99 protein-coding genes, 1 tRNA gene and 2 pseudogenes (1 of these 102 running past the window's edge) are annotated in these 115343 nt (G+C 62.9%); 53 read left to right on the top strand and 49 right to left on the bottom strand.

Going from position 1 to position 115343, the window contains the following annotated elements; genetic code table 11:
- The 5 genes from AC1Q80_RS24760 to AC1Q80_RS24740 all read left to right on the top strand — a co-directional run.
- Window positions 1–811: the 3' end of a bifunctional metallophosphatase/5'-nucleotidase gene (locus AC1Q80_RS24760; RefSeq protein WP_209791592.1), read on the top strand. It extends 1064 nt beyond the left edge of the window; 811 of the gene's 1875 nt are visible here — the last part of the coding sequence; its start codon lies off the left edge, out of view; its stop codon occupies window positions 809–811.
- A 121-nt stretch (window positions 812–932) separates the two neighbouring features.
- Complete coding sequence (hemH, locus tag AC1Q80_RS24755) at window positions 933–1964, top strand: ferrochelatase (RefSeq protein ID WP_492362223.1); 1032 nt, start codon at window positions 933–935, stop codon at window positions 1962–1964.
- A 102-nt stretch (window positions 1965–2066) separates the two neighbouring features.
- The gene (locus AC1Q80_RS24750) at window positions 2067–3053 is read left to right on the top strand and encodes an SPFH domain-containing protein (protein WP_173423809.1); all 987 of its coding nucleotides are present in this window, start codon (window positions 2067–2069) and stop codon (window positions 3051–3053) included.
- A 3-nt stretch (window positions 3054–3056) separates the two neighbouring features.
- Window positions 3057–3515: an NfeD family protein gene (locus tag AC1Q80_RS24745; protein ID WP_173423643.1), complete on the top strand. Its 459-nt coding sequence runs from the start codon at window positions 3057–3059 to the stop codon at window positions 3513–3515.
- A 202-nt stretch (window positions 3516–3717) separates the two neighbouring features.
- The gene (locus AC1Q80_RS24740) at window positions 3718–5097 is read left to right on the top strand and encodes an outer membrane beta-barrel protein (protein ID WP_492362149.1); all 1380 of its coding nucleotides are present in this window, start codon (window positions 3718–3720) and stop codon (window positions 5095–5097) included.
- Between the two features lie 101 nt (window positions 5098–5198).
- Here the strand turns inward: AC1Q80_RS24740 and galU are convergent, their stop codons facing one another.
- Complete coding sequence (gene galU, locus AC1Q80_RS24735; RefSeq protein WP_173423645.1) at window positions 5199–6086, bottom strand: UTP--glucose-1-phosphate uridylyltransferase GalU; 888 nt, start codon at window positions 6084–6086, stop codon at window positions 5199–5201.
- A gap of 393 nt (window positions 6087–6479) precedes the next feature.
- Between galU and AC1Q80_RS24730 the strand changes: the two genes are divergently transcribed.
- Window positions 6480–7700: a lytic murein transglycosylase gene (locus AC1Q80_RS24730; RefSeq protein ID WP_173423646.1), complete on the top strand. Its 1221-nt coding sequence runs from the start codon at window positions 6480–6482 to the stop codon at window positions 7698–7700.
- Between the two features lie 101 nt (window positions 7701–7801).
- Window positions 7802–9028, top strand: a complete 1227-nt coding sequence (locus AC1Q80_RS24725) for an SGNH/GDSL hydrolase family protein (protein WP_492362148.1) — start codon at window positions 7802–7804, stop codon at window positions 9026–9028.
- 157 nt (window positions 9029–9185) lie between these two features.
- Here the strand turns inward: AC1Q80_RS24725 and AC1Q80_RS24720 are convergent, their stop codons facing one another.
- Complete coding sequence (locus tag AC1Q80_RS24720) at window positions 9186–10643, bottom strand: glutamate synthase subunit beta (RefSeq protein WP_492362147.1); 1458 nt, start codon at window positions 10641–10643, stop codon at window positions 9186–9188.
- Window positions 10644–10747: 104 nt separating this feature from the next.
- On the bottom strand, window positions 10748–15472 hold the full coding sequence (gene gltB / locus AC1Q80_RS24715; RefSeq protein ID WP_492362146.1) for a glutamate synthase large subunit: 4725 nt from the start codon (window positions 15470–15472) through the stop codon (window positions 10748–10750).
- A gap of 557 nt (window positions 15473–16029) precedes the next feature.
- Here gltB and AC1Q80_RS24710 point away from each other — a divergent pair.
- On the top strand, window positions 16030–17076 hold the full coding sequence (locus AC1Q80_RS24710) for a threonine aldolase family protein (protein ID WP_492362145.1): 1047 nt from the start codon (window positions 16030–16032) through the stop codon (window positions 17074–17076).
- Between the two features lie 25 nt (window positions 17077–17101).
- On the opposite strand, the gene AC1Q80_RS24705 is transcribed toward AC1Q80_RS24710, so the two are convergent.
- Window positions 17102–17959, bottom strand: coding sequence for a LysR substrate-binding domain-containing protein (locus tag AC1Q80_RS24705; RefSeq protein ID WP_209791586.1), 858 nt, complete (start codon window positions 17957–17959; stop codon window positions 17102–17104).
- Window positions 17960–18055: 96 nt separating this feature from the next.
- Here AC1Q80_RS24705 and AC1Q80_RS24700 point away from each other — a divergent pair, with 96 nt between their 5' ends.
- The gene (locus tag AC1Q80_RS24700; protein ID WP_209791584.1) at window positions 18056–19045 is read left to right on the top strand and encodes a bile acid:sodium symporter family protein; all 990 of its coding nucleotides are present in this window, start codon (window positions 18056–18058) and stop codon (window positions 19043–19045) included.
- A gap of 55 nt (window positions 19046–19100) precedes the next feature.
- On the opposite strand, the gene AC1Q80_RS24695 is transcribed toward AC1Q80_RS24700, so the two are convergent.
- Complete coding sequence (locus AC1Q80_RS24695; protein ID WP_077500592.1) at window positions 19101–19562, bottom strand: Hsp20 family protein; 462 nt, start codon at window positions 19560–19562, stop codon at window positions 19101–19103.
- A 393-nt stretch (window positions 19563–19955) separates the two neighbouring features.
- Here AC1Q80_RS24695 and AC1Q80_RS24690 point away from each other — a divergent pair, with 393 nt between their 5' ends.
- Window positions 19956–20921 carry an alpha/beta fold hydrolase gene (locus AC1Q80_RS24690; RefSeq protein WP_173423652.1) on the top strand — a complete coding sequence of 322 codons (966 nt, stop codon included), beginning with the start codon at window positions 19956–19958 and terminating at the stop codon, window positions 20919–20921.
- A gap of 27 nt (window positions 20922–20948) precedes the next feature.
- On the opposite strand, the gene hisN is transcribed toward AC1Q80_RS24690, so the two are convergent.
- Together hisN and AC1Q80_RS24680 are read right to left on the bottom strand one after the other, a co-directional pair.
- Window positions 20949–21722, bottom strand: a complete 774-nt coding sequence (gene hisN / locus AC1Q80_RS24685) for a histidinol-phosphatase (RefSeq protein WP_492362144.1) — start codon at window positions 21720–21722, stop codon at window positions 20949–20951.
- A gap of 317 nt (window positions 21723–22039) precedes the next feature.
- Entirely contained in the window at window positions 22040–22921 is an 882-nt protein-coding gene (locus tag AC1Q80_RS24680; RefSeq protein WP_492362222.1) for an N-formylglutamate amidohydrolase, read from the bottom strand.
- A gap of 195 nt (window positions 22922–23116) precedes the next feature.
- Between AC1Q80_RS24680 and cpdR1 the strand changes: the two genes are divergently transcribed.
- The 3 genes from cpdR1 (at window position 23117) to AC1Q80_RS24665 (ending at window position 24926) form a co-directional block, all read left to right on the top strand.
- Window positions 23117–23479, top strand: coding sequence for a response regulator CpdR1 (gene cpdR1 / locus AC1Q80_RS24675; protein WP_025424823.1), 363 nt, complete (start codon window positions 23117–23119; stop codon window positions 23477–23479).
- Window positions 23480–23752: 273 nt separating this feature from the next.
- Window positions 23753–23827 (top strand) — tRNA-Val (locus AC1Q80_RS24670).
- 406 nt (window positions 23828–24233) lie between these two features.
- Window positions 24234–24926 (top strand): alpha/beta fold hydrolase, encoded by a 693-nt coding sequence (locus AC1Q80_RS24665; RefSeq protein ID WP_492362143.1) that lies wholly within the window; start codon window positions 24234–24236, stop codon window positions 24924–24926.
- 98 nt (window positions 24927–25024) lie between these two features.
- On the opposite strand, the gene AC1Q80_RS24660 is transcribed toward AC1Q80_RS24665, so the two are convergent.
- The 6 genes from AC1Q80_RS24660 to AC1Q80_RS24635 all read right to left on the bottom strand — a co-directional run bounded on the left by AC1Q80_RS24660 (window position 25025) and on the right by AC1Q80_RS24635 (window position 31430).
- The gene (locus tag AC1Q80_RS24660) at window positions 25025–25702 is read right to left on the bottom strand and encodes a peroxiredoxin-like family protein (protein ID WP_173423655.1); all 678 of its coding nucleotides are present in this window, start codon (window positions 25700–25702) and stop codon (window positions 25025–25027) included.
- Between the two features lie 194 nt (window positions 25703–25896).
- On the bottom strand, window positions 25897–29175 hold the full coding sequence (locus AC1Q80_RS24655; protein ID WP_492362142.1) for an adenylate/guanylate cyclase domain-containing protein: 3279 nt from the start codon (window positions 29173–29175) through the stop codon (window positions 25897–25899).
- A 222-nt stretch (window positions 29176–29397) separates the two neighbouring features.
- Window positions 29398–29658, bottom strand: coding sequence for a hypothetical protein (locus AC1Q80_RS24650; RefSeq protein WP_234941981.1), 261 nt, complete (start codon window positions 29656–29658; stop codon window positions 29398–29400).
- A 36-nt stretch (window positions 29659–29694) separates the two neighbouring features.
- Entirely contained in the window at window positions 29695–29877 is a 183-nt protein-coding gene (locus AC1Q80_RS24645) for a hypothetical protein (RefSeq protein ID WP_492362141.1), read from the bottom strand.
- 111 nt (window positions 29878–29988) lie between these two features.
- Window positions 29989–30915 carry a 4-hydroxy-tetrahydrodipicolinate synthase gene (dapA, locus tag AC1Q80_RS24640; RefSeq protein WP_492362140.1) on the bottom strand — a complete coding sequence of 309 codons (927 nt, stop codon included), beginning with the start codon at window positions 30913–30915 and terminating at the stop codon, window positions 29989–29991.
- Window positions 30916–30926: 11 nt separating this feature from the next.
- Window positions 30927–31430 (bottom strand): hypothetical protein, encoded by a 504-nt coding sequence (locus tag AC1Q80_RS24635; RefSeq protein ID WP_492362139.1) that lies wholly within the window; start codon window positions 31428–31430, stop codon window positions 30927–30929.
- A gap of 326 nt (window positions 31431–31756) precedes the next feature.
- Here AC1Q80_RS24635 and ilvD point away from each other — a divergent pair, with 326 nt between their 5' ends.
- Both ilvD and AC1Q80_RS24625 read left to right on the top strand, forming a co-directional pair.
- Window positions 31757–33595: a dihydroxy-acid dehydratase gene (gene ilvD / locus AC1Q80_RS24630; RefSeq protein WP_173423661.1), complete on the top strand. Its 1839-nt coding sequence runs from the start codon at window positions 31757–31759 to the stop codon at window positions 33593–33595.
- 161 nt (window positions 33596–33756) lie between these two features.
- Window positions 33757–34185 carry a lipocalin-like domain-containing protein gene (locus tag AC1Q80_RS24625; RefSeq protein ID WP_492362138.1) on the top strand — a complete coding sequence of 143 codons (429 nt, stop codon included), beginning with the start codon at window positions 33757–33759 and terminating at the stop codon, window positions 34183–34185.
- Between the two features lie 36 nt (window positions 34186–34221).
- Here AC1Q80_RS24625 and AC1Q80_RS24620 read toward each other — a convergent pair whose 3' ends face one another.
- Complete coding sequence (locus AC1Q80_RS24620; RefSeq protein WP_173423663.1) at window positions 34222–34626, bottom strand: GFA family protein; 405 nt, start codon at window positions 34624–34626, stop codon at window positions 34222–34224.
- A gap of 155 nt (window positions 34627–34781) precedes the next feature.
- Window positions 34782–35147: a GFA family protein gene (locus AC1Q80_RS24615; protein ID WP_492362137.1), complete on the bottom strand. Its 366-nt coding sequence runs from the start codon at window positions 35145–35147 to the stop codon at window positions 34782–34784.
- Window positions 35148–35289: 142 nt separating this feature from the next.
- Here AC1Q80_RS24615 and AC1Q80_RS24610 point away from each other — a divergent pair, with 142 nt between their 5' ends.
- Window positions 35290–35781 carry a MarR family winged helix-turn-helix transcriptional regulator gene (locus tag AC1Q80_RS24610; protein ID WP_492362136.1) on the top strand — a complete coding sequence of 164 codons (492 nt, stop codon included), beginning with the start codon at window positions 35290–35292 and terminating at the stop codon, window positions 35779–35781.
- Here the strand turns inward: AC1Q80_RS24610 and AC1Q80_RS24605 are convergent.
- Window positions 35767–36213: a MarR family winged helix-turn-helix transcriptional regulator gene (locus tag AC1Q80_RS24605; protein ID WP_173423665.1), complete on the bottom strand. Its 447-nt coding sequence runs from the start codon at window positions 36211–36213 to the stop codon at window positions 35767–35769. The genes AC1Q80_RS24610 and AC1Q80_RS24605 overlap by 15 nt on opposite strands.
- 61 nt (window positions 36214–36274) lie before the next feature.
- On the opposite strand from AC1Q80_RS24605, the gene AC1Q80_RS24600 reads away from it, so the two are divergent.
- The 4 genes and pseudogenes from AC1Q80_RS24600 to AC1Q80_RS24585 all read left to right on the top strand — a co-directional run bounded on the left by AC1Q80_RS24600 (window position 36275) and on the right by AC1Q80_RS24585 (window position 40481).
- Complete coding sequence (locus tag AC1Q80_RS24600) at window positions 36275–37003, top strand: DUF899 domain-containing protein (protein ID WP_492362135.1); 729 nt, start codon at window positions 36275–36277, stop codon at window positions 37001–37003.
- Window positions 37004–37124: 121 nt separating this feature from the next.
- A pseudogene (locus AC1Q80_RS24595) lies at window positions 37125–37585 on the top strand (DUF1579 domain-containing protein).
- An 80-nt stretch (window positions 37586–37665) separates the two neighbouring features.
- A complete protein-coding gene (locus AC1Q80_RS24590; RefSeq protein WP_173423668.1) occupies window positions 37666–38436 on the top strand; it encodes a VOC family protein in 771 nt (256 codons plus the stop codon).
- Between the two features lie 287 nt (window positions 38437–38723).
- A complete protein-coding gene (locus AC1Q80_RS24585) occupies window positions 38724–40481 on the top strand; it encodes a GGDEF domain-containing protein (protein ID WP_492362134.1) in 1758 nt (585 codons plus the stop codon).
- 21 nt (window positions 40482–40502) lie between these two features.
- Here AC1Q80_RS24585 and AC1Q80_RS24580 read toward each other — a convergent pair whose 3' ends face one another.
- Window positions 40503–41411 carry a LysR family transcriptional regulator gene (locus AC1Q80_RS24580; protein ID WP_492362133.1) on the bottom strand — a complete coding sequence of 303 codons (909 nt, stop codon included), beginning with the start codon at window positions 41409–41411 and terminating at the stop codon, window positions 40503–40505.
- Window positions 41412–41521: 110 nt separating this feature from the next.
- Between AC1Q80_RS24580 and AC1Q80_RS24575 the strand changes: the two genes are divergently transcribed.
- From AC1Q80_RS24575 to AC1Q80_RS24510, 14 genes are all read left to right on the top strand, one after another.
- Window positions 41522–42556, top strand: coding sequence for an aldo/keto reductase (locus AC1Q80_RS24575; protein ID WP_209791744.1), 1035 nt, complete (start codon window positions 41522–41524; stop codon window positions 42554–42556).
- Window positions 42557–42958: 402 nt separating this feature from the next.
- Window positions 42959–46285 (top strand): transglutaminase family protein, encoded by a 3327-nt coding sequence (locus AC1Q80_RS24570; RefSeq protein WP_492362132.1) that lies wholly within the window; start codon window positions 42959–42961, stop codon window positions 46283–46285.
- On the top strand, window positions 46286–48694 hold the full coding sequence (locus tag AC1Q80_RS24565) for a circularly permuted type 2 ATP-grasp protein (protein ID WP_492362131.1): 2409 nt from the start codon (window positions 46286–46288) through the stop codon (window positions 48692–48694).
- Window positions 48695–48710: 16 nt separating this feature from the next.
- Window positions 48711–49589, top strand: a complete 879-nt coding sequence (locus AC1Q80_RS24560; protein ID WP_492362130.1) for a transglutaminase family protein — start codon at window positions 48711–48713, stop codon at window positions 49587–49589.
- Window positions 49590–49765: 176 nt separating this feature from the next.
- Window positions 49766–51016 (top strand): TadE/TadG family type IV pilus assembly protein, encoded by a 1251-nt coding sequence (locus AC1Q80_RS24555; protein WP_492362129.1) that lies wholly within the window; start codon window positions 49766–49768, stop codon window positions 51014–51016.
- 225 nt (window positions 51017–51241) lie between these two features.
- Window positions 51242–53707, top strand: coding sequence for a glycogen/starch/alpha-glucan phosphorylase (locus AC1Q80_RS24550; protein ID WP_412728400.1), 2466 nt, complete (start codon window positions 51242–51244; stop codon window positions 53705–53707).
- Complete coding sequence (gene glgB, locus AC1Q80_RS24545; protein WP_492362128.1) at window positions 53704–55914, top strand: 1,4-alpha-glucan branching protein GlgB; 2211 nt, start codon at window positions 53704–53706, stop codon at window positions 55912–55914. Before AC1Q80_RS24550 ends, glgB begins: the two co-directional genes overlap by 4 nt.
- 183 nt (window positions 55915–56097) lie before the next feature.
- A complete protein-coding gene (gene glgC, locus AC1Q80_RS24540) occupies window positions 56098–57360 on the top strand; it encodes a glucose-1-phosphate adenylyltransferase (RefSeq protein ID WP_025424848.1) in 1263 nt (420 codons plus the stop codon).
- Window positions 57361–57371: 11 nt separating this feature from the next.
- The gene (gene glgA, locus AC1Q80_RS24535; protein WP_492362127.1) at window positions 57372–58814 is read left to right on the top strand and encodes a glycogen synthase GlgA; all 1443 of its coding nucleotides are present in this window, start codon (window positions 57372–57374) and stop codon (window positions 58812–58814) included.
- A 6-nt stretch (window positions 58815–58820) separates the two neighbouring features.
- The gene (locus tag AC1Q80_RS24530) at window positions 58821–60449 is read left to right on the top strand and encodes an alpha-D-glucose phosphate-specific phosphoglucomutase (RefSeq protein ID WP_492362126.1); all 1629 of its coding nucleotides are present in this window, start codon (window positions 58821–58823) and stop codon (window positions 60447–60449) included.
- Window positions 60450–60616: 167 nt separating this feature from the next.
- Window positions 60617–62581: a glycogen debranching protein GlgX gene (glgX, locus tag AC1Q80_RS24525; RefSeq protein WP_492362125.1), complete on the top strand. Its 1965-nt coding sequence runs from the start codon at window positions 60617–60619 to the stop codon at window positions 62579–62581.
- A gap of 76 nt (window positions 62582–62657) precedes the next feature.
- Window positions 62658–63146 (top strand): MaoC family dehydratase, encoded by a 489-nt coding sequence (locus AC1Q80_RS24520; protein ID WP_173423678.1) that lies wholly within the window; start codon window positions 62658–62660, stop codon window positions 63144–63146.
- Window positions 63139–64209, top strand: a complete 1071-nt coding sequence (locus AC1Q80_RS24515) for a DUF2332 domain-containing protein (protein WP_492362124.1) — start codon at window positions 63139–63141, stop codon at window positions 64207–64209. Before AC1Q80_RS24520 ends, AC1Q80_RS24515 begins: the two co-directional genes overlap by 8 nt.
- A complete protein-coding gene (locus AC1Q80_RS24510) occupies window positions 64206–64739 on the top strand; it encodes a GNAT family N-acetyltransferase (protein WP_492362123.1) in 534 nt (177 codons plus the stop codon). The genes AC1Q80_RS24515 and AC1Q80_RS24510 overlap by 4 nt, the downstream gene beginning before the upstream one ends.
- A gap of 59 nt (window positions 64740–64798) precedes the next feature.
- Here the strand turns inward: AC1Q80_RS24510 and AC1Q80_RS24505 are convergent, their stop codons facing one another.
- The 5 genes from AC1Q80_RS24505 to AC1Q80_RS24485 all read right to left on the bottom strand — a co-directional run bounded on the left by AC1Q80_RS24505 (window position 64799) and on the right by AC1Q80_RS24485 (window position 71169).
- Window positions 64799–65923, bottom strand: a complete 1125-nt coding sequence (locus AC1Q80_RS24505) for a zinc-dependent alcohol dehydrogenase family protein (protein WP_492362122.1) — start codon at window positions 65921–65923, stop codon at window positions 64799–64801.
- A gap of 120 nt (window positions 65924–66043) precedes the next feature.
- Window positions 66044–66595, bottom strand: coding sequence for a sarcosine oxidase subunit gamma family protein (gene soxG / locus AC1Q80_RS24500; RefSeq protein ID WP_492362121.1), 552 nt, complete (start codon window positions 66593–66595; stop codon window positions 66044–66046).
- Window positions 66588–69581: a sarcosine oxidase subunit alpha gene (locus AC1Q80_RS24495; protein ID WP_492362120.1), complete on the bottom strand. Its 2994-nt coding sequence runs from the start codon at window positions 69579–69581 to the stop codon at window positions 66588–66590. Before AC1Q80_RS24495 ends, soxG begins: the two co-directional genes overlap by 8 nt.
- Window positions 69578–69898, bottom strand: a complete 321-nt coding sequence (locus AC1Q80_RS24490) for a sarcosine oxidase subunit delta (RefSeq protein ID WP_492362119.1) — start codon at window positions 69896–69898, stop codon at window positions 69578–69580. Before AC1Q80_RS24490 ends, AC1Q80_RS24495 begins: the two co-directional genes overlap by 4 nt.
- A gap of 17 nt (window positions 69899–69915) precedes the next feature.
- On the bottom strand, window positions 69916–71169 hold the full coding sequence (locus AC1Q80_RS24485) for a sarcosine oxidase subunit beta family protein (protein WP_173423684.1): 1254 nt from the start codon (window positions 71167–71169) through the stop codon (window positions 69916–69918).
- 337 nt (window positions 71170–71506) lie between these two features.
- Between AC1Q80_RS24485 and rpsU the strand changes: the two genes are divergently transcribed.
- The 3 genes from rpsU to AC1Q80_RS24470 all read left to right on the top strand — a co-directional run bounded on the left by rpsU (window position 71507) and on the right by AC1Q80_RS24470 (window position 73494).
- Window positions 71507–71719: a 30S ribosomal protein S21 gene (gene rpsU / locus AC1Q80_RS24480; protein ID WP_077500520.1), complete on the top strand. Its 213-nt coding sequence runs from the start codon at window positions 71507–71509 to the stop codon at window positions 71717–71719.
- Between the two features lie 264 nt (window positions 71720–71983).
- Window positions 71984–72868 carry a tetratricopeptide repeat protein gene (locus AC1Q80_RS24475; protein WP_234903152.1) on the top strand — a complete coding sequence of 295 codons (885 nt, stop codon included), beginning with the start codon at window positions 71984–71986 and terminating at the stop codon, window positions 72866–72868.
- Window positions 72869–73017: 149 nt separating this feature from the next.
- Window positions 73018–73494, top strand: coding sequence for a DUF992 domain-containing protein (locus tag AC1Q80_RS24470; protein WP_173423686.1), 477 nt, complete (start codon window positions 73018–73020; stop codon window positions 73492–73494).
- A 231-nt stretch (window positions 73495–73725) separates the two neighbouring features.
- On the opposite strand, the gene AC1Q80_RS24465 is transcribed toward AC1Q80_RS24470, so the two are convergent.
- The 6 genes from AC1Q80_RS24465 to AC1Q80_RS24440 form a co-directional block, all read right to left on the bottom strand.
- Complete coding sequence (locus tag AC1Q80_RS24465) at window positions 73726–75126, bottom strand: NAD(P)(+) transhydrogenase (Re/Si-specific) subunit beta (RefSeq protein WP_173423687.1); 1401 nt, start codon at window positions 75124–75126, stop codon at window positions 73726–73728.
- A 9-nt stretch (window positions 75127–75135) separates the two neighbouring features.
- A complete protein-coding gene (locus tag AC1Q80_RS24460; protein ID WP_077500512.1) occupies window positions 75136–75555 on the bottom strand; it encodes a proton-translocating transhydrogenase family protein in 420 nt (139 codons plus the stop codon).
- On the bottom strand, window positions 75555–76703 hold the full coding sequence (locus AC1Q80_RS24455) for a Re/Si-specific NAD(P)(+) transhydrogenase subunit alpha (protein ID WP_173423689.1): 1149 nt from the start codon (window positions 76701–76703) through the stop codon (window positions 75555–75557). The genes AC1Q80_RS24460 and AC1Q80_RS24455 overlap by 1 nt, the downstream gene beginning before the upstream one ends.
- 340 nt (window positions 76704–77043) lie before the next feature.
- Window positions 77044–77268 (bottom strand): aa3-type cytochrome c oxidase subunit IV, encoded by a 225-nt coding sequence (locus AC1Q80_RS24450; protein ID WP_173423690.1) that lies wholly within the window; start codon window positions 77266–77268, stop codon window positions 77044–77046.
- A 248-nt stretch (window positions 77269–77516) separates the two neighbouring features.
- Window positions 77517–78239, bottom strand: coding sequence for an N-acyl amino acid synthase FeeM domain-containing protein (locus AC1Q80_RS24445; protein ID WP_492362118.1), 723 nt, complete (start codon window positions 78237–78239; stop codon window positions 77517–77519).
- A 279-nt stretch (window positions 78240–78518) separates the two neighbouring features.
- Window positions 78519–80828: a putative bifunctional diguanylate cyclase/phosphodiesterase gene (locus AC1Q80_RS24440; RefSeq protein WP_492362117.1), complete on the bottom strand. Its 2310-nt coding sequence runs from the start codon at window positions 80826–80828 to the stop codon at window positions 78519–78521.
- A gap of 419 nt (window positions 80829–81247) precedes the next feature.
- Between AC1Q80_RS24440 and AC1Q80_RS24435 the strand changes: the two genes are divergently transcribed.
- The gene (locus AC1Q80_RS24435) at window positions 81248–82006 is read left to right on the top strand and encodes a gamma-glutamyl-gamma-aminobutyrate hydrolase family protein (RefSeq protein WP_173423693.1); all 759 of its coding nucleotides are present in this window, start codon (window positions 81248–81250) and stop codon (window positions 82004–82006) included.
- 26 nt (window positions 82007–82032) lie between these two features.
- On the opposite strand, the gene AC1Q80_RS24430 is transcribed toward AC1Q80_RS24435, so the two are convergent.
- The 3 genes from AC1Q80_RS24430 to AC1Q80_RS24420 all read right to left on the bottom strand — a co-directional run bounded on the left by AC1Q80_RS24430 (window position 82033) and on the right by AC1Q80_RS24420 (window position 84641).
- Entirely contained in the window at window positions 82033–83001 is a 969-nt protein-coding gene (locus AC1Q80_RS24430) for a 2-hydroxyacid dehydrogenase (RefSeq protein WP_492362116.1), read from the bottom strand.
- 26 nt (window positions 83002–83027) lie between these two features.
- The gene (locus AC1Q80_RS24425; protein ID WP_115419198.1) at window positions 83028–84050 is read right to left on the bottom strand and encodes a LacI family DNA-binding transcriptional regulator; all 1023 of its coding nucleotides are present in this window, start codon (window positions 84048–84050) and stop codon (window positions 83028–83030) included.
- Window positions 84051–84143: 93 nt separating this feature from the next.
- Window positions 84144–84641: a MarR family winged helix-turn-helix transcriptional regulator gene (locus tag AC1Q80_RS24420; RefSeq protein WP_492362115.1), complete on the bottom strand. Its 498-nt coding sequence runs from the start codon at window positions 84639–84641 to the stop codon at window positions 84144–84146.
- Window positions 84642–84754: 113 nt separating this feature from the next.
- On the opposite strand from AC1Q80_RS24420, the gene AC1Q80_RS24415 reads away from it, so the two are divergent.
- The 3 genes from AC1Q80_RS24415 (at window position 84755) to AC1Q80_RS24405 (ending at window position 88033) form a co-directional block, all read left to right on the top strand.
- The gene (locus tag AC1Q80_RS24415; RefSeq protein ID WP_492362114.1) at window positions 84755–85546 is read left to right on the top strand and encodes a creatininase family protein; all 792 of its coding nucleotides are present in this window, start codon (window positions 84755–84757) and stop codon (window positions 85544–85546) included.
- A 123-nt stretch (window positions 85547–85669) separates the two neighbouring features.
- Window positions 85670–87067, top strand: coding sequence for a polysaccharide biosynthesis protein (locus AC1Q80_RS24410; RefSeq protein WP_492362113.1), 1398 nt, complete (start codon window positions 85670–85672; stop codon window positions 87065–87067).
- Window positions 87068–87154: 87 nt separating this feature from the next.
- Window positions 87155–88033 carry a glycosyltransferase family 2 protein gene (locus tag AC1Q80_RS24405; protein ID WP_492362112.1) on the top strand — a complete coding sequence of 293 codons (879 nt, stop codon included), beginning with the start codon at window positions 87155–87157 and terminating at the stop codon, window positions 88031–88033.
- A gap of 32 nt (window positions 88034–88065) precedes the next feature.
- Here AC1Q80_RS24405 and AC1Q80_RS24400 read toward each other — a convergent pair whose 3' ends face one another.
- Complete coding sequence (locus tag AC1Q80_RS24400; protein WP_492362111.1) at window positions 88066–89157, bottom strand: glycosyltransferase family 4 protein; 1092 nt, start codon at window positions 89155–89157, stop codon at window positions 88066–88068.
- Between the two features lie 198 nt (window positions 89158–89355).
- Here AC1Q80_RS24400 and AC1Q80_RS24395 point away from each other — a divergent pair, with 198 nt between their 5' ends.
- Window positions 89356–90462: a CobW family GTP-binding protein gene (locus AC1Q80_RS24395; protein WP_492362110.1), complete on the top strand. Its 1107-nt coding sequence runs from the start codon at window positions 89356–89358 to the stop codon at window positions 90460–90462.
- Window positions 90463–90571: 109 nt separating this feature from the next.
- Window positions 90572–91561 (top strand): WD40 repeat domain-containing protein, encoded by a 990-nt coding sequence (locus tag AC1Q80_RS24390; RefSeq protein ID WP_492362109.1) that lies wholly within the window; start codon window positions 90572–90574, stop codon window positions 91559–91561.
- 226 nt (window positions 91562–91787) lie between these two features.
- Here the strand turns inward: AC1Q80_RS24390 and AC1Q80_RS24385 are convergent, their stop codons facing one another.
- The 3 genes from AC1Q80_RS24385 to AC1Q80_RS24375 form a co-directional block, all read right to left on the bottom strand.
- Entirely contained in the window at window positions 91788–92975 is a 1188-nt protein-coding gene (locus AC1Q80_RS24385; protein ID WP_492362108.1) for a ZIP family metal transporter, read from the bottom strand.
- Window positions 92972–94105, bottom strand: a complete 1134-nt coding sequence (locus AC1Q80_RS24380) for a multicopper oxidase domain-containing protein (protein ID WP_492362107.1) — start codon at window positions 94103–94105, stop codon at window positions 92972–92974. Before AC1Q80_RS24380 ends, AC1Q80_RS24385 begins: the two co-directional genes overlap by 4 nt.
- Before the next feature lie 319 nt (window positions 94106–94424).
- Entirely contained in the window at window positions 94425–94868 is a 444-nt protein-coding gene (locus AC1Q80_RS24375; RefSeq protein ID WP_492362221.1) for a glyoxalase superfamily protein, read from the bottom strand.
- Between the two features lie 263 nt (window positions 94869–95131).
- Here AC1Q80_RS24375 and AC1Q80_RS24370 point away from each other — a divergent pair, with 263 nt between their 5' ends.
- From AC1Q80_RS24370 to AC1Q80_RS24360, 3 genes are read left to right on the top strand one after another with little or no spacing between them, the layout of a single operon-like run.
- Window positions 95132–95761, top strand: coding sequence for a LysE family translocator (locus AC1Q80_RS24370; RefSeq protein ID WP_209791510.1), 630 nt, complete (start codon window positions 95132–95134; stop codon window positions 95759–95761).
- A gap of 1 nt (window position 95762) precedes the next feature.
- Window positions 95763–96335 (top strand): hypothetical protein, encoded by a 573-nt coding sequence (locus AC1Q80_RS24365; RefSeq protein WP_492362106.1) that lies wholly within the window; start codon window positions 95763–95765, stop codon window positions 96333–96335.
- Window positions 96336–96364: 29 nt separating this feature from the next.
- A complete protein-coding gene (locus AC1Q80_RS24360) occupies window positions 96365–96790 on the top strand; it encodes a VOC family protein (protein WP_492362105.1) in 426 nt (141 codons plus the stop codon).
- Here AC1Q80_RS24360 and AC1Q80_RS24355 read toward each other — a convergent pair.
- The 3 genes from AC1Q80_RS24355 to odc2 form a co-directional block, all read right to left on the bottom strand.
- Window positions 96787–97413: a LysE family translocator gene (locus AC1Q80_RS24355; RefSeq protein ID WP_492362104.1), complete on the bottom strand. Its 627-nt coding sequence runs from the start codon at window positions 97411–97413 to the stop codon at window positions 96787–96789. The genes AC1Q80_RS24360 and AC1Q80_RS24355 overlap by 4 nt on opposite strands.
- A 192-nt stretch (window positions 97414–97605) precedes the next feature.
- Entirely contained in the window at window positions 97606–98196 is a 591-nt protein-coding gene (locus AC1Q80_RS24350; RefSeq protein WP_173423707.1) for a GNAT family N-acetyltransferase, read from the bottom strand.
- Window positions 98197–98284: 88 nt separating this feature from the next.
- Window positions 98285–99418: an ornithine/lysine decarboxylase gene (gene odc2 / locus AC1Q80_RS24345; RefSeq protein WP_209791505.1), complete on the bottom strand. Its 1134-nt coding sequence runs from the start codon at window positions 99416–99418 to the stop codon at window positions 98285–98287.
- A gap of 703 nt (window positions 99419–100121) precedes the next feature.
- Here odc2 and AC1Q80_RS24340 point away from each other — a divergent pair.
- The 3 genes from AC1Q80_RS24340 (at window position 100122) to AC1Q80_RS24330 (ending at window position 102818) form a co-directional block, all read left to right on the top strand.
- The gene (locus AC1Q80_RS24340) at window positions 100122–101015 is read left to right on the top strand and encodes a LysR family transcriptional regulator (protein WP_173423709.1); all 894 of its coding nucleotides are present in this window, start codon (window positions 100122–100124) and stop codon (window positions 101013–101015) included.
- A 106-nt stretch (window positions 101016–101121) separates the two neighbouring features.
- Window positions 101122–101766, top strand: a complete 645-nt coding sequence (locus AC1Q80_RS24335; protein ID WP_173423710.1) for a DUF1007 family protein — start codon at window positions 101122–101124, stop codon at window positions 101764–101766.
- Complete coding sequence (locus tag AC1Q80_RS24330) at window positions 101760–102818, top strand: nickel/cobalt transporter (RefSeq protein WP_209791504.1); 1059 nt, start codon at window positions 101760–101762, stop codon at window positions 102816–102818. Before AC1Q80_RS24335 ends, AC1Q80_RS24330 begins: the two co-directional genes overlap by 7 nt.
- Before the next feature lie 127 nt (window positions 102819–102945).
- Here AC1Q80_RS24330 and AC1Q80_RS24325 read toward each other — a convergent pair whose 3' ends face one another.
- From AC1Q80_RS24325 to AC1Q80_RS24310, 4 genes are all read right to left on the bottom strand, one after another.
- A complete protein-coding gene (locus AC1Q80_RS24325) occupies window positions 102946–103182 on the bottom strand; it encodes a hypothetical protein (protein ID WP_173423712.1) in 237 nt (78 codons plus the stop codon).
- Window positions 103183–103184: 2 nt separating this feature from the next.
- The gene (locus AC1Q80_RS24320; RefSeq protein WP_492362103.1) at window positions 103185–103874 is read right to left on the bottom strand and encodes a GNAT family N-acetyltransferase; all 690 of its coding nucleotides are present in this window, start codon (window positions 103872–103874) and stop codon (window positions 103185–103187) included.
- A 145-nt stretch (window positions 103875–104019) separates the two neighbouring features.
- Window positions 104020–104727, bottom strand: coding sequence for a tellurite resistance TerB family protein (locus AC1Q80_RS24315; RefSeq protein WP_173423714.1), 708 nt, complete (start codon window positions 104725–104727; stop codon window positions 104020–104022).
- A 185-nt stretch (window positions 104728–104912) separates the two neighbouring features.
- Window positions 104913–105551 (bottom strand): 2-dehydro-3-deoxy-phosphogluconate aldolase, encoded by a 639-nt coding sequence (locus tag AC1Q80_RS24310; protein ID WP_209791501.1) that lies wholly within the window; start codon window positions 105549–105551, stop codon window positions 104913–104915.
- A 201-nt stretch (window positions 105552–105752) separates the two neighbouring features.
- Between AC1Q80_RS24310 and AC1Q80_RS24305 the strand changes: the two genes are divergently transcribed.
- The 3 genes from AC1Q80_RS24305 to trhO all read left to right on the top strand — a co-directional run bounded on the left by AC1Q80_RS24305 (window position 105753) and on the right by trhO (window position 108153).
- Window positions 105753–106226, top strand: coding sequence for a CYTH domain-containing protein (locus AC1Q80_RS24305; RefSeq protein WP_492362102.1), 474 nt, complete (start codon window positions 105753–105755; stop codon window positions 106224–106226).
- Entirely contained in the window at window positions 106223–107131 is a 909-nt protein-coding gene (locus AC1Q80_RS24300) for a CHAD domain-containing protein (protein WP_492362101.1), read from the top strand. Before AC1Q80_RS24305 ends, AC1Q80_RS24300 begins: the two co-directional genes overlap by 4 nt.
- A 77-nt stretch (window positions 107132–107208) precedes the next feature.
- Complete coding sequence (trhO, locus tag AC1Q80_RS24295; RefSeq protein WP_492362100.1) at window positions 107209–108153, top strand: oxygen-dependent tRNA uridine(34) hydroxylase TrhO; 945 nt, start codon at window positions 107209–107211, stop codon at window positions 108151–108153.
- Between the two features lie 210 nt (window positions 108154–108363).
- Here trhO and AC1Q80_RS24290 read toward each other — a convergent pair whose 3' ends face one another.
- From AC1Q80_RS24290 to AC1Q80_RS24270, 5 genes are all read right to left on the bottom strand, one after another.
- Entirely contained in the window at window positions 108364–108762 is a 399-nt protein-coding gene (locus tag AC1Q80_RS24290; protein ID WP_492362099.1) for a GFA family protein, read from the bottom strand.
- A 114-nt stretch (window positions 108763–108876) separates the two neighbouring features.
- A complete protein-coding gene (locus AC1Q80_RS24285; protein ID WP_173423720.1) occupies window positions 108877–109653 on the bottom strand; it encodes a MetQ/NlpA family ABC transporter substrate-binding protein in 777 nt (258 codons plus the stop codon).
- A 38-nt stretch (window positions 109654–109691) separates the two neighbouring features.
- Window positions 109692–110357 (bottom strand): methionine ABC transporter permease, encoded by a 666-nt coding sequence (locus tag AC1Q80_RS24280; protein WP_115419179.1) that lies wholly within the window; start codon window positions 110355–110357, stop codon window positions 109692–109694.
- Complete coding sequence (locus AC1Q80_RS24275; RefSeq protein WP_492362098.1) at window positions 110347–111429, bottom strand: methionine ABC transporter ATP-binding protein; 1083 nt, start codon at window positions 111427–111429, stop codon at window positions 110347–110349. Before AC1Q80_RS24275 ends, AC1Q80_RS24280 begins: the two co-directional genes overlap by 11 nt.
- A 379-nt stretch (window positions 111430–111808) precedes the next feature.
- Window positions 111809–112441 carry a TerC family protein gene (locus AC1Q80_RS24270; RefSeq protein WP_173423722.1) on the bottom strand — a complete coding sequence of 211 codons (633 nt, stop codon included), beginning with the start codon at window positions 112439–112441 and terminating at the stop codon, window positions 111809–111811.
- Window positions 112442–112681: 240 nt separating this feature from the next.
- Between AC1Q80_RS24270 and AC1Q80_RS24265 the strand changes: the two genes are divergently transcribed.
- On the top strand, window positions 112682–113572 hold the full coding sequence (locus AC1Q80_RS24265; protein ID WP_492362097.1) for an NAD-dependent epimerase/dehydratase family protein: 891 nt from the start codon (window positions 112682–112684) through the stop codon (window positions 113570–113572).
- A gap of 44 nt (window positions 113573–113616) precedes the next feature.
- On the opposite strand, the gene AC1Q80_RS24260 is transcribed toward AC1Q80_RS24265, so the two are convergent.
- Both AC1Q80_RS24260 and AC1Q80_RS24255 read right to left on the bottom strand, forming a co-directional pair.
- The gene (locus tag AC1Q80_RS24260; RefSeq protein WP_492362096.1) at window positions 113617–114984 is read right to left on the bottom strand and encodes a GH1 family beta-glucosidase; all 1368 of its coding nucleotides are present in this window, start codon (window positions 114982–114984) and stop codon (window positions 113617–113619) included.
- A 163-nt stretch (window positions 114985–115147) separates the two neighbouring features.
- Window positions 115148–115343, bottom strand: a pseudogene (locus tag AC1Q80_RS24255) (gfo/Idh/MocA family oxidoreductase); the annotation flags it as partial.

Below are 115343 nucleotides of genomic sequence, written 5' to 3'. Positions count from 1 at the left end.
ATGCGAAATGGGCAGCCTCGTCGCCGACGCCATGCTTGACCGCGTCAAGGGCCAGGGCGTGACGATCGCCATCACCAATGGCGGCGGCCTGCGCGCCTCGATCGATGCCGGCGACGTCTCGATGGGCGAAGCTATCACCGTGCTGCCGTTCCAGAACACGGTTGCGACGTTCCAGCTGAAGGGCGCCGACATCCAGACAGCGCTCGAGAATGGCCTGAGCAAGCTCGAAGAGGCGGGTGGCCGCTTCCCGCAGGTCGCCGGCCTGAAGTATTCCTTCGACCGCTCGAAGCCGGTCGGCAGCCGTGTCGTCTCGGTAGAGGTGAAGGACGGAGAGGCTTACGGTCCGCTCGATCCGGCCAAGACCTATTCGCTCGTCACCAACAACTACATGCGCAATGGCGGCGACGGCTACGACGTGTTCAAGACCAAGGGCGAGAATGCCTATGATTACGGTCCGGGTCTCGAAACCGTTCTGGCCGACTATCTTGCCGCTCACCAGCCGTTCAAGCCCTATACCGATGGCCGCATCACCGAGGTCGCTGCCGCCGCCGGCGCAACGACCGAGGCACCGGCAACGGAAGCCAAGCCGGCGACCGATGCAACGGCAACGCAGCCTGCAGCCGGTGCCGCCGCGACCACGCCGGCCTCCGGTCCGCAGAAGCACGTGATCGCCAAGGGCGACACGCTTTGGGATCTCGCCAAGGCGTTCTACGGCGATGGTGCCCTCTGGGCGAAGATCTCGGCTGCCAACGGCAAGCCGGCCCCGCGCCATCTGCATGTCGGCACCGAACTGGAGATTCCGGCAAAATAAGACAATTTGCCTCTGCTTCGGATGCCGGCGCGGGCTTCCCCGCGCCGGCATTTCTTTTTAGAAGGACATGAACCGAAGACCATGTCCCGACGTATAAGGGCCCATGAGGACCGATATGATGATGCCACTCGCCGAGACCGCTCCCGCCAACCACCCGCCCGTCAAGTCCGGAAAGGTCGGCGTGCTGCTCGTCAATCTCGGCACGCCCGATGGTACCGACTACACGTCGATGCGCCGCTATCTCAAGGAGTTCCTGAGCGACCGCCGCGTCATCGAATGGTCGCGGCTGTTCTGGTATCCGATCCTCTACGGCATCGTTCTCAACACCCGCCCCGGCAAGGTCGGCAAAGCCTATGAGATGATCTGGAACAAGGATCTGAACGAGAGCTATCTGCGCACCTACACCCGCAACCAGGCGACCTTGATGGCCAAGACCTTCGCCGATCAGCCGCATATCGTGGTGGATTGGGGCATGCGCTACGGCCAGCCTTCGATTGCCTCGCGGATGGAGGCGCTGCAGAAGGCCGGATGCGAGCGCATCCTGGTGTTCCCGCTCTATCCGCAATACGCCGCGGCAACCACCGCCACCGTCAACGACAAGGCATTCGAAGCGCTGCTCAAGATGCGCTGGCAACCGGCCTTGCGCACCGTGCCGCCCTATCATGACGATCCCGTCTATATCGACGCTCTCGCCAGTTCGATCACCCGGCACCTGGCGACGCTCGACTGGGAGCCGGAAGTGGTGCTCACCTCCTTCCATGGCATCCCGAAGAGCTACTTCGACAAGGGCGATCCCTATTATTGCCAGTGCCAGAAGACAGCGCGCCTGCTGCGCGAAAAGCTCGGCTGGTCGAAGGACAAGCTGCAAGTCACCTTCCAGTCCCGCTTCGGTCCCGAAGAATGGCTGCAGCCCTATACCGACAAGACGGTCGAGAAACTGGCTCAGGACGGCATCAAGCGCATCGCGGTGATCAACCCCGGCTTTGTATCCGACTGTCTGGAAACGCTAGAGGAGATCGCCGAGCAGGCGGCCGAAAGCTTCCATCACAATGGCGGCGAGAAATTCGCGCACATTCCCTGCCTCAACGACAGCGAAGAGGGCATGACGGTTCTCGAACACGTCGTGCGCCGGGAGCTAAGCGGCTGGCTTTGAAGCCGAAATCTGTGGCAGCCGGTTGAATTCGACTGACCGATCCCCACGTCTGGGTTAGAGTGCCACTCTCAAACTGGGGTTGTGATCATGGCGGACTTGTCGTTGGGCGGTATGGATATTGCGGTCATCGCATTTGTGGTCCTCGTCGTTCTGGTTCTCTTTGCCGGAATCAAGACGGTGCCGCAGGGCTATCGCTACACGGTTGAGCGCTTCGGCCGTTATACCAAGACGATGGAACCGGGCCTCAACATCATCGTCCCGTTCATCGACCGCATCGGCGCCAAGATGAACGTGATGGAGCAGGTCCTCGATGTTCCGACTCAAGAAGTCATCACCAAGGACAATGCCAGCGTGTCGGCCGATGCGGTCGCCTTCTATCAGGTGCTGAACGCAGCCCAGGCTGCCTACCAGGTGTCGGATCTCCAGAACGCCATTCTTAACCTGACGATGACCAACATCCGCTCGGTCATGGGGTCGATGGACCTTGACGAGCTGCTGTCGAACCGCGACACCATCAACGAGAAGCTGCTGCGCGTCGTCGATGACGCCGCCAACCCGTGGGGCATCAAGATCACCCGCGTCGAAATTAAGGACATCGCGCCACCGAAAGACCTCGTCGATGCCATGGCGCGACAGATGAAGGCCGAGCGCGAGAAGCGCGCCCAGGTGCTGGAAGCCGAAGGTTCGAGAAACGCCCAGATCCTGCGCGCTGAAGGTGCCAAGCAGTCGGCGATCCTGCAGGCCGAAGGCCAGCGCGAGGCAGCGTTCCGCGACGCTGAGGCGCGCGAACGGCTGGCTGAAGCCGAGGCCAAGGCAACGCAGATGGTGTCGGCCGCGATTGCTGCCGGCGATGTCCAGGCGATCAACTACTTCGTCGCCCAGAAATACACCGAAGCGCTCGCCGCGATCGGCACTGCCAACAATCAGAAGATCGTCCTGATGCCGATGGAAGCGTCAGCCCTGATCGGGTCGCTCGGCGGCATCGGCGCGATTGCCAAGGAAGTTTTCGGCGACAATCAAGCGCCCGCCGCCCGTCAGCGCCCTACGACGACCCCGCGCACCGGCCCGTTCGAACCCCAGGGGAAATAAGCGATGGTCCAGCGCATCATCCTTGAACTCGGCCCCTGGAGCTGGTGGGTTCTCGGACTTGTCCTGCTGGCCGCCGAAGTCGTTGCACCCGGTGTCTTCCTCATCTGGATCGCGATTGCCGCGCTGATCACCGGCGCGCTGTCGCTGTTGCTGTGGGACACGATCGTGTGGGGCTGGCAGGTCCAGTTCGTCGTCTTTGCGCTTCTGTCGATCATCTCCGTCCTCCTCGGACGCCATTTCGTCTCGTCGTCCGCCAGGGAGACGGACGAGCCCCTGCTCAATCAGCGGGCACAGAGCCTCGTCGGCCGAACGGCCGTGCTTGAAAAGCCGATCGCCGAAGGTCACGGACGGGTGCGGCTGGACGATACGATCTGGATCGTCGAAGGCCCGGATCTGCCCGCCGGCACGCGCGTGCGCATCGTGGCCAGCCATGGACGCAGCCTGACGGTCGAAAGCGCCTAATGCCCGCGGGCGCATTCGAAGCGGCTCTTCATCGAAGCATTGCCATCTTCCCGTCACTAAAGGGTTTTTCCCGTTTGGAAACGATTGGTTAACCACGCGGCTTTACGATTGCGAAAGGATTGCAATCAGGCTCGCGGACAAACGGCAGATGGTGCCAGACGACTTATGCTCGACCGGAAGACACGCCCGGCGTTTTACGCTGATGGCGTTGTTGCTGGCTGGCACGGCGCTTGCCGCTCCGCTGTCGTCGCACGCCCAGACCGTCGCCAATTCCACGCCCCCTGGCGTCGTTGCACCCGGCACCGCGACCACGATGCCGGCGATATCGGATCCGCAGACGACGGGTGCCGTCAGCACTGATGACCTGTCACCGGCTTCCGATGAAGATCTCATCCGCCTCAACCGTCGCGAACCAACAATCGACGGATTGCGGACGCGAATAGATCCGGATGAAGAAAGGGCGACCGGCATCCGCATCGGCACATTCACCTTGCGGCCGGAAATCGGCGAAACGCTGAACCATGAATGGCGCAAGGACGGCGATACCAAGCAGAACCGCGGCTACCTGGAAACCGGCATCCGTGGCACGTTGACGTCTGACTGGTCCCGCCACGCACTGACGGTCACCGGCGCCGGCGTCATACAAAACAACATCTCCGGCGAAGGCGAGGAAGAACCCCGCGCCGATATCGACGCGGAACTGCGCCTGGATCTCTGGGATGAAACCATCGCGCGCCTGCGGGCGGGCTACAGCTTCTACCGCGAAGACGCGGACGATCCGAATGCGATCTCCAATGCAAAGACCCAGTCAGGCGTCAACACCTATCGGCTGGGCGCCGCGATCGAGCGCGATTTCGGCCTCATCCGCGGCTCTGTCGGGCTCGATCTCGAACGGCAGACCTATGGTAACGTGGAACTGGAAAACGGCACGACGCTTTCCGTCGAAGACCGAAACCGCAACAGCGGTACCGTGACGGCACGGGTCGGTTACGAAATGTCGCCGGCCTTGATCCCGTTCATCGAGGCCGCGGTCGGCAGGTCGATCTACGATCTTCGCCAGGACACGCTCGGCTTCGAGCGATCCTATCAAAGCTACGCGACACGAGGCGGCCTGGAGGTCGACTTCGGCGAGAAGCTCAACGGCGAGATCGCTCTCGGCTACGAAACCTATCGCTTCGAGGATGATCGGTTGAGCAACGTCAGCGGCCTGTCGATCGACGGTCGCCTCAACTGGTCGCCGCAGCGCGGCACGGACGTCCTCTTCGGACTATCGACCGGTCTCAACCCGTCGACCACTGCGGGCGATTCCGGCTCGATCGACTACACCCTGCTCAACCTCGTCACCCACGAGATGCGCTCGGATCTCGTCGCGCGACTGTCCAACACCCTGATCATCCGCAAATACCCCTCGGATAACCGCTCCTCCGACGAGACGACCTGGCGCACCGGGGCAGGCCTCACCTGGGACATGAACCGCTATCTCGCATTGACCGGCGACGTCAGCTATGAGCGCACCGTGCGCGACGTCGGCGATCCCACGGACATTACCCGCGTCGGCGTCGGTCTCGTCCTCAGGCGTTGAGCCAGGGGCCGGACCTTTCATGGCCGCGCGCCGGCGACAGTTTACAAAGAAAAGGCCGCGCCCCAACGGGACGCGGCCTTCGTGTTTCGGCGGAACCGAAATTACTTCAAGCTGCTGAGCAGCGCCTTGAGCGGACCCTCGACGGTCGGGCGGATATCGCCGCGTTCCAGCGCGAAGGCGACGTTGGCAAGGATGAAGCCATCCTTGGCGCCGCAGTCATAGGTTTCGCCACGGAAATGGTAGGCGGCGAACTGCTGGCTCTCGGAAAGCTTCAGCATGCCGTCGGTCAACTGGATCTCATTGCCGGCGCCGCGCTCCTGCTTTTCCAGGATCGGGAAGATCTCCGGCTGCAGGATGTAGCGGCCATTGATGAAGAAGTTCGACGGCGCCGTTCCCGGTGCGGGCTTTTCGACCATCTTGGTGATCTTGAAGCCGTCGCCGACCTTTTCGCCAACGCCGACGATGCCGTATTTATGGGCCTGATCCGGCGCACATTCCTCGACCGCGATGACATTGCCGCCGCTTTGCTCATAGAGCTCGACCATGCCCTTCAGGCAGCCCTTCTCGCCCTTCATGATCATGTCGGGCAGCAACAGCGCGAATGGTTCGTTGCCGACGAGTTCACGGGCGCACCAGACGGCATGGCCAAGGCCGAGCGGCGCCTGCTGGCGGGTGAAGCTGGTGGTGCCGGCCTTCGGCAGGATGTTGTCGAGAAGCTCGATCTCGATCTTCTTGTTGCGCTCGCGCAGCGTCTGGTCGAGTTCGACCTGGATGTCGAAATAGTCCTCGATGACGGCCTTGCTGCGGCCGGTGACGAAGATCAGATGCTCGATACCGGCTTCCATCGCCTCGTCGACCACATATTGAATGACCGGCTTGTCCACCACCGTCAGCATTTCCTTCGGCACGGCCTTGGTGGCCGGCAGGAATCGCGTGCCCAGACCAGCGACCGGGAACACGGCTTTGCGGACTTTACGCTTGTCGGTCATCGGTACCTCCTTCAATAGGATTTCAATCCTGAGTGTTGCTGTAGAAACCCTTAAAGCAAATCAATTTAAGGAATCGTCAGCGCTTTGCAGTGCGGCGGCAATCTCTACGTAACGATGTGAACGCACGCTGAACCGGGACGGAAAAAATGCGATTTGCGACCCCAACCGCATTTTCTTCCACGAGAAGACGCAATGGCCTTTTCATGGTAAAGGGTTTGTTGACCACGTTTCTGTAGATTCGTCCTGATCCGGCGCTGCATCGACTGCGGCCGGATCCGAGAACAGGAACCGCCGGCGGTCGACGAACCGCTGAGCTGGCTCCAGACTGCCACCATGCGGAGATGTCCCGGCTATGACGGCTGAGGCTCCGCAGAGAAACGGAACCGACAGCTGATGATCAGAAACCGCAGGACGTTTTTCCGTCATATAGCAGCAGCCTTCGTCCTATCCGCCGTCGCGCTTGGCACCTCCCCTGCGCGCGCCGATGCCGGATTTCAGAACTGGATCAACAACTTCTATGCCACGGCTGCAAAGAGCGGCATCACCCAGGCGACCTATCGCAAGGCTTTTGCCGGCGTGAAGACGCCGGATGCGGCCGTGATCGAAAAGGCCAATTACCAGCCTGAATTCAAGCACAAGATCTGGGAATACATCGATTCCCGCGTCAACCCCTACACCAAGCGCATCGGCCAGGAGATGGCCGCCAAGCATGCCCGCACGCTGAATTCAATCGAAAAGCACTTCGGCGTCGACAAGACGATCCTGCTGGCGATCTGGTCGATGGAATCGAACTACGGCGCCGTGCTCGAAAAGGACGACCGTCTGCACTACGTGCCGCGGGCGCTGGCGACACTTGCCTATGCCGATCCTAAGCGCGCCAAATTCGCCAAGACACAGCTGATCGCCGCGCTGAAAATCCTGCAGAGTGGCGACATCACCCCGCGCGAGCTGACAGGCTCCTGGGCCGGCGCCATGGGGCACACGCAGTTCATCCCGACGAGCTATCTTCTCTACGCGATCGACGCTGATGGCAATGGCCACCGCGATATCTGGAACTCGGTGCCCGACGCGCTGGCGACGGCCGCCAACCTCCTGAAGAAGAACGGCTGGCAGCCGGGCGAAACCTGGGGCTACGAAGTCGCGCCGCCGGCCAACGCCGCGAAATACTCGGGGCAGACGAAGACGCTTGCCCAATGGGCAGCGCTCGGCTTCCTCAGGCCGAACGGCAAGGGCTTCCGCAATGGCAATTCACGCGCCGAACTGAAGCTGCCGAGCGGCGGTGACGGTCCGGGCTTTCTGATGACCAAGAACTTCTTCGTCATCAAGCGCTACAACGCGTCGGACAGCTACGCTCTCGGCGTCGGCCTTCTTGCCGACCAGATCGCCGGTTATGCCGGCATGCAGCAGCGTTGGCCGCGCCCGGACGGTTCGCTCGACATCAGTGAAAAGTTCGAGTTGCAGAACCGTTTGAAGGAACTCGGCTATTACAGCGGCGAGGTCGATGGCAATTTCGGATCCGGCTCCAAGGCCGCCATCCAGGAATTCCAGTCGAAGAACGGCTTGGCGCCGGATGGTCAGCCGACGCAGCATCTGCTGCGCGCCCTGCGCAACTGACCCGCGTGCCCGAAACGCGACGGCGGCCTTGTTGTCGCCGTCCGTTCGATGGATGATCAGACATGCAAGCGAAAACCAAGACCCGGACAGTAGGCGGCGGAATGCCCTTGAAGGTCGCGACGATGTTCATCGCCGCGGCCGCAATGCTGTTCGTCGGTTTTGCCGCAAGTTTTGCCGAAGCCCAGGAACGGGTGCAGCGGCGCAACCTCTTCCAGATGCTGTTCGGCGGCTTCACGCGCGAACGACGTGTTATCGACGAGCGGTACGAGTTTCCGCAGCAGCCGCGGCCCAGGCGCGCCCGCCAGAACCAGAGCCAAGGTCAACCACGGCAGAAGGTCCCGGGGCAGCAGAAGGCAAAGCCCGCCATTGCCGATGCGGCTCCCGTGCCGCAGCCGGTTGAAAAGGCGCCGGACGCCAAGAAGGTTCTCGTTGTCGGCGACTTCATGGCCGGCAGCCTCGGCGACGGCCTGAAGACCGCATTCGAAATGACGCCCGGCATCACCATCGAGACGCGTGCGAACGGTTCCTCCGGCCTGGTGCGCGAGGACTATTTCAACTGGCCGGTGACGCTGCCGGCCTATGTGGGTGAGATCAAGCCCGCCGTCATCATTGTCAGCCTCGGCGCCAACGATCGCCAGCAGATGCAGATCGGCAGCACCAAGGAAAAATACCGCACGGATCTTTGGACGGAGGAATACCGCAAGCGCGTCCACGCGCTCGCCGAGCTTGCGCGCAAGGAAAAGCTGCCGGTCCTGTGGGTCGGCATGCCGCCGTTCCAGTCAGCCGCGATGACGGCCGACATGGTGACGTTCAACGGCATCTACCGCGAGGAAGTCGAAAAGGTCGGCGGCCAGTTCGTCGATATCTGGGACGGCTTCGTCGATGAGGCCGGAAAATTCGTGCTGACCGGCTCCGACATCAATGGCCAGCAGGTGCGCCTGCGCGGCGCCGACGGCATCAACCTGACGAAAGCAGGCAAACGAAAACTCGCGTTCTATCTGGAAAAGGATATTCGCCGTCTGCTCGGAGATGCCGCCGCGACCGACAGGGACGTACCGGGCGCCGACGGACTCAAGGATCTCGTCGTTACCGCACCGCTTGCCAACGAGGACATCGTCAAGACGCAACCAATCGGCCTGACCGATCCGGATCTCGATGGCGCAGCAAGCCTGCTCGGCGACGCCGCCCCCAACAAGGGCACCGGCCGGAGCCCACGCGACCGCCTCGTCGACAAGGGCGATGTGGCTGCAGCGCCTGCCGGCCGCGTCGATGATTTCCGCCTCGCCAAGCCAGGAACAGTCATCAGCAATCCGGTAATCCGGAACTAGTTCTTTCGCGCAAGGCTGCAAGCGATGCCAGCCGCGCATCAAATGGAAGAGGGACCGCCTCTTCGCGACGATCCCCACATCGTAAAACACCACCCTGAAAGAAAAAGGGCTCCGCCAACGATCCGGCGGAGCCCTTTTCTGTTTGGCAGCGGTGGTGTCAGCGCGGCAGGATCGACGATCCCATCAGCGCCTCATCGATCGCCCGAGCGGCCTGACGGCCCTCGCGGATCGCCCAGACGACGAGCGACTGGCCGCGGCGCACGTCGCCGGCCGTCCAGAACTTGTCGACCGAGGTCTTGTAGTCGCGGTCGTTGGCAACGACGTTGGTCGAGCCGCGGCGATCGGTGTTGAGCGTCAGCTTGTCGCCGAGATCCTTCAGCACGCTGTCGGTGAACGGGCCGCTGAAGCCGATAGCGATGAAGGCGAGATCGGCCTTGATGATGAACTCCGTGCCGGCAATCGGCTTGCGGCGATCGTCGACCTGGCAGCACTTGACGCCGATGAGGTTGCCGTCCTCGTCGCCGACGAACTCCAGTGTCGCGACCTGGAATTCGCGGATAGCACCCTCGGCCTGGCTGGACGAGGTGCGCATCTTGGTCGCCCAGAACGGCCAGACGGCGAGCTTGTCTTCCTTTTCCGGCGGCTGCGGGCGGATGTCGAGCTGGGTGACCTTGACGGCGCCCTGGCGGAACGCGGTACCGACGCAGTCGGATGCGGTATCGCCACCGCCGACGACGACGATGTGCTTGCCGCCGGCGAGGATCGGTGCAGACGGCCAGCCGGTGCTGTCGATGTTCTCGCGGCCGACGCGACGGTTCTGCTGCACGAGGTAGGGCATGGCGTCATGCACGCCGGCAAACTCGACGCCGGGAATGCCGGCATTGCGCGGCGTCTCTGAGCCGCCGCAATAGAGCACCGCATCGTGGGCCTCGATCAACTGCTCGACGGGCAGGTCGACGCCGATGTTGACGCCGCAATGGAAGGTGACGCCCTCGCCCTTCATCTGCTCGACGCGGCGATCGATGAAGTTCTTCTCCATCTTGAAGTCGGGGATGCCGTAGCGCAGCAGGCCGCCGGGCTTGCTCTCGCGCTCGTAGACGTGAACCTCGTGACCGGCGCGCGCCATCTGCTGGGCAGCTGCCATGCCGGCCGGGCCCGAACCGATGACCGCAACCTTCTTGCCGGTCTTGGTCACGGCCGGCTGCGGCACGATATAGCCCATCTCATAGGCCTTGTCGGCGATCGCCTGCTCGACGGTCTTGATCGCGACCGGCGCATCCTCGAGGTTCAGCGTGCATGCCTCCTCGCACGGCGCAGGGCAGACGCGGCCGGTGAATTCGGGGAAGTTGTTGGTCGAGTGCAGGTTGCGGATCGCCTCGTCCCAGTTGCCGTTGTAGACCAGATCGTTCCAGTCGGGAATCTGGTTGTGCACCGGACACCCGGTTGGCCCATGGCAGTAGGGAATACCGCAGTCCATGCAGCGTGCAGCCTGCTTCTGCACTTCCGGTTCCGACATCGGAATGGTGAATTCGCGGAAATGGCGAATGCGGTCGGACGCCGGCTGGTACTTTGCCACTTGCCGGTCGATCTCGAGAAAACCAGTTACCTTACCCATCGTATCATCCTGATAGCTATGCGTCTGAACAGGCGCTTTAGACAAGCGCGCGTGATGAACCCCCGAACCCTTTTCGGAACCGGGAGCCCTTTTCACCGGGGCCTCTATTCGGCCGCCTCTGCCATTTTCATGCGTTCCATGTCTTCGAGCGCACGGCGATATTCGACCGGCATGACCTTGCGGAATTTCGGCCTGTAGTCAGCCCAATGATCGAGGATCGCCTTTGCCCGGGGCGAACCCGTGTGGTGCAGGTGATTGGAGATCAGCTGGTAGAGCCGCTCCTCGTCGTGGCGCGTCATATCGCCGGAGACGTCGACCATGCCCTTGTGCATGATGTCGCCGCCGTGATGATGCAGCTTCTCGAGCATGTCGTCCTCTTCCGGCACCGGCTGCAGCTCGACCATGGCCATGTTGCAGCGGCGGGCGAAATCGCCCTCCTCGTCGAGCACATAGGCGACGCCGCCGGACATGCCGGCCGCGAAGTTGCGGCCGGTCGTGCCGAGAACGACGACGACACCGCCGGTCATGTATTCGCAGCCGTGGTCACCCACGCCTTCGACGACGGCAACAGCGCCGGAGTTGCGCACGGCGAAGCGTTCGCCGGCGACGCCATTGAAATAGCACTCGCCCGAGATCGCGCCGTAAAGCACGGTGTTGCCGACGATGATGGAGTCTTCAGGCACGATTTTCGTGTTTTCAGGCGGCCGGACGATGATGCGCCCGCCTGACAGACCCTTTCCGACATAGTCGTTGCCATCGCCCACCAGGTCGAAAGTGATGCCGCGCGCCAGGAATGCGGCGAACGACTGACCCGCCGTGCCCTTGAGGGTGACGTGGATCGTATCGTCCTTCAGACCCTTGTGGCCCCAGCGCTTGGCAAGAGCGCCCGAAAGCATGGCGCCGGCCGACCGGTCGACGTTCTTGATCTTGGCTTCGAAGGCGACGGGCGCCTTGGTTTCCAGCGCGAGCTTGGCCTTTTCGATCAACGTGCGGTCGAGCACGTCGTCGATCGGATGCTTCTGGCGGCTGGTCCAGTAGGTCTCTTCCTTCGCGGCGTCGACCTTGTGGAAGATCTTCGAGAAATCGAGACCGTTGGCCTTCCAGTGGGCGAGCGCGCCGTCCTTTTCCAACAATTCGGACGCACCGATGATTTCATCGAGCTTGCGCACGCCGAGTGAGGCGAGGATCTCGCGCACTTCTTCTGCAACGAAGAAGAAGTAGTTGATGACGTGCTCGGCCGTGCCCTTGAAGCGCTTGCGCAGCACCGGATCCTGAGTCGCGACACCGACAGGACAGGTGTTGAGGTGGCACTTGCGCATCATGATGCAGCCGGCCGCAATCAGCGGCGCGGTCGCAAAGCCGAACTCGTCGGCACCGAGAAGCGCGCCGATGATGACGTCGCGACCGGTCTTGAGGCCACCATCGACCTGTAGGGCGACGCGCGAGCGAAGACCGTTCAGCACCAGCGTCTGCTGGGTTTCGGCAAGACCGATTTCCCAGGGGCTGCCGGCATGCTTCAAGGAGGTCAGCGGCGATGCGCCGGTGCCACCGTCGAAACCGGACACGGTAATATGGTCGGCGCGCGCCTTGGCGACACCGGCCGCAACCGTGCCGACACCCACTTCCGAGACCAGCTTGACCGACACGTCGGCTTCCGGGTTGACGTTCTTCAGGTCGTAGATCAGCTGCGCCAGATCTTCGATCGAGTAGATGTCATGGTGCGGCGGTGGCGAAATCAGGCCGACGCCCGGCGTCGAATGCCGGGTCTTGGCGACAGTCGCATCCACCTTGTGACCGGGCAGCTGGCCGCCCTCGCCGGGCTTGGCGCCCTGGGCCACCTTGATCTGCAGCATGTCGGCATTAACAAGGTACTCGGTGGTCACACCGAAGCGGCCGGACGCGATCTGCTTGATCGCCGAACGCTCCGGGTTCATCGAACCGTCGGGCAAAGGCAGGTAGCGGTCGCTTTCCTCGCCGCCTTCACCGGTGTTCGACTTGCCGCCGATCCGGTTCATGGCGATGGCGAGCGTCGTGTGCGCCTCGCGGCTGATCGAGCCGAAGGACATGGCACCGGTCGAGAAGCGCTTGACGATGTCGGCGGCCGATTCCACCTCGTCGACGGAGATCGGCTTGCGGCCGGCAGCCTCGGCACTCTTGACCGTGAACAGGCCACGGATGGTGTTCATCCTGAGCGCCGAGGTGTTCACCATCTCGGCGAATTCGCGGTAGCGGTCCTGCGCATTGCCGCGCACGGCATGCTGCAGCGACGCGATCGCATCCGGTGTCCAGGCATGGCTTTCGCCGCGCATGCGGTAGGCGTATTCGCCACCGATATCCAGCGTGTTGGCCAGCACCGGATCGGCACCGAAGGCCGCCTTGTGACGGGCGACAGTCTCGGCTGCAATCTCTTCAAGGCCGATGCCTTCGATCGTCGTTGCCGTTCCGAAGAAGAACTGGTCGACGAGCTTTGACGACAGGCCGACCGCGTCGAAGATCTGCGCGCCGCAATAGGACTGGTAGGTCGAGATGCCCATCTTGGACATGACCTTAAGGATGCCCTTACCGACCGCCTTGATGTAGCGGTAAACCACTTCGCTGCCGTCGACTTCCTTGGGGAAGTCGCCGCGCTTGTGCATTTCGGTCAGCGTGTCGAAGGCGAGGTATGGGTTGATCGCTTCGGCGCCGTAGCCGGCGAGCAGGCAGAAGTGGTGTACCTCGCGCGGCTCGCCGGATTCCAGCACGATACCGACCGAAGTGCGCAGGCCCTTGCGGATCAGGTGGTGGTGTACGGCGGCGGTGGCCAGCAGAGCCGGGATGGCGACGCGGTCCGGACCGACCTGGCGGTCGGACAAGACGATGATGTTGTAGCCGCCCTTGACCGCCGCTTCCGCCCGCTCGCACAGGCGATCGAGCATCTCCGGCATGCCTTCGGCTTCGCGCGAAATGTCATAGGTGAAGTCGAGCGTCTTGGTATCGAACCGGTCCTCGGTGTGACCGATCGAGCGGATCTTTTCGAGATCGCCATTGGTCAGGATCGGCTGGCGCACTTCCAGCCGCTTGGCATGCGCCATGCCGGCATGGTCGAGCAGGTTCGGGCGCGGACCGATGAACGAGACGAGGCTCATCACCAGCTCTTCGCGGATCGGATCGATCGGCGGGTTGGTGACCTGCGCGAAGTTCTGCTTGAAGTAGGTATAGAGCAGCTTGCGCTTGTCCGACATCGCCGAGATCGGCGTGTCCGTTCCCATCGAGCCGACGGCTTCCTGACCGGTGGTCGCCATCGGCGACATCAGGATCTTGGTGTCTTCGAGCGTGTAGCCGAAGGCCTGCTGGCGGTCGATGAGGGAGACGTCGCGACGCAGCGCGCGCGGCTCCACCGGCTTCAGTTCTTCCAGGATCAGCTGGGTGTCTTCAAGCCACTTGCTGTAGGGGTGCTTGGTTGCAAGCGAAGACTTCACCTCTTCATCCGAGATGATGCGGCCCTGCTCCATGTCGATGAGCAGCATCTTGCCCGGCTGCAGGCGCCACTTCTTGACGATCTTGCTCTCGTCAACGGGAAGCACGCCGGCTTCAGACGCGAGGATGACGCGATCGTCCGAAGTGACGATGTAGCGGGCGGGACGCAGGCCGTTGCGGTCAAGCGTCGCGCCGATCTGGCGACCGTCGGTGAAGGCAACCGCTGCCGGTCCATCCCACGGCTCCATCAGCGCTGCATGGTATTCGTAGAATGCCTTGCGCTCTGGCGACATCAGCTGGTTGCCGGCCCAGGCTTCGGGGATCAGCATCATCACCGCATGCGAGAGCGAGTAGCCACCCTGCACCAGGAATTCGAGCGCGTTATCGAAACAGGCAGTGTCCGACTGGCCCTCGTAGGAAATCGGCCAGAGCTTGGAGATGTCGTCGCCGAAGAGCGGCGAGGACACGGAAGCCTGACGGGCCGCCATCCAGTTGACGTTGCCGCGCAGCGTGTTGATTTCGCCGTTGTGGGCGACCATGCGGTAAGGGTGTGCCAGCTTCCACGACGGGAAGGTGTTGGTCGAGAAGCGCTGGTGGACCAGGGCTACGGCCGACTGGAAGCGCTCGTCCTCCAGATCCTTGTAGTAGGCGCCGACCTGGTAGGCCAGGAACATGCCCTTGTAGACGACGGTCTGGGTCGACAGCGACACGACGTAGAAGCCGAGATCGCCGCCTTCGGCCTCCGCATAGATGCGGTTGGAGATCACTTTGCGCAGCGTGAACAGGCGGCGCTCGAACTCGGCATTGGTGGCGGCGTCACGGCCGGCACCAATGAACACCTGGACATGGTGCGGTTCGGTCGCGGCGATGTCCGGTGCCTTTGACAGCGACGAATTGTCGACCGGCACGTCGCGGAAGCCGAGCACGTGCTGGCCTTCCTCGGCGACGACTTCGTTGATCACGTCCTTGAAGTGGGCGATCAGCTTCTCGTCGCGCGGCATGAAGAGGTAGCCGACGCCATATTCGCCGGCCTTCGGCAGGGTCACGCCCTGCTTGGCCATTTCCTCGCGGAAGAAGCGGTCGGGGATCTGCACGAGGATACCGGCGCCATCACCCATCAGCGGGTCGGCACCGACGGCACCGCGGTGCGTCAGGTTTTCGAGCATGAAGAGGCCGTCACGCACGATCTGGTGCGACTTCTCGCCCTTCAGATGCGCGACGAAGCCGACGCCGCAGGCATCGTGTTCGTTGCGCGGATCATAGAGACCCTGTTTTCGCGGCAGGCCAGACGGGAAAACGGGCGTTTTTTCAGCCGTCGCAACAGTGTGTGCGAGGTTGAGCCCAGATTGCTGTGATGGCGTGTGATCCGTCATCGTCTTCCCTCCTGTTGAACCCGGCACGTCCCGGGCATACCTGCGCCCGCGCATGGCTCTCCGTCGCATGCATTCGCATGCCGCAAAGCCGGGGCATTCATCGTCTCATGATCCTGATCAGGTCGCAAATAATGCACGGCATCATCAGGCATTGATGTCAGTGACCATCCTGATGGCAGGCTATAACAACCGGATGAAATCCGGCGGATTTGCCTACGCCATACGCCGAATGCCGATTTTTTGGGCACTTGCGGCGATTGCTCCGGTCCCTAGACCGAAATAGGACAGTCTTGCTGTCCTATTTCATGCGCTCTATGCCAGAAACCGCCCCCCTCCGCAAGGGGCATATGAGCAATTATTGGAAGAGATTTTGCCGAACATTGCCGAAAGTTTCCCGGTTTTATAATTTAATTACGACAAACCGGCGTTTTCTTCATTTTGGTTTCAAACTGGTATTCTGTTGGCCTCTTCCGCACAGACCGTGATTGATCCGGTCGGGAAGTGGGTTATGGTCGCCCGAACGACGCCGACACGCCCGTAAAACAGGACGACATGTGATGATTTTTTCCTCTGACAACTGGGCTGGAGCCCACCCGGCCATCGCCCAGAGCCTCGTGACCCATGCCGGCGGCTATGCCTCCGCCTATGGCACCAGTGAGCTCGACCGGAAGGTGGAGAAAAGACTGTCCGACGTTTTCGAGCGCGATGTCGCCGTTTTCTTTGTCGGCACGGGAACAGCAGCCAATTCGCTGGCGCTTGCCAGCGCGAGCCGCGCCGGCGGCGTCGCGTTCTGCCACCGGGAAGCCCATGTGACCGCCGACGAATGCGGCGCTCCGGAATTTTTCACGCACGGCTCGAGATTGAAACCGGTCGACGGCAAGCACGGCAAGATGGATGCATCGCGTCTGGAAGCGGAAATTCGCCGCTACCCACTCGACAACGTCCATGGTGGTCAGCCGATGGCGGTGACGTTAACGCAGGCGACTGAAAGCGGCACCGTTTACGCGCTCGAAGAGATCGAGGCGATCGCAGCCGTCGCCAAGGCGCACAAGTTGCCATTGCACATGGACGGTGCGCGCTTTGCCAATGCGCTGGTCAGCCTCGAGGCGACACCGGCTGAAATGACCTGGAAGCGTGGCGTCGATCTCGTTTCCTTCGGTGGCACGAAAAACGGCTGCTGGTGTGCAGAGGCGCTCATCCTCTTCGATCTTTCCAAGGCGCACGAGATGCACTTCCTGCGCAAGCGCTCGGCCCAGCTGTTCTCGAAATCCCGCTTCGTCTCTGCCCAGTTCGATGCCTATCTCGAAGGCGACCTCTGGCTCGACCTCGCCCGGCATTCCAACGCGATGGCCCGCCGTCTTGCAGATGGCATCGCCGCCTCGCGAACGAGCCGGCTTGGTTGGCCGGTCGACGCCAACGAGGTCTTCGTCATTCTGAAAAGCGACGTGGCGGCAAAGCTGCGCGAACAGGGCGCGGTCTTCTACGATTGGCCCGTTCCGCATGATCTTGCCGGAAGCCTTGAAGCCGACGAAGGCCTTTACCGCCTGGTGACGAGCTTTGCCACGAAAGCAGAGGACGTCGATCGCTTCGTCGCCGCCTGCTGAGGCGGATCAGCCCGAAGGGCCGGGCTCAAGCCTGGCCCTGCAGCGTCCGTACCTTCGAAAGGATCTCGGTCGAGAGCGCCGCCAGCAGTTTCTGGTCGGCGCCCTTGCTCGGGACCAGCACGAACTCGACATCTTCGAGCGGCGGCAGGGTGCCGGCAGGCAATTCCCTGAGACCCTGAGGCGCCATGCTGCGCGGCTGGACGAGCACGCCCATGCCGGCTTGCGCTGCGGCCGTCAGCCCGCTGAGGCTGCCGCAGGTACAGACGATCCGCCACGGCAGCCGATGCCGGTCGAGCACTTCGAGCGCCACGCTGCGCGTGATGCTCGGCGGCGGGAAAGCAATCAGCGGCAAGACGCGGTCGCGCTTGATGCGCTCTGGATCGCGCGCCAGCCACACGAGCGGCTCGCGATAGACCAGCTCGCCGCGCGGATCGCCGAGCCGGCGCTTCGCCAGCACCAGGTCGATCTCGCCGCCATCCTGCATCTGGTAGAGCACGCCACTCAGCGCCACCGTCAATTCCAGCTCCACCGACGGATGCGCGCGCACGAAATCCTCAAGCACGCCCGGCAGCCGGCTGGTGACGAAATCCTCCGAGACACCCAGCCTCAAGCGACCGCGAAGGCTGCTTTCGGCAAACAGCGCCTTGACCTCGTCGTCGATCGCCAGCATCGAACGCGCATGGGCAAGGAGAGCCTGGCCGTCGGTGGTCAAGGACACCCGATGCGTATCGCGGGCAACGAGCTTGCGCCCGACGGCCGCCTCAAGCCGTTGAATATGCTGGCTGACCGTCGATTGCCCGAGTGTCAGCTTCTCCGCGGCAAGGGTGAAGCTGCCCATCTGTTCGAGCGCGACGAAGCTGCGCAGTTGCACGAGATCGAGCATCCATTATCCACTTTCACGATAACTGTTATTCCTTGCATCCTGCTTCATAATGACATTTCTCGGCAAGATGTTTTCTCAATCGAGCCAGTGACAGACATGCGCCGCTATCTTCCCGACACGTTCACCCTGCTCCTGCTTCTCACCGTGCTGCTGGCATCCGTGCTGCCGATCCAGGGCGACGCGACCGCCTGGTTCGCGATCGCGACCAAGGTAGCGGTCGGCCTGGTGTTCTTCCTGCACGGCGCGCGGCTGTCGCGTGACGTCGTCATCGCCGGTTTTCTTCATTGGCGGCTGCATCTGGCGATCCTGGCATCGACCTTCGTGCTCTTCCCGCTGATCGGTCTTGCCGTCGGCTTCGTACCGTCGTCGGTTCTGCCGCCGGCGCTTTACACCGGCATCCTGTTTCTCTGCGTGCTGCCCTCGACGGTGCAGTCGTCAATCGCCTTCACCTCGGTTGCCGGCGGCAATGTTCCGGCGGCAATCTGCTCTGCGTCCGCCTCCAATATCTTCGGCATGTTCCTGACGCCGCTGCTGGTCGGCCTGTTGTTTTCCGCCGGCGGCCATGGCGGCGTATCGCTGGATGCGCTGGAGCAGATCCTCCTGCAACTGCTGGCGCCGTTCATTGCCGGCCAATTGCTGCAGCCCTGGATCGGCGGCTGGATCCGGGCACGCAAGGGCCTGCTTGCGCCCGTCGACCGCGGTTCGATCCTGATGGTCGTCTATCTCGCCTTCAGCCAGGCGGTCACTTCGGGCCTGTGGCAGACCTTTTCGCTCACCGATCTCGGCGTGCTTGTCGCGATCGAGGTCGTCATGCTGGCAGCGGTGCTTGCGGTCACCATGTTCGGCAGCCGTCTCCTCGGCTTCAACCGGGCCGACGAGATCGCCATTACCTTCTGCGGCTCGAAGAAGAGCCTTGCGAGCGGCATCCCGATGGCGAGCGCCATCTTTGCCGGCCAGAACATCGGCGCGATCGTGCTGCCGGTCATGCTCTTCCACCAGATCCAGCTGATGGCCTGCGCCGTGATCGCCCAGCGCTATGCCGCCCGCAAAGAGCCGGATGCAATCGCTGAACCCGCCAGGACATAACGAAAAAGGCGGCGTCCTTTCGGGCGCCGCCTATTTGAAGCTTGGGAGGTAGGGATTAGAGGCTTTGAGCCTCGATCTGCTTCGGCTGCGAGGCGACCGACGTAATGTCGATCCGGCGCGGCTTGGCTGCTTCCGGGATCTCGCGGGTGAGGTCGATGTGCAGCAGGCCGTTCTTCAGCGAAGCGGACTTGATCTCCACATGGTCGGCAAGCTGGAAGCGACGCTCGAAGGCGCGCTTGGCAATGCCGCGATGCAGAAACTGGTTTTCTTCCGCCTTTTCCTCGCTCTTTTCGCCCTTGATCGTCAGCGTGTGTTCACGCGCTTCGATCGACAGTTCGGTTTCGTCGAAGCCGGCAACCGCCATGGTGATGCGGTAGGCGTTTTCGCCGGTACGCTCGATGTTGTAGGGCGGATAGGTCTGGGCCTGGTCAGGCTGGCCGAGGCTGTCGAGCATCGTAAAGAGGCGGTCGAAACCGACGGTGGAGCGATAGAGGGGGGAAAAATCAACGTGACGCATGGTGTCCTCCTGGGAGCAACTGTTTGCGATATCTGGTCTGCCACCCCATCCAGGCAGCGGCGCGACCGGTGAACGGACCCGTTATCGGCGTCCGTGAGCAGAACATGGGAATGCGATTTCGCCAGTTCAAGGCATGCCACCTCAAGATTTTTGTCGGTGAACGGCGCATGAATGCACGGTTCGGCCGCGGTTCAGATCGTGGGGACTAGAACAGCCACACTGGGAGGAAATCTCCTGGGGCTGAAGTGACATGTCCCTTCTCCTTCAGCGGGCGGAAACGGTGATCGTCCGGATTTCACCCACCGTTTCCGGCTTTTTTCTTTGACGGCGCCAAGCCCGCCGCCTATCCCTGATGCCTAGGATCAACGCGCCTTCACCCTGGTTTCGTCCGTCATGACCACAATCCTCCACTCCACACCTGACAATCCGATACCGGACAATCCCGTGGCAGGCTTCTTCGATGGAGCCGGCGGCCGCAAGATCCGTTATGCGATCTTCAAGACCAAAACGCCGATTGCGCGTGGCACCGTGGTGCTGCTGCAGGGGCGCAACGAATCGATCGAGAAATACTTCGAGACTATCGCCGAGCTCAACGCTGCCGGCCTGTGGGTTGCCACCTTCGACTGGCGCGGCCAGGCGGGCTCCGAGCGGCTTCTGCCCGAGCCCGGGCGCGGCCACGTCGAACACTTTTCCGATTACGAGCGCGATCTGACCACCTTCCTCGAGCAGATCGTGCTGCCGGACACCCGACTTCCCTTTTCGATCGTCGCCCATTCCATGGGCGCACTGGTCGCCTTGTCCCTCGCCCCGATGCTTTCGAGCCGCATCGATCGCCTGGTGGTGCTCGCCCCCTTTGTCGGCCTCGGTGGCCAGGTGATCGGCGAACGCAGCATCGCGAGCATGGCAACGGTAATGCGCTGGCTCGGCCTCGGACGTCTGCCGCTGCACGCCGACAAGGGCAACCGCCCCTTTGAAAACAACGTACTGACGGCCGATCGCCGCCGCTTTGCGCGCAATCTTGCTCTGACCGATGCCTATCCGGAATTGCGGCTTGGGCCGCCATCGGCGCGCTGGCTGACCGAAGCCTTTCGCGCGGTGCGGCGTGTCACGCGCCGCGAACATCTGACCCGCATTACCCTGCCGACGATCATCCTGGCGCCGACGGCCGATCGGCTGGTGCCGCATATCGCCGTCGAATGGCTGGCACGCAATTTTCGCGCCGCCCACATGATCCCGATCGACGGCGCTCGTCACGAACTGCTGCACGAAGCGGATCGCTATCGCGCCCAGGCGATGGCGGCCATTCTTGCCTTCATCATTCCCGATGAAGACGACGAGGACGAAGGCGAAGCGGCCTGAGAAGGGTCACGCCGACCTGCGCTGATATCAGCCGTTGAGGATTTCCAGTGCCTGCGCATGCAGCGCGGCGCTGCCGGCAGCGACGACTTCGCCGCCCATCTCCGCCGGGCCGCCCTGCCAGTTGGTGACGATGCCGCCAGCCTGCTCGATCAGTGGGATCAGGCCACCGACGTCATAGGGCTTGAGCCCGCACTCGATCACCAGGTCGACATGGCCGGCCGCCAGCAACGCAAAGGCGTAACAATCACAGCCGTAGCGGAACAGCCGCACCTTGTCCTGCAGCGCCTCGAAGCGGGTCTTGTTGTCGCCGGTGTAGAGATGCGGCGAGGTCGTGAACAGCACCGCATCGGACAGCGCGTCGCAGGCGCGGGTCGACAGCACCTTGTCGCCATCGGGGCCGCGATAGAGAGCCTTCGTGCCATCGGCAAAGAAGCGCTCGCCGGTGAACGGCTGGTCCATCAGGCCCATCACCGCATCGCCGTTGCGATAAAGTCCGACCAGCGTGCCCCAGACCGGAAGGCCGGAGATGAAAGCGCGCGTACCGTCGATCGGGTCGATCACCCAGACATATTCGCGATCAAGGCCGACATTGCCATGCTCCTCGCCGAGAATGCCGTGATCGGGGAAATTCTGCTCGATCAGCACCCGGATCGCCGCTTCAGCCGATTGGTCCGCTTCCGTCACCGGATCGAAACCGCCCTCGATCTTGTTGACGACGCTCGTACCGATGCGAAAGCGCGGCAAGGTTTCCGCCTTGGCGGCATCGGCGAGACGGTCGAAAAAGGAGCGGTCGGGCAGCATGGCACTCTCTTTTGGGGAAGGAAGCAGGAAGGTCCGATCTGCATAGCCGAAATTTGCAGAAAGGCAAAGGCAGGCAGCCCGCTGCTGGCGATCGATGACGGTGTGCCGCGCCAGCGGCTTCAGTGCATTCGAAGCGGTGAAATTCCTTTGATGCACTGCAAAAGTTTTCAGTCGCTCAACTTGACAATTGTGCAGTGCAATATTAGGGTTTTCATGCAGTCACTCGTGACTGTAAATACCCTCCTTGGGTGTTTCCTCCCTAGACTTAACCGCGCCATTGGCGCGGTTCTTTTTGAGGTCTGGCAGGAAACCGGCGATTACTCCGCTGCAAGCGGCAGATAGGCGCCATAGTCCTCGACATGGCGCGCGAGCGAGGCGATGAAGCTGGTGAGGTCGTCGACCAGCGCCCCGAAACCAGGCTTCCTGACCAGCGTCATCTCATCGACATAGAGCCCGCGATTGATCTCGATCTGCAGTGCATGCAGGCCCCGGCTCGGCCGGCCGTAGTGTTCGGTGATGAAGCCGCCGGCATAGGGCTTGTTGCGTGCAACGGTATAGCCGAACTCCTGCAAGAGATCGACGGCTATCCGCGACAGCTCCGCCGCCGCACTGGTGCCGTAGCGGTCGCCGATGATGAAATCCGGCCGCTGGGCGCTGCCGGGCAGATGCACGTTGCCCGGCATCGAGTGGCAATCGATCAGCACCGACAGGCCGAACTGCACATGCGTACGGGCGATGAGCTTGCGCAAGGTGGCATGGTACGGCTTGTAGATCGTCTCGATCCGCGTCAACGCCTCCTCGACGGGAAACCGGCCGCGGTAGATTTCCATGTTCTCGGCTACCAGCCGCGGCACGGTTCCAAGGCCGCCCGCCACCCGCATCGAGCTGATATTGGCGTGCGGCGGCACCGGGCCGTCGAACATGCGCGGGTCGAGTTCGTAAGGCTCGCGATTGACGTCGAGGAAGGCGCGCGGGAAATGCGCCAAAAGCATCGGCGCGCCGAGGAACGTCGCATTCTGGAACAGCTCGTCGACGTAGTGATCTTCGGACCTACGGATTGCCAGCGCATCGAGGCGCGACTGATCGAGAAAGGCCTGTGGATAAGATCGACCGCTGTGCGGCGAGTTGAATACGAAGGGAATCCGCTGGCTTGCAGGTTCCAGAACCTCAAACAGCTCCCTCTCCGTCATCTCCCCCATCGGAACCCTTTTTACCATGTGCGGTTCTTGCTGTTGTCATCATGTTGCCAGTTGGCCGGCTCTGTGTCCATAGTGCGCCCACTCCGGTTTCTCGGGAGTTGACGCGCCGCGTTCACGAGATATTTACCCCGTTGCGGCTTGGATAGAACGCCGCAATCCATCCGCAATGAATAAACAGAAGCAACGGCCGAGTTCATGACTGTGAAAATCCTTCTTGCCGAAGACGACAACGATATGCGCCGCTTCCTTGTGAAGGCGCTCGAAAAGGCTGGCTACAAGGTCATGTCCTATGACAACGGCGCCAGCGCCTACGATCGCCTTCGCGAAGAGCCCTTCTCGCTTCTCCTGACCGACATCGTCATGCCGGAGATGGACGGCATCGAGCTTGCCCGCCGGGCGACCGAGCTCGATCCGGATCTCAAGGTGATGTTCATCACCGGCTTTGCCGCCGTCGCGCTCAATCCGGATTCGAAGGCTCCGAAGGACGCCAAGGTCCTGTCGAAGCCGTTCCACCTCCGCGACCTCGTCGACGAGGTCAACAAGATGCTGGCCGCCTGAGGCCAGACATTTTTCCACAGCCGCCGCCTCCGTCCGCACCAGTTCAAGACGGTTCAGCGCGGATTTCAGATTGACCGCCGCGATCCACAGGGATCTTCGGCGGTCTTTTCATTTCAGTGACTTACGCGCAAAGCTCGGAAATCCGGGGCTTCCCGCCGGCGGCCAAAGGCTGCGGATAGCGGCGAAAAACGCCCTGCAAAATTTCTGTCAAAAAACCTGCAAAAACCCTATTGACGCGACAGCGGGTTCTATGGTCTATGCGCCTCATCGGATGGGCGTGTAGCTCAGCGGGAGAGCACTACGTTGACATCGTAGGGGTCACAGGTTCAATCCCTGTCACGCCCACCATCCTTTACTCAGGCGAACGTCCCCATCGCCTGGCCCTTCTCAGAGACAACAAAACAGATGCAGGCTCGGCAAACGGCTGCGCCGCGCATATTGGTTTTATGTCCGTACATCCCCCAACACAGAACTGCCCCCGGTAGAGGCCGCCATCCGCACATATGGGCGTCACAGCAAGGCTGCCTGCCGTGACCGCATCTTCGCGCATAGGCGCCACGCGACGTTAATGCCGCCATCGACCTCACGCAACCAGCATAGCGAATCATCGGCGTGCGCCATGGACCGACCAACCGCGCCGCCCTACCTTGCTCTTTCGGCCTGAACGCAGCCGCCAGACATCGGCCATGCGTCATCTCGACGGCAAAGGAGCCAGGATTAGAGAGCCTCCCCACGGGAAAGAAGGGAACGGACAATGCCAGCCATCAAGAACATCGTGCTCGTCCATGGCGCTTGGGGTGACGCCTCGCATTGGCGCCACGTGATACCGCCGCTGCATGCCAAGGGCTACAAGATCGCCGCGGTCCAGAACCCGCTGACGTCGCTTGCCGAAGATGTCGACCGGACATCGAGGCTGGTGGCAGCGCAAGACGGGCCGACATTGCTGGTCGGCCATTCCTATGGGGGAGCGGTGATCACCGGCGCCGGCCACGCGCCGAATGTCGCCGGCCTCGTCTATATCGCCGCTTTCGCGCCCGATGAAGGCGACAGTCTCGGCAGCATCTTCGCCCGCCGCGATCCCCCTTCCGGCGCCGGCAGCATCCGGCCGGACAAGGATGGTTTCCTCTGGCTCGACCAGGCGACGTTCCGCCAGAGTTTTGGTCAGGATCTCGGCGAGACCGAAGCGTTGGTCATGGCCGTGACGCAGAAGCCGATTGCCGGGCGCTGTTTCGAAGACAAGTCCGGCCCGCCGGCCTGGAAGGTGAAGCCCAGCTGGTACCAGGTGTCGAGCCGCGACAACATGATCCCGCCGGAAACCGAAGCGTGGATGGCCGAGCGCATCAAGGCGAAAAAGACGATCACGCTCGACGCGAGCCACGCATCGCTGGCTTCGCACGCCCCGGAGATCGTCGCACTGATCGAGGAGGCGGTTGCCTCCCTCGCCTGACGTCAGTCCCGACGCAACCGACGGCCCCGGAAGTCATTCCTCCTCCGGGGCCAGATTGTTTTAAAGAGGTGCACGGCCGAGGCGCAAATCGACCGTCGTCAATGGGCGACGTTGGAGGCGGCCGACATCAGTTCCTCGCGGCGCGGCATGCCGAACATGTTGCGCCCGTCGTTCGTCGCCTCGGTAAAGCTCCAGCGCACGATGCCATCCCGGTCGAGCAGGAACTCGCCGACGAGCTGACCCTCGCCGGCGGCGATCATACGCTCGTCGTCCTGCATGATTTGATAGCCGTCCGCCTTGTCGAGATAGGACGAGGCTGCCCAGGGATCCATCGCGGTCGGCAACTCGCCGGGCATATCGATCAGCATCGCCATGGCGGTTTTCTTGGCGAGCTTGTGGGGCCATTCATCCTCATCCTCGGTGAACTGAAGATTGGGCAAGCCGAACGCGCGATGCGAAACCCGCTCCGGATCGGAAGCCGCCAGCAGATTCGGCAACGGATGGTAGCGGAAATAGAGCCGTGCCCGGTCGATCGGCGTGTTGACGACTGTCAGGCTCTCGATGCCTTTTTCGCGCAACGCCCCGTCGAGCTGCGCCATCGCAGCGATCTGCCGCCGGCAGAAGGGGCAATGCAGACCGCGGAACAGGCCGACCAGGACAGGCTTGCGTCCGCGAAAATCGTCGATGGAAATCTGGCCATCCTGGGTGATGGCGTCAAGGACCACGTTCGGCGCCCGATCGCCCGGCTGTAGCGGTCCATTGTGGTGTTCAATCATGATCTCTTCTCCTCGTACCGATAGTGGGTTGCGGAGATGCGGGGCGGACGTGTCGAACGCTGGGACGAACGCGCCGTCGCGTCTGACGCAGAACCGATTTGGCGACACAAATTTGCATTTCGGACAGCCATTGGCGCCCGATCCTGCAATCCGGATCGTCTTACTTGCCTTCGATGGACCTGCCCTGCAGCGCCCTAGTCGAGAAACGGCAGTATCATCAGCGCTTCGGGATCGAGACCGTGCCGTGTGCATATGTCGCGAGCCGAAGCAAAGTGCCTTTCCGCACCCTCGAGGTCACCCGCATCAAGGCAGAGTGTCGCTAGGCCATCATAGCACGGAAACAACAGCTGCGCCTCTCGCGTTTCGAACGCGAGCTCAAGAGCCTCCTCGTAGAGACGCCGCGCGACATCAGGGCGCCCATGGCACTGGTCGATCTGTCCCAGCACCAGCAACGACACCGGCAGATGATCGCGCTGATCGAGCTCGCGGTCGATCGCGATCGCCCGTTCGGCAGCAGGAATGCCGTCGGCCGCACAGCGATCGGTGAAGGTGCAATAGGCCACGGCCAAATTGGAAAGCAGCCGCGCCTGGAAGCCAAGGTCGCCGATACGATGCGCCATGTCGAAGCCGAACTTGCAGACTTCGATGGCCCTGCGCGGCTCGATGATCGTGTAGAGAACGGCAAGATTGGTATAGCCGCGGCAGGCCGCATTGAGCAGATCGGCAGCCTCCGCGACGGCGACGCTGCGTTCGATCGTTGCGATCGCCTCGGAGCCGCGGTTAAGGCGCGCCAGCGCCACGCCCTTGGTATTGAGGGCTTCTGCGGTCACCCGGTCCACTTCGCGCCGCGCCTGCAGAGCTTGCGGCATCAGCCCGCCGACGCGCTTCAAGGCGTCGTCGGCCCAGACGATCGCGTCGGCATAGCTGCCCATGCGAAAGGCAAGGTGGCCCCGCTCCTGGGAGAGATGGGCGCTTTCGATCGGCGCATCCGCGTCTTGCAGAAGTTGGGCCGCGTTGGCGAATGCCGCGAGCGCCTCGTCGCGTCGGGCTGCCTCCCACAACAGATGTCCGAACTTGCGCTGGATGCGGGCCGCGGAGATCCGATCGTCGGTGGCACGATAGACGTCGAGGAGGGACGCGTAGTGCCCCGCAGCCGTATCGCGCTGCCCCGAAGGCCCGAGCAGGTCGGCAACCCGCTCGCGGGCGGCAAGCCATTCGGCCCCCTCCTCGCCAGCCTCCGCCCAGGCGGCCATCGCCTGCTTGTAGAACCGTATGGCATCGTCGTTCGCATAGATCGCCTGTGCACGTTCTCCCGCCGCCATGAGATAGCGTGCGCCTTTCGATTTATCCTCCGACTGGCTGAAGTGGTGGCCAAGCAGCGCCATTTCCTCCAGTCTCGTGGTCTGCGCTCCATAGCGGCGCTCGAGCCGGTCGGCGACGACGGCGTGTATCTCCGCACGCCGTCGTAGAAGCAGATTGTTGTAGACCACCTCCTGCAACAGCGTCTGGGTGAAGCGATAGGTCTGCGCGCCCTGCAGGCGGCCCTCTCGCGTCTCTTCGATAATCTCGGCATCGCACAGGATATCCAGCGCGGCATCAATCGTGGGTTCGCCGCCGGCGACGACCCGCAGCAATTCGACATCGAACCGTGGGCCGATGACCGCCGCATGATGAAGCAGCCTGCGCGACTGCGGCTGCAGCCGGTCGACCCTGCCGAGCAACATGGCTTCGATGGTGACAGGAATGTCGACGGTCGCCTCGCGCTCCACCACGCGCCAGGCGGCGCCGAAATGCTTGAGAGCATCGACTTCGATCAGGCCGCGCACGATTTCTTCGATGAACAGCGGGTTCCCGCCGGCGCGCGCCAGAATGCGGCCTGCCAACCCGCGGTGCAGACCATCGGCACCGAAAAAGGCGGACAACAGCCTGTGCCCTTCGGCATCGGTGAGCGGCGCGAGCCTCAACGCCGTCAGGCTCGTTCGGCCAGGTCTCAGCCGGTCGACCGCCGTCTCGGGACGCTCCGTTGTCAGCATCATCAATGGACCGCCCTCCATCCGATCGAGGATAAAGGCGATGGCATCGAGGGACGCCGCATCGGCCCAATGCAGATCCTCGATCACCAGCAGCAGCGGCGTTCGCGACAGGCGTCGCTCGAAGATGGCGCGCACCGCTGCAAAGAGCTGGCGACGCATCTGTTCCGGCTCGACATGGCGCAAGCTTTCGTCCTGCGTCCCCATTCCCAGGATGCGCAGGAAGAGCGGCAGAAGCTGTTCCAGTTTTTCGGGCGCAAAGCCGATCTCGGCCAGCCCCGCTGTCAGCAGCTCGGTGGTGCGTTCCAGGGTATCAAGGGTTGAGATGCCATAGGCGCCGCGCAACACAGATGCCAGGACGCCGTAGGAAGGCTCTCCAAGCGGAGATGAGCTTGCCCTGCGAACGACGACATGCCCGAAGCGCGGGTCGACGGCGACCAGCCCAAGAAATGTATGGACGAGCCGCGATTTTCCCATCCCTGCCTCGCCGGACAGCCGCACCAGTTGCGCCGCCCCGTCACAGGCAAGCTCCAGGCAATCGAGCAGCCGCTTCATTTCCGCGTCGCGCCCGACCAGCGGTGCAGTCAGGCCCAACGCCTCCAGGCCGCGGGCGGCACCAGGGGCGTCAAGTACCTTTATCAGCCGGTAGACCTCGACAATGCCGGCCTTGCCGCGCAACGCGGTTGCACCCAGTGCCTCATAGGCGAAGGCATGCCGGGTCACGCGATAGGTGACGGGGCCGACGAGAATCTCGCCGGGTCCCGCCATGGACTGCAGGCGCTGGGCGGTGTTCACGGCATCCCCCGTGACCGAATAGGATTTGCTGTCTCCCGCTCCCAGGGCACCGGCGACAACAGTGCCGGTATTCAAGCCGATGTGCAGGTTCACCGGCGCCCCGATGCGATCCTCCCAGCGTTCACCTATCAGGTTTGCTCGCGCAATCATGTCGATCGCAGCGCGAAGGGCGCGCTCGGCATCGTCCTCATGCGCCACCGGGGCGCCAAAAAGCGCCAGCAAGGCATCGCCGATGAATTTGTCGACGAAGCCGCCATAGGTTTCGACCGCTTCGGTCAACTCCACAAAAAGTTCATTTTGAAAGGTTTGCAGGATCTCCGGATCCATATGCTCGCCAAGGCCGGTGAAACCGCACAAATCGGCAAAAAGGATGGTCGCAGTGCGACGGTCGGCATTTTCGTTGTCGCTCGATACCGTTGGGGATTGACCCCGTGCCGCCCTCGGCAGGGGCATGACGGCAACCTGTCCCGAAACCAGGACCTTGACGGCCACCGGCTTGTCCAACGGTGTCCCGCAATTCGGGCAGAACGCGAAACCGGGCAGGCAGTCTGCACCGCAGCCCGGACACGGGCTCTGCTGTCTGGCCCCGCAGCTCGGGCAAAACGAAAAACGCCCCTCGATGTTACAACCGCACTCGTGACACTTCATCAATAGCGAACCTTCGAAGAGGCCCCGCGCCACATGCTATCCAGAGCCATTTGCACACAGTCAACGCAAAACAATGAACCCGCGGGCGCGGGTTTGCAAGCAATCGCTAACATGAAGATGTCAAGGTCTGACAGGATCCGAACAGGACGCGCCATGGCGCTGTTCGGCACTCATCCGTCGGCCAGGCGGGCGCCTTGACCGACGGAAGCAATGACGTCGAAATCAGGAGTGGGTGCGGCGCGAAGTCGGCCTGCTCGCAAACGTCCCGAGATCAATGGCGGCACCGTCCGGTGCGCGGCACACGTCTTCGGGGTGCCGATCGCTCGCTTCCACCGCGAAATGGATCGCCGCCGCCTCGTTGGTGAAAAGCCCTCCGACCAATCCTTTACGGTCGGAAACAACCCACCATCCGTGACTGTCGCGCCCGACAACAAAACGCGCGCGCGCCGAAAAGCCGCGCCCTGGCTGCTGCATACTGCCCATGATCGAATGGTCCTCGTTGATGAAGAGTGCGGCGGCTCAGCCGGCAAGCCAGGGGATGACGGTCTGGATGGCATAGGCGAGGCCAAGCACGATGCCGAGGCGGATGCCGATCCCGAGGAAAGCATCGCGAACGACACTGTTGTCGGCTGGGTGGGGCTCGATCTCCTGCGACCGGCGCCTTAGTTCCGCCTGCGCGGCAAGGTGGGGAAAGCGTGACATGGTCTGTCTCCTTTGAGGGGTTTGACGAAAGGCAAGGGCGGCACCGGGCGCGCGCAATGGCAAGATCCGTCCGATCTGCGATGACATGGAAAATTCGATCGGTGGCCGGGCTCAGCTCGCAAGGGCAAGCGGCAAGCGGGGACTGCGGTGCGCCTCGATCAACGGTTCGAGCGCCGAGCGAATTTCCGCCGCCGTCTCCAGCGACACCGTCGTCAGCGGCAACCGCACTTCGGGGCTGAAGCCCCGCGCCAGATGCAGCGCGTATTTGATCGGGCACGGATTGGTTTCGCGCTCGAGCGCGGTGAACAGGGGCTGGAGCCGTTGATGGATGGCGACGGCCGCCTGGGCGTTGCCGGTTGCGATTGCGTGGTGCAGCGAAACCATCAGCCGCGGCACGACATTTGCGGCCACCGAGATCGTGCCGTGGCCGCCGCAGAGGTTGAAAGGCAGCGCCGTCTGGTCGTTGCCGGAGAATTGGCTTAGCCGCGCCTTGAGGGATGGCCGCGACGCAAGGAAGCGGCCGATGTCGCCCGTTGCATCCTTGATGCCGACGATACCGGGCAGTTTCGCCAATCGCTCGAGCGTGCGCGGTGTCACGTCGACGCCGGTGCGCGAGGGAACGTTGTAGACGATGACAGGCAGATCGACAGCCCGGACCACCGCCTCGTAATGGCGATAGATCCCCTCCTGCGAGGGCTTGTTGTAGTAGGGCGCAACGATGAGCGCCGCATCGGCGCCGAGCGCCTTGGCCTCTGCCGTCAGTTCGATCGTCGTTTGCGTGCAGTTGGTGCCTGTGCCCGCGATTACCGGTATTTTTCTCTCGGCGACTTCGACGCAGCGTTCGATGACCATCGACCGCTCTGTACGCGAAAGCGTTGCCGCCTCTCCCGTCGTTCCGCAGGCGACGACGCCGGAAATGCCGTGGCGGATCTGCCATTCGACGAGCGACATCAGGCCGATGCCATCGACCTTGCCGTCCTTGAATGGCGTGACCAGCGCCGTGATCGCCCCTTCGAGGCGAAGCGAATGATCGCTCATGGAAATATCCTTCAGGTTGGGAGATGACTGCTGCGGGTACCGTGGCTTTCGATGACAAGCCGATGGACGCGGCAGCATTGCAGGAAGGCCGATAGGATCGCCGATGCCAGATCGGCGTGGCGCGCCTTGAATGTGACCCGGCCGGTGCCTCCAGGCGCGTAGCGAAGGGCGCAGGTCCACACTCCGCACTCATGGCTGAGTGTACGCAGGCAGAGCTTGGCTTTGGTGGCCATCGTCAGGTGGATCACGGCATCGACCAGCGCGTCTGCGGCCATCAGATCGCGAAAACGGCGCGAGGGCCAGTCGTCCGGCACCAGGTCGGACCTGTCGAGGAGCAACCGCACGGCCTCCCAGACGTGATGTTCGCGCAACCGACGAACCGTGGCGATGCGCACGAGCAGATGCCTCAGGGCATCTGGCCCGCTTTCGGCCTGGCCTCCCTGGAAGGGGTCGATGCCGTGGCGGCGATCCGGTGTATCGGAACGATGGCGAAAGCTGAAATCGTGAAGGGTCATGGTGCTCACCCGTTGTCGATGAGCAAACGCTACCCCCGCCCCACGTCCGGTTTCGATTGCGACTTGCGTCGACCGGCATAAGATTTTCATAAGGAGATCGCGTGCCGGGTGTGCAAGGCAAGGACGCGACGCTAGAGTGCTACAAGGCGGCGATAGCCGGCGGAAATGCGGCCCGTGTCGCGTCGAAATAAGCGGCCCGTGTCGCGTCGAAATAATCTGACGCAAAAGATGACGCGCACGCAATTTTGCGCTAGTTAGCCCCCTGCACTGGCGGTCGGTGACCGTCCTATCAGCCAATGACATTTCGTCCTTGAAGGAAAACGTCCATGCCTGCCTATCGCTCCCGCACCACCACCCACGGCCGCAACATGGCCGGCGCCCGCGGCCTTTGGCGCGCGACGGGCATGAAGGACGGCGACTTCGGCAAGCCGATTATTGCGGTGGTCAACTCGTTCACGCAGTTCGTGCCCGGCCACGTGCACCTCAAGGACCTCGGCCAGCTCGTTGCCCGCGAGATCGAGGCGGCCGGCGGCGTTGCCAAGGAATTCAACACCATCGCCGTCGATGACGGCATCGCCATGGGCCATGACGGCATGCTCTATTCGCTGCCCTCGCGCGAGATCATCGCCGACTCGGTCGAGTACATGGTCAACGCACACTGCGCCGACGCCATGGTCTGCATCTCCAACTGCGACAAAATCACCCCCGGCATGCTGATGGCGGCGCTGCGGCTCAACATCCCCGCCGTCTTCGTCTCCGGTGGCCCGATGGAAGCCGGCAAGGTCGTGCTGCACGGCAAGACCCATGCGCTCGACCTCGTTGACGCCATGGTCGCCGCCGCCGACGACAACATTTCCGACGAGGACGTCAAGGTCATCGAGCGCTCCGCCTGCCCGACCTGCGGTTCCTGTTCCGGCATGTTCACCGCCAACTCGATGAACTGTCTGACGGAAGCGCTCGGCCTGTCGCTGCCGGGCAACGGCTCGACGCTGGCGACGCATGCCGACCGCAAGCGCCTGTTCGTCGAAGCCGGCCACCTGATCGTCGATATCACCCGCCGCCACTACGAGCAGGACGACGAAAGTGTCCTGCCGCGCAACGTCGCCTCGAAGAAGGCGTTCGAAAACGCCATGGCACTCGACATCGCCATGGGCGGCTCGACCAACACCGTTCTGCACATTCTCGCCGCCGCCCATGAAGGTGAGGTCGACTTCACCATGGCCGACATCGACCGGCTGTCGCGCAAGGTTCCCTGCCTGTCGAAGGTGGCGCCGGCCAAAAGCGACGTGCATATGGAAGACGTACACCGCGCCGGCGGCATCATGTCGATCCTCGGCGAACTCGAAAAGGGCGGGCTGATCAACCGTGATTGCCCGACGGTGCACAGCGAAACCCTCGGCCACGCCATCGACCGCTGGGACATCACCCGCACGACGAGCGAAACCGTTCGCAACTTCTTCCGCGCTGCACCCGGCGGCGTCCCGACCCAGGTTGCCTTCAGCCAGGCAGCTCGCTGGGACGAGTTGGACACCGACCGCGAAAAGGGCGTCATCCGCTCGGTCGAGCATCCCTTCTCCAAGGACGGTGGTCTTGCGGTTCTGAAGGGCAACGTCGCGCTCGACGGCTGCATTGTGAAGACTGCCGGCGTCGACGAGAGCATCCTGAAGTTCTCCGGTCCGGCCCGCGTGTTTGAAAGCCAGGATTCGTCGGTCAAGGCGATCCTTGCCAACGAGATCAAGGCCGGCGACGTCGTCGTCATCCGCTATGAAGGTCCGAAGGGCGGCCCGGGCATGCAGGAAATGCTCTACCCGACGAGCTATCTGAAGTCGAAGGGCCTCGGCAAGGCCTGCGCCCTGATCACCGACGGCCGCTTCTCCGGCGGCACATCGGGCCTCTCGATCGGCCACGTTTCCCCGGAAGCGGCAAAGGGCGGCACGATCGGTCTCGTGCGCGAAGGCGACATGATCGACATCGACATCCCCAACCGCACGATCAGCCTGCGGGTCGACGAAGCGGAACTCAGCCGCCGCCGCACGGAGCAGGACGCCCAAGGCTGGAAGCCAACCGAGATCCGCAAGCGCAAGGTGACGACGGCGCTCAAGGCCTATGCGGCGTTTGCCACCTCGGCAGACCGCGGCGCGGTTCGCGACCTCGGCGATCTCTGAACGAGTAACGGTTGACGAGATGGAGGCTCCCGCTCGCGGGGGCCTTTTTTATGCGGGTAGCACCGCTCGCTGCCACACACGCCCTTGCCAAGGCCAGCCGGCCTGTTCCGTCCACAATTCACCTGCTATTTTAGGTTTGCCTAATTTTATTGAGGTGGACGATGACAAACGCAGCGGACCTGCTCGGCACTTGGAAAATGCTCTCCTGGACCCGAAAGGCGGTGGCATCCGGCGAGATCACCGATGCGATGGGCCCGGATCCCATCGGCTACCTCTCCTACCAGCCGGACGGCCGCATGACCGCGGTGGTGGTCGAGCGTCACCGGCCGGCACCGAAGGGCACGACGCCCACCGACGAGGAGAAGGTGGCGCTGTTCGATTCGATGCTCGCCTATGCCGGCTCCTACACGCTCGAGGACGGTAAGGTCATCCATCATGTCGATGCGAGCTGGAACCCCATCTGGGGCACCTCCGACCTGGTTCGACCCTACATTCTGGACGGCGAGCGGCTGGTGATCCACAGCGCGCCGGGCATCGATCCGACAACCGGCGAAGAGGTCACCTACCACCTCGAGTTCCGAAAGGTCTGAAACGCGCGCCCTGCGCCGTGATGAAGCCTGGCGGCCCTAGAGATGGCGTGTTTCGGCCGGCGGGTGAAACCAGTTGTTGTTGCGGCCGTCCATATATTTCACCGGTGCTTCGGCCAGCACCGCCGGATCGAGGTCGTCGAGGGCAGCCAGATTGACGGAGTAGTATGCGCCGCCGATCTCTTCGATGTAGCCGTGGCCATAGGCAGCGATCCCGCAGGTCTTGCAGAAGCGATGATGCCCGCTGAAGCTGCCGAACTGGTAGTCGGCAATATCGACTTCCTCGGCCTGCAGCCGGAACGCATCCGGTTTGACGATCGCGCCCCAATAGCGCTTCTTCCAGCAGATCGAGCAATTGCACTTGCCGGTACCGGCGTCGAGATCGATGTCGGCCTCATAGCGGATCTTCCCGCAATGGCAGCTCCCCCGATAGGTCATTTTCATTGCCTTCACTCCCAGACCAGAACAGCGCCCATCTCAATGCGCCAACATGACAACTTGCTGTCGTCTTACGCTCGCATAATGACAACATATTGTCAATTGCATCCATTGGAAAATCCGGAAAAGGATAATGACGGCGACCGCAAGAGACTGCCGATCTAAAGGTGCCGAACCTCCAAAGGCGCATTCGCCCAGTCGTCGTTGCGCCCATCCATGTAAGAGACGGGGGCTGTGACAAGCGCCGAAGGATCGAGATCGTCGAGGCAGGCAAGATTGACGGAATAGTAGGCGCCGCCAAATTCCTCGACATTGCCGTGGCTGAACGGGACGATGCCGCAGGCACGGCAGAAGCGGTGATGCCCGACCTTGGCACCGAACTGGTAGTCGGCGACATCGGCCTCCTGCGACAGCAGACGAAAATCACCCGGCCGGACCTGCGCACCCCAATAGCGCACCTTGGCACAGAGCAAGCAGTTGCACTTGGTCGTGCCGGCATCGAGATCGAAATCGGCCTCGTAACGCACCTTGCCGCAGTGGCAACTGCTTTGTATGTCCGCTTGGCCATTTCGATTTCCTCCTCGTTCGATCAAAATCCTTGCGACAAACAACTCGCCATGACAACATGCTGTCATTATTCATCATCGCACAATGGTTGTCGCCGTCAACATGAACGATCCCCTTCGCACTCCCGCCGGCGACGCCTTCGCTGAGTTCGCCATCTCGGTGCTACGTCTGGCCGGCCCATTGACCGCGGCCGGCGACGTACTCGCCAGACCCTCCGGCCAGACCAGTGCGCGCTGGCAGGTGCTGGCGGCAGCAAACCACGCGCCGATGTCAGTCGCCGACGCCGCACGCGCACTTGGCCTTGCCCGTCAAGGCGTTCAGCGGATCGCCGATCTGTTGGAAAGTGAGGGGTTGATCGCCTACGGCGACAATCCGGCGCACCAGCGTGCCAAGCTGATGGTGCCGACGCCGCGCGGCGAAGAGGTTCTGGATGAAATCAAGGCCAGGCAGGCCGTCTGGGCAGATGCCTTCGGCGCGGAACTCGGAGAGGAGCGTTTGCAGCAGGCAACCGCATTGATCGGCGAAGCCATCGCCATGCTGCGGGATCGCCCGGCGACGGTCTGGAGCGCTGGCTCGGCTTCAGGCGATCTGTAGTAGGTCGGCACGCAAACGCGCCGGCCCATCCTGTCCCAGCCTCTCGTCGACGACCGCGTGGGTCGCCTTCCAGATCGGAACGGCCCGTGCCAGAAGCTGCTCGCCCTCTGGCGTCAACCGCAACCTGCGCGACCGCCGGTCGTCTTCGTCGGCGAAAATCTCGACGAGCCCGCGCCGCTCCAGCGGTTTCAGCGCCGCCGTCAGCGTCGTACGATCCATGGCAAGCAGCGAAGCCACGGCACGCATGTTCGGCGGGACAGGGCGATTGAGCGACATCAGCAGGGAAAACTGCCCGTTGGTGATATCGAGCGGTCGCAGGGCCTCGTCGAACTGGCGGGCGATCGCGCGGGCCGCGCGTTGGACATGCAGGCACAGGCATGTGTCCTTCACGAACCCTGTGGTCTCGAACGGAATGACGGGCGATTTTGACATGATCGATTAATGTTGATATCAACGTAAATAGTCAAGTGCAACGTTGGAAGGAGGAACGGGCATGAGACAGGATCATGCAGTCGTATCGCCGCGTGAATGGCTGAAAGCGCGCAGGGCGCTTCTGGATCTGGAAAAAGAACACACCCACCTGAGAGACAAGGTCAACGCGGCGCGCCTCGCTTTGCCCTGGGTGAAGATGGAAAAGTCCTACATCTTCGACACACCGAACGGCCCAAAATCACTGGCGGACCTGTTCGACGGACGCAGCCAGCTCGTCGTCTATCACTTCATGTTCGGCCCGACCTGGGAAGCCGGTTGCCCCGGCTGCTCGTTCCTCGTCGATCATTTCGACGGCATGCTGCCGCACCTCAATCACCACGACGTCACGTTGATCGCCGCCTCCAATGCGCCGCTTTCCAAGCTCGAAGCCTACAGGAAACGCATGGGCTGGCATTTCCCCTGGGTTTCGGCCGCGGGCAACGGCTTCAACAGCGACTTTCACGTCGCGTTCACTCAGGCCGAACTCGCTGAAGGCAAGGTCGTCTACAACTTCACCGAATTGGAAAGCGCCAATGCGCACGAGGAACTGCCCGGCCTCAGTGCTTTCCAGAAGACCGACGACGGCAGCGTCTACCATACCTACTCCACCTATGCCCGCGGGCTCGAGGAAATGGTCGGCACGCTGATGCTTCTCGACCGCGCGCCAAAGGGACGAAACGAGGATGGCACGCAAGGGTTCGTGCGTCGCCACGACGAATATGAAGATGCCCCTCGACGCAAGGCCGGTTAAGCCTCCCAAGGCAGCGCACCCGACGATGGAACCTTTCGTCGTCGGGTGCGTTTCTAATCGCCTGTACCCTTGACGTGCATCTCAGATCGAATGGCAAGTCGCCGTCGGAAGGGAAACATCGATGAAAGCGGAGCCGGAGGAGGCCCATCGCTGGCTTGAGCAATTGCTCGGCGATTGGCAGGTACACACGCCGGATGCGCCGGCGAAAGGCACCCCCTGGACCGAACATGTTCGCAGCCTCGAAGGTCTCTGGACGGTCTGCGAAGGGCGCGGCACGATGCCGGACGGCAATTTCGGCCAGAGCTTGATGACCCTCGGATACACGCCCCAATCCGGTCGCTTCGTCGGGACCTGGGTCGGTTCGATGATGAACCACATGTGGATCTATGACGGCGAGCTTGAACCCGACGGGCGGACGCTGTCTCTTTACTGCGATGGCCCGGACTTCGATGTTCAAAGCAGGCCAGATATCGCGACGCAATAACCATTGTCGACCAATCCCGACGGCTGCTGACAGCCCATGTCAGGAGGGACGACGGGACCTGGAAGGAACTGATGACGGCGCACTACACCCGCATCTGACAGCGAATTTCGAACACATCACTCGGGGCGCATTGGCCTCGGTCAGCGCAGAATCCCACTTTGCAACCGGAGGACAGAAGATGGCAGGCCATCACGGCAAATTCGTCTGGTACGAACTGATGACGACCGACACCAATGCGGCGGAAACCTTCTACAAGGATGTCGTCGGATGGGACGCCCGCGACGCCGGCATGCCGGGCGTGAACTATACCCTGTTTACGAAAGGCGAGCAGCAGGTCGCAGGGCTGATGACCATGCCCGAAGGCGCACTCGAGATGAACGTGCCGCCCGCCTGGCTCGGCTACATCGGCGTCGACGATGTCGATGCCGCGGCGGCGGACGTTGCTGCCAAGGGCGGCAAGATCCACCGTGCGCCCGACGACATCCCCGGCATCGGCCGCTTCGCCATCGCCACCGACCCGCATGGAGCGGTCTTCGCCCTGTTCAGCGGGATCGGTGATCCCCCACCGGCTGTCGACCCGATGGCTCCCGGCCAGATCGGCTGGCACGAACTGATGTCCGGCGACCTCGACACAGCCTTCCCCTTCTATGCCGGGGCTTTCGGCTGGACGAAGGACCAGGCCATGGATATGGGCGAGATGGGCATCTATCAGATCTTTGCCATCGACGGCGCCCAGGCCGGTGGCATGATGACCAAGCCGAAGGATATCCCTTCACCCTACTGGCTCTACTACATCAGCGTTCCAGCGCTCGACACGGCGATCGAGCGCATCAAGTCCGGCGGTGGCAAGATCGTGCTTGAGCCGATGGAAGTACCGGGCGGCGCCTGGATCGTCCAGGCGCTCGACCCGCAAGGCGCCCTCTTCGCCCTGGTCGGCCAGCGAGGCTGAACGCCGTTGGAATGGATCTGCCCGGCACCCGCCGATACGGCCCGGGCAGGTCAAGCCGCACCATTCGTCGGTACAGTTTTTCCAATTGCGCATGCCCTGCGCCGCGCGCATCCCTCAGTTGCAGTTTTACCCCTGGTATTTTAGGGCATTTCAAGGATATTTAACACCTTATGCGATAGTACTGCGGCACGTATCACTGATCGCGGAAAGCATTCGTTCTCCGCGGCAAGGAATTGTCGCGACCTCCGGTACGATAGCCGGTGCATTGGTGGACCAACTTCGCGCAAATGACCAATCACACCGACAATGAGCTAGAGGGCCGCAAGAGCGTTGGCGACATTCGCTCGGCCAAGCTGCTTCGCCGCAAGTTGCAGTGGCTGATTGGTATCGTGGTGGCCTGCACGGGTGTGCTGGCAACCGAGATCATTGCCGCATCCTATTCCGACTTCGTCATCGCCCGACGCAACCTTGTGGAAGTCATGGCGTTCTGCCGTGTTCTCGACACGGCGACCTATCTGTCGGCCGAGCGCGGACCGTCGAACGGGGTCATGGGCATCGGCGTCGCCACTGGCCCGGTTCAGACACGCCTTGCCGAGTTCAGGTCGCGCAGCGACGCGGCCCTCTCCGAGATCATGGCCGGCGCAACCGATGGCAGCCGGTCGGAGCCGGCAGCGGCACTCTCCCCCATCCTGGCGGAAGTCCAGCGCCGCCTTGTCATCGCCCGTGCCGAAATCGACCGTATCGCCGCCCTGCCGCCGGAACGCCGCGACCTCAAGGAAATCCAATTGGCGATCGAGGGCATGTTCGCGGTGATCGACGCGATGCGCCCCGCCTTCGACTGGAACATCCAGCGTCTGACCAACACCGATCCCGATCTGGCCGGCATCGCCATCGCCGCCCATATGCTGGCCAATCTGCGCGAGGACGGGGGCCGCCTTGCCTCCCAGCTCATGGCTCCGGTGGCGGTCGGAAAGCCGCTGGAAGCCAGGAACATCGCCGACAGCGAGCGAACCCGCGGCCGCCTGCAGGAAATCTGGTCTGTCGTCGGCCGGCCGGGTGCGCTGCCGGGGCTGAAGCCGAAGAACATCGCCGATATTGCCGCCATCGAACACGAGTTCTTCGGCGAAGGTTTTGCGATCATCGACAGAGTGGTGTCGGTTGGCCGCCATACCGGACACTACCCGATGACGGCAGAGCAATTCACCGACCGCTACGTTCCGAAAATGAAGCCGCTCGAAATCCTTCGCCGCGACTTCATGGATGCAACGGTAGAGCGGCTCGCCAGCAGCAAGACGCAGGCCTCGATAAAGCTCACGATCGCCAGCACGGCAACCTTCGCCTTGTTCATCGTCCTTCTCATCCTCATGCGTCGCGCACGATCGCTGGTCTTCGAGCCGCTGCTGCTCGCACGCCACAGCATCATCGAACTTGCCAACGACCGCCCGATCGCCCGATTGAGCGGCAGGGGTGGCGAAGGCGAAATGGGGCGGCTCTTCGACGCGATCGATGTGCTGCGCGTGAGGCTCGACGAGCGCACGCTCCTGATGAAGCATCTCGAACGCCAGGCCGAAACGGATGAATTGACCGGCCTGCTCAACCGTCGCGCGCTGGAACTCATCGGCGGCGCCGAGGATGCAGCAGGCAACGACAAGAACGCCTGTCTCATCCTCATGGATATCGACCACTTCAAGCAGATCAACGACACCCACGGCCATCTCGTCGGCGACATCGTCTTGAAGGAGACCGCCCGCATCATACGCTATTCCGTGCGCTCGTCTGATCTTGTGGCCCGTTTTGGCGGCGAGGAGTTTGCCGTCATCACCCCTGGTGACGATATCGAGGCAGCCCGCGCCCTTGCCGAGCGCATCCGCTCGAATCTGGCGCGCGCGCCGATCACCCTTGCCGATGGCCGGGAACTGAACGTCACCGCAAGCTTTGGCGTCGCCGGCGCCGACGCCAATCCGGGCTGGAAAGGCCTGATCGAAAGCGCCGATACCGAACTCTACCGCGCCAAATCCGCAGGTCGCAATCGCGTTTGCGGCTAGCCCTGGGCTCCCGTCGCGTCGTCAGCCGGAAAGCCGTGCCCGCCCCGCCAGAAAGTCGAGCATCACCCTGACGCGCGATGGCAGCGCGCCACCCTGACCTTGAAACACCGCATGAAAGGTTTCTCGATCCCCCGGATTGAGATGTTCGACAAGCGGCATCAGCCGGCCGGCATCGATGTCGTCGCGAACCGTGAAGGTCGCCATCCTTGCCAGTCCGACGCCGGCAAGCACAAGACGGCGCAATCCTTCCCCGTCGCTGACGCGCACCTTTTCACTCGGCGGCAGCAAAATCGCTTCGCCATTGGACAAGAGCGGCCACCCGTCGACGGCCCTGGCGTAGCTGAGGCTCAGGCGATTGTGCGCCGTCAGCTCGTCAAGGCTACCGGGTTCGCCGCAACGCGCCAGGTAGGATGGCGCGCCGACGATGGTCATCGACGTGCTGCCGAGCTTGCGCGCAATCAACCTGGAAGCCTTCAGCGGCCCCGCACGGATCGCGATGTCGACGCGCTCCGCCATCAGGTCGACGACGGCGTCGGTCTGGATGATATCGACCGAAAGATCCGGGTATGCGCTCAGCAATTCCGGCAGCAGCGGCATCAGCACATGGGTGGAAAAGGAAGCGCTGGCATTGATGCGCACACGCCCGGCCGGCACATCGCCGGCGGCCGCCTGCCGCTCCGCGTCATCGATATCAGCGAGAATGCGGGCCGCCCGCTCGTGAAAGGCACACCCCTCGGGCGTCAGCTGCAATTGCCGCGTCGAGCGGTTGATCAATCGAACGCCGAGCCGCTCTTCCAGCCGCTGCACCAGCTTGCTCACCGCCGACGGCGTCATGCAGCATTCGCGCGCCGCTGCCGAGAAACCGCCGAGTTCGACAGCCCTGACGAAGACAGCCATTTCGCCGGAGCGGTTGATCGCGTTTCGAGACATGTGACTTCAACTCACAAATGATGTTCCTGCAAATGGTCTACCTCTCAAATGACGCAGACACCACCTTCCTCTAGCCGACACAGGCATGACCGCAACGAGGAGTTCGAATGATGGAATACAGACGGCTTGGATCATCAGGATTGAAGGTTCCCGCGCTTAGTTTCGGCGCCGGTACGTTCGGCGGCAAGGGCCCGCTCTTCAGCGCCTGGGGCAACAGCGACAATGCCGAGGCACGCCGTCTCGTCGACATCTGCATCGAGGCCGGCGTCAATCTGTTCGACACGGCCGATGTCTACTCCGACGGCGCCTCCGAAGAGGTGCTCGGCGCGGCCATCAAGGGACGGCGCAACGACGTGCTGATATCAACCAAGATGTCCTTGCCAATGGGTGATGGCCCGAACGACGCCGGCTCTTCGCGTTCCCGGTTGATCAAGGGCGTCGACGATGCCCTGCGCCGCCTCGGCACCGACCATATCGACCTCATGCAGCTGCACGCCTTCGATGCCGGCACGCCGGTCGAGGAGGTGCTTTCGACACTCGATACCTTGGTGCGCGCCGGCAAACTGCGCTATGTCGGGGTTTCCAATTTCGCCGGCTGGCAGCTGATGAAGTCGCTCGCCGCGGCGGAAAAACACGGCTACCCGCGCTACGTCGCCCATCAGGTCTACTATTCGCTGGTCGGGCGCGATTATGAATGGGAACTGATGCCGCTTGGGCTCGATCAGGGTGTCGGCGCGCTCGTCTGGAGCCCGCTCGGCTGGGGCCGCCTCACCGGCAAGATCCGGCGCGGCCAGCCCTGGCCGGAAGGAAGCCGCCTGCACGATACGGCCTCGTTTGGTCCGCCTGTTGATGACGACACGCTCTACGATATCGTCGACGTGCTCGACGAACTGGCCGGCGAGACCGGCAGGACCATTCCGCAGATCGCCATCAACTGGCTGCTGCAGCGCCCGACGGTATCGAGCGTCATCATCGGCGCCCGCAACGAAGAGCAACTGCGCCAGAACCTGGGCGCTGTCGGCTGGTCGCTGACGGCAGAGCAGATCGGCCGGCTGGACAAGGCCAGCGGCAAGACACCCGCATACCCCCATTTCCCCTACCACCTGCAGGAAGGCTTTGCCCGCCTGAACCCGCCGGCGGTTTGATCTACCGGCCCTGACGACAGACGCGCCGGAGAAATCCGGCGCCGTCTTTCGCGCTTGCTTTCTCTCTTCGCATTGCACAAACTTCCCGGGAATGGCGCGCAATACCAACCTGCGCCGATATTGACCTCTTGCGCCGGAGCGATTTTGGTTTTCGGCAAGGAGAGAACCGGAAGCGGACCCAAGCGGTCCGGTGAGGATTATCGACGCTGTCCGGGGGCCAAAAGCGCCCGGCCCTTCGGGTGGGCCGTCTGTCGGCCACCGGCAGCGTCGCAATCCTCGACCGATGCCAATGCATCGCTCTGCGGTATGCTCCTTGCCGGCTGACCGAAGACGGTCCCACGCAAAAGGCCAATATCGGCGCAGGTTGGTATCAGACCTGCCATCAAGGGGAAAAAATCCGGTATGTCGATCAAGGCCAGTATCTACCACCTGACCCACTATACCTATGACCGCCCGATCCGGCTCTCACCGCAGATCATAAGATTGAAACCGGCGGCCCATTCCAAGACCAAGGTCATCAGCCACTCGCTGAAGGTTTCTCCGGCCAATCACTTCGTCAATCTTCAGCAGGATCCCTACGGCAACTACCTCGCCCGTTATGTTTTCCCAGAGCCGGTCACGGAGCTGAAGATCGAAGTCGATCTGGTCGCCGACATGACCGTCTACAACCCCTTCGACTTTTTCATCGAGGAAGAGTCCGAGCACTGGCCCTTCGCCTACCCTGAGGACCTGATCGACGACCTGAAGATCTACATGACACCGGAACCGATGGGCCCGGCGCTGTCCTCGTTCATGGCGTTGGTCGATCGCTCGAGGCAGCGCACCATCGACATGGTCGTCGGCCTCAATGCCCGGCTCCAGCAGGAAGTCGGCTATGTCATCCGCATGGAGCCCGGCGTCCAACTGCCCGAGGAAACGCTGACGTCGGCCAGAGGGTCGTGCCGCGATTCGAGCTGGCTGCTGGTCCAGATCCTGCGCAATCTGGGTTATGCCGCCCGCTTCGTCTCGGGCTACCTGATCCAGCTGGCGCCCGATCTCAAGGCGCTCGACGGCCCGTCCGGCACCGAACACGATTTTACCGATCTGCACGCCTGGGCCGAGGTCTATCTGCCGGGCGCAGGCTGGGTCGGCCTTGACCCGACCTCCGGCCTCCTGACCGGCGAAAGCCATATTCCACTCGCCGCCACGCCGCATTACCGCAACGCCGCCCCGATTTCCGGCGGCTTCTTCGGCGATCCCGAGACCCGGACGGACTTTGCCTTCGACATGAAGGTCTCGCGCGTCGCCGAGCATCCGCGCATCACCAGGCCGTTCTCCGACGAAAGCTGGCAGGCGCTCAACGCGCTGGGCGAGCATGTCGACCAAGTGCTGTCCGACAATGACGTGCGCCTGACGATGGGCGGTGAGCCGACCTTCGTGTCGATCGACGACTTCGAGGCCGAGGAGTGGAACACAGAGGCCGTCGGGCCGACCAAACGCGAAAAGGCCGATATCCTCATCCGCCGACTGCGCGACCGTTTCGCACCCGGCGGTTTCCTGCATTATGGCCAGGGCAAATGGTACCCGGGCGAGAGCCTGCCGCGCTGGACCTTCTCGCTCTACTGGCGCAAGGACGGCGTGCCGATCTGGCGTCAACCCGATCTCATCGCCGAGGAGAACGGGCGACACGATGTGACGGCAGAGGATGCAGAACGTCTGCTGCATGTGGTGGCAGCTGAATTGAACGTGCCGACCGAGATGGTCGTGCCAGCCTTCGAAGATCCGGCCGACTGGCTGCTCAAGGAGGCGAACCTTCCCGACAATGTCGATCCGGCCAATTCCAAGCTGAAGGACCCCGAGGAGCGCAGCCGCATGGCCCGCGTGTTCGAGCGCGGCCTGACGGCACCGACCGGCTACGTGCTGCCGGTGCAGGCCTGGAATGCGCGCGCCACCGGCGTGCGCTGGATGAGCGAGAAGTGGCAGACGCGCCGCGGCCGCATCTTCCTCGTTCCCGGCGACAGCCCCGTCGGCTACCGCCTGCCGCTCGGCGCCCTGCCTTATGTCGCTCCATCGGCCTATCCCTACATCCATCCTGTTGACCCGACCGTTCCGCGCGACGACCTGCCGGATTTCGCCGAAACCAGCGCGCGCCCGCAGCATTCGCGCTTCCAGGCGTCGGAAACGCCGGAAACACCACAGGCCGCGCCACGCGACGAGATCGCCGGGCTGGTGCGCACGGCCATCAGCGTCGAGCCGCGCGACGGCCGGCTTTGCGTCTTCATGCCGCCGACCACCAGCATCGAGGAATATCTCGACCTGATCGCCTCGACCGAACGCGCGGCCGCAGCCCTCGGGCTGCCGCTTCATATCGAAGGCTACGCGCCGCCGCACGACGAACGCATCAACGTCATCCGCGTCGCGCCCGACCCCGGCGTCATCGAGGTCAACATCCATCCGGCCGCCAGCTGGCAGGAGTGCGTCGACATCACCACGGCCGTTTATGAGGAGGCCCGCCAAAGCCGGCTCGGCGCCGACAAGTTCATGATCGACGGTCGCCACACCGGCACTGGCGGCGGCAATCACGTCGTCGTCGGCGGTGCCAACCCCAATGACAGCCCGTTCCTGCGCCGGCCCGACCTGTTGAAGAGCATCGTGCTCTATTGGCAGCGCCATCCTTCACTCTCCTACCTGTTTTCCGGCATGTTCATCGGCCCGACGAGCCAGGCGCCGCGCATCGACGAGGCCCGCCACGATCAGCTCTACGAGCTGGAGATCGCGCTCGCACAGGTGCCACTGCCGGGCTCCGCAGCGCCGCCGCCGCTGCCCTGGCTGGTCGACAGGCTGTTCCGCAACCTGCTCGTCGACGTCACCGGCAACACCCACCGCGCGGAAATCTGCATCGACAAGCTATTTTCACCAGATGGACCGACCGGCAGGCTCGGCCTCGTCGAGTTTCGCGGCTTCGAGATGCCGCCCAACGCCCGCATGTCGCTTGCCCAGCAGCTGCTGGTGCGTGCGCTGATCGCCCGGTTCTGGAAGCATCCGCTCGATGGAAGCTTCGTGCGCTGGGGCACGGCGCTGCATGACCGCTTCATGCTGCCGCACCACGTCTGGCAGGATTTTCTGGAAGTCCTTGCCGACCTGCGCGCCCACGGGTTCGATCTCCGGCCGGAATGGTTCGAAGCGCAGCTCGAGTTTCGCTTCCCCTTCTGCGGCGAGGTCGAATACGAGGGCGGCAAGCTGGAAATCCGCCAGGCGCTGGAACCGTGGCATGTCATGGGCGAACAGGGAGCGATCGGCGGCACCGTGCGTTATGTCGACAGCTCCGTCGAGCGGCTGCAGGTCAGGCTCGATACGCCCAATCCCGAGCGCTACACGGTGACCTGCAATGGTCGCCCCGTGCCTCTTGCCAAGGCCGGCGCCTACGGCAGCGCGGTTGCCGGCGTCCGTTACAAGGCCTGGCAACCGGCCGCCGGTCTTCACCCGGTTTTGCCCGTCAACACTCCCCTTACATTCGATATCTATGATACATGGTCGAATCGGGCGATTGGGGGATGCGTCTACCACGTCGCCCATCCGGGCGGGCGCAGTTACGAGACATTTCCGGTCAACGGCAACGAGGCAGAGGCGCGGCGACTGGCGCGGTTCGAGCCATGGGGCCACACCCCGGGAGGCTACCTGCTTCATCCGGAAAGCCCGTCGATGGAATTTCCGATGACGCTTGATCTCAGGCGTCCGCCAGGAGCGTAAATGGCGAAGAAGCAGACAGCAGCGGCAGACCGGCTGGGCATCGATGACGATCCGGTCTTCGGCTACCGTGCCCTTCCCGGCATTGCCGACGAGATGCTCGACGCGCAAGGCAAAGTGCGGCCCGTCTGGCAACGGCTGCTTTCGACGCTTGGCCGCCTCGATGAAACCGACCTTGCCAACCGCTTCGCGCGCGCTGACCGATACCTGCGCGACGCCGGCGTCTTCTACCGGGTCTATGGCGGCAAGGACAGCTCGGAGAGAAGCTGGCCGCTGTCGCATATCCCGGTCCTGATCGACGAGAATGAGTGGGCGACGGTGTCGCAGGGCCTGATCCAGCGCGCCGAGCTTCTGGAGAAGGTGGTTGCGGACATCTACGGCGAAAACCGTCTGGTGCGCGAGGGCCTGTTGCCGCCGGCGCTGGTCGCCTCCAACCCCGATTTTCTCCGGCCGCTGGTCGGCGTCAAGCCGGCCGATGGGCACTTCCTGCAGTTCATCTCCTTCGAGATCGGCCGCGGACCCGATGGCAACTGGTGGGTGCTTTCGGACCGCACGGAGGCGCCGTCCGGCGCCGGCTTCGCACTCGAAAACCGCGTCGCCACCACCCGGGCCTTCTCCAATCTCTACGCCGAAACCCATGTGCATCGTCTTGCCGGCTTCTTCGGCGCCTTCCGCGACACGCTGCAGGCGCGCAAGCTGCATCCGGACGATCGCATCGCCGTGCTTTCGCCGGGGATCGCCAACGAGACCTATTTCGAACATGCCTATATCGCCCGCTATCTCGGCTTCATGCTCTTGGAAGGCGAAGACCTGACGGTTATCGGCGGACGGGTGATGGTGCGCACGGTCGCGGGCCTCAAACCCGTGGGCGTGCTCTGGCGGCGCCTCGACGCCGCCTTTGCCGATCCGCTCGAGCTGAACCAGTCCTCGCATATCGGCACGCCCGGGATCGTCGAGGCGCTGAGGGCGGGGTCCGTCGCCATCGTCAACGCGCTCGGCTCCGGCATCGTCGAGACCCGCGCCTTCCTCGCCTTCATGCCGGCGATCTGCCGGCATCTGCTTGGCGAGGACCAGAAGCTGCCGTCGATCGCCACCTGGTGGTGCGGCCAGACATCCGAAAGGGCAGAGGTCGCCGCCAATATCGAGCGCATGGTCATCGGCCCGGCCTATGCCACGCGCCCCTTCTTCGATGACAATGGCCAGTCGGTGCTCGGCGCATCGCTGGCGGAAAAGGACGCGGCTTCGATCGCAGGCTGGCTCGATGCGGAGGGCGGAAAACTTGTTGGCCAGGAGGCCGTGACGCTTTCGACCACGCCCGCCTGGGTGCGTGGCCGTCTGACGCCGCGCCCGATGAGCCTGCGCGTCTTTGCCGCCCGCACCCGCGACGGCTGGCAGATCATGCCCGGCGGCTTTGCCCGCATCGGTTCCGGCGACGACGTTGCCGCCATCGCCATGCAGGCGGGCGGCACGGCAGCCGACGTCTGGATCGTCAGCGACCGGCCGGTCGAGCGCACCACGCTTCTGCCGGCCGAAGAAAGCTTCACCCGCAACATGCCGGGAAGCCTGCCGAGCCGGGCCGCCGACAATCTGTTCTGGCTCGGCCGCTACATCGAGCGGGCCGAAGGGGCGTTGCGCATCTTGCGCGCCTGGCACGGCCGCTTTGCTGAGACCGCCGACCCGAGCCTGCCGCTGCTGCAGGACGTCACCGACTACCTGGCGGCCCTCGACATCGATACCCGCCAGGCCGTGCCCGACAGCCTGCTTGCCAATATCTCCAGCGCGCTCTTCAGCGCCGGCAATATCCGCGATCGTTTCTCGCCGGATGGATGGCTGGCGCTCAACGACCTGTCGCAGACGGCGCGCAAGTTCCATGCGACCGTACAGTCGGGTGACGATGCCACCCGCGCCATGACCGTGCTGTTGCGCAAGCTTGCGGGCTTTGCCGGCCTCGTGCACGAAAACATGTACCGCTTCACCGGCTGGCGCTTCCTGTCGATCGGCCGCTATATCGAGCGCGGCCTGCACATGACGCGGCTGCTTGGCCATATGTCGGGTCCCGACGCGCCCGATGGCGCCTACGACATGCTGCTCGAAATCGGCGATAGCGTCATGACCCACCGCCGGCGCTACAATGTCAACACGGCAGCCCTCACCGTGACCGACCTTCTGGCGCTCGATCCGCTCAACCCGCGCTCGGTGCTCTACCAGCTGAACGAGATCAAGACCGAGGTCGAGCTTCTGCCGAACGCCTATGTCAACGGCCAGATGTCGCCTTTCTATCGCGAGGCGATGCGCCTGCATTCCGGCCTTGCGGTCATGACGCCGGAGGCAATGAACCTTGGCGTCTACAACAGGCTGGAGCGGGATCTGGAAGAGCTCTCCAACATTCTCGCCCACACCTATCTCGGCTGACCGGCAGGACGCGCCCATGCTCTACGACATCAGCCTGAAGATCACCTACGGCTACGAAGTGCCCGTATCCGGCGGGCGCCATCTGGTACGCGTGCTGCCCGCGACGCTGCCCGGCCGGCAGCGGCTCGTCGTCGGCTCGCTCAGCTGCCACCCGATGCCGGCAGAACGCTCCGAAAGCGTCGACTTTTTCGCCAACCCCTTCACCGCCATCCTGTTCCGCGCCTCCCATGACGACCTCGTGATCCGCATGCAGGCGCGCGTGCAGGTGGAACCGCTGCCGCTGACGGCGGACTTTTCAGCCGACCTGTCCCGTCTGCCGACGGAGCTGGCCGCCTGCTGGTCGGTCGACCCGGACGCGCCGCATCATTTCGTCGGCCCGAGCCCGTTGCTGGCAGAGGTGCCGGAAATCGCCGACTATGCCCGGGCCGTTGTCACCCTCGGCATGACCATACGCCAGATCGCGACAGCGATCTGCGCCCGCATCCACCGGGACTTCGTCTACGATGCCGAAGCAACGACGGTGAATACGACGGCGGCCGAAGCCTTCGCGCTCAAGCGCGGCGTCTGCCAGGATTTCACCCATGTGATGATTGTGGCGCTGCGAAGCCTCGGCGTTCCCGCCGGTTATGTTAGTGGATTCTTAAGAACGATCCCGCCAGCCGGCAAGGAGCGCCTGGAAGGGGCCGACGCCATGCATGCCTGGGTTCGCATATGGTGCGGCACCACCTCTGGTTGGCTCGAACTCGATCCAACCAACAATATTCCCGCCGGAACCGACCATATCGTTGTCGGCCATGGCCGCGACTATGGCGATGTCGCACCCGTCATCGGCGTCTTGAAGAGCTATGGCGGACAGAAGACCGAACAGGCCGTTGACGTCATTCCGGTCACCTGACCCGTTTCGAGACATCGCATTCCCGTTTTCAAACACCGAGGTGTCGCCGGAACCTGCTGTAAGCACTGGATTTCCAGCATTCCGCTAAAATTGAATCTATCGTCTGAACGATATCGTAAGTCATCGCCGCTAATGTTGCCCTCAAGCTTGCAACGTGTTCCTTGGGGTGTGCAGAGATGGGAAAACGATCCACGATCAACCGGTCCTTCATGGCTATGCTGAAGGACCGTGGCGGCAATTTCGGCATAATGGCAGCCTTGGTAATGCCATTGATCCTTGCCGCCGGTGGCGTCGCCATTGACATGGCCAAGATGGTAACCACCAAAAACCAGATGCAGGATGCGGCCGACGCGGCAGCACTCGCAGCGGCCTCCGCCCTGGTATCGAAGGAAAAGCCCGATATCGCCAAGGCCAAGGAAATTGCGACAAACTTCCTGAAGGCGCAAACCGCCGGCAATGTCGTCGACGTTCCGGGCAGCGGCAATGGCGCGTCCGGCAGCGGTTCTCTCGCATCGGCCAAATCGGCACCGCCTGAAGTGCTGGAGGTCAACTCTTCGACGGTCGACATTCTTGAGACCGCCAACGGCGCGACCGGCAAGGCCTTCAAGGTGACGGTCGCCAACAAGAAGACGATTCAGTTCAACGCGATGACACGCCTCCTTGGGCAGGATTCGATACTGCTCGAGACCCGGGCCACGGCGGAAAGCGCCACCGAAACCAAGAACGCGCTGTCGATGTATCTCGTCCTCGACCGTTCCGGCTCCATGGCCTGGAAGACCAACACGAAAAACCCGGCCAAGACGTCATGCCCGAACTATACGGAATCGAACTGGGGCAAGTATCCCAATCTGGCAGCCACGAGCCCCTGCTACATTACCAAGGTCGATGCACTGAAGACGGCCGTGAAGGATTTGCTTGCGCAGCTGAAGACCGCCGACCCGAAGGACCTTTACGTCCGCACGGCGGCCGTTTCCTACAACTCGGCGCAGGATACGGCCGGCAATCTCGATTGGGGCACAACAGGGACCGCGACCTATGTCAACGCGCTGGTTGCAACCGGCGGCACGGCATCGGGCAATGCCTTCAAGACGGCCTACAACAAGGTGATGGCGACGACTGAAAATACCGCGCACAAGGCCAAGAACGGCCAGGTTGCGACGAAATACATCGTCTTCATGACCGACGGCGACAACAACAACACCAGCGACGATACCCTGACGCTGCAATGGTGCGATACGGCACGCAAGAACAACGTTCAGGTCTATACCGTCGCCTTCATGGCACCCGATCGCGGCAAGAACCTGCTCAAGTCCTGCGCGACCACAACCGCCAACTATTTCCAGGCGGAAGAAGCTGCCGACCTGATCGCAGCCTTCAAGGCGATCGGCGAGAAGGCCTCGGCCATGGCGACCCGCCTGACCAAGTAAACAAACAAAAGCGCGCATCCCTATGCCGCCCGGTCCAGCCGGGCGGCATTTTTCGTTCACCAGACCGTCAAAGCGTCAGTGCATCACCGCGCATCCCTTCTATTCAGGCAATTCTAATCCTTTTAAAAACAGCTGTTGCAAGCGCTTCGGATCGATGCATAAATTGCCCATCCCCGGTCGGTTCCGGCCTGCGACCTCCCAACGCAAAAGGGTAAGACAGTTCTGATGATGAACAAGATTTCCGCCAACGAGCTGCCGCAGCCCGCACTTCGTTCCTCCGAACCCGATCAGCTTGCAGTCGAAATTCTCGAGCGCTTGAAGTACCGCATCGGCAAGGATCCGAAGGTCGCCAAGCCGCATGACTGGCTGACGGCGGCCATCCTCGTGGTGCGCGACCGCATCACCGACAAATGGATGGATTCGACCCGCCAGACCTACGCGACCGGTGCCAAGCGCGTCTATTATCTCTCGCTCGAGTTCCTCATCGGCCGGCTGATGCGCGACGCCATGACCAATATCGGCCTGATGGAGGAGATGCGTGATGCGCTCGCTTCGCTCGGGGTCGATATCGACGTTATCGCATTGCTGGAACCCGACGCAGCGCTCGGCAATGGTGGTCTCGGCCGCCTTGCTGCCTGCTTCATGGAATCGATGGCGACCGTCGACGTTCCGGCCTACGGCTACGGCATCCGCTACATGCACGGCCTGTTCCGCCAGCAGATGGCCGATGGCTGGCAGGTGGAACTGCCCGAAACCTGGCTTGCCCACGGCAACCCCTGGGAGTTCGAGCGGCGCGAAAGCTCCTACGAAATCGGTTTCGGCGGCATCGTCGAGACCGCCAATGTCGACGAGGAAATCCAGCGCTTCGTCTGGAAGCCGGCCGAGCGCGTGATCGCCACCGCCTTCGACACGCCTGCTGTCGGCTGGCGGGCCAAGCGCGTCAACACGCTCCGGCTCTGGACGGCACAGCCGATCGATCCGATCCTGCTCGATGCCTTCAACGCCGGCGACCATATCGGCGCGCTGCGCGAAAGCAACAAGGCCGAAAGCCTGACCCGAGTGCTCTACCCCGCCGACGCGACGCCGGCCGGCCAGGAGCTTCGCCTGCGCCAGGAGTATTTCTTCTCGTCCGCGTCTCTGCAGGACATCCTGCGCCGCCACCTGCAGCAATATCCGGATTTCACGTCCCTGCCCGATGCGGTCGCGATCCAGCTCAACGATACGCACCCGGCGGTCTCGGTCGCCGAACTCGTCCGGCTGCTGACCGACCTGCACGGCCTGGACTTCGAACAGGCCTGGGACATCACCCGCCGGACCATTTCCTACACCAACCACACGCTTTTGCCCGAAGCGCTCGAGAGCTGGCCCGTGCCGCTGTTCGAGCGGCTGCTGCCGCGCCACATGCAGATCGTTTATGCGATCAACGCCAAGATCCTGATCGAGGCGCGCAAGCAGAAGGGCGCCACCGACCAGGAAATCCGCAACATTTCCTTGATCGACGAAAGCGGCGATCGCCGCGTGCGCATGGGCAACCTTGCCTTTGTCGGCTCGCACTCGATCAACGGCGTCTCGGCGCTGCACACCGAACTGATGAAGGAAACGGTATTTGCCGACCTGCACCGGCTCTACCCGGACCGCATCAACAACAAGACCAACGGCATCACCCCGCGCCGCTGGCTGATGCAGTGCAATCCCGGCCTGTTCACCCTGATCCGCGAGGCGATCGGCGATGAATTCATGGACAATACCGAGGCGCTGCAGGCCCTCGATGCCTTCGCCGACAAGCCGGATTTCCAGGAGCATTTCGCCGCCGTCAAGCGCGCCAACAAGGTCAAGCTCGCTCAGCTCGTCCAGGGTCGCCTCGGCATCAAGCTCGACCCGTCGGCAATGTTCGACATCCAGATCAAGCGCATCCACGAGTACAAGCGCCAGCTGCTCAACATCATCGAGGCGGTGGCGCTCTACGACCAGATCCGCTCGCATCCCGAGCTCGACTGGGTGCCGCGCGTCAAGCTGTTTGCCGGCAAGGCGGCGCCGAGCTATCACAACGCCAAGCTGATCATCAAACTGGCCAACGACGTTGCCCGTGTCGTCAACAACGATCCAGCCGTCCGCGGTCTCCTGAAGATCGTCTTCGTGCCGAACTACAACGTCTCGCTGGCCGAAATCATCGTGCCGGCCGCCGACCTGTCCGAGCAGATCTCGACCGCCGGCATGGAGGCATCTGGCACCGGCAACATGAAGTTCGCGCTGAACGGCGCACTGACGATCGGCACGCTCGACGGCGCCAATGTCGAGATGCGCGACTGGGTCGGCGAAGAGAACATCAAGATCTTCGGCCTGACCGCCGAGGAAGTCACCAATGCCCGCGCCGAGGGGCACAATCCTCGCGCCATCATCGAGGGCTCTCGCGAGCTGTCGCAAGCGCTGCAGGCAATCGCTTCGGGCGTGTTCTCGCCCGACGACCGCAACCGTTTCACCAGTCTCGTCGACGGCCTCTACAATCACGACTGGTTCATGGTCGCCGCCGACTTCGAAGCCTATGCCAAGGCGCAGCGTGAAATCGACCAGCTGTGGACGACGCCCTCGGCGTGGTATTCGCAAGCCGTGCGCAACACCGCGCGCATGGGCTGGTTCTCGTCCGATCGTACCATCCGGCAATATGCCGGAGAAATTTGGAGAGCCGGATGACCCCTTCGGCCGGCAAGGACCCGGAACCTGCAGCTTCAGCCCTGCTGTCAACGCCGGCCATTGCGGCCATTCTCACGGGCACGTACGACGATCCCTTTGCCGTTCTTGGCATTCATCCGGCGGGGAAAAACTACGTCGCCCGCTGCTTCATCCCGGATGCCGTCAGTGTCGTTGTGGAAACGCTGGCCGGCAAGGAACTCGGAGCCCTCGAGCGGCGCGACGACGCGGGCTTCTTCGAAGGGCCGGTCTCTCTGCGCAAGGTCCAGCCGGTGCGCTATCGCGCGCGCAACGATGGCGGCGAGTGGATCGTCGTTGATCCCTATTCTTTCGGACCCGTACTCGGGCCGATGGACGATTACTACATCCGCGAGGGCTCGCATCTCCGGCTGTTCGACAAGATGGGCGCCCATCCGATCGAGCATGAAGGCGCTCAAGGCTACCATTTCGCGGTCTGGGCCCCCAATGCCAAGCGCGTCTCGGTGGTCGGCCAGTTCAACGACTGGGACGGGCGGCGCCATGTGATGCGGCTTCGCACCGACACCGGCATCTGGGAGATCTTCATCCCCGGCGTCGAAGGCGGTCTCGCCTATAAATACGAAATCCTCGACCGCGAGGGCACGCTGCTGCCCTTGAAGGCGGACCCCTTCGCGCGCCGCTCCGAGCTTCGGCCCAACACCGCCTCGGTGACGACGCCCGAGATCGCTCAGGTCTGGGAAGACGAGGCGCATCGCGCCCATTGGGCATCGGCGGACGCCCGCCGCCAGCCGATCTCGATCTATGAGGTACATGCCGGCTCGTGGCAGCGCCGCGATAACGGCGACATGTTGTCCTGGGACGAGCTCGCCGACCGGCTGATCCCCTACTGCGTCGACATGGGTTTCACCCATATCGAGTTCCTGCCGATCTCCGAATTCCCGTACGACCCCTCCTGGGGCTACCAGACAACAGGCCTCTATGCGCCGACGGCGCGCTTCGGCGAGCCGGAAGGGTTCGCGCGGTTCGTCAATGGCTGCCACAAGGTCGGCCTCGGCGTACTCCTCGATTGGGTGCCGGCGCATTTCCCGACTGATGAGCACGGCTTGCGCTGGTTTGACGGCACCGCGCTCTACGAACACGAAGATCCGCGCCAGGGTTTTCATCCTGACTGGAACACGGCGATCTACAATTTCGGTCGGCAGGAAGTGCTGTCGTTCCTCGTCAACAACGCGCTCTATTGGGCGGAAAAATTCCACGTAGACGGTCTGCGCGTCGATGCTGTCGCCTCGATGCTCTATCTCGATTACTCGCGCAAACACGGCGAATGGGTGCCGAACGAGTATGGCGGCAACGAGAACCTCGAGGCGGTCCGCTTCGTTCAGACGATGAACACCGAGATCTACGCCTCTCACAAGGGCATTCTGACGATTGCCGAGGAATCGACCTCCTGGCCCAAGGTATCGCACCCGGTCCATGCCGGGGGCTTGGGCTTCGGCTTCAAGTGGAACATGGGCTTCATGCATGACACGTTGCAATACATGTCGCGCGAGCCGATCCACCGTCGCCACCACCACAACGACCTGACGTTCGGCCTGCTTTATGCCTTCAGCGAAAACTTCGTGCTGCCGCTGTCCCACGACGAGGTCGTGCACGGCAAGGGCTCGCTGATCGCCAAGATGACCGGCGACGACTGGCAGAAATTCGCCAACCTGCGCGCCTACTACGCCTTCATGTGGGGCTATCCCGGCAAGAAGCTGCTGTTCATGGGCCAGGAATTTGCGCAGTGGCGCGAATGGTCGGAGGAGCGCGCGCTCGACTGGAACCTGCTCGAATATCACCTGCACGAAGGCATGCGACGGCTGGTGCGCGACCTCAACGGCACCTATCGCTCGAAGCCGGCGCTGCATGCCCGCGATTGCGAAGGCGACGGCTTCGAATGGCTGATCGCCGACGATCGCGACAATTCGGTCTTTGCTTGGCTACGCAAGGCGCCCGGCGAAAAGCTCGTCGCCGTCATTACCAATTTCACGCCCGTCTATCGGGAAAACTACACGATCCCGCTTCCGGTCGCGGGTCGCTGGAAGGAAATCCTGAACACCGACGCGGAAATCTATGGGGGGAGTGGCAAGGGCAACGGCGGCGCCGTTCAGGCACAGAAGGACAAGACAGGAGCGATAACAGCCACCATCACCTTGCCACCCTTGGCAACGCTGATGCTGGAACAGGATTAGAGCATTTTCAGGAAAAGTGCCTGGCGGCTTTCCTTCAGAAAATGCGTAAAAACAAAGCGATAGCGTGTTTCAGCCGAAGGAGTGAACCGAACGGCGGGAGCGCAAGAAGAAATTTCGAGGGCCGCAAGGCGTCGCAAACGTCGCCGTGACGATCCCGAGGAACAATGATTTTGGGGAGGACAAATGGTGGAAAAGCGTACGCAACCCTTGGCCCGTGATGCCATGGCCTATGTTCTCGCTGGCGGCCGCGGCAGCCGCCTGAAGGAATTGACCGACCGGCGGGCAAAGCCGGCCGTCTATTTCGGCGGAAAGGCCCGCATCATCGACTTCGCTCTCTCGAACGCGCTGAATTCCGGCATCCGCCGCATCGGCGTCGCCACCCAGTACAAGGCGCACTCGCTGATCCGCCATCTGCAGCGCGGCTGGAACTTTTTCCGCCCCGAGCGAAACGAAAGCTTCGACATCCTGCCGGCAAGCCAGCGCGTCTCTGAGACACAATGGTACGAAGGCACCGCCGACGCGGTCTACCAGAACATCGACATCATCGAGGACCACGGCGTCGAATACATGGTCATCCTCGCGGGCGACCACATCTACAAGATGGACTACGAATTGATGCTGCAGCAGCACGTCGATTCCGGCGCCGACGTCACCATCGGCTGCCTTGAAGTGCCGCGCATGGAAGCAACCGGCTTCGGCGTCATGCACGTCGACGACAAGGACCGCATCATCGCCTTCGTCGAGAAACCGGCCGATCCGCCGGGCATCCCCGGAAATCCCGAGATGGCCCTTGCCTCGATGGGCATCTACGTCTTCCACACCAAGTTCCTGATGGACCTTTTGCGGCGCGACGCCGCCGACCCGAAATCGAGCCGCGACTTCGGCAAGGACATCATCCCCTATATCGTCGACAACGGTAAGGCTGTCGCCCACCGCTTCAACCAGTCCTGCGTCCGTTCCGATTTCGAGCGCGAAGCCTATTGGCGCGACGTCGGCACGATCGATGCCTACTGGCAGGCCAATATCGACCTCACCCATGTGACGCCGGAGCTCGACATCTATGACAGCACCTGGCCGATCTGGACCTTTGCGGAGATCAAGCCGCCGGCAAAATTCGTGCACGACGATGAAAACCGTCGCGGTTCGGCAACCTCCTCGCTGGTGTCGGGCGACTGCATCATCTCGGGCGCTGCCCTTAACCGTAGCCTGCTTTTCACCGGCGTCCGCGTAAATTCATATTCGCGACTGGAAAATGCCGTCATCCTGCCCGATGTGAAGATCGGTCGCCGCGCGTTGCTCAGCAACGTGGTGATCGATAGCCGCGTGGTCATTCCGGAGGGCCTCGTTGTCGGTGAAGATCCGGAGTTGGATGCGAAGCGCTTCCGCCGTTCGGAAAACGGCGTTTGCCTGATCACCCAAACGATGATCGACAAACTGGGAATGTAGGTCCGCCTCTGATGAACATCCTTTCCGTTGCGTCCGAAGTGTATCCGCTGGTCAAGACCGGGGGGCTCGCCGACGTCGTCGGCGCCCTGCCGGCAGCGCTGTCGCCGCACGGTATCCGCACCCGCACATTGGTGCCCGGCTATCCCGCCGTGCTGCAAAAGCTGAAGAAGAAAAAGAAGGTGGGCAGCATTGCCAACCTGTTCGGCAGCCCGGCCTCGGTTCTCGCCGCCGATCTCGACGGGCTCGATTTGCTGGTCCTCGATCTGCCCGCACTCTACGAACGCGACGGCGGGCCCTATGTCGACGCCACCGGCCGCGACTATATCGACAACTTCCGCCGCTTCGCCGCCCTTTCATTGGCCGCGGCCGAAATCGCCGCCGGCGATGTCGTGGCCGGTTGGAAGCCCGATATCGTCCATGTGCACGACTGGCAGACGGCGCTGACGCCGGTCTATATGCGCTTTGGCCGCGCAGCCTCCACACCGACGGTCATGACCATCCACAACATCGCCTTCCAGGGGCAGTTCGGGCCGGAAGTCTTTGCCGAGCTGGCGCTTCCGCCCGAAGCCTTCTCGATGCAGTTCGTCGAATATTACGGCGATGTCGGCTTCCTCAAGGGTGGTCTGCAGACCGCAAATGCGATCACCACCGTCAGCCCGTCCTATGCGCAGGAAATCCTGACACCGGAATTCGGCATGGGTCTCGAGGGTTTGCTGAAGAGCAGGCTTTCCGACCTTTCCGGCATCGTCAACGGTATCGACGCCGACGTCTGGAACCCGGCAAGCGATCCACTGATTGCTCAGCATTTCAGCGCAACGACCTTGAAGCAGCGTGCCGCCAACCGGCGGGCACTCGAAGAGCGCTTCGGGCTGGAACAGGGCAGCGGCCCGATCTTCTGCGTCATCAGCCGGCTCACCTGGCAGAAGGGCATGGATCTGCTTGCCGAAGTCACCGACGAGATCGTGGCGATGGGCGGCAAACTCATCGTTCTCGGCTCCGGCGACACCGCGCTCGAAGGCGCGCTTCTTGCTGCCGCCTCGCGCCACCGCGGCCATGTGGGCATGGTCACCGGCTATAACGAGCCGCTGTCGCACCTGATGCAGGCGGGATCGGACGCAATCCTCATCCCGTCGCGCTTCGAGCCCTGCGGGCTCACCCAGCTTTACGGCCTGCGCTACGGTTGCGTGCCTGTCGTCGCGCGCACCGGCGGTCTTGCCGACACCATCATCGACGCGAACGAAGCGGGATTGTCGGCCAAGGTCGCGACCGGTTTCCAGTTCACACCGGTCAACGCCGACGGGTTGCGTCTTGCGATCCGGCGCGTCTTCCGTGCATACAACGAACCGAAAGTCTGGGCGCGTCTGCAGACCCAGGGCATGAAATCGGACGTATCCTGGGCCAGAAGTGCCGAGCGTTACGTCTCTCTATATTCCGGTCTTCTCGGGAAAGGCTAAGCCAGAATGATAAGAACAGTCACCACCACACCCTATGGCGACCAGAAGCCCGGCACGTCGGGCCTGCGCAAGAAGGTTCCGGTGTTCCAGCAGAAGAACTATGCCGAGAACTTCATCCAGTCGATCTTCGATGCGCTCGAAGGCTTTGCCGGCCAGACCCTGGTGATCGGCGGCGACGGCCGCTTCTACAACCGCGAAGTCATCCAGATCGCCATCAAGATGGCGGCGGCCAACGGCTTCGGCCGTGTGCTCGTCGGCCGCGGCGGCATCCTGTCGACGCCCGCCGCCTCCAACGTCATCCGCAAATACGAAGCCTTCGGCGGCATCGTGCTGTCTGCCAGCCACAACCCCGGCGGCCCGACCGAAGACTTCGGCATCAAGTACAATATCGGCAACGGCGGCCCGGCGCCCGAGAAGGTCACAGACGCGATCTATGCCCGCAGCCAGGTGATCGATACCTACAAGATCTCCGACGTCGCCGACGTCAACCTCGACGCCGAGGGCACGCAGGAGATCGACGGCATGACCGTCACGGTCATCGACCCCGTCTCCGACTACGCGACGCTGATGGAAAGCCTGTTCGACTTCGACGCCATCCGCAAGCTGATCTCGGGCGGCTTCCGCGTCGTCTTCGACGCGATGAGCGCCGTTACCGGTCCTTATGCCAAGGAGATCATCGAGAAGCGTCTGGGCGCGCCCAAGGGCTCGGTGATGAACTTCATTCCGCTGCCGGATTTCGGCGGCCATCACCCGGACCCGAACCTCGTGCACGCCCGCGCGCTCTACGAGACGATGATGGCGCCCGACGCGCCCGATTTCGGCGCAGCCTCCGACGGCGACGGCGACCGCAACCTCGTCATCGGCCGCGGCATCTTCATCACCCCGTCCGACAGCCTGGCGATGCTGGCCGCCAATGCGCATCTGGCGCCGGGCTACGCCAAGGGTCTCGCGGGCATCGCCCGCTCGATGCCGACAAGCGGCGCTGCCGACCGTGTCGCCGAAAAACTCGGCATCGGTCTTTACGAGACGCCGACCGGCTGGAAGTTCTTCGGCAACCTTCTTGATGAAGGCATGGCGACGATCTGCGGCGAGGAAAGTGCGGGCACCGGCTCCAACCACGTGCGCGAGAAGGACGGCCTCTGGGCGGTTCTGCTCTGGCTGAACATTCTTGCCGTGCGCAAGGAAAGCGCGCTCGACATCGCCCGCGATCATTGGGCGACCTACGGTCGAAACTACTATTCGCGCCACGACTACGAGGAAGTGGACAGCGATGCCGCCAACGGCCTGATGGCCAACCTGCGCGACCAGCTTTCGACCCTGCCCGGAAAATCCTTCGGCGCACTCAAGGTCGCAACAGCAGACGACTTTGCCTACAACGACCCGGTCGACCATTCCGTCAGCAAGAACCAGGGCATCCGCATCCTGTTCGAAGGCGGCTCCCGCGTCGTCTTCCGCCTGTCGGGAACCGGAACCTCAGGCGCGACGCTGCGCGTCTATATCGAACGTTTCGAACCGGATCCGGCTCGTCACGACATCGACACCCAGGAAGCACTCGCCGACCTCATCCTCGTTGCCGACGAGATCGCCGGCATCAAGACCCGCACCGGCCGCACCGAGCCGAGCGTCATCACCTGAGGGGGCGCCCCAACAGGGGCGTTCGAAGGCCTGACATCGCTGTTGCACAATTCCTGAAATCGGAATCGATTGAAGGAATTGTGCAACAGGCTCAAAGCATTACAGCATCCTTTGCGTGGCAAATTCGACGCGCGGCGCTGTAGATAAAACCGAGGGGTGCCTGATTGATGTCGACCGCTGCACTGCCACCCCTCGGCGCCACGCTTACCACTGACGGCACGCGTTTTTCCGTCTGGTCGCGCAATGCCGCGCGCATCGACCTCTGCCTGTTCGACAAGGCGGGCGAAGAGGCCTTGCGCCAACTGCCGATGGTGCGCGACGGCGACGTGCACAGCCTCGTGGTCGCCGATGCGCCGAAGGGGACGCGCTACGGCTATCGCGCCGATGGCGTCTACTCGCCCGGCCACGGCCTCTGGTTCGATCCGTCAAAGTTTTTGGTCGACCCCTACGCCATCGAACTCGACCGGCCGTTCCGGCACGATCCGAGGCTCACCATCTTCGGCGAGGACACAGCCGATCTCGTGCCAAAGGCAATCGTCACCGACATCAAAACGGCAAAGCCGAAGCCGCCAATCTTTAAAGCGGGCGGACTGATCTACGAGATCGCTGTCAAGCCTTTCACCGCGTTGCGTCAGGATATCCCCGAGGCCAAGCGCGGCACGGTCGCGGCGCTCGCCGAGCCCTTGATCATCGAGCATCTGAAGCGGCTCGGTGTTTCCGCCGTCGAACTGATGCCGATCGTCGCCTGGATCGACGAGCGCCACCTGCCGCCGCTGGGGCTCAGCAATGGCTGGGGCTACAATCCGATCGCACCGATGGCGCTCGATCCGCGGCTCGTGCCGGGTGGCGTGAAGGAACTGCACCAGACCGTCGAGGCGCTGCGCAAGGCCGGTATCGGCGTCATCCTCGATCTGGTCTTCAACCATTCCGGCGAAAGCGACCGGCTCGGCACGACCCTGTCGATGCGCGGGCTCGACAACCTCGCCTACTATCGCCACGTCACCGACAGGCCCGGCGACCTGATTAACGACACCGGCTGCGGCAACACCATCGGCTGCGACCAACCTGTTGTCCAGACGCTGATCCTCGACAGCCTGCGCCACTTCGTGCTGGCCGCCGGCGTCGACGGCTTCCGGTTCGATCTCGCCTCGATCCTCGGCCGCGACATGGCAGGTTTTCACCGCGATGCCCCCCTGTTCGAAGCCATTCATGCCGACCCGGTGCTTGCCGATCGCGTGCTGATCGCCGAGCCCTGGGATGTCGGCCCCGGCGGCTACCAGCTCGGCAATTTCCCCGCTCCGTTCCTCGAATGGAACGACCGGGCGCGCGACGATATCAGGCTCTACTGGCGCGGCGACCGGCATGTGATCGGCGCGCTTGCGACAGCCCTTGCGGGCTCGTCCGACACGTTCTCCCGCTGGGGCGACGCCGGCACGCGCACCGTCAATTTCATCGCCGCCCATGACGGCTTTACTCTTGCCGACATCGTTGCCTTCGCCGGCAAGCACAATGAAGCAAACGGCGAAGAGAACCGCGACGGCCACAACGAGAACCATTCCTGGAACAATGGCGCCGAGGGTGCGACGACCGATCCCGAGATTCTGACGGCGCGCCGGCACGATGTCATGGCCCTGCTCGGCACGCTGTTTGCCTCCCGCGGTACAATCATGCTGACCGCCGGTGACGAAGGTGGGCGCAGCCAGCGTGGCAACAACAATGCCTATTGCCAGGACAATGACATAACCTGGATCGACTGGGACGCCATCGACGAGACGCTGGTCGCCCATACGGCAGCGCTTTCAGCTCTGAGGAGGCGCTTCGCCGTCTTCGGCGAGACGGCGTTCTTCACCGGCAAAGGCGATGTCGAATGGCTGCGCCTCGACGGCCACCCGATGGCGGTGACGGATTGGGAGCACCCGGCAACGGACAACCTGATGATGGTGCTGGCCACCCGGGACGGCAGGAAGAAGCGGTCGACGCGGCTCGCCGTCGTCGTCAATCGCAGCCACGCGCCGCACCCGATCCATCTGCCCGAAAGCCTCGACGGACAGTGGCAGGATGCGCTTTCCCACGAGCCCCCGCCCACTTTCGTCCCCCCTCGCTCGGTTTCCTTCTTCGTCGAAAATTTCTGAACCATTCCGACCACTTGCTAGAACTCGCCCGACCGTCCTATAGAATCGTCCGGGGGGCCACTTTCAGGACAGCCACATGCTGAAGGATATTTCACTTGCCGAAATCAGACCGCTGGTCGGCACCGAGGTCGGTGTCTCCGACTGGATCACGGTCACGCAGGAAACGATCGACAAGTTCGCCGAAGCTACCGGCGACTATCAGTACATCCATGTCGATCCGGTGCGCGCGGCTGCCGAAACACCGTTCGGCGGCACCATCGCGCATGGCTTCCTGTCGCTGTCGCTGCTGTCGGCGATGAACTACAGCTGCCTGCCCAAGATCCGCGAACAGACGATGGGTATCAACTACGGCTTCGAGAAGGTGCGCTTCATCGCTCCGGTCAAAAGCGGCGCCCGCGTGCGCGGACACTTCACCATGGCCGACGCCCGCTTCCGTGGCGGCAGCATGCTGATGATCACCTATGATGTCAGCGTCGAGGTCGAGGGCGAGCGCAAGCCGGCATTGACCGCCACCTGGCAAACGATCATCCAGTTCGACCCCAAGGACCGCCCCGCCGATGCCTGAGGCGAAGGCAACCGAGCAGGCCGTGCGCGATGCATTTCGCGACCAGGCGAAGTCCTGCGACGGGCTCGGTTCCCCGTTCACGGCGCGGCTCTGCCGCCTGATCGCCGATCGGCTCAAGGCTGACACTCCGGTCGGTGCCCGTGTGCTCGGCTGGGAAGGCGACCCGACATCCGCTGGCGATTCCGTTGCGTTGCGGCTTTGCGGCGCCCTGCACGCACTCGTGCGCGCCGACAGGGACGATCGGTTGCAGGCGAGTTATCCGCCGATCCCGGCAGACGACGAGACACTGTGGTCAGCAGTGAATGATGCTATTCTGCGCGAAGCGACTTTCATTCTCGATCGACTAAAATCGGCGCCGCAGACCAACGAAGTTCGCCGCTCGGGCGCACTGCTTGCCGGCTTCCTGACGCTTGCCCATATGTTCGGAAAGCCGCTGGTGCTGTCGGAACTCGGCGCCAGCGCCGGCCTCAACCTGCACTGGGACCGCTATCGCTATCGGCTGGGCGATACCGCCTGGGGCGATCCTGCAGCACGCGTCGTCATCGAACCACGCTGGACCGGCCCGAATCCACCGACAACAGCGATCGCTGTGACAGATCGCGCCGGCTGCGATCTCAATCCGCTCGACCCCACCTCGAAACAAGATCGCCTACGCCTGCTCTCCTACATCTGGGCAGACCAGCAGGATCGTCTCGACCGCACCAGCTTTGCCTTCGAGACGGCGGCAGCTCGTCCTGAGCGCGTCGTGCGCGCCGATGCGATCGACTGGCTGAGACAGCGGCTGGCACGGAATTTTCCCGGCGCCGTCCATGTCGTCTATCACACGATTGCGTGGCAGTATTTTCCAAAGGCGTCGCAGGACGAAGGCGAAGCTCTGATTGCCGAAGCCGGCAGGAACGCAACAAAGGACGCGCCGCTTGCGCGCCTGCAGATGGAAGCCGACGGACAGACGCCCGGCGCTGCCCTCAGTCTGCAGGTCTGGCCAAGCGGCGAAAAGTATCTCATCGGCCGCGCCGACTTCCACGGGCGCTGGGTCGAGTGGACAGGATGGCCGCACGCATGATCATCGAACCAGCCGACGGGCGTTTTGTCTCGGACTTTGAAGCGTGCGACTTCTCCTTCGAGGTGACAGAGGAAGCCGTAGCCCCCTTCGACGGACCGGGTCTCAGCGGCACGATGCCAGTGGACGCCTATCGCAAGACCTATGATGCCGACCCGGTCGAGCTCCTGGAGGCGGCGGCAGAAAGTGATGCTGCACTCTTCGTCGCTCGCGCCGAAGGCCGAATGCTCGGCTACATCGCATTGTCCATAGGCTGGAACGGCTACGCCGAGATCGACGATATCGCAGTCGATGCCTCGGCGCGCCGTTCGGGCGTCGCCGTGGCGATGATGGATAAGGCCGTCACTTGGGCAAGAGAACACAGCCTGGCGGGACTTCGCCTCGAAACCCAGTCCAATAATGTTGCGGCCTGCCGTTTCTACGCGCGATACGGTTTCGAATTGGCCGGCTACGATCGCTATCTCTACACGGCACTCACCCTGGGTACGCGCGAGGTTGCGCTCTACTGGTATCTTCGGTTCGACGCTGATTAGAAAGCAGCGCGGCTCCGGCAGCCTTGATCCGATTGAAGAGACGGAGCGCGAGAGCCCGGTCATAACGTGATCACGTGGCGGATGACCTTGCCTTGATCCAGCAGGTCGAAGGCTTCGTTGATCTCCTCGAGCGGACCGGTGCTCGACAGCAACCTGTCGACCGGTAGCTTGCCGCGCCGATAAAGCCCGATGAAACGGGGAATATCGCGGCTCGGCACGCAGCTTCCCATGTAGCTGCCACGAAGCGTGCGTTCCTCGGCAACCAGGCTGACGGCCGGAATGGCGATCTGGCTCGAGGGATGCGCAAGGCCTGCCGACGCCGTCGCTCCGCCACGGCGGGTGATGCGATAGGCAAGCTCGAACGCCTTGACGGAACCGGCCGCCTCCAGCGCATGATCGACGCCGCCTGATGTCGCCTCGCGGATCGCATCGGCCACGTCAGGATCGGTGGCGACGAAGGTGTCGGTCGCGCCAAGCGACCGTGCCAGCGCCAGCTTGTCCTCGCTAAGATCGATCGCCACCACCCGCTCCGCGCCTGACGCCACCGCGCCGAGCACTGCGGCAAGCCCGACGCCACCGAGGCCGACGACGGCAACCGACTGGCCAGCCTGGACGCGGCAGGTGTTGACGATTGCACCGACGCCCGTCAGCACGGCGCAGCCGAAAAGTGCTGCTTCCACGAGCGGCAGATCCGCCTCGATCTTGACGGCCGAACGGCGTGACACCACCGCATAATCGGCAAAGCCGGAAACACCGAGATGGTGGTGAACCGGAACGGTGTCGCAACGGATCCGGCGTTCTCCCGAAAGCAGCGTCCCCTTGCCGTTGGCCTCGGCCCCGGGAATGCACATCGCCGGGCGACCTTCCGCGCAGGGCAGGCAATGGCCGCAACTCGGCATGAAGCTCATCACCACCCGATCACCGGGCTTGAGGTCGCTGACCGCGCTGCCGACGGCTTCAACTGTGCCTGCCGCCTCATGGCCGAGCGTCATCGGCAAGGGCCGCGGCCTGTCGCCGTTGATGACGGAAAGATCGGAATGGCAGAGACCGGCAGCGCCAATGCGCACCAGCAGTTCATCCGGGCCTGGCGGATCAAGATCGACGGTCTCGATGGAAAGTGGCCGTGTCGTGGAATAGGGCCGTTCGACCGGCGTGTGCCGGAGCACCGCTGCACGTGTTTTCAAACCATCCTCCCGCTTGCAAACGGGGGCAGCTTAGCCGCCGGAGGTTTCCGGCGGCAAGGTCACATTGCAGGCCTGGCGATCATCGTTGCGGATCGACAGGCAGGCAGGAAGTCGTCGAAGCTAATGGCCGGCGTCCGCAGCCCCTTCGGACAGCATGCCGAAGACGTAAGGCGAAAAAGACCGCCAGCATTCGACGCGGAAGGTATCCTCGGCGATGCGCAGCAGCACGATTTCGACCTTGCCGAAAATGGTGCGCGAGCAGGCACCGACCGGGAAGATCGCCAGCGACAGGTCCTGCGGGCAGCCGCTGTTGACGGCCACTTCCGCACCCGGACCGCTGACGACGACTGCGACGTTGCGATGGGAGACGTCGACAGCCGAATGCAGCGCGCCGCTCTTGGCGGCCGCAGCCATCAGGTCGGCTTCGCCCTCGTCGATGACAAGCCATTCGTCCGGTCCGAGCCAGAGCGCATGGCGCTTGCCTTTCGAAGCCGAGGTCTTCGCTCGCGTCGGCAGGGTGACGCCGAGGGCGGCCGAGAGGCCGGGCAGCGCATCGGCGCCAGCCCTTAGCGACAGGCGCGAAGCGGCGGGTGCCGGCGTCAGGACCACCTCGGAAAAACCGCCGCGGGCAGTAAGAGCGCTCTTGCGGGTTGCAGTTGCCAGATCAGCCATGGAGGCGACCCCCTTCCTTGTCAAAGAACACCATGTCGCTCACCTCGACGGCAATCGTCCTGTCGGCCATCGGCACGTAGAGCGTCTGGCCGAGGCGCGCGCGACCGCCGGCAACGACGGCAAGCGCGATCGAGCGACCGCAATTTTCCGACCAGTAGGACGACGTCACGTGGCCCAGCATCGTCATCGGCTTCGGCTGGTTCGGATCGGCGACGATCTGCGCGCCCTCCTCCAGCACCACGTTCGGATCCTTTGTCAGGAGCCCGACGAGCTGCTTGCGACCGTCCTTGACGAGATCCGGCCGCTTGAGGCCGCGAATGCCGACGAAATCGGCCTTCTTCTTCGACACCGCCCAGGACAGGGCGGCATCATCCGGCGTCAACGTTCCGTCGGTGTCCTGGCCGACGATGATGTAGCCCTTCTCCGCGCGCAACACGTGCATGGTCTCGGTACCGTAGGCGCAGGCGCCGATCGGCTCGGCCCGCTCCCAGATCGCTTCCCAGACCGCCTGACCATAATCGGCCGGCACGTTGACTTCGAAGCCGAGCTCGCCGGTAAACGACATGCGGAACAGCCGGGTCGGCACGCCGCAGATCTTGCCTTCGGCCACGCTCATATGTGGGAAGGCCTCGTTGGAAAGATCGATACCCTCGACCAGCGGCGCGATGATCTCGCGTGCCTTCGGCCCCTGCACGGCGATGACGGCCCATTGTTCCGTCGTCGAGGTCAGCCAGACCTTCAGGTGCGGGAACTCGGTCTGCAGGTAGTCTTCCATGTGGTTCATCACCCGCGGCGCGCCGCCGGTGGTCGTCGTCACGTGGAAGCGATCCTCGGCAAGCCTGCCGACCACGCCGTCGTCATAGACGAAGCCGTCGTCGCGCAGCATGATGCCGTAACGGCAGCGGCCAGGCTTCAGCGTGTCCCAGGCATTGGTGTACATCAGGTTGAGGAACTGAGCCGCATCCGGGCCGACAACCTCGATCTTGCCGAGCGTCGAGGCGTCGAAGAGGCCGGCAACCTCGCGCACGGTCTTGCACTCGCGCGCGACCGCCTCATGCATGCCCTCGCCTGCCCTCGGGTAGAACCAGGCACGTTTCCAGTTGCCGACATCCTCGAACGCGGCGCCATGCGCCTCTTCCCAGGCATGAACCGGTGTCTTGCGGGCAGGATCGAACAGGCTGCCGCGCGAATGGTTGACGATCGCGCCGAAGGTGACCGGCGTGTACGGCTGGCGGAAGGTCGTCAGGCCCACCTGCGGAATATCCTTGCCGAGCGCTTCTGCGGCAATGGCAAGGCCATGCATGTTGGACAGCTTGCCCTGGTCCGACGCCATGCCGTTGGTGGTGAAGCGCTTGATATGCTCGATCGAGTGCATGCCTTCGCGCACCGCAAGCCGGATGTCCTTGGCGCAGACATCGTGCTGGAAGTCGATGAAGGCCTTGACGCTGGTGTCGGGCCCGGCGCCTTCGGCAGCGCCGATCATGCCGCCGGTCCAGCTGAAGGCATTGTCGCCGTGCAGCGTCACCTGGGCGCCACCTTCGGCACCGGCCGCGCGCGCGGTCAGTTCGCCGGCGGCCAGCGCCTCGTCGATCGTTGCCTGCAGATCATCGGTGCCGTTGCAGGCCCCGATCGACAGGCAATCCTGCAGATAGGTCCCCGGCAGGAAGCGCTGCGTGGCCGCGTCGAATTTCACCTTGCCGCGTGACTGCGAGAACAGGTGCACCGACGGTGTCCAGCCGGACGAGACGAGCAGCGCGTCGACGGCAATCTTGCGCGCCGATCCGCCGCCGTTGCGGGCAACGCTGATCGACGATACGCGCAGCTTGCCACCGGAATTGACGACGGAGTGTCCGGTCAGCACCTCGATGCCGAGGCGGCGGGCTTCCGCCAGCACCGCTTCGCCCGGGTTTTCACGGCAGTCGACGATGGCGGGAACGGCAACGCCGGCGCGCTTGAGGTCGAACGCCGCCTCATAGGCGGAATCATGTGCCGTGTAGACGCCAACCTTGGAACCGACAGCAACGCCGTAATGGTTGAGATAGGTGCGGCCGGCCGAAGCGAGCATGATGCCCGGACGGTCGTTGTTGGCAAACACCATGTGGCGCTCGATCGAGCCGTTGGCGAGGATCACCTTCTTGGCGCGCACCTGCCATAGCCGCTCGCGCGGCAAGGCCTTGTCGAGCGCCGGCAGATGGTCCGTCACCCTTTCGACGAGGCCGACGAAGTTGTGGTTGTAATAGCCAAAGCCGGTGGTGCGGGTGAGCACCGTGACGTTGTCCATCGCGGCAAGCGTCTTTACCGTCGCCTGCGCCCAGTCCCAGCCGTCCTTGCCGTCGATCGTCGTGCCGCTTTCATAGCGCAGCGCGCCGCCGACTTCCGGCTGTTCGTCGCAAAGGATCACCTTGGCGCCAGCCTTGGCGGCGGCAAGCGCTGCCGAAAGGCCGGCGACGCCGGCACCGATCACCAGCACGTCGCAATGGGCATAGCGGCTGGCATAGTGATCGGGATCCGCTTCCGTCGGCGCGACGCCGAGACCGGCCGCGCGGCGGATGAAGGGTTCGTAGATCTTGTGCCACGCAGCCTTCGGCCACATGAAGGTCTTGTAGTAGAAACCGGCGGCAAAGAACGGCGACAAGAGGTCGTTGAAGCCGCCGACGTCGAAGGCGAGCGACGGCCAACGGTTCTGCGATTCCACCTTCATGCCGTCGAAGACTTCCTGCACGGTCGCGCGCACGTTCGGCTGGCGGCGGGCCGCATCGCGCGAGATATCGAGCAACGCGTTCGGCTCTTCGGCGCCGGCGGAAAGAATGCCGCGCGGACGATGATACTTGAACGAACGGCCGACGAGATGAATGCCGTTGGCAAGCAATGCCGAGGCGACGGTGTCGCCTTCAAGTGCCGTCAGCGTGCGTCCGTCGAAGGTGAAGCGGGCGGTGCGCGCCGGCGTCAGACGGCCGGCACCTGCAATACGATTGGCGCCGCTCATCGTGCCGCTCCCTTGTCCTGTTCGCCCTTGAGAATGGCGGCCACATCGGGCTTGGGTTCGCCCGCCTTGTAGGTGGTGTAGAACCGGTCACTCACCGTGTCGCGCGCGGCATTGAAGAACCGGCCGCAGCCATGGATATGGCGCCAGCGTTCGAAGATCAGGCCCTTGGGGTTCTGACGGAGGAAGAAGAACGCCTCGAACTCCTCATCGCTGATCTCGGCAATGTTGGTCGGACGGACGATATGGGCGTCACCGGCATTGCGGAATTCGAGCTCGGAACGCTCTTCCTCGCAATAGGGGCAATAGATCAGAAGCATCTCGAAATCCTTGGCAATCAGTGCGCAACGGCGGCAGCGGCCGCCTCGTCGATCAGTCGGCCGGTGCGGAAGCGGTCGAGCGTCAGCCCGGCGGCCAGCCGATGCGGTTCGCCCCTCGCAATGAGGTGCGCAAACAGGTTGGCCGAGCCCGGCGTCGCCTTGAAGCCGCCCGTACCCCAGCCGGCGTTGAGGAATAGCCCCGGAACCGGCGTGATGCCCTGGATCGGCGAGCGGTCCTGCGTCACGTCGACGATACCGCCCCACTGCCGCATCATCTTGACACGCCGGAACATCGGGAAGAGCTCGCAGATCGCATCCAGCGTGTGGGTGATGATCTGCAGGCCGCCCGTCTGGGAGTAGGAATTGTACTGGTCGGTGCCGGCGCCGATGACGAGTTCGCCCTTGTCGGACTGCGAGATATAGGCATGCACCGAGTTCGACATGACGACACAGGGAAACATCGGCTTCAGAGGCTCGGAGACCAGCGCCTGCAGAGGCTGGCTCTGCAGCGGCACGCGTACGTCGGCCATTTCCATCAGCACCGACGAGTGCCCTGCGGCAGAAACGCCGATCTTCTTGGCCCCGATGAAGCCGCGATTGGTATCGACGCCGGTCACTTTGCCGGTCTCGTCGCGGCGGATGCCGGTCACTTCGCAATTCTGGATGATGTGCACGCCGCGGTCGGACGCGCCGCGGGCATAACCCCAGGCAACCGCATCGTGTCGCGCCGTGCCGCCGCGCCGCTGCAGCGCCGCACCGTTGATCGGATAGCGGGCGTTCTTGGCGATATCGAGCGGCGGGCAGTAGGCCTTGGCCTGTTCCGGCGTCAGCCACTCATTGTCGATGCCGTAGAGACGGTTGGCATTGATATGGCGCTTGAACGACTGCTGGTCGTGGATGTTGTGCGAAAGCATCATGACGCCGCGCGGCGAATACATGACGTTGTAATTGAGGTCCTGCGACAGGTTTTCCCAGAGCTTCAGCGAATGCTCGTAGATGTCCATGCTCTCTTCATAGAGATAATTGGACCGGATGATCGTGGTGTTGCGGCCGGTGTTGCCGCCACCGATCCAACCCTTTTCGAGCACCGCGACATTGGTGATGCCGTGCTCCTTGGCAAGATAGTATGCAGCGCCCAGCCCATGGCCGCCGCCGCCAATGATGATCACATCATAGTCCTTGCGGGGCTCGGGCGAAGCCCATTGCGGACCCCATCCCTTGTGGCCGCGCAAAGCCTCGCGCGCCACGGCAAAAACAGAATATTTGCGCATCCGCCTGTTACTCCATGAACCCCGGTGATCATTCTCGTTGGCGTTAGAAATCGCAAATCCGACGCCTGCGCAACGTTTCTTTTGCGACGCAAACGGGCGGACTTGCGCGGAGTTGCGACATCGCCGCAATCCGTCGATTGCCGCTCGATGATACACATAGCGGCCCACCATTGCGGATTTTTCAGCACAGCCTCATGTCCTCGCTGGACTTTCCGCTGATGATCTGGTATCCGCACCTTCAATCGTCGAGCTTTCGGCTCAGCGAACGTAGCTTTTTTTGCCTCCGACACCTGACGTGAGGCAACAACTCGAAACAACCAAAGGAACGGGATTTCACGTGCAGGTACTTGTCCGCGATAACAATGTTGATCAGGCGCTCCGCGCTCTCAAGAAGAAGATGCAGCGCGAAGGCATTTTCCGCGAAATGAAGATGCGTGATTTCTACGAAAAGCCGTCCCAGAAGCGCGCCCGCGAAAAGGCTGAAGCCGTTCGCCGCGTCCGCAAGCTGGCGCGCAAGCGTGCACAGCGCGAAGGCGTCGTGGCCCGTTAATTTGTCGATTTTTCGACACTTATCGATCTAAGTCGTGGCGGGGGCGAAATATCGCCGCCGCCTTTCTTTTGGTATGGACATCTTTTCCGTCGTCGGGCTAGCGTGACAATCGCAACCGGCAACGGTGACCGGTCGCGGTGTTTAGCGCCGGACGGTTTGCCGCAGGCCCTCGTAGCCTCGGCTGTGGGGCCCCGCGAGATTCGCCGGCCTCCTTGAACGGGAAGCCGATGGCTTTCGGACCTAGTCGCATTGAGGGATCGACCTTTGACACTTGCTGCCATGACTGCGGACGTCGCCGGTTTTACCACCCAAGAGGCGCGCCGCCGCCACCAGCGCAAGCCGAAGCTTGCCGCCATGTTCCTGCTCGGATCAGCTCTGCTTCTTTCGGGATGCACGACCGACGGACCGGAATCGATGGCCAAGGTCGAGCGTGAACAGGGCTCGCAAGGAAACATCGCATCGCTGTCGAGCGTGATCGCCTCCAACCCGAGCGACCCCGAGGGTTATAACGTCCGTGGCTCCGCCTACGGCCGCGCCGGCGAATACCGCCGCGCCCTTGCCGATTTCGACCAGGCGATCCAGCTCAACGCGCGCTTCTACCAGGCCTATGCCAACCGCGCGCTCGTTCACCGCAACATGGGCAACACCCAGGCAGCCCTTGCCGACTACAACATGGCGCTGCAACTCAACGCCAACTACGATGTCGCCTATATCGGCCGCGGCAATCTCTATCGCCAGGCAGGCCAGCTCGATTCCGCCTTCAACGATTTCAACAAGGCGATCCAGCTCGACACCACCGACCCGCGCGCCTACCACAATCGCGGCCTGATCTATCAGGCGCGCAACCAGCACGGCCAGGCCATCGAAGACTTCTCGACGGCGATCTCGCTGTCGCCGAGCTCGCCGGAGCCCTATAACGGCCGCGGCATCTCCTACGTCGCCCAGGGCGACGACGACAATGCGTTCTCCGACTTCAACACCGCCATCACGCTCGACGGCAAGATTGCCGAATCCTGGGCGAACCAGGCGCTGGTCTACGAGCGCAAGGGCGACAAGACCAAGGCCGCAAAGTCCTACTCGCATGCCCTGCAGCTCGATCCGAAATACGAGCCGGCGCGTGCAGGCCTTGCCCGCGTAAAAGCCACGTAAGACGCAAGCACCCCTCTTCCGTTTCAACGCCCGCGACCCGTTCGCGGGCGTTTTCGTTTGTCCGCAGCGGCAATCGAGCCTGCGGTGGCGGGCGGAACCTTCCCGGCCACCATCCGTTTGCTCAGGGAATGAAAAACGGAGACTGAGCCATGATCAAGAAGACCTTCATCGCGACACTGGCCCTGGCAGCCCTTTGCGCCGGGCCGTCCGCAGCGCAGAATTATGTCGCACTTGGCCGCCTCGTCTGCGGTTCGGACGGAGGTACAGGCATGATCCTTACCTCGACAAAGAACCTGCTTTGCACCTTCAAACCGGCCAATGGCGCGCCGGCGGCAAGTTATGCCGGCACCATTCGCAAGATCGGCATCGACATCGGCAAGACGGGCAAGAGCACCATGGTCTGGGATGTCCTGGCCAAGACCGGCACGCCGGTGAGCGAATACGCACTTGCCGGCGAATACTACGGTATCGGCGCCGATGCGAGCGTTGCCGTTGGCGGCGGCGCCAAGGTCATCGGCGGCGGCACCAACAAGGCCTTCATGCTGCAACCCGTCAACGTGCAGGTCCAGGAAGGACTGAACATTGCAATCGGCGTCGACGAGCTGACGCTTGCGCCTGCGAGCTGACAAGGCGCACAGGAGGCGCACAGGAAATGTCGGCGAGATGATCCTCGCCGACAGGCGTCGAGCTGCCGGTAAGGCCGATCCCTCCCCTATAGCGCCGCACGTCAGATATGACGCGAAAGGCTCTGTGGAATTTGGGACCTGCATGCCTGCTTTGCCGGCGGTTCGACGCAACAGACGAAAACGCCCGCCATATGGCGGGCGTTTTCTATTCCAACGTTCAGTGACGGCCGATCAGGCGTGCAGCGCCTTGACGATGTCTTCCGTCACCTTCTTGGCGTCGCCGAGCAGCATCATGGTGCCATCCTTGTAGAACAGCGTGTTGTCGATGCCGGCATAGCCGGATCCGAGCGAGCGCTTGACGAACAGGCAGGTCTTGGCCTTGTCGACGTCGAGGATCGGCATGCCGTAGATCGGCGACGATGGGTCGTCACGCGCCGCCGGGTTGGTGACGTCGTTCGCGCCGATGACATAGGCGACATCCGCCTGGGCGAATTCCGAGTTGATGTCTTCAAGCTCGAACACTTCGTCATAGGGCACGTTTGCTTCTGCGAGCAGCACGTTCATGTGACCTGGCATACGGCCGGCGACCGGATGGATCGCGTATTTCACATCGACGCCTGCGGCCTTCAGCTGGTCGCCGAGTTCGCGCAGCGCATGCTGCGCCTGGGCAACGGCCATGCCATAGCCCGGGACAATGATCACCTTGGAGGCATTGGCCATCAGGAAGGCCGCATCGTCGGCGGCCCCCTGCTTGACGGTGCGCTGGACGCCGTCGTCGACGGCAGCTGTCGCCGTCTCGCCGCCAAAGCCACCGAGAATGACCGAGATGAACGAGCGGTTCATGCCCTTGCACATGATGTAGGACAGGATCGCACCGGATGAGCCGACGAGCGCGCCGGTGATGATCAGCGCCAGGTTGCCGAGCGTGAAGCCGATGCCGGCCGCTGCCCAACCGGAATAGGAGTTGAGCATCGAGACGACCACCGGCATGTCGGCGCCGCCGATCGGGACGATGATCAGGACACCAAGCGCCAGCGACAGGAGAACGATCAGCCAGAACACCGTCGTGCTCTGGGTGAAGACCAGCATGATCACCAGCACGACAAGCGCGATCGCCAGGCCGGCGTTGACGAAGTGACGGCCGGTGAGCAGGATCGGCTTGCCGGACATGCGTCCGTCGAGCTTGAGGAAGGCGATGATCGAACCGGTAAAGGTGATCGCGCCGATGGCAACGCCGAGCGACATTTCGACCAGCGCCTGGGCATGAATGTCGCCGACGGTGCCGATGCCGAAGCTTTCGGGCGCGTACATCGCCGCGGCCGCGACCATGACTGCTGCGAGACCCACGAGCGAGTGGAAGGCGGCAACAAGCTGCGGCATCGACGTCATGGCAATGCGCCGCGCGATCACAGCACCAGCGCCGCCACCAATCGCAAGGCCGAGCACGATCAGCAGGAAACCGCCGAAGGTGGGCTTTGCCAGAAGCAGCGTGGTGACGATGGCAATGCCCATGCCGACCATGCCGTAGGTGTTGCCCTTGCGGCTGGTAGCCGGGTGCGACAGACCGCGCAGTGCCATGATGAAAAGCACGCCGGAGACGAGATAGAGGAAGGCTGCGAAATTAGCGTTCATCGGCCGGCCTCACTTGTCTTTTTTCTTGTACATGGCGAGCATGCGCTGGGTGACCAGGAAGCCGCCAAAGATGTTCACCGAGGCGAGCACGAGCGCGATGAAACCGAAACCGGTCGCAAGCCCCGAGGCCGAGATGCCGACGGCGAGCAGTGCGCCGACGACGATGACCGAGGAGATCGCGTTGGTGACCGCCATCAACGGCGTGTGCAGAGCCGGTGTCACCGACCAGACGACGTAATAGCCGACGAAGATCGACAGGACGAAGATCGCCAGACGGAAGACGAACGGATCGATCGCGCCGCCGGTGGCGCCGTGCGCGAGCGCGCCGGCTGCTTCCGCCGTTTCGGGCAGGTTCAGAGCCGCCTGCTGGACGGCAGCCACTGCCTTGTCGAGCGCATCGAGCGCTTTTTCCAATGCTTCGTTGGCCATCAAAGATCCCCCTTCTTCTTCGGCTCGAAATTCGCATTGACGATGGCGCCACCATGGGTAAGCGCCGTCGCCTTGACGAGCTCGTCCTCCATGTTGAGTGCCAACGCCTTGGTTTCCTTGGAGACCATGGTCTCGAGGAAGGTCACGAGGTTCTTGGCGTAGAGACCGGAAGCCGATGCGGCGATCCGGCCGGGCACGTTGAGATGGCCGACGACCTTGACGCCTTCGACATCGGCAACCTTGCCGGCCTCGGCACCCTCGACGTTGCCGCCGCGCTCGACGGCGAGGTCGACCGCAACCGAACCGGGCTTCATGCTTTTAAGCATCTCGCGTGTGACGAGGCGAGGTGCCGGCCGACCCGGGATCAGCGCCGTGGTGATGACGATGTCCTGCTTGGCGATGTGCTCGGCAACAAGGGCTGCCTGTTTCGCCTGATACTCTTTCGACATTTCCTTGGCGTAGCCACCGGCAGTTTCTGCCGCCTTGAACTCCTCGTCCTCCACGGCGATGAACTTGGCGCCGAGCGAGGCCACCTGCTCCTTGGCGGCGGGACGCACGTCGGTCGCCGAAACCACGGCGCCGAGGCGGCGGGCGGTCGCGATCGCCTGCAGGCCGGCAACGCCGGCACCCATGACGAAGACCTTGGCCGCCGGAACCGTGCCGGCTGCCGTCATCATCATCGGTAGCGCCCGGTCATATTCGTAGGCCGCGTCGATCACCGCCTGGTATCCGGCAAGGTTTGCCTGGCTCGACAGCACGTCCATCGACTGTGCGCGGGTGATGCGGGGCATCAGTTCCATCGCAAAGGCGGAAAGGCCGGCCTTGGCCATTTCGGCGACCGCATCCTCGTTGCCATAGGGATCCATGATGGCGATGACGATGGCGCCGGATTTGTAGCCGGCGATTTCGGCGCTGTTCGGCCGGCGCACCCTGAGGACGACATCAGCCGTCTTCGCATCGGCGATTTTGCCGATCCGGGCACCAACCTTCTCATATTCCGCATCCGGGACGCGCGACAAAAACCCGGCGCCGGCCTCGACAACCACGTCGAATCCGAGCCCCTTCAGTTTCTTCACGCTATCCGGAGATGCCGCAACGCGACCCTCGTTCGGATCCGTTTCCTTGGCAACAAAGACAATTTCGCTCACAAGTCCCCTCCCTGGCCGCAAACGAGCCAAGGCTGGAATGCGGGCATCCTGTCCGACTGCAAGGCGGCCGCTCGTGCGAGCAGGCGCCCTCCCATGTGCAAAGCACACATTCCCCTGGAGACAGGCCAGGCCTGCCCTCCACTCCCCTCACGCGGTGAGGATAAAGCGCCGCGCGTTCTCGTAAACGAACACGTCAAGGCGCTGCAAACACTCATGAGCCTTGAGCAAGGCAATCGACGCTCCCAGTCGATGCCGTGCGGCTTCAATCCGGACATCCGGACCGGCAGCCAAGGGCGGGCCTCCCCGGCCCGTCCGTGGCAAGTCTTGTCAGAAAAGCCGATTAACGAAGGAAGAAGAAACCGGCGACGTTGAGAAGGATGAACAGCACCAGCGCGCTGAAGAAGCCCATGGCGGTGAAGAAACCTGCCGCCATGGCGATCAGCAGAGCGACGCAGAACATCGTGCCGTATTTCGTTGCACTGAGGAAGAAGTTGTAGGTCTTCTCGTGTTCCGCATAATCCATTGGAGCGCCCATTTCGACGGGTCCAGAATGATGCTTAGCCATCGTACAATTCTCCCAGAATGCTGCGGCGCGACCCTTGGCCCTCGCCGCCCTTCAACCTTGATCCGCAAACGACTTCTACGGAAAAACGCGCAGACGTCCATTAGCTGCCCATACACAATGCCGGGGCCACGCGCAACGAAAACCCGTCGCTGTGCCCGGTCGCCTGGGACGATATGCCGCGTGCGTCTCGAAAGCGCGTCACGCGCCCGAGAAATGGCAAATTGCCCCGCGCTTTTAGACGACGGGCGCTACCGGAACACGGATGTGCGGTAGGACCGGCCGGACCCGTTCTGCGCGATGCGCGCCGTCGGCAGGATCGTCAGCGGCGCGAACGGCACCTCCTGGCGGTCCGCGAACATCAGGCGTCGCTCGAACGGCTCGGAATCGAAGATCGGGTAGCGGTCGAGGATCGAAGGCCGCTGCCCCCGCACTTGCGCGACCAATAGCGCGCCATCGGCGTTATAGACACCGAGGTTCTCGCGCTTGGCCACAACCGTCTCGGAAGCGAAGATGCGCTTGTAGAATGCCGCATGCCTTGGCCGGCAAGCGGTCAGGCATCGGTCGGCGCTGAAGTATTCGCACGCCATCGCCACCGGCCTGAGCGTCAGGTAGGGAAGCGCCCGCATCTCGTCGCCGGTGACGTCAGGATCGACCGCCAACCGGCCGGGATCGACCAGCACCATGCCGGCATCGAGAAACACATCGATTTCGGGCGCGAAGATCAGTCCCGAAGTGCTGGCCCTGTGCTGCGGCGTGACGTGATGGACACGCACCGTACTGACAAGATTCTCGTCGAGATAGATACCGAAGACATAGGCATGGCCGTCGAAATCGAGATCGTCGATCAGGGTCGAACCCGTCAGCTCCATCAGGTTGACGGCCTTGTAGGCCTTGTAGCGAAGCCGGGCGATATCCTCCATGTCCTCGCCTGTCTCGACCCGCCGATATTCGACGCGATCGAGAAGAAGCATCAGCTTCTCAGAAAAACTCCCAGACTCCGCCCGGTGAAGACCTTCACCCATTTCCCGACCCTCATAGTTAACAAATCGTTAACCTATTGACGGGCGGCCGGGCAGCAACAACAAAATGGCACATCTTGCCTTTAACTTATTGTTAACCTTAATATTTCGTTAATTTTTGTGGTTAACCAAACGTTGCGATAGTGGCTGCGTGACGCTGCGCAGGCGGCGGCTCAAGGCCTGGAACGAGAGAGAGGGAAAAGGACAGGACGAAAGCGCTCAGCGCGCCTGTCAGGCGATGCGCTTGCTCGTCGGCGTGGCGACCGGTTTCTGGACACCATTCGTGCAGAATGCCTCGATGGCGGAGGCGGGCATGGGTGCTGCGAACAGAAAACCCTGTATCAGATCGGCGCATTGGTAGTCGTTGATCAGCTGCAGCTGATCCGCCGTCTCGACGCCTTCGACGACGATCTTCAGGCCCAGAGCACGACCAAGGTTGGCCGTGCCGCGCAGAAGCTTGAAGCGGCGCGAATCCTCACGAATGTTGCGCACAAACGACCGATCGATCTTGATGATGTTGACCGGCAGCACGTCGAGGTAGCTGAGGCTGGAGTAGCCGGTGCCGAAATCGTCGATGGCGATGGTTATGCCGCTGTCGCGCAGCTCGCCGAGAATGGCCTGCACTTTCGCCGGCTCATCCATCAGGCAGCTTTCCGTGACCTCAAGATGCAGACGCGAGGCATCGAGGCCGGTCGCCTGAAGCGCGTCTGCCACCACGGTGACGATGTCATTGCTGCGCAGATCGAGCACGGAAAGGTTGACCGAAACGGAAACGTGGCTCGGCCAGCTCATGCAGTCTCGGCAAGCCTGCTCCAGCGCAAAGCGCGTGATCTCCGTGACGAGGCCCAGCTCCTCGGCAAGCTGGATGAAGACGTTCGGCGGCACGGGCCCGCGCTCGGGATGTGTCCAGCGCGCCAAAGCCTCGCAGCATTCGAGGCGTGCGCCGTTCGGCGTGAACATCGGCTGGTAGGAAAGCGTCAACGCACCGGCATTGATGGCGTCGCGCAGATCGCTCTTCAGCTTCTGCCGGTCGAGATAACGCGCGTCCATCTCGTCTTCGAATACGGTGCAACCACCCTTGTTGCGCGCCTTGGCTTCCGACAGCGCCAGGTCGGCCTTGATCTGCAGCTCTTCCAGCCGAAAGGCACTACTCGGCACCAGAACGACGCCGGCGCTCATCGTCATGTTGAAGGTGAAGCCACCAGCCAGATAGGCGCCGCGCAACCCGGCATGGACCGCCCGCATCTCATCTTCGAGATCCGGCGAATGCATCCTGTTGGGGAAGAAGACAACGAACTCGTCGCCCATCAGTCGGGCGGCGATCGCCGTATTGCCAACCAATGTCTTCAACCGCCCGGCAATCGCCTGCAGCAACCGGTCGCCGACGATGTGGCCGCGCATATCGTTGACATGCTTGAACTCGGCGACGTCAAGCACCATCAGGCCGACGTCGACGTCGCCCTTTCCTTCGAGCGCCACGGCGCTGTGGGCAAGTTCGGCAAAGTAGTCGCGGCTCGGCAGACCGGTCAGCGTGTCGAAGCGAACCATCTGAAGGATCTGCCTGTCGGCCTGCACGCGCGCGGTCACATCCTCGAAAATCAGCACGACCTCGCCGTTTTCGTGCCGGCCTGCCGAAAACTCGAGAAACAGGTCATTGGTGACCGGCACCAAGACCTGGGTCTTCTTGCCCTTGATCAGCAGGTCGAGCTGCCGCGAGATCGCGCGCGTCTCTTCGACGCTGAGCGACATGCGGCGCACACCGCGACGCACGACGTCGTCCAGCAACCGATCCCTGAGGTCTGCCTTGTCGCCGAGCATCAGCAACGCACAGGCACGTTCGTTGGCAACGACGATCCGGTTGTCGCGGTCGAGCATCAGCAGCCCGTGCGTCATGTTGTTGAGCGCGGCATCGAACTGGCCAGCAATCGTGGCGATCTCGCGGGCGGCCAGCACGTTTTCGTAGAGAAACGCGCGCACGTTGTTGGCCATCATCCAGGTCGAGAAGATGAAGGGCAGGATCAGAACCGCGAGGATCATCATGAAGGGATCCTGCAGCGTGATCAGCCCGATCACGATCGGCAGGCAGGCGGACGAGGACAGAAGCAGCACCGCGCGTTCGGAACCGTAGTTTCGCCCGACGAGCGAGATCATCGAGGCGAGCGTGACCGAGATGCAGGCGAGCTCCGAGAAGGAATCCTGGCTGACTGCAATCGCGTAGCCGCAGGCAATGCCGCAGGTGAGCGTCACGCCGACACCGCCGAGAATGTAGCGGTTCTCCCATTTCCGAACCGTCGCCCGGTCGGCGTTGGAGAAATCCTGCTGATCGAAGCGCGCCATGTCGAGGTTGCGCAAGACCCAGAGCACGACGATGGCTGCAGTGCAGACGAGATAGAGCGGATCGGAGGTCTTGAGATAGACGAGCGCGAAAGTCACGACATGCGACAGCATGCCGATCAACAGAGTCCTGCGATGTTCGTAGAGCGAGCTCACAGACGACAGATAGACATCCGTCGGTAGAGCGCCCCGTTCATTGCGCGTCATGAACCCATAGCTCCGGTTTTCCGGATTTTTAGAGACGATGGTTTAACGAAAGATTTCGTGAAGACACCGGCTCGGCGCCTTGTATTGCAACATTTTAACAGCGCCCAGCGAGAGTTTTTCCAGAACTCAACCTAGTATTGCGAAAACCAACAAATGATAGATGAGTCCACAACCATGCATAGACAAAACCGCGTTATACTTTCTGACATTGTATTTAAGGCAATTCTGCTTGGCAAACATCATATCCACCGATTCACTCCGGATGTGGTTACCCAAAGCTGAAGAAAAGATATCGATTCCTGCTGGCTGACCGCGGGCCAGGCACCGGATCACGTCACCACCGGATCATGCACCTTCCCAGTTGACTTTCGGCCATATCTGGCGGCAAGGCTTTGATTAGCGAGATACGGAGCCTGATGATGTCGAAACCTGTCGTTGCCATCCCCTGCGATTTCCGCGAATTCGACGGCAATGTCTGGCATGTCGTTGCCAATCAATATGTGCGCGCCGCCGTTGAAGGCGCCGGCGTCATGCCCTTCCTCATTCCGGCGCTCGAGACCGGCAACGATATCGACGGGATCCTCGATCGTGTCGACGGCGTCCTGGCAAGCGGCGCCCGCTCCAACGTTCATCCCTCGCTCTATGGCCGCGAGGCAAAGGACACCGACGGCCCCTTCGATCCCGGCCGCGATGCCACGAGCCTGCCCTTGATCCGTCGCGCGCTCGAGCGCGGCGTACCGCTGTTTGCCATCTGCCGCGGCATCCAGGAGCTCAACGTCGCGCTTGGCGGCACGCTTGCAACGGAAATCCAGGAGCAGCCCGGCGTCTGGGACCACCGCAAGCCCGACGTCTCCGAACTGGATGTCGCCTACGGCATCCGCCAGGACGTGGTCGTCAAGGAAGGCAGCTGTCTTGCGCCCGTGCTGGGTGCCGGCCGCGTGCGCGTCAATTCCCTGCATCGCCAGGCCATCGGCGCCACGGCGCCGCGCCTGGCCGTCGAAGCCGTTGCCGATGACGGCACGATCGAGGCGGTCTCGGTGATTGGCGCCAAGGCCTTCGCCGTCGGGGTACAATGGCATCCGGAATACTGGGTGCGCACGGACGCGCCGTCGGCGAGCCTGTTCAGGGCTTTCGGCGATGCGGTACGCGCCTATGCCGCAAGACGCATGGCGGCCTGACGGCACGCGAAAGCACGCTCAACGGCCTAACGGGTACGTCGCTCGAAAGGCGTTTCCGGCACCGGCGTCAATGGCTTTCCGGTCGAAAACCAGGCCTTGAGGTTGTCGACCACCAGATCCGCCATGGCGTTGCGGGTGACGACCGAAGCCGATGCCACATGCGGCAACAGCGAAACATTCGGCAGCGCCAGCAGCGCATCCGGCACATGCGGTTCGTTGTCGAAAACGTCTAGCCCCGCCCCGGCGATCACACCTTTCTCTAGAGCTTCGATCAGCGCTGCCTCGTCCACGGTCGAGCCGCGCCCGACATTGATCAGAACGCCATTCTTTCCGAGGGCCGAAAGCACTTCGGCATTCACCGTCTTTCGCGTCGCCTCGGTGCCGGGAACGATGACGACAAGCGTATCGACGACCTGAGAAAGGCCTACGAGTGTCGGGTGATAGGCGTAGCCAAGGCCCTCGCGCTGCGTGCGCGTATGGTAGGCGACCGTCACACCGAAGGCTTCGAGCCGCTTGGCAATCGCAAGTCCGATGCGCCCGAGGCCGTAGAGCCCGACCGTGCGGCCGCGCAGCGACAAGGGCGACAGCGGGAATGCACCTTCCCGCACCCAGCGCCCCTGACGCAGCCATTCTTCCGCCTGCGGCAGAAGGCGCAGCGTGTTGATCAGCAGGCCGACAGCGGTGTCGGCGACCTCTTCGCTGAGCACATCTGGCGTGTTGGTAACGGCAATGCCCTTGGCGGCAGCGTGTTTTACGTCGACCCCGTCATAACCGACGCCGAAATTGGCGACGATTTCGAGCCCGGGCAGCGCATCCATCAGGCCGGCAGGAACGCGCCCGGAAACGGCGATGCCCTTGATATCGGCCAGATCGGCCGTGACGAGACCGGCATCCGGACGCTCCAGCCGCACGACGTCAAACATCTCGGGCAGCCGCTGCAGCACCCGCTCGTTGATTTTTCCGGGCACGAGGATGCGGGGAAGGCTCGCGGACATGGGCACTCCTGGTCTTTGGGATTTCTTCAGGCGGGGACGCGCAACGGGCCGGTCGACTGGCGGATACGCATTTCCGGCTTGATCAGGTGGATGCCATCCGGCTCGTGGCTGCCGGACAACTTGTCGAGAAGGGCGCGGGCCGCGCTGCGGCCGACATCGGCCTGGCCGTTCCACACGGTGGTCAGCGCAGGCGTCGCAATCGACGCCTCCTCAAGATCGTCATAGCCGGTGACCGAGATATCGACGCCGGGAACAAGCCCCGCACGCGCGATGCCGTTCATCATGCCGATTGCGACCAGATCGTTCCAGCAAACGACCGCGGTCGGCTTCTGCGGTAGCGACAGGAGATGCACGGCCGCTTCGAAGCCGCCCTGCTTGGAGCGGGGCCCGGGAATGCGCAGCTCCGGATCAACCTCGATATTGGCCTTGCGCAGCGCATTGACGTAGCCCTGATAGCGGTCGCGACCGGTCGAGGTCTGGTCGGTGCCGCCGACCATGGCGATACAGCGGTGCCCAAGGCCGATCAGGTGGTTGGTCGCCAGCGAAATGCCATAGGCGTCGTCACCGCGGAAGATCGGAACATCCAGCCCCTCGATCGAGCGGGCGATCAGGATCGCCGGCATGCCATTGTCCTCGGCAAGCTGGATATCCTCCGGCGGGGTGCCGATGGCCGGCGACATGATGACGCCGTCGCCGCCAAGCTGCAGCAGCGTCTCGATGAAATCGCGCTGCTTGTCGACGGAGTCGTAATGGTTGGAAAGGATGAAGGTCTGCTTGTCGCGGTCAAGCTCCGCTTCGATCGCCTTCAGGATTTCCCCGTAGAACGGGTTCATGATGTCATGCACCACTACGCCGATAATGCCGGAACGCGAGGTCCTGAGGCTGGCGGCGCGGCGGTTGTAGATATAGCCGAGCGCGCGGGCCTGCTCCTTGATCTTGTCGCGTGTGAGGGTCGCCACCAGGGGACTGTCACGCAATGCCAGAGATACCGTTGCTGTCGAAAGACCGAGTGTTTCCGCGATCGTCGAAAGCTTGACCTTTTGCGCCACGATGCCCCCTGCTTAAGCCTAGTTGCCTACCCTCAAATTTAAATCCTATTTAAACTGTTTAAATCGCCGCCGCAATACGCCGTGAAACGAGGCTCAGTCGGCGGCCCGCGCGGCCTGCAGATTGCTGTCGACGGCCCGCAAAAGCTTCATCAACGTGCGCACCTGCTTGTCTGTCAGCCCCCGTGTCGCGAGGTTTTCGGAATGCTGGCCGGCCTCGGCAATCGTCTGCAGCCGGTTGCGCCCGGGCTCGGTGAGGTAGACCTTGGTCAGCCGTGCATCGTCGTCGTCAGCCCGGCGCTCGAGAAAGCCCTGTGCCTCCATGCGGCCGATGGTGCGTGTCATCGTCGGCGCCTTGACTCCGAGCTTGGCCGCAAGCCCGCCTGCCGTCAGCCCGTCCGTTTCGGCAAGCGCCAGCATGACGCCGTCCTGGCCGGCGTAAAGGCCGCTTTCGAGCAGGTTGCGCGACAGGACGGTCCGCATGGAACGTGCCGCCTGGACAAGGATCGAGGCGAGATCATGCGGTTCGGCGAGAAGCTCGTCCTTCTTCTTGCCGTTCTTGCCCTTCTTTTCGGCCTTGTTCTTCTTGCCCATTGGACCTCCTGCCGAATCCCGTCTCAGACATTTATAGCAATACAGCTTGCGATTACGAACTGTATGACTCAAATAACATTTCTACGACAATTGACGTGAAGGATCGAAGAGAAATGTCGATGCCCAGGGCCCGATGGCAGGACAATTCGCCCGCTCTTCCGCAACGGGCTCGCCGCGACTGGATCGCCGTGCTGCCGCTCGGCGCCCATGAGCAGCATGGCCCGCACCTGCCCTTCGACACGGACACGCTGATTGCCGACGGGATCGTCGAACGCTCGATCGCCGCCCTGCCCGAGACCCTGCCCGCGACCTTCCTGCCGACAGAACCGGTCGGCTATTCGATCGAGCATATGGATGTCGCCGGCACGCGATCGCTCGGTTACGACGAGGCCGTGCGCCGCTGGCTCGGCATTGCCGAAAACCTGCACGCTCTCGGCATCCGCAAGTTCCTGATGCTGAACGCCCATGGCGGCAATTCGCCCCTGATGACCATCGTTGCGACCGAGGCGCGCGTGCGTTTCGGCATGCTGGCGGTGGCGACCAGCTGGACCCGCTTCGGCCAGCCGGACGGCTGGATCACACCCGATGACAAGGCCATCGACATTCACGGCGGCGATATCGAGACTTCGGTGATGCTGGCGCTGCACCCGGAAAAAGTGACGATGGAAAAGGCCGGGGCCTTCCCCTCGCGCCAGAGCGATTATGCCAGGCGCTTCAGGCATCTGCGCGCCTATGGCCCGCATGCCTTCGGCTGGAAAATGTCCGATCTCAACCGCGAGGGTGTGGCCGGCAACGCATCCGCGGCAACCGCCGCGCGCGGCGAGCAATTGCTCGCTCATGCGGTCAAGGGCGTGATCGAGCTTTTGACCGATGTCGCCGATTTCGACATCGCCGAATTCGCCTGAGCGACATGGCCGAATTCGCCTGTGCGACCAGGCAGCACGCGACGGCAAACACTTTGTTTGTGCTTTTGCGCTATCAGCATCAACAGCAGCAACCGACGACAGGCGGCGCAAAGCCGGACCCCCATGGCGAAGATCATCGCGCTCGGCGCCTATTTCTATCAGGCCCTGATCGCCTTCGGCCTGCTGATCATCGTCGCCCATTGGCTGGCCCCGGTCGATTATGCCGCCTATTCGCTGTTCATCTCGCTCAGCCAGTTCGGCGCCATCGCCGCCTTCGAATGGGTGCGCTATTCCTGCATGCGGTTTTACCCCGGCCAGACGGCCGATAGCGAAGCGGCGGAACGGCGAACGATCGTCGCGGAAGCAGCCGCCTGCGCACTTTTCTGCCTTGTCGCTGCGGCCATCTCGCTCGCCTTCGGCGTCACACCGTTGGTCGCGCTGGTCGGCGGTCTGGTCGCCATTGCCCAAGGCGGCAGCGACCTGCACCTGACCATGCTGCGCTTCCGCCAGGATTTTCGCGCCTTCTCCGTGCTGCAGGGATCTCGCGCCACAATCCTGGCGGCGGGAACATTGCTCGGCGCCCTGGTGTCGCCAACCTTCCTGTCCACGGTCACGGGCCTGCTTGCCGGCTACGCGCTCTACGCGCTGCTCGCCGCACTGCTGTCGCGCAGGTCTGGCTCACGACCGACCACCCCGCTCGATATGGGCCGCGTGAAAAAGCACCTCGTCTATGGCAGCGTTTCGGCGGGCGCCGCCACTGCCTCGATGTTTGCGCCCCTTGCGCTGAAGGCGATCCTCACCGCGGTCCTGGGCGCAAGCGGTGCGGCCGGTGCGCTGCTCGCACTTGATCTTTTGCAGCGGCCCTTTGTGCTGATCGTCTCCGCCCTGCAGGCGATCCAGTACCCCGAGATCGTCGCCGCGCACGATAAGGGTGGAGAGACACCGGCGCTTCGCCGCCAGCTCGGGCAATACTATGCGCTGTTGACGAGTTTCGCGCTGATGATGGCTGCCGGCATCTTTGCGGTGCTCACGCCGGCGACGTGGCTGGTGATCACCCCGGACCTGCAAGCCGGCTTCCTCGCGACGGCCCCGTTCGTCATCCTGCTTTCGCTCGTTCGCGTCCTGACCCAGATCATGCTGCCGACACCGCTGCACCTGAAACAGCGCCTGACCGCGATCTTCACGCTCGCCGCCCTCGACTGCGCGCTTCTCAACCTGGGCGCCCTTGCCGGCGGCTACCTGCTGGCGCCGACCGACGCCACCATGATGGCGGGCAGCGCACTCGGCGCATTCATCGCAGCGTTGATCGGCCTGCGGCTGATGGCGACCTTGCCCTTCGATTTCACCTGGCCGCCGGTCCTGCTCGGCGCCGCGGGCCTCGGCGTCACGGTTGTCGCCTTCGTCCTGTCGTACCAGTCCGCCTACCTTGCCACCGCAGCCGGGATCATCGTTGGCGGAGCCTGCTGCCTGCTGGCGCTCGATCGGCTACGGATTGGCATGCGCACTGCAAACGCCGCTTGAACTCGGGCGTGAAACGACCCGGGCGCGATAAGGAAAATTGAACCTCTTTCGGTTTAGATCAGAGCAAAGCAAAAGGCGACGAACACCATGAAGATCATTGTCGGAATAGCCACGGCGGGTCGCCGCGAGGTGCTATCCGAAACGCTTCTGCACCTGACCCGGCAGGATCGCAAACCGGATGCGATCCTCGTCTGCCCCGCTTCGCCTGACGATGTCGATCTCGACCTTGTCCGCACGCTCGTTCCCGACGTCACCCTGGTCACCGGCAGAAAAGGTTCCTGTGCGCAGCGCAACGCCATTCTCGACCGGATAGGAACCGCCGACGTTGTCGCGTTTTTCGATGACGACTTCCTGCCCCGGCATGATTTTCTGGCTAAAGTCGAGGACCTTTTCGAGAAACAGCCCGACATTGCCGTGGCGACAGGCCTGGTCTTGGCCGACGGCATTCATGGCCCGGGCATCCCGGTCAAGGCAGGGTTGGACATCCTCGCGCACGATCAGACGGCAGCGCGCCAGGCGACACTCGAACCTGTCTACAACGCCTATGGCTGCAACATGGTGTTCCGAGTGTCGGCTATAGAAGCCGACGCGACACGCTTCGACGAAAGGCTGCCGCTTTACGGCTGGCAGGAGGATGTCGATTTCTGCCGCCGTCTCGCGCGCCACGGCCGCATCGTTCGAAGCGGCGAATTGCGTGGCGTGCACCTCGGCAACAAACGCGGCCGCACCTCGGGCCTGCGCTTCGGCTACTCTCAGGTCGCCAACCCCCTCTACCTCTTCCGCAAGGGGAGTGTCGGCCTGAGGTGGACCCTCCATCTCATGGGCAGCAATGTCGCAGCCAACACGATCGGCAGCCTGAAGCCTCAATCCCTTGTCGACCGGCGGGGTCGGCTCAAGGGAAATCTCATTGCCTTCGCCGATCTCCTGCGCGGCAAGCTAGACCCCTTGCGCGTGCTTGAACTCTGATTGCACGTTCTATCTCCGGCCAGGAAAGCGGGTCAGTCTCGTCCTGCGGCCAGCAGATTGAGCAGAACGACCGCACTTCCGTTCCATGAAAACCGCTCGGCATTGTCATGCCCGGCGCGCGCAAACCGCTCCCGAAGGCCGCCGTCGGCGGATATCGTCCGCATCGCCTCGACCAGCGTTTCCGGCTTTATCGGATCGAAGTAGAGCGCCGCCTCGCCGCAGGCTTCCCGGACCGGCGGGATGTCGGCGGCAAGCACCGGGCACCCTTGCGTCATCGCCTCGAGCGGCGGAATGCCGAAGCCTTCATAGAGGCTCGGAAACAGGAAGGCGATTGCCTGACGCTGCAACCCGGCGATCTCGGCGTCCGTCAGTCGCCCCGGGAAGATCAGGTTGCCGCGCGACGTCGGGGCGGCATCGCGAAAAACGCTCGGATCGGTGCCGCCGACCACGACCAGCTTGCCGCCCGCCGCGCCAAGAGCCTCGAAGGCACGCACCGCAAACTCGACGTTCTTGTTGGGCTTCAGGGTGCCTACCAGAAGGAAGAATGGGGTATCGGAAAGTCCCAGCTTCGCAACGATTTCCCGGTCCGGCTCAAGGTCGGAAAAGTGATCAGTGGCGTTGTAGATCACGTCGATGCCGTCAGCGGGAACGCGAAAGACATCCGCCAGCTCGCCGCGTGAAAAATAGGAAACCGTGCCGATCTTCGCGCGGCGTGTCAGGACGTAGCCGAGCGCCCCATGGAAGAGCCGATAGCCGCGCCCGAACGAAGCCGGGTGGCGAAAGAGCGTGACGTCGTGGATCACCACCACCTGGTCGGAATGCAGCACCGGCCCGCTGCCGCCAAGCCCAACCAGCGTGTCGCGCCGCGCCCGCCAATAGAGCGGCCCCTGCTCCCAGAGGTGGCCGGGGCCTGAGCCGAAGCGCTCGATCGAAATCGCCGACAGCGGCAGATCATCCGGCGCCGACGCCGGCGCCAGCAACCGCCAGCGCGCATCCTTCAATGTCGCCGGCACGTCGCCAGCCGCGATACGGGCATCGAGCGCGCGGGTGATCTCACGGGCAAAGCGCTGCACGCCGGTGAGCGGCTGCATCAGGAACCGGCCGTTGATGGAAATCGTCTTCACGCACGCGCCCTTTCGATAGGACGCGGACTCTCCCTGATTTTGATGAAAGGAGCGTTATCGCTGCCCGGTTCGCCCGCCTTGGTGGCATCAAATGGGCGGCCAAAATGGGCTTGGCCATTTGCGCATCGCCGCCGCATCTCCTATATGAAACGCGACATGGATGCCCGCTCCCCGCATCCCGAGATCCCAGAGGTTCCCATGACCGAAACATCCCCGCAGAAGCCGATTCCCGTCACCGTGCTCACCGGATATCTCGGCGCCGGCAAGACGACGCTGTTGAACCGCATCCTCAGCGAGAACCACGGACGCAAATACGCCGTCATCGTCAACGAATTCGGCGAAATCGGCATCGACAACGACCTGATCGTGGAATCCGACGAGGAAATCTACGAGATGAACAACGGCTGCGTCTGCTGCACCGTGCGCGGCGACCTGATCCGCGTGGTGGAAGGCCTGATGCGCCGCCCCGGCCGCTTCGATGCGATCATCGTCGAGACCACCGGCCTTGCCGACCCGGTCCCGGTCGCCCAGACCTTCTTCATGGACGACGACGTGCGCGCCAAGACCGAGCTTGATGCCGTCGTCGCCCTGGTCGATGCCAAGCACCTGCCGCTCCGGTTGAAGGATAGCCGCGAGGCAGAAGACCAGATCGCCTTTGCCGACGTCGTGCTTTTGAACAAGACCGATCTCGTCAGCCCCGAGGAACTCGAGCGGATCGAGGCGACCGTGCGCGTCATCAATCCGTCTGCCCGCATCTACAGGACGCAGCGCTCCGACATCGACCTCACCAAGGTTCTCGACCAGGGCGCATTCAACCTCGAGAGGGCGCTGGAAAACGACCCGCACTTCCTCGACCAGGACGATCACGAACACGATCACACCTGCGGTCCGGATTGCGGCCATGATCACCACCATCACCACGATCATGACCATCATCATCACGACCATGATCATCATGATCACGATCATCACCACCATGATCACGCTCCGTCGCCGATCCATGATGTGACCGTGCAGTCGATCTCGCTGCGCGGCGGCGAGATGAACCCCGACCGGTTCTTCCCCTGGATCCAGAAGATCACCCAGACGGATGGCCCGAACATCCTGCGGCTGAAGGGCATCATCGCCTTTGCCGGCGACGCCGAGCGCTATGTCGTTCAGGGCGTGCACATGATCATCGAGGGCGATCATCAGCGTGCGTGGAAGGACGGCGAAAAGCGCGAAAGCCGGCTGGTCTTCATCGGCCGCGACCTCGACCGCGAAAAGCTGGAGCGCACATTCAAGGCCTGCGAAGCTTCCGCCTGATTTCCAAGGCCGCGATGCGGCTCCAGGATCAAACAATGAGAGCGTGATGTCGGCATTCTTCGGCACCACGCTCTAACCGCATGCCGAACCAGGGGACCATGACAATCTGATGCCGACAGTCGCTCCGCTCGATCTTGAAGGCCACGTCGTTGGCGTGGCCTTTCTCAAGGGAATACCTTTCTTTGCCGAAGCCACCGGCGCAATCCACCGTCTCGACCTTGGCCACAAGACGACGGAAGTCCATGAGGGCCTGCTGTCGCTGGTTGTCGACGAGGCGAACGAGACGCTCCTGACCGGCGGCGAGGACGGCAAGGTGATGCGCACGGCCGCCGACGGCACGACGACGCTGGTTGCCGAAGCACCGCGCAAGTGGATCGCTCAAGTCGCCGCCGGGCCTCAAGGCGCGGTCGGCTATGCCTATGGCAAGACCACCCATGTGCGGCTCGCCGACGGTACCACCAAGGAATTTGCCGAGGACCGCACGGTCGAGGGTCTCGCCTTCGCCCCGAAAGGCCTGCGCGTTGCCGCCGCCCGCTACAACGGCGTGTCGATGCACTGGGTCGGCACCTCCGGCCAGCCGATCGACCTCGACTGGAAGGGCGCCCATACCGGCGTCACCTTCTCTCCCGACGGCCGGTTCCTCGTCACCACCATGCAGGAAAATGCCCTGCATGGCTGGAAGCTCGACGCCAAGCCCGGCGCCGAGGCGCGGCACATGCGCATGACCGGATACCCCGCCAAGGTGAAGTCGCTCTCCTGGTCCGCCAAGGGCAAGTGGCTCGCCTCCTCGGGCGCGCCGGCCGCCATCGTCTGGCCCTTCCAGGGCAAGGACGGGCCGATGGGCAAGGCGCCGCTTGAACTCGGCACCCGCGCCGACATCATGGTGACGGCCGTTGCCTGTCATCCGGCCGAAGACATCGTCGCCATCGGCTATCAGGACGGCATGATTCTCGCGGCCCGTTTTGCCGACAGCAAGGAAGTGCTGCTGCGCCGCCCCGGCAAGGGTGCGGTCACGGCCATGGCCTGGAGCAAGGACGGGCGCCAGCTCGTGTTCGGGTCGGCCGAGGGCGACTGCGGCGTCGTCGATATCGCCGGGTAACGCCTGGACCGCGCCTGTCTTGAATGGTGAGACAGCTGTTTGCCCCTCACCCTAACCTCTCCCCGCCAGCGGGGCGAGGGGACGTAGCATACGCTCCATCAAAGAATGCCGAAATATCTGGCCGGGCGAAACCTCGCCACAAGTCCCTTCTCCCCGCTTGCGGGGAGAAGGTGGCGGCAGCCGGATGAGGGGCTGCATCGTCGATCGCAAACCCCGAATAAAACGATCAAATCTTCACCAGCGCCGCTGTCACGTACATGAAGGCAACGCCGGCAGCGAGGCCGCTCATGACCGGCGGCGTCAGGAAGACCTCGGTCCGCTTTCCGCTCTGGCGCATCAGATAGGCGCCAACCTCGACGATCACCTGCAAGATCGCGCCCGCCCCGATCGCCAATGCCAGCGCCGACCATTGCGCCGACGTCGCCAGGCTGCCGAGCCACATGCCCAGCACCGCCGGCCCGCCGGCGAGCAATGTCAGGCCGACGAAAGCCCACAGTGACGGCCGCTGCTTCAGGATCGGCGCTGCGATGCCGATGCCTTCAGTCACGTTATGCAGGGCGAAGCCGGCCACCAGAAAGGTGCCTAGTCCCGCCGATCCGGCGGCAAAGGCGGCCCCGATCGCCAGCCCCTCGCCAAGATTGTGCAATCCGATTCCGAGCGCAATGTAAGTGGCAAGCGCGAGCCCCGTCGGCACCCCGCCGCGTCGGCCGATCGCCATCAACACGAGGAAGCTGCCGACGCCCGCAAGTACCACCATGACTGGCCCCTGGAAAATGGCTGCAGCCTCCGACGCCAGCTCCAGGGCTTCGGCGCTTGCGTCGACCAGCAGGAAGGCGAGCAGGCCGATCGTCAAGGACAACAGAAACGCCATTCCCGATGCGCCGACGCCGCGCAGCACGGGATAGAACATCAGGCCGACGGCAACAGGCACTATGCCGACGATGATGCCGACGAGTGCTTGCAGCCGCAATTGACCCGCCGTCGCCTGCGGCGTCGGCACCGCGACGGCGATGTCGTGCGTGAAGGTGGCGCCGGTATTGGTCAACACTTTCAGCGCATGCGCCTCGCCGAGCATCCATGGGAAGGGTAAGTTCAGCCAGGCTGTCTTGCCGCGGGGGATCGGACCCGGCGGATCCTGGGTGAACTGCCAGTAGGCGTCGTCCACCTGGACCTGCGCCACCGTCATCGGTTCCGATCCCCCGGCACGAACCAGCAGGCGCAGGCCGCTGTCATCGAGCACGGTGCGCTCGAAGGTGAGGTTTTCGACCGGCGGCGCCCCGTTGCGAAAGCCCGACAGCGGATCGGTCGACAGGATCCAGGCAACGGCAATACCAAAGGCGATGAGCGGCAGCGCCAACCACACCAGGTTGGTTTTTGCCGCGCGGATCGCGGCTCTCGGCAAGGTCTCGTTCATGCCAGCGCCTCCACGACATCGAACATGCCAACCCACCCCAACTCGGTAAACTCGGTCTGGTGCGGATGGAACATGTAGAGGCCGGGTTCGTGCTCGGCGAAGGTGAACTCCAGAATGCCGCGCTGCGCCTGGCATTGGGTGATGAGATCGACGGTTTTCAGCGTCGGCGTCAGCGTCGTCCCCTGGTCGTAGTAGTCGAAGAAGTTGGCGTGCAGGTGGAACGAGTTGATCGGATCGAACTCGATGACATTGACGAGATAGATGCGCACCGGCTTGCCCTTCACGATCCGGATCGGCCGCTTCATGAAGGCGTGGGCGACGGTGTTGACCGCATAGAATTCGTTCTCGGCATCGAAGTTGGTGTCGAAGGCGTTCATCACCATCACCAGTTCCTGCCAGCCGGCGTTCTCCGCCGTGCCAAGTAGTCGCGATCGGGCGACGTCCACGTGGTCCGGGTGGCGCTCGGGGTCCGGATCGATGACGAAGGCACCGTACATGCCCTTGTGGAGGTGCCGGCGCAACGGCATCGCGTGGCAATGGTAGAGATGGCAGCCGAAGGGCTTGGCATCGAATTCGTAGACGAACTCGTCGCCGGGATCGACCATGCCCGCGCCCGGCACACCGTCCATTCGCGCCGCGTGAATGCCGTGAAAATGGATCGAATGCGGATGCGACGCGTAGTTGCGAAAGACGATGCGCAGGCGCTCGCCCTCCTTGGCCCGAAGCGCCGGCCCGGGCACACGGCCATTATAGGTCCAGGCTGGAAAGGTGATGCCGGGCGCGATCTCGATATCGCGGTCCTGCGCGGTTATCTCGAAGGTCCTGAGCGTGCGCCCGTCCGGCAGCACCGAGACGGTGCCGGTGTCCCAGTCGGTCAGCATGTCTGTCGGATCGAAACCGTTGACGCTGCTGTCGACGTCGCCGATCGTCATCATGGCGCCGTGTCCCATTGCCGGCATGGGTGCCGCCATAGCCCCCGACGTCTGCGCCGCCATCTGGTGGCCGCCGCCATAGGTCGCCTGCTGCGCCAAGGCAGCGCCGGCGCAGATCGCCGTGCCACCGGCCGCCGCCAGCCCGCCCATCAGAAGGCTGCGCCGCCCGAGCAGGTCCTGTTTCACCGGATTGTCCATGAATGTCATCCCTCGCCCGATACAGCGCCACGTGTCCGCTCCGATTTGCAGAGGCGATGCCACAAAGCCCGAATTGACCGGCCCACCCAATTGCGAACCGTTCGCAACTACATTGATAATGCAAATGCAACTCATTCGCAATTAATGAAGGTGCGGGCGGGGACGATTAGCGGACTGGCGCCCGCAAGGTATCGTGGAAGGATGAGATGCGAGGACCGTTAAATCCCCGAAGCGTACGGCTTCGGGGATGTTGGCTGAACGACGAATGCCAGGCAGGCGGAAACGACAATGGTCGGGTCGCAACCACAGCAACCGCCACTCACCATTCGAGTTCCAATTGCGGCCGGCCGTTCGACGTCTTCTCGATCGTGCGCCCGGTCTCGTCGACCGTCGCGGTTACCCGCTGGCGAAAGGCAGAGAAGCTCTCGAAAGTGACGACGTCGACAGGTTCGTCGAACTTCATCGTCAAACGGTAGCGCCCGGGCTGTGCCGTCAGCGCCTGCACCGAGAGGATCTCGCCTTCAAAGGGTTGGCCGAGATAAAGGCCTTTCACCCGCGAACCGAGCATCCACGGATTGAACGGCGGTCGGTTGCCGACGGCGGCGTGAAGAGTATTCCAATCGCGATAACCGTGTTGGGCAGCGATCAGTTCAAGGGAACGCGAGTGGCTGATTTCCTCGCCTTCGCTGGATAGCCGTGATCGCAGGCGTTTGGCCTGGTCCTTGAGGGCATCGAGCGATGGCAACGTGTTTGATCCGCGCATCATGACAGGGTCTCCTGCTGCGGCATGCATTTTCAAGAGATGGGAGCCCGCATTGCCACCGGTTCGCATGCCGTTTCGGCTGACCGTGTCTGAAAGGAAGGCTTCACCAAAGCATGACGCTCGCGGACGGCAGGGGCCCTCACCCTGCCCCCTCCATAGGGGAAGCGCCCCAGGCTGTCAAATGCCGCCCCGCCTCATGTTGCACGGGAACTCAAGGTATGGGACGACTTGCCGGAAATGCAATGCAACGCCGGGAGGATCTCATGAGTGAAATCACCATTCTCGCATTTGCCTTTGTCGCTTTCATCGGTATCGCCACGCCCGGCCCGACGGTCCTGCTCGCCTTGACCAACGGTTCGCGCTACGGCATCAAGCGCGCGCTTGCGGGCATGGTCGGCGCCGTGCTCTCGGATTTCGTGTTGATTGGCGCAGTGGCGCTGGGTCTCGGCGCCCTGCTGGCAGCCTCCGAATTCTGGTTTACCGTCGTCAAATGGCTCGGCGCCGCCTATCTGGCTTTCCTCGGTGTGATGCTGTTACGGTCGAAGGGGACGATTGACGTTGCCGGCAAACACGACGGTGCGGACGTCACCACCACCGCCATCTTTCTGAAGAGCTTCCTGGTCGCCGTCACCAACCCGAAGGGCTATCTGTTCTTCTCGGCCTTCCTGCCGCAGTTCGTCGATCTCGGTTTGCCGCAAGCACCGCAATATGCCGCGCTCGCCGTGGTCTTCGCCGCAGTCGATTTCGCCGTCATGCTCGGCTACGCCCTCATCGGCTCTCAGGCGGCTCGTTTTCTGAAGCACTCTGGAGCCGTCTGGCTCGAACGGATCTGCGGTGGAGCCTTGCTCGCCCTTGCCGGCTCGCTTGCAGTCTATCGCCGCGCCGCCAACTGACATGCTGTTCCGCAAGGCCATCCTCAACCAGATTGCCGAAGGCGCGGTGACCCTGGCCTTCAGGCGCTGGACGAAGCCGACTGTCAAGGCCGGCGGCCGTCTACGCACGGCGTCCGGCGTGCTGTCGATCGACGCGGTCGACGTCACCGGCACCGAAGACATCAGCGTTGAGGACGCGCACCGGGCCGGGTTTACGACACGCGAGGCACTGCTTGCAGAGCTTGACGCCCGCCCCGACGGCACCCTCTACCGCATTGCCTTCCACCGAGCGGGCGATGATCCACGCCTGTCCTTGCGCGATGATGCGACGCTTACAAAAGTCGACCGGGCGGCGATCGCCGACAGGCTCGCCCGCTTCGACGAAACGGCCGACCAGTCATGGACCGAGCCGACGCTCCGCCTGATCGCTTCGCGTGATGGCATCACCGCCGCCGAGATCTCCAAACAGGTCGGCATGGATAAACTCAAACTCAAGGTGCGCATCCGCAAGCTGAAGGAACTGGGGCTGACGGAGAGCCTGACGGTCGGCTACCGGCTGTCACCCCGCGGCCGGTTCTTCCTTGATGAGGCTTGAGCGATGCCGAGCAAGACCATGGAGACGATATGATCGGATACACGATGGTCGGAACGACCGATCTCAAGCGAGCCGAAAGGTTCTACGATCCGCTGATGGCGCTGATCGGTCAGGAGCGCTGCTGGTGCGACGCGCAGGTGGCATCCTGGGGACGCAGAGATGATGACCGCGCCCCGCGCTTCTTCACCGGTTATCCCTTCGACGGCAACGCAGCCGGCGTCGGCAATGGTGCGATGACTGCGTTCCTCGCACCAAGCGCCGAGATCATCGACCGGCTGTTTGCAACGGCGATGGAACAGGGCGGAAGTGTCGAGGGCGAGCCGGGCTTTCGCCCGCAATATGGCGACGGCTTCTACGCCGCCTATGTGCGCGACCCCGATGGAAACAAGCTTGCCTTTGTCTGCTACGACGCAGGCGCACCTGCCGCACGGACGCAATCGAAGCGACAGCCTTAACGGCGCGTCGTCCAAGCGAACCAGATCGCGACCGCGGCCAGCAACAACGCCAACCCACGCCGCACCATACGCTCGCGCGATGGTGAGTTGAGCACCGGCTCGAGCGTACTCGCCAGCAACACGATCGTCATATGCACTACGGTGGCGACCCCGACATAGATCGTCGAGAGCGTAAGGTTCTGCGCCAGCAGCGGTCGATCTGGGACGATGAAGCTCGGCAACACCGTGACGAAGAAAAGCGCAGCCTTGGGATTGAGGAGATTGGTGAACAGGCCGCGGCGGAAATAGAAGGCCGGCGTCTTGCCGGTCGGCTCTGCCGCAGCCGTTCCGTCACGCCAAGCGTCGTAGGCGAGATAAAGCAGAAAGCCGACGCCCGCCCATCGCAACACACCATAGAGCGCATCCGAGCGGGCGACGAACTCGGCGACGCCGAAGGAGGCAGCCGCTCCGACAATAGCAAGGCCCAGCGCGATGCCGGCAACGGTCGCCATGCCGGGCTTGCGCCCTTCAGACGCGGAGACCACCGCGAGATAGACCATGTTCGGCCCCGGCGTCAGCTCGATGATGAAGCAGGTCAGCGTGAAGGGAATGAGAGCCGCAGCCCCGAGCGACAGCAAGTCCATGCGAGAGCGTTCACTCCGATGCGCCAAGATCCAAGCCTGCGAGAGGAGAGGAGGTACGGCGCCGTGTCAAGCGGCAGCATGGGTCTGTAGCGCCGACACCGGCTGGCGATACACTGCTCCCCCATCCCTCGCATGAGACAGATGAGGGAGCAGCGAAAAATCCGCCTCCGCAGGGTTGGAGGCGGAAAGGCGTCAGGCGGCGCGCTTGACCCGCGGCAGCGCCAGCTTGCGGCCGCTGGCGACGATCAGGCCAGCAGCACCCTCTAGCCAGCCATCGCGGAGATCGAGCGCCAGGAAGCGGCTGCGCTCGAAGGGGCCGGGCATGACCAGATGTTGTGCCCCGGCTGCGAAAAAGCCGAAACGCTCGTAATAGGCGGCGTCACCGACGAGCAGGATCGCGCCGTGGCCGCGGCTCTTTGCCTCTTCGATCGCCGCCCGCATCAGCATGCCGCCGATGCCCTTGCCCTCATGGGCCGGATCGACCGCCAGCGGGCCGAGCAAAAGCGCCGGAATGCTGTGGCCTTCACGGTTGACGCCTGCCTCGACATTCCACAACCGAACGGTCGCGATGACGTGGCCATCGAGATCGCGGGCGACGAAGGCGAGGCCTTCGGCCGGCACGCGGCCGTTGCGCAGCTTTTCCGACGACTTGCGGCGCCGTTCCGGGCCCATTGCCCGGTCGAGCAGGTTTTCGCGGGCAACGACGTCACCCGGGTTTTCGCTATCGATCACGAATGTGGACGGCGCGAAAAACGCGCGCAGGGCATCAACAACAGCGGCCATCCGGGCCTCCCGTCATCAAAACCGCTTCAGGCGGCATCTGGAAGAAATTGTGAAATGGCGCTCCCGCCCGAAGACGGGAGCAGCCGGATCAGATCACGTAGGACTTCAACGGCTCGAAACCGTTGAAGGCGACGGCCGAGTAGGTCGTCGTGTAGGCGCCGGTGCCTTCGATCAGAACCTCGTCGCCGATCGAGAGCGTGATCGGCAGCGGATACATGTTCTTCTCGTAGAGCACGTCGGCCGAATCGCAGGTCGGGCCGGCCAGCACGCAAGGCTCCATCTCGTCGCCGTCACGCGCCGTGCGGATCGGGTAGCGGATCGCCTCGTCCATGGTTTCGGCGAGACCGCCGAACTTGCCGATGTCGAGGAACACCCAACGGTGCGCGTCGTTGTCCGACTTCTTCGACACGAGAACGACTTCGGCCTTGATCACGCCGGCATTTCCGACCATGCCGCGGCCCGGCTCGATGATCGTTTCCGGGATGTGGTTGCCGAAATGCTTCTTCAGCGCGCCGAAGATCGCCTGGCCATAGGCTTCAGCGGTCGGCACGTCCTTGAGGTACTTCGTCGGGAAGCCACCGCCCATGTTGACCATCTTGAGCTCGATGCCCTGCTTGGCCAGCTGCACGAAGACGCGCTTGGCATCCGAGAGTGCTGCATCCCAGGCGTCGAGCTTCGTCATCTGCGAACCGACATGGAACGAGACGCCGTAGGATACGAGCCCATGCTGATGGGCGTAGACGAGCACGTCGACGGCCATCTGCGGAACGCAGCCGAACTTGCGCGAAAGCGGCCATTCGGCGCCTTCGCCATCGGTGAGCACGCGGCAGAACACGCGGGCGCCGGGGGCTGCGCGGGCAACCTTCTCGACTTCCTCATGGCTGTCGACAGCAAAGAGCGACACACCGAGAGCGTGGGCGCGGGCAATGTCGCGCTCCTTCTTGATGGTGTTGCCGTAGGAAATGCGGCTCGCGGTCGCACCGGCGTCGAGCGCCATTTCGATTTCGGCGACGGACGCGCAATCGAAGGAGGAGCCCATGCCGGCGAGCAGGCGCAGGATTTCCGGCGCCGGGTTTGCCTTGACCGCATAGTAGATCGAGCTGTCCGGCATCGCGTGGCGGAAAGCCTTGAAATTGTTGCGCACGACGTCGAGATCGACAACGAGGCACGGGCCTTCGGGTCGTCGGGTGTTGATGAAGTCGATGATGCGAGCCGTGGTCATGGCCTTATTCCCCTGATCCAAAATGCTCCGCTTGCGCGGAGGACAAAGGGCATACGCGCGAATGCTCTGGAACCAGCCGGTGGAGACCCCGGAACCAAGCATGCGCTCGATGCGCGAACGGTGAACCGAAGCCCGCCTAGGCTTCAATTCGGCTTTGTCTGCCATGGATTGGAGGGGATAACCCAACCGCACTTCCGGCAATGAAGGTGTGCCTCTTCAGTAACCCCGGCTGTTGGAGAGCCGGCAGACACCAGAAAGGCCCGCACCGTCGTTGCTTCAAGATGTCCTCGCATTTCCCGGTTGGCCGGAATAGCGACTGGAGGGGTTAGTTCCAGGTACCTTACCGATACCCTCACCTAATCGAGGGTCGGCGGACACCCACAGGCACGTGCGACTTTGGGCAAGGGCGTAGGTAAGAAAAAACCTTGTCGTAATCAAGAGTTTTTTCATCACCGCTGTTGAATTTTTTTCGAGACCGGTAACACTCACAGTGTTCACGTTTACTGAACAATCAAAGCTGACGTCATGACCGTTGCAAGCGATTGAAAGAACTGGATTTATTTCGACGCCTCGCCTATCCGATCACCGAAATCCGGACAGCGGACGAAATCGGCCACAAAGACAGCTGCCGAACAAAGAAACGTGAAAGAAGCCATCGCGGCGAATCGAATCCCGCGACCAGGAAGACGAGGGAAGACCTGCCATGGACACGCTCACCCGCATCCGCGCCTTCATCGATGTCGTGGACGCCGAAGGATTTTCGGCCGCGGCCAGGCGCGTCGGCCGGTCGAAGGCGCTGCTCTCAAAATACGTGCGTGAACTCGAGGACGAACTCGGCGCGCTTCTGCTCAATCGCACCACACGGCAATTCTCGCTGACGGAAGCCGGCCATACCTACTATCGCACGGCGTCGGAAATCCTGAAGGAGATCGACAATCTCGCCGATCTCGTGCGCGCCAACAATTCCGACCTTAAGGGCCGGCTCAGGATCACCGCGCCACGCACCTTCGTCGACGCCGAGATCGGCCAGTCGCTCATCGATTTCGGCAAGCAGCATCCGGAGCTGTCGCTGGAAATCATTTCAGACGACCGATTCGTCGACCTCGTCGAAGAAGGCTTCGATGTTGCCATCCGCATCACCCGGCTCGAAGATTCGACGCTGATCGCCCGCAAGCTCGACGATTTCCAGGTGCTGATCTGTGCCGCCCCGGATTTCCTCGAGAAGATTGGGCCGATCGCCCATCCGACCGACCTTTCCAAAGTCCCCTGCATTCTCGACACCAATGGCAGGTCCTATTCGAACTGGCGTTTCGTCGAGCCGGATGGCTCCTCCTTCACCGTGCCCGTCAGCGGCCCGATCGAGGTCAACAGTCCGCTTGCCTCCGTACGCGCCGCCGTCTCCGGCATCGGCGTGGCGCTGGTTCCCGACTTCATCGCCCGCCCCAAGGTCGCCACTGGCGAGCTTGTCACGCTCTTTGACGATTTCCTGCCGCGCGACCGCGGCATCTACGCGATCTATCCGCATCGCCGCTACCTGCCGGCCAAGGTGCGCACGCTGGTCGACTACCTCCACACCTGGTTCCGCAAGCCGCGTTGAGGCGGCAAGGTCCCAAATCCGTCCCATTTCCAGTACATTGCGGGACCGAATCGGAGGCGCCAACATGCCTCCGACCAGAAGGCCCGACCAGAAGGATTGCCGTTTCATGAGAATTAAGCGCCTCGTCATGGCCGGCCTTGCCACCCTGCTTGCGCCGACCCTGGTCTCAGCTCACCCGCACATCTTCGCCGAGGCGCGGCTCGAAGTGGCCTCCGACGACAAGGGTGAAGTGAGCGAGCTCAGGAACGTCTGGCGTTTCGACGAGCTGTTTTCCGCCAGTGTCGTGCTGGATTTCGACAAGAACTCGAACGCGACGCTCGACCCGGACGAGCTGGCGGAAGTCGGCCAGACAGTGCTGGAATCGCTGGCAGAGTACAACTATTACACAACAGCGCTCGAAAACGGCAAATCCATCAAGGTCAGCAAGCCCGAGCACATCACCGTCGATTACAAGGACGGCCAGTTGCTGATGATCTTCGCGGTCAAGCCGGCCGAGCCGATGCCGCTTAAGGGCAAGCTCTCCTTCGGCGTCTACGACCCGACCATGTATACGGCCATGGACTTCCCGACCGACGACGACCTGACCGTGGTCGGCGACAAGATCTCAGCCTGCGAGCACAAGGTGGTCCGCCCTGATCCTGACGAAGTCCTTGCTGAAAACAAGGATACGTTGACCGATGCCTTCTGGAGCGATCCGACCGGCACCGACATGTCGAAGCTCTTTGCAACCAGGATCGAGATCACATGCTGAACACCCGCAGGATCGGCGGCCTGATTGTCGCCACGCTCGTGCTAACCGCCCTCACGACCGGCCTTGCAGCGGCGCAGTCGCCGCTCGGCATCGGCACGGCCGAACCATCCTTCCAGACCACCGGCTTCCTCGGCGGTTTCTTCGCCTGGGTAAACGCCGAGCAGCAAGGGTTCTATCGCACACTCACCGGCGCGCTGAAGGGCATGCGCGACAACCCCTGGCAGCTCTGGTCGCTGATCGGCCTTTCCTTCGCCTATGGCGTCTTCCATGCCGCCGGCCCCGGCCACGGCAAGGCGGTCATCTCCTCCTACATGATCGCCAACGAGACCGAGCTGAAACGCGGCGTACTGCTCTCCTTCATGTCGTCGATCCTGCAGGGTGTCGTCGCCATCCTGCTCGTCGGCGCCGTCTATCTGGTTCTGCGCGGATCCTCGATCAGCATGACCGACGCCACGCGCTCCCTGGAAATCGCCAGCTATGCGCTGATCGCCGCCTTCGGCGGCTGGCTCCTGTTTCGCAAGCTGCGCTCGATGATGCGCCCGTCGGCTCTGATGGCAACGGCGGGCGGCGGCCATGTTCATCTCGAGCACGGTCATCACCATGATCATCACGATCATGCTCACCATCGCCACGATCATGGGCATGATCACGGCCACAGCCATGGCGTCGGCGAGGTCTGCTCAAGCTGCGGCCATGCGCATGCGCCTGATCCGTCGATGCTGAGGGGCGATCGCTTCGCCGTGAGCGAGGCCTGGTCGGCGATCGTCGCCGTCGGCCTTAGGCCGTGCTCAGGCGCACTGATCGTCCTGTCCTTCGCGCTTCTCAACGGCCTTTATCTCGGCGGCATCCTGTCGGTCTTCGCCATGTCGATCGGCACGGCGATCACCGTGTCGATCCTGGCGACGCTGGCTGTCACGGCAAAGGGTTTTGCCGTGCGCTACGCATCAAGCGCCGCATCGGCCGCCCGCATCTCGAACGGCATCGAGATATCAGGCGCCCTGCTCGTGATTATCTTGGGATTGGTCCTGCTGGGCGCCGCGCTGCAGAGCTGACACTCTTACGGCGTCCCGCGTTGGATTAAAGCATTTCCAGGAAAAGTGCGGCGCGGTTTTCCGTAAGGAAATGCGCAAAAACAAAGACATAGAGCGTTTCTGTGTTTCCGTCTAAATCGGAAACGCTCTAGAGGCCGCGCTTGCGCTGATGGCGCGCGCGCAGCCAGAAAATCAGGAAGAAGCCGAGAACGAAGACGACGCCGAAGGCGCCGGCGAGCCACACCGAGATATCGCCGAGCCTCAGCATGATCGACGGCAGCACGAAAAAGCCGATGCCGACGACGGCCAGAATGACTGCCGCGGCGATCGCCGGCGACTTTTCCTTGGGGGCCTGGTTTTCTCTGGTCTTCTCGGGCGCGTTCACGCTCACTCCTTTGGCGCGAGGTTCGCGCGAATATCTTCCAGTCGCCGCTTCTGACGACCATCGGCATCGAAATTATCAGGCGACAGCCAGTTTTCGAATGCGGCATTGAGCAGCGGCCATTCGCTGTCGATCATCGAGTACCAGGCCGTATCGCGGTTGCCGCCCTTGGATATCATATGTTGGCGGAAAATGCCTTCGAAACTGAAGCCGAGGCGCAGTGCGGTCGTCCGGCTTGGCTGGTTCTCGCTGTTGCATTTCCACTCGTAGCGGCGATAGCCGAGATCCTCGAAGATGTGCTTGGCCATGAGGTAATGCACCTCGGTCGACAGTGGCGAGCGGGCCATCGCCGCGCCATGCGCAACGGACCCGACCTCGACGACGCCGTTTGCCGGATCGGCGCGCATGTAGTTCGCCATGCCGACGACCTTGCCGTTCGCCTTGTCACGAAACACTTCCGTGACCCAACCGCCCTTTTCCTGGGCGGTGGTCAGCCAGGCGTCGAAATCGTCGATGCCGCCGAAATCGGCCTGCGCGAAATACTTGAGCAGCGGATTGATGCCCATACCGCCGAGCCCGTCCCACAGGTCCTGCCTGTGCGTCGCACGGTCATAGGGCTCAAGCCTGACGTATCGACCTTCGATCGCTACCGCTTTCGGCGCCGGACATCCCTTCCAGTTGCTCAGATCACGCATCGGCCACCTCTCCTGCTGCAGCAATTCAAAGCGCTATAGCGACCTTTGCGGGTCCGGTAAGACGCGCGTCGCTATCGTCTTCGGCATAGGGCAGAGAAGCGGCCGACACAAATTCAAACTGGTGATCAATCCATGAGCGAAATGATCAGGCCGGTACCTTGGCCGATGACACCGTCGCCTCGATATGGTCGACGAGCGCATCGGGAAGGCCGAGGCGACCGGCGAGCAGATCGAGATAGCCCCGCTCGGCGCGGCTCTCCGGCTCGATCGTCAGGCGCGAGGCGGTATAGACCTCAACGCGCTCTTCTTCGGTCTTCGCAGCGCTGACGATGGCGTCGATATCAACAGGATTGGCAAGCTCGCCCTCGAGGAACGCCGATGCATCCGCCGACAGGCCGGACACCGACAGCTTGTCCATGATGTGGCGGCGCTCGACCTCGTCGATATGGCCGTCCGCGCGCGAGGCGGCGATCATGGCGCGCACGAGAACAAGCGCGAAATCGTGGCTGATTTTTTCCGGCTCTGCGGCAAATCCGGAATCGGTCGGCGGCGGCAAGAGTTCAGGCTGCCTCTGGGCGGCCGGATCGGTGACCGGAGCATTGCCGGACTGGTAGTTCTTGTAGGCCTGGTAGCCGAGGCCGGCGATGGCGGCGAGCCCGCCGAGAACGGCCGCATTGCCGGTCAGCTGCCGGCCAGACTTGGTTCCGAGCAGGACGGCGGCGATGGCACCGGTTGCCAGCGGGTTGTCCTTGGCGAGTTGCGTTACCTGGCCGGCGCGGTCACGCACCGATCCACCGGCTCCCGGCACCTGCGATCCCAGAAACTGGTCCAGCAATTTCTTCGCGTCGAACATGGGGTCTCGCTCCTTGTCGGTTCCAGGCGGTTGAAACACGTGCGAAACAGGGCGCCGCCTGCACCCGTCCCGTCAAATCGATTGAGACATAGGAACGTTGCAGTGAAAATACAAATTCGCGTTGCACACGAAAAAGGCCGAGCGCTTGGCTCGGCCTTAAAACTCTTCAGGTGATAGAACGGGTCTCAGCCCTTGAGCGCAAAGGCTTCGGCAGCAAGCTTGGTGATGCCGGCCCAATCGCCCTTGGCGACCAGATCCTTCGGCGCCACCCACGAACCGCCGACGCAGATGACATTCGGCAGCGACAGGTAGTCGCGCGCGTTCGACAGCGAAATGCCGCCGGTCGGGCAGAAGAAGGTGCCGGCAAGCGGCGACGACAGCGACTTGAGATAGGCGGCACCGCCGGCCTGTTCGGCCGGGAAGAACTTCATGACCTCATAGCCCTCTTCGCGCAGGCCCATGACTTCGCTGGCGGTCGCAGCGCCCGGCAACAGCGGGGCGTCGTGGTCCTTGGCAACGTCGATCAGCTCCTGCGTCGTGCCGGGGCTGACGATGAACTGCGAACCCGCTTCGATCGCCGCTTCGAACTGGGCAGCATTGAGGATGGTACCGGCGCCGGCCACCGCACCCTCGACCTCGTTGGCAACGGCGCTGATCGCCTCAAGGGCTGCCGGCGTGCGCAAGGTGATCTCGATCGCTCTCAGCCCACCTGCGACAAGTGCGCGCGCCAGCGGCACGGCGGTCGCCACGTCGTCGATCACCAGAACCGGCACGACCGGCTGAAGTTTGAGGATGGAAAGAAGCTTGTCGGTTTTCACACTCATGCAGATCGTCCTTTTAAAACGATTGAATATGCGTCCCCGCATACTCCGCCTGCCGCCGCTTGTCGAGACCGAAGGAAGAGCGCGGCCACCGATCGTATATGAGTAAATAATAAAATAACTTCGACAACAAAGAGATACTTGAGCCTTTCCCGTAAAACGATAGTTTGATGACCATCGACCCTCTCGAAATGCGGGATACCCATGGCGAAGGAGATAGAGCGCAAGTTCCTGGTGGCCTCCGACGGATGGCAGGAGCAAGCGGACAAGGGCACGCAGCTCAGGCAAGCCTATGTCGTGACCATGGACGACCGCTCCGTGCGTGTTCGGATCCACGGCAACAAATGGGCACGGCTGACGATCAAGATCGGCAAGTCGGCGCTGGTGCGTAACGAATACGAGTATGACGTGTCGATGGACGACGCGCAGGAGATGCTGACACAGGCGGTCGGCGTCGTCATCGAGAAGCGGCGCTTCCGCGTGCCGCACAAGGGCTTCACCTGGGAGGTCGACGTCTATGAAGGCGCGCTGAAAGGGCTGGTCGTTGCCGAGGTCGAGATGAAGCGGGAAACGGATCTGCCGGCACTTCCCGAATGGCTCGGCCGTGAGATCACCGGGGACCGCCGCTATTCCAACCAGTCGCTTGCCACTGACGGACTCGTGGAAGAACAGACATGAGCTACGCCTTCCGACCGACACGGGCCTTCACCGACGACTTCAAGCGGGTGGGTGCCGAACAATTCGAGCAGGCGATCGAACTCCTTCGGCTTCGCCCTGATGGTGTGCACGAGGCGATCCACGGCGCCCGCAAATGTTTCAAACGCATACGCGCGCTCTACCGGCTCGTTGCCGCCGACGCACCGCTGTTTCAAAGGCAGGAGAATGCCCGCATCCGCGACATGGCGCGCAATCTCTCCACCGTCCGGGACGCAGCAGCACTCGTCGAGAATGCCCGCTATCTGCATGAAAGTGCCCGCAGCGACGACGAAGAGAAGGCTCTCGACCACGTCTGTTCGCGACTGCTTGAGCGGCGCGACCGGATTGCGGCCAGCGAAACCGATCTCGACGACAGGATCGCGGCCACCATCGTCAATTGCGAGCAGGCGATGGCAGCGCTCGCCCATGTCACCTTCGACGACCGTCGCGGTAAGACGGCGGACCGGCTGGCGAAGGGCTGGCGCCGCACGCTGAAGCGCGCAGCCCGCGCTCGCGAAGCGTGTGGGGCCAGCACCGAGGCGGCCGCCTTCCACGAGTTACGCAAGCGGGCGCAGGATTACCGCATGCACCTGGCCCTGATGCGTGACGCGTGGCCCTCGGCGATGGAGGCAAAACGCCTGGATGCAAAGGCGCTGGTCGATGTCCTCGGCCACCTCAACGACCTCGACGTCATGACCTCCGTCGTCAACGAGAATCCGTGTCTCGCCGGCAACAGCCAGGATCAGGCCTATCTGATCTCCGCCGTCATCGCGCGGCAGGAGACCCTGCGCTTGGAAGCGCTCGACCGCGCAAGAAACGTCTTCCTCGACGCGCCTGATGACGAGAGCCGGACCCTCCGGCTGCTCTGGCTTGAGGCCAGCCGCTAGTCCCGAGCCGCGACAGATGGCCCTGCGCGGGAGGTCCGGATTGCACTTGCCGCGCGAAAGCTGTATTTGCACGGCCCATGACCGACATTTCAACGACCCCGCGCCCGGAGACGCATGGCCAGTTCATGGTCGCAGCGCTCTATCATTTCGTCGCGTTCCCGCGTTTCGCCGAATTCCGCGAGCCGCTGCAAGCCGTCTGCGACGAGAACGGCGTCAAGGGAACCCTGCTTCTCGCCCATGAAGGCATCAACGGCACGATCGCCGGCACCGATGCCGGCATCACGGCGGTGTTGTCCTATCTGCGCTCCCAGCCCGAATTCACGGGCCTGGAACACAAGGAAAGCCGTGCCTCGGCGATGCCGTTCCTGCGCATGAAGGTGCGGCTGAAGAAGGAAATCGTCACCATGGGCGTCGATAACATCGACCCCAACAAGATCGTCGGCACCTATGTCGACGCGAAGGACTGGAATGCACTGATCTCCGATCCGGAAACGATCGTCATCGACACACGCAACGATTACGAGACAGCGATCGGCATCTTCAAAGGTGCCGTCGACCCGCAGACTAAGACTTTCCGCGAGTTCCCCGACTGGGTGCGCAACAACACCGGCCTGCACAACAAGCCGAAGATCGCCATGTATTGCACCGGCGGCATCCGCTGCGAGAAGGCCACGGCCTTCATGAAGGAACAGGGCTTCGACGAAGTCTTCCATCTCAAGGGCGGCATCCTGAAGTATCTCGAAGAGGTGCCGCAGGAAGAAAGCCTCTGGGAAGGCGCCTGCTTCGTCTTCGACGACCGCGTGTCGGTCACGCACGGGCTTGAAGAGGGCGAGCACACGCTCTGCCACGCCTGCCGGCAGCCGCTGACCCCTGCCGACCTCGCCTCGCCGCATCACGAGGACGGTGTATCCTGCATTCATTGTCATGAAGTGCGCACCGACGAGGACCGCGAGCGGTATCGCCAACGGCAGCGCCAGATCACGCTTGCGAAAAAACGCGGCGAAAAACACCTCGGAAGCTGATCTTTTCGCAGAAAATGCCCCTCATCCGCCTACCGGCACCTTCTCCCCGCAGGCGGGGCGAAGGGATTTGTGCCGCACCGCCCCAACTCCAAAGAGCCCCCGTTCACATCCAGCTCACCACGTCCGGCAAGCCCGCGGGCCAGTCCACGTTCCCTCGCCCCGCTTGCGGGGAGAGGGTTAGCGTGAGGGGCAAATCTCGGCGCCGCTTCTCTAGCCCGGCAGCGCCTCGCACTCCTCAAGCACCATCGCCGCGCGATCCCATTCGGGCCGGCTGCGAATAAAGATTGCTTCCGTCGGTGTGAATTCAGAGGGATCGTCGAGCGTGCCGGCATAGATTGACCAGCGGCAATCATCAGGCGGGCCGGAGCCGAAGAGCTGGCTGCCGCAGGTCTCGCAGAAGTAACGGATCGTCAGATTGCCGTTTTCGGCACGCTTCTCGTAAGCACGACACGTGCCCGATATCGCCACGTCCGAGCGATCGAAGATCATGTAGCAGCAGTGACCGGTACCGGTGACCCGCTGGCAATCGCGGCAGTGGCAAAACCCGGAATAGGACGGCGCACGCCTGGTCTCATACCGGATGGCACCGCAGAGACATCCACCTTTCATGCCTGCCTCCTCCCGAGATTGCAGCAAACATAGCGCGCAGCGACCCGCATTCAAAAGAAAACCGCGCGCCGGGATGCGGCGCGCGGTTCGATATTCGGTTTTACGCGCCAGAAATTACCAGCTCGGGATCAGCGCGCCCTTGAAGGTGTCGTTGATGAAGGTCCGGACGGATTCGTCGTGGTAGGCTTCAACCAGCGTCTTCACCCAAGGCGCGTCCTTGTCGGCAGTGCGCACGGCAATGACGTTGGCATAGGGCGACTTTTCGCCTTCGATGGCGATGGCGTCTTCCTTCGGGTGAAGGTCGGCCTCGAGCGCGTAGTTGGTGTTGATCACGGCCGCGTCGACGTCGGCGAGCGAGCGCGGCAGCTGGGCTGCGTCCAGTTCGGCAAACGTGATGTTCTTCGGGTTTTCCGTGATGTCGGACGGGGTCACCTTCAGGCCGACTTCCGGCTTGACCTTGATCAGGCCCTTGGAAGCGAGCACGAGCAGCGCGCGGCCACCGTTGGTCGGGTCGTTCGGGATACCGATCGTCGCGCCGTCCTTCAGCTCGTCGAGGCTCTTCACCTTGCTCGAATAGACACCCATCGGCGTGGTGATAGTGGTGCCGACGCTGACGATGTCGAAGCCGCGATCAGCGATCTGGTTGTCGAGGTAAGGCTGGTGCTGGAACGAGTTGGCGTTGAGGTCGCCGTCGGCAAGCGCCTGGTTCGGGACGACGTAGTCGGAGAATTCGAGGATCTCGATGTCGAGGCCCTTGGGTGCCGCGACTTCCTTCACCTTTTCCATGATCTGGGCATGTTCGCCCGGAGTGACGCCGACCTTGATGGTTTCGGCGAACGCCGCACCGGCGGAAAGCGCTGCGATTGCCGCAGCAATGATGAGCTTCTTCATGGGTATCTCCTTGGTTGTGACTTGAATGTCCTGGGAAATCAGTTCTTGCGGCTGCGCCTGTCGAAACGGCGCGCCAGTCCGTCGCCAGCGCTCTGCACCAGCTGCACCAGCACGATCAGCACGATGACGACGACGAGCATCACGTCGGGCATGAAACGCTGGTAGCCATAGCGGATGCCGAGGTCGCCGAGCCCACCGCCCCCGACAGCACCAACCATGGCGGAGTAGCCGATGAGGCTGACGGCAGTCATGGTCAGAGCCATCGTCAGCGCCGGCCGCGCTTCGGCGAGCAGCACCTTGAAGACGATCTGCATCGGCGTCGCGCCCATGGCGCGGGCCGCCTCGATCAGCCCCTTGTCGATCTCCCGGATCGCCGCCTCGACGAGGCGCGCAACGAAGGGAATGGTGGCGATCGTCAGCGGCACGATCGCCGCCTTGGTGCCGATCGACGTGCCGGTGAGGAGCCGCGTGAAAGGAATGATGGCAACGACCAGGATGATGAACGGCGTCGAGCGCGCGGCATTGACGATCAGCCCGACGATGCGGTTGGTCATCGGCGCCGGGAAAAGCTCGCCCTTGCCGCTGGTTGCGAGGAAGATGCCGATCGGCCCGCCGATCAACGAGCCGATCAGGCCGGCGGCCGCCACCATGTAGAGCGTGTCGAGCGTGGCGCCCCAGATCTTCAGCAGGATATCAGGCGACATAGCCGAGCACCTCCGTAACCAGACCGTTTTCGGTGAAGAAGCGTTCGGCGCGGCCTGCGGTTTCCGCATCGGCACCATAGGCGACGACCAGCGAGCCGTAGGGCCGGCCGCCGATCTCGTCGATCGTGCCGGCAATGATGTTGACCTCGGCGCCAACCGACTTGATCAGCTGCGAAATCAGCGGTCGTTCTGCCGCCGCCCCGAAGAAGGTCAGGCGCACGACGGCGCGGTCACCGGCAGCCGCCTGCGGCTTCAGCGCCCGCGATACGGCGTCGGGCAGCTTCGAGCCCGGCAGGCCTGAAAGCATCGCCCGCGTCGTCTCGTGCTTCGGATGGGTGAAGACATCGAAGGTGTGGCCGCGTTCGACGATGCGGCCGTGATCGATCACGGCAACGTCGGAGGTGACGGCCTTCACCACTTCCATCTCGTGGGTGATGAGCAGCACCGTCAAGCCGAGATCGGCATTGATGCGCTTCAGGAGTTCGAGGATCGACTGCGTCGTCTCGGGATCGAGCGCCGATGTCGCTTCGTCCGAAAGCAGGAGCTTCGGCTCGGTCGCGAGCGCCCGGGCGATGCCGATCCGCTGCTTCTGGCCGCCGGACAGCTCGGCCGGGTAGCGTCCATGCTTGTCCGCCAGCCCGACGAGATCAAGCAGCGGCCGCACGCGCTTCTCGATGGCGGGCTTGGCCATGCCGGCGATTTCGAGCGGCAGTGCCACATTGCCGAACACGGTGCGCGACGAGAGAAGGTTGAAATGCTGGAAGATCATGCCGACCGAACGGCGCAATTCGCGCAGGCCAGCTTCGTCGAGCGCGCCGACATCGACGCCATCGACCAGAACCTTGCCACCCGTCGGCTTTTCCAGGCCGTTGACCAGCCGGATCAGCGTCGACTTGCCGGCGCCGGAGCGGCCGATGATGCCAGTGATCGAGCCGCGGCCGACCGAAAGCGAGACGTTGTCGAGTGCGGTAAAGCCGTCGCTCTTGCCGGAGGCTGGGAAATGCTTCGATACGCCGTCGAAGATGACGGCCGCATCGCCCGGCGCCGGGACTGTATAGGCGGAAACGCTCATCGTTCGGATACCCCCGAAAGAGGCGTTATCGTTATGGACGGGTACATAGGTGCTCTCGGATGCTCGAAACTTGAAGATCCCGGGCTCATGGCGCGGGATGGAAGGCGCGTCTTGTCAGGCCGACATTCGACAACGCATTCGCAACAGGGAGCACTTCTCTAGCATTAGCCAACCGGTGAGTTCAATGTCGTTGCCGCAGGAAGGACATGCGACATAATCCACGGCGCTTATGGACAATTGAGATTGGTGTTTACAGGTATGTTTTTCCGCCTTGCACGGCGTTTGCGGAAAAAACCGCTCTTTCGTGGACGGATCTCCCCGTGGACGGGCGGGCATCGGCCCGACAAGCGGGCCGATGCAGGCGACGTGTCGTGGGCGGTCAGACGCCGATGGCGTGGGCAACCGGCTCCAGATGCGGCCAGACTTCGAGCGAGCCGCGATAGATCATGTTGAGCGCCACATAAAGGATGATGGCGAGACCGACATAGGCGATCCAGTGATAGCGGTTGAGCAACCGGGCGATGAAACTGGCGGCGATGCCCATCAGCGCGATCGACAGGATGAGACCGAAGACGAGGATCGTCGGATGCTCGCGCGCAGCACCGGCAACTGCCAGCACGTTGTCGAGCGACATCGACACGTCGGCAATGACGATCTGGATGGCGGCCTGAAGGAAGGTCTTTCGCGGCGCCGAATTGGCGCCCTCGCCTTCGAAATCCTCCGCTCCACCGGCGCGGATCTCACGCCACATCTTCCAGCAGACCCAGAGGAGCAGGAGCCCGCCGGCCAAGAGCAGTCCGATGATGTCGAGAAGCTGCACGGTAACGCTGGCAAGCGCGATACGCAGCACCGTGGCAGCCAGAATACCGACCAGGATCGCCTTGCGGCGCTGCTCGGCCGGCAGGCCGGCGGCCGCAAGGCCGATGACCACAGCGTTGTCGCCGGCCAGAACCAGGTCGATGACGATGACCTGCAGAAGCGCCAGCAGCCCGGCAGAAGTAAAGATTTCCATGAACGATGGTCCCCCAGGCGTGCCCCGCACGCCTATTCGCTATCGCTAACGCATAGAACAACGGCAGTTGGCGGATCAAGGGGCTGAGGCGGATAGCTTCGGACTACGCACCGGAATGATGGCCTCACGCAGTCGTTGATGGTTTCACGCCGTGAAGGGAATACCACGCCACCACGGTTTACTGGCCGCCGTTCTCTGCTACGAAACACGGCAAGACAGACAAGAAGGACAGGAATTCGGATGCGCATCGTTTTGACCGGAAGTTCGGGACGCGTCGGCCGGGCAATTTACAATGCGCTGGCGCCTCACCATGACGTGGTCGGCATCGATCGTGCCCCTTTCGCGACCACTGACATTACCGGCGACTTTGTCGATGGCGTCCTGCTCGAGCGCGCCATGCAAGGCGCCGATGCCGTCATTCACACGGCAGCACTGCATGCGCCGCACGTCGATACGATCCCCGACGCGGAGTTCGAGCGGGTCAATGTGATGGGCACCCATCTGGTCATTGCCGCAGCGCAAGCCGCCGGCGTCGGCCGCATCGTCTTCACCAGCACGACGGCGCTTTACGGCCATGCGGTCAAGGCGAATGCCTGCGCCTGGATCACCGAGGAAACGGCGCCGCAACCGCACACGATCTACCACCATACCAAGCTTGCTGCCGAAGCATTGCTTGAAAATGCCGCCGACCGGGGGCTGCACGTCCGCGTCCTGCGCATGTCCAGGTGTTTTCCGGAACAGGCCGACCGCATGGCCGCCTATCGGCTGCACCGCGGCATCGACGTCCGCGATGTGGCCGACGCCCATGCAGCCGCGCTCGACAATGACGGCCCCGCCTTCCAGCGCTTCATCATTTCGGGCGAGCCGGCCTTCCTACCGACGGATTGCCGGCATCTGGCGGGCGATGCGGATGCCGTTCTGCGCGAGCGGGCAAGCAAGTTTTCCCAGGCCTTTGCCGAACGCGGCTGGCCGCTGCCCACCGCGATCGACCGGATCTACGACCCGAGTGCCGCCATCGGCGCGCTCGAATGGAAGCCGCGTTTCGGCTTCAAGGAAGTGCTCGCCCAGCTCGATCGCGGTAGCCTCGAAGTGCTGCCGGTGCGCAAGGCGGTTTCGCGACGCCTCGATTAATAGGTCGCCTTGCGCGCTTCGTAGGGCGCGCAAGGCCCTGATCCCTAGATGTGATTGCCGCCGGGAAATTCCTCGGCCAGTGTCTTGTACCAGTGACCGCTCTTCTTGATCGTGCGCACCTGCGTTTCGTAGTCCACATGCACGATGCCGAAGCGCATCCTGTAGCCTTCGGCCCACTCGAAATTGTCCATCAGGCTCCAGGCGAAGTAACCGCGCATAGGATAACCCTTGGCGATCAGGTCTGCCGTCACCGACAGGTGCTCGGCGATGTAGTCGAGCCGCGGCTGGTCATCGACCGCACCGTCTTCCACGCCCATGTTGTAGCAGGCGCCATTCTCGGTGATGTAGCAATCGGGTAGGTCGTAGCGGGCGTTGAGCGTCTCGACGAGCTGGCCGAGCGCCGGCGCATAGACCTCCCAGCCGATATCGGTCTTCACGTCGCTGACCGGCTTGGCATTGACCGTCGCAGGGTACTCGACGCCTGGCGTCGGATCGTCGCTGACCCGCATCGGCGTGTAGTAGTTGAGGCCCCACCAGTCGAGCGGGCGCGAGATCGTTTCCATGTCTCCGTCCTCGATCTCGGGCATGCGGTCGCCGAGCGCACTCATGAAGCTCTCGGGATACGCACCTTTGAAGATAGGCCCGAAGAACACGCCGTTGTGGAAATCGAAGGCGCGCTCGGCAGCTGCCTTGTCGGCATCGCTATCGCTGCCGGGATAGACCGAATGGGCATTGATGACGATGCCGGCCGGCAGGTTCGGCCGCTCCGAGCGGATGGCATCGACACCCAGGCCATGGGCCAGATTGGTGAAATGCAGCGCGTGCAGGGCGGCATCCATGTTGCGCTCGCCCGGCGCGTGAATGCCATAGAGATGGCTGAGCCAGACCGAGCACCAGGGCTCGTTGAAGGTCGCAACCGCATCTAGCCGGTCGCCGAGACGGGCAATGACGGTCTTGGCGTAGCGCTGGAAGGCATAGGCCGTGCTGCGCGCCGTCCAGCCGCCGTCGCCCATCAGCGCCAGCGGCAGGTCCCAGTGATAGAGCGTCGCAAAGGCCTTGATATTGCGCGCTTTCAGGCCGTCGACGAGCCGGTCGTAAAAGTCGAGGCCCTTCTCGTTGATTGGACCCGTGCCCTCGGGAATGATGCGCGGCCAGGCGATCGAAAACCGGTAGGCCTCGACGCCGAGGCTCTTGATCAGATCGAGATCCTCATCGAGCCTGTTGTAATGATCGCAGGCGATGTCGCCGTTGTGCCGGCCGAAGACCCGGCCCGGCATGTTGGAAAAAGCGTCCCAGATCGATGGTTTGCGCCCGTCCATCTTGGTGGCGCCCTCGATCTGGAAGGAGGCCGTCGCCACCCCGAACACGAAATCGCCCGGGAAACGCCGGGCAAGGGTCTTTGCTTCGATCATCAGCCTGTCTCGTCCTTTGCAGCGGCCCGCCTCCGGCGGGCGGCCGCTCACTTGGTGTATTTTCGTTTTTCTTGCGGGTCGGCCTAAAGCGACACCGGCAAATGTCAACTCGCGAGAAAGGGCGGGGCATCCCCCGCACTTGCCCTGTCGGCAAGCTTTCCGGTTACACCTTTACCCACGCCCCGTTTCGTTTTGACGACTGGACGCAGGCGTCGACGAAGGCCATGCCCTTCATGCCATCGTCGATGGTCGGATAGGTGACGGCGGGGTCGATGGCCTCGCCTTTGCGCTTGGCGAAGATCGCCCGCGCCGCCTCGCTGTAGATGTTGGCAAAACCCTCAAGATAGCCTTCGGGATGT

The sequence above is a fragment of the Ensifer sp. GW823-FHT05D09 genome (genome assembly GCF_058795755.1).
The sequence above is the reverse complement of the archived record's forward strand: the minus strand, read 5'-3'. Positions and strand labels throughout refer to the sequence as shown.

Coding starts and splice junctions, on each gene's coding strand:
- AC1Q80_RS24315 (WP_173423714.1), bottom strand. CDS start 104,727: ATGTTCGACGCGAAGAAATTGCTGGACCAGTTTCTGGGATCGCAGGTG.
- AC1Q80_RS24390 (WP_492362109.1), top strand. CDS start 90,572: ATGCCGACAGTCGCTCCGCTCGATCTTGAAGGCCACGTCGTTGGCGTG.
- AC1Q80_RS24460 (WP_077500512.1), bottom strand. CDS start 75,555: ATGGCCAACGAAGCATTGGAAAAAGCGCTCGATGCGCTCGACAAGGCA.
- galU (WP_173423645.1), bottom strand. CDS start 6,086: ATGACCGACAAGCGTAAAGTCCGCAAAGCCGTGTTCCCGGTCGCTGGT.
- AC1Q80_RS24700 (WP_209791584.1), top strand. CDS start 18,056: ATGCGCCGCTATCTTCCCGACACGTTCACCCTGCTCCTGCTTCTCACC.
- AC1Q80_RS24620 (WP_173423663.1), bottom strand. CDS start 34,626: ATGAAAATGACCTATCGGGGGAGCTGCCATTGCGGGAAGATCCGCTAT.
- AC1Q80_RS24310 (WP_209791501.1), bottom strand. CDS start 105,551: ATGAGTGTGAAAACCGACAAGCTTCTTTCCATCCTCAAACTTCAGCCG.
- AC1Q80_RS24600 (WP_492362135.1), top strand. CDS start 36,275: ATGAGACAGGATCATGCAGTCGTATCGCCGCGTGAATGGCTGAAAGCG.
- AC1Q80_RS24320 (WP_492362103.1), bottom strand. CDS start 103,874: ATGCGTGATCTGAGCAACTGGAAGGGATGTCCGGCGCCGAAAGCGGTA.
- AC1Q80_RS24590 (WP_173423668.1), top strand. CDS start 37,666: ATGGCAGGCCATCACGGCAAATTCGTCTGGTACGAACTGATGACGACC.
- AC1Q80_RS24565 (WP_492362131.1), top strand. CDS start 46,286: ATGGCGAAGAAGCAGACAGCAGCGGCAGACCGGCTGGGCATCGATGAC.
- AC1Q80_RS24665 (WP_492362143.1), top strand. CDS start 24,234: ATGCCAGCCATCAAGAACATCGTGCTCGTCCATGGCGCTTGGGGTGAC.
- AC1Q80_RS24300 (WP_492362101.1), top strand. CDS start 106,223: ATGAGCTACGCCTTCCGACCGACACGGGCCTTCACCGACGACTTCAAG.
- AC1Q80_RS24495 (WP_492362120.1), bottom strand. CDS start 69,581: ATGAGCGGCGCCAATCGTATTGCAGGTGCCGGCCGTCTGACGCCGGCG.
- AC1Q80_RS24335 (WP_173423710.1), top strand. CDS start 101,122: ATGAGAATTAAGCGCCTCGTCATGGCCGGCCTTGCCACCCTGCTTGCG.
- AC1Q80_RS24680 (WP_492362222.1), bottom strand. CDS start 22,921: ATGGGGGAGATGACGGAGAGGGAGCTGTTTGAGGTTCTGGAACCTGCA.
- AC1Q80_RS24405 (WP_492362112.1), top strand. CDS start 87,155: ATGAAGATCATTGTCGGAATAGCCACGGCGGGTCGCCGCGAGGTGCTA.
- AC1Q80_RS24385 (WP_492362108.1), bottom strand. CDS start 92,975: ATGAACGAGACCTTGCCGAGAGCCGCGATCCGCGCGGCAAAAACCAAC.
- AC1Q80_RS24740 (WP_492362149.1), top strand. CDS start 3,718: ATGGCGTTGTTGCTGGCTGGCACGGCGCTTGCCGCTCCGCTGTCGTCG.
- AC1Q80_RS24515 (WP_492362124.1), top strand. CDS start 63,139: ATGCCTGAGGCGAAGGCAACCGAGCAGGCCGTGCGCGATGCATTTCGC.
- AC1Q80_RS24290 (WP_492362099.1), bottom strand. CDS start 108,762: ATGAAAGGTGGATGTCTCTGCGGTGCCATCCGGTATGAGACCAGGCGT.
- AC1Q80_RS24490 (WP_492362119.1), bottom strand. CDS start 69,898: ATGCTTCTGATCTATTGCCCCTATTGCGAGGAAGAGCGTTCCGAGCTC.
- AC1Q80_RS24380 (WP_492362107.1), bottom strand. CDS start 94,105: ATGGACAATCCGGTGAAACAGGACCTGCTCGGGCGGCGCAGCCTTCTG.
- AC1Q80_RS24340 (WP_173423709.1), top strand. CDS start 100,122: ATGGACACGCTCACCCGCATCCGCGCCTTCATCGATGTCGTGGACGCC.
- AC1Q80_RS24285 (WP_173423720.1), bottom strand. CDS start 109,653: ATGAAGAAGCTCATCATTGCTGCGGCAATCGCAGCGCTTTCCGCCGGT.
- AC1Q80_RS24280 (WP_115419179.1), bottom strand. CDS start 110,357: ATGTCGCCTGATATCCTGCTGAAGATCTGGGGCGCCACGCTCGACACG.
- AC1Q80_RS24705 (WP_209791586.1), bottom strand. CDS start 17,959: ATGCTCGATCTCGTGCAACTGCGCAGCTTCGTCGCGCTCGAACAGATG.
- AC1Q80_RS24420 (WP_492362115.1), bottom strand. CDS start 84,641: ATGGGCAAGAAGAACAAGGCCGAAAAGAAGGGCAAGAACGGCAAGAAG.
- AC1Q80_RS24560 (WP_492362130.1), top strand. CDS start 48,711: ATGCTCTACGACATCAGCCTGAAGATCACCTACGGCTACGAAGTGCCC.
- glgX (WP_492362125.1), top strand. CDS start 60,617: ATGTCGACCGCTGCACTGCCACCCCTCGGCGCCACGCTTACCACTGAC.
- AC1Q80_RS24275 (WP_492362098.1), bottom strand. CDS start 111,429: ATGAGCGTTTCCGCCTATACAGTCCCGGCGCCGGGCGATGCGGCCGTC.
- AC1Q80_RS24730 (WP_173423646.1), top strand. CDS start 6,480: ATGATCAGAAACCGCAGGACGTTTTTCCGTCATATAGCAGCAGCCTTC.
- ilvD (WP_173423661.1), top strand. CDS start 31,757: ATGCCTGCCTATCGCTCCCGCACCACCACCCACGGCCGCAACATGGCC.
- AC1Q80_RS24365 (WP_492362106.1), top strand. CDS start 95,763: ATGCTGTTCCGCAAGGCCATCCTCAACCAGATTGCCGAAGGCGCGGTG.
- AC1Q80_RS24580 (WP_492362133.1), bottom strand. CDS start 41,411: ATGTCTCGAAACGCGATCAACCGCTCCGGCGAAATGGCTGTCTTCGTC.
- AC1Q80_RS24445 (WP_492362118.1), bottom strand. CDS start 78,239: ATGCTTCTTCTCGATCGCGTCGAATATCGGCGGGTCGAGACAGGCGAG.
- AC1Q80_RS24655 (WP_492362142.1), bottom strand. CDS start 29,175: ATGAAGTGTCACGAGTGCGGTTGTAACATCGAGGGGCGTTTTTCGTTT.
- AC1Q80_RS24270 (WP_173423722.1), bottom strand. CDS start 112,441: ATGGAAATCTTTACTTCTGCCGGGCTGCTGGCGCTTCTGCAGGTCATC.
- hisN (WP_492362144.1), bottom strand. CDS start 21,722: ATGCTGCCCGACCGCTCCTTTTTCGACCGTCTCGCCGATGCCGCCAAG.
- AC1Q80_RS24585 (WP_492362134.1), top strand. CDS start 38,724: ATGACCAATCACACCGACAATGAGCTAGAGGGCCGCAAGAGCGTTGGC.
- soxG (WP_492362121.1), bottom strand. CDS start 66,595: ATGGCTGATCTGGCAACTGCAACCCGCAAGAGCGCTCTTACTGCCCGC.
- AC1Q80_RS24355 (WP_492362104.1), bottom strand. CDS start 97,413: ATGGACTTGCTGTCGCTCGGGGCTGCGGCTCTCATTCCCTTCACGCTG.
- odc2 (WP_209791505.1), bottom strand. CDS start 99,418: ATGACCACGGCTCGCATCATCGACTTCATCAACACCCGACGACCCGAA.
- AC1Q80_RS24610 (WP_492362136.1), top strand. CDS start 35,290: ATGAACGATCCCCTTCGCACTCCCGCCGGCGACGCCTTCGCTGAGTTC.
- AC1Q80_RS24350 (WP_173423707.1), bottom strand. CDS start 98,196: ATGGCCGCTGTTGTTGATGCCCTGCGCGCGTTTTTCGCGCCGTCCACA.
- glgB (WP_492362128.1), top strand. CDS start 53,704: ATGACCCCTTCGGCCGGCAAGGACCCGGAACCTGCAGCTTCAGCCCTG.
- AC1Q80_RS24265 (WP_492362097.1), top strand. CDS start 112,682: ATGCGCATCGTTTTGACCGGAAGTTCGGGACGCGTCGGCCGGGCAATT.
- AC1Q80_RS24370 (WP_209791510.1), top strand. CDS start 95,132: ATGAGTGAAATCACCATTCTCGCATTTGCCTTTGTCGCTTTCATCGGT.
- AC1Q80_RS24570 (WP_492362132.1), top strand. CDS start 42,959: ATGTCGATCAAGGCCAGTATCTACCACCTGACCCACTATACCTATGAC.
- hemH (WP_492362223.1), top strand. CDS start 933: ATGCCACTCGCCGAGACCGCTCCCGCCAACCACCCGCCCGTCAAGTCC.
- cpdR1 (WP_025424823.1), top strand. CDS start 23,117: ATGACTGTGAAAATCCTTCTTGCCGAAGACGACAACGATATGCGCCGC.
- AC1Q80_RS24695 (WP_077500592.1), bottom strand. CDS start 19,562: ATGCGTCACGTTGATTTTTCCCCCCTCTATCGCTCCACCGTCGGTTTC.
- glgC (WP_025424848.1), top strand. CDS start 56,098: ATGGTGGAAAAGCGTACGCAACCCTTGGCCCGTGATGCCATGGCCTAT.
- AC1Q80_RS24395 (WP_492362110.1), top strand. CDS start 89,356: ATGACCGAAACATCCCCGCAGAAGCCGATTCCCGTCACCGTGCTCACC.
- gltB (WP_492362146.1), bottom strand. CDS start 15,472: ATGACGGATCACACGCCATCACAGCAATCTGGGCTCAACCTCGCACAC.
- AC1Q80_RS24305 (WP_492362102.1), top strand. CDS start 105,753: ATGGCGAAGGAGATAGAGCGCAAGTTCCTGGTGGCCTCCGACGGATGG.
- dapA (WP_492362140.1), bottom strand. CDS start 30,915: ATGAGCGATCATTCGCTTCGCCTCGAAGGGGCGATCACGGCGCTGGTC.
- AC1Q80_RS24575 (WP_209791744.1), top strand. CDS start 41,522: ATGGAATACAGACGGCTTGGATCATCAGGATTGAAGGTTCCCGCGCTT.
- AC1Q80_RS24360 (WP_492362105.1), top strand. CDS start 96,365: ATGATCGGATACACGATGGTCGGAACGACCGATCTCAAGCGAGCCGAA.
- AC1Q80_RS24660 (WP_173423655.1), bottom strand. CDS start 25,702: ATGATTGAACACCACAATGGACCGCTACAGCCGGGCGATCGGGCGCCG.
- AC1Q80_RS24745 (WP_173423643.1), top strand. CDS start 3,057: ATGGTCCAGCGCATCATCCTTGAACTCGGCCCCTGGAGCTGGTGGGTT.
- AC1Q80_RS24690 (WP_173423652.1), top strand. CDS start 19,956: ATGACCACAATCCTCCACTCCACACCTGACAATCCGATACCGGACAAT.
- AC1Q80_RS24260 (WP_492362096.1), bottom strand. CDS start 114,984: ATGATCGAAGCAAAGACCCTTGCCCGGCGTTTCCCGGGCGATTTCGTG.
- AC1Q80_RS24635 (WP_492362139.1), bottom strand. CDS start 31,430: ATGACCCTTCACGATTTCAGCTTTCGCCATCGTTCCGATACACCGGAT.
- AC1Q80_RS24650 (WP_234941981.1), bottom strand. CDS start 29,658: ATGGGCAGTATGCAGCAGCCAGGGCGCGGCTTTTCGGCGCGCGCGCGT.
- AC1Q80_RS24725 (WP_492362148.1), top strand. CDS start 7,802: ATGCCCTTGAAGGTCGCGACGATGTTCATCGCCGCGGCCGCAATGCTG.
- glgA (WP_492362127.1), top strand. CDS start 57,372: ATGAACATCCTTTCCGTTGCGTCCGAAGTGTATCCGCTGGTCAAGACC.
- AC1Q80_RS24550 (WP_412728400.1), top strand. CDS start 51,242: ATGATGAACAAGATTTCCGCCAACGAGCTGCCGCAGCCCGCACTTCGT.
- AC1Q80_RS24555 (WP_492362129.1), top strand. CDS start 49,766: ATGGGAAAACGATCCACGATCAACCGGTCCTTCATGGCTATGCTGAAG.
- AC1Q80_RS24410 (WP_492362113.1), top strand. CDS start 85,670: ATGGCGAAGATCATCGCGCTCGGCGCCTATTTCTATCAGGCCCTGATC.
- AC1Q80_RS24470 (WP_173423686.1), top strand. CDS start 73,018: ATGATCAAGAAGACCTTCATCGCGACACTGGCCCTGGCAGCCCTTTGC.
- AC1Q80_RS24645 (WP_492362141.1), bottom strand. CDS start 29,877: ATGTCACGCTTTCCCCACCTTGCCGCGCAGGCGGAACTAAGGCGCCGG.
- AC1Q80_RS24440 (WP_492362117.1), bottom strand. CDS start 80,828: ATGACGCGCAATGAACGGGGCGCTCTACCGACGGATGTCTATCTGTCG.
- AC1Q80_RS24605 (WP_173423665.1), bottom strand. CDS start 36,213: ATGTCAAAATCGCCCGTCATTCCGTTCGAGACCACAGGGTTCGTGAAG.
- AC1Q80_RS24330 (WP_209791504.1), top strand. CDS start 101,760: ATGCTGAACACCCGCAGGATCGGCGGCCTGATTGTCGCCACGCTCGTG.
- AC1Q80_RS24520 (WP_173423678.1), top strand. CDS start 62,658: ATGCTGAAGGATATTTCACTTGCCGAAATCAGACCGCTGGTCGGCACC.
- AC1Q80_RS24435 (WP_173423693.1), top strand. CDS start 81,248: ATGTCGAAACCTGTCGTTGCCATCCCCTGCGATTTCCGCGAATTCGAC.
- AC1Q80_RS24625 (WP_492362138.1), top strand. CDS start 33,757: ATGACAAACGCAGCGGACCTGCTCGGCACTTGGAAAATGCTCTCCTGG.
- trhO (WP_492362100.1), top strand. CDS start 107,209: ATGACCGACATTTCAACGACCCCGCGCCCGGAGACGCATGGCCAGTTC.
- AC1Q80_RS24710 (WP_492362145.1), top strand. CDS start 16,030: ATGATTTTTTCCTCTGACAACTGGGCTGGAGCCCACCCGGCCATCGCC.
- AC1Q80_RS24530 (WP_492362126.1), top strand. CDS start 58,821: ATGATAAGAACAGTCACCACCACACCCTATGGCGACCAGAAGCCCGGC.
- AC1Q80_RS24430 (WP_492362116.1), bottom strand. CDS start 83,001: ATGTCCGCGAGCCTTCCCCGCATCCTCGTGCCCGGAAAAATCAACGAG.
- AC1Q80_RS24375 (WP_492362221.1), bottom strand. CDS start 94,868: ATGCGCGGATCAAACACGTTGCCATCGCTCGATGCCCTCAAGGACCAG.
- AC1Q80_RS24720 (WP_492362147.1), bottom strand. CDS start 10,643: ATGGGTAAGGTAACTGGTTTTCTCGAGATCGACCGGCAAGTGGCAAAG.
- AC1Q80_RS24450 (WP_173423690.1), bottom strand. CDS start 77,268: ATGGCTAAGCATCATTCTGGACCCGTCGAAATGGGCGCTCCAATGGAT.
- AC1Q80_RS24510 (WP_492362123.1), top strand. CDS start 64,206: ATGATCATCGAACCAGCCGACGGGCGTTTTGTCTCGGACTTTGAAGCG.
- AC1Q80_RS24465 (WP_173423687.1), bottom strand. CDS start 75,126: ATGAACGCTAATTTCGCAGCCTTCCTCTATCTCGTCTCCGGCGTGCTT.
- AC1Q80_RS24485 (WP_173423684.1), bottom strand. CDS start 71,169: ATGCGCAAATATTCTGTTTTTGCCGTGGCGCGCGAGGCTTTGCGCGGC.
- AC1Q80_RS24415 (WP_492362114.1), top strand. CDS start 84,755: ATGTCGATGCCCAGGGCCCGATGGCAGGACAATTCGCCCGCTCTTCCG.